The 112,709-nt window shown below is 70.9% G+C and carries 109 protein-coding genes (2 of these 109 running past the window's edge); 71 read left to right on the top strand and 38 right to left on the bottom strand.

Annotated features, from left to right (window positions below; translation table 11 throughout):
• From AAME72_RS02465 to AAME72_RS02455, 3 genes are all read left to right on the top strand, one after another.
• On the top strand, positions 1 to 128 hold the final stretch of the coding sequence (locus AAME72_RS02465; RefSeq protein ID WP_041767718.1) for a DNA-directed RNA polymerase subunit alpha. It extends 871 nt beyond the left edge of the window; only the last 128 of its 999 coding nucleotides appear in the window; its start codon lies off the left edge, out of view; its stop codon occupies positions 126 to 128.
• A 55-nt stretch (positions 129 to 183) separates the two neighbouring features.
• Positions 184 to 744, top strand: a complete 561-nt coding sequence (gene rplQ, locus AAME72_RS02460) for a 50S ribosomal protein L17 (protein WP_348788668.1) — start codon at positions 184 to 186, stop codon at positions 742 to 744.
• Positions 745 to 825: 81 nt separating this feature from the next.
• Positions 826 to 1,860, top strand: coding sequence for a GNAT family N-acetyltransferase (locus AAME72_RS02455; RefSeq protein ID WP_348788667.1), 1,035 nt, complete (start codon positions 826 to 828; stop codon positions 1,858 to 1,860).
• A 12-nt stretch (positions 1,861 to 1,872) separates the two neighbouring features.
• On the opposite strand, the gene AAME72_RS02450 is transcribed toward AAME72_RS02455, so the two are convergent.
• Positions 1,873 to 3,843, bottom strand: coding sequence for an acyltransferase family protein (locus tag AAME72_RS02450; RefSeq protein WP_348788666.1), 1,971 nt, complete (start codon positions 3,841 to 3,843; stop codon positions 1,873 to 1,875).
• 52 nt (positions 3,844 to 3,895) lie between these two features.
• On the opposite strand from AAME72_RS02450, the gene truA reads away from it, so the two are divergent.
• Entirely contained in the window at positions 3,896 to 4,762 is an 867-nt protein-coding gene (gene truA / locus AAME72_RS02445; protein WP_348788665.1) for a tRNA pseudouridine(38-40) synthase TruA, read from the top strand.
• 12 nt (positions 4,763 to 4,774) lie between these two features.
• Here truA and AAME72_RS02440 read toward each other — a convergent pair whose 3' ends face one another.
• Both AAME72_RS02440 and AAME72_RS02435 read right to left on the bottom strand, forming a co-directional pair.
• Entirely contained in the window at positions 4,775 to 5,422 is a 648-nt protein-coding gene (locus AAME72_RS02440) for a response regulator transcription factor (protein ID WP_348788664.1), read from the bottom strand.
• Positions 5,419 to 6,615, bottom strand: a complete 1,197-nt coding sequence (locus AAME72_RS02435) for a histidine kinase (RefSeq protein ID WP_348788663.1) — start codon at positions 6,613 to 6,615, stop codon at positions 5,419 to 5,421. Before AAME72_RS02435 ends, AAME72_RS02440 begins: the two co-directional genes overlap by 4 nt.
• A gap of 270 nt (positions 6,616 to 6,885) precedes the next feature.
• On the opposite strand from AAME72_RS02435, the gene rplM reads away from it, so the two are divergent.
• Genes rplM through glmM form a run of 3 tightly spaced genes read left to right on the top strand, consistent with a single transcriptional unit; the run spans position 6,886 to position 9,268 of the window.
• Positions 6,886 to 7,332, top strand: a complete 447-nt coding sequence (rplM, locus tag AAME72_RS02430; protein ID WP_348788662.1) for a 50S ribosomal protein L13 — start codon at positions 6,886 to 6,888, stop codon at positions 7,330 to 7,332.
• Positions 7,333 to 7,381: 49 nt separating this feature from the next.
• Positions 7,382 to 7,879, top strand: a complete 498-nt coding sequence (gene rpsI, locus AAME72_RS02425; RefSeq protein ID WP_314146790.1) for a 30S ribosomal protein S9 — start codon at positions 7,382 to 7,384, stop codon at positions 7,877 to 7,879.
• A 27-nt stretch (positions 7,880 to 7,906) separates the two neighbouring features.
• Positions 7,907 to 9,268 (top strand): phosphoglucosamine mutase, encoded by a 1,362-nt coding sequence (glmM, locus tag AAME72_RS02420; protein ID WP_348788661.1) that lies wholly within the window; start codon positions 7,907 to 7,909, stop codon positions 9,266 to 9,268.
• Positions 9,269 to 9,326: 58 nt separating this feature from the next.
• Here the strand turns inward: glmM and AAME72_RS02415 are convergent, their stop codons facing one another.
• Both AAME72_RS02415 and coaA read right to left on the bottom strand, forming a co-directional pair.
• Positions 9,327 to 9,638: a helix-turn-helix transcriptional regulator gene (locus tag AAME72_RS02415; protein WP_348788660.1), complete on the bottom strand. Its 312-nt coding sequence runs from the start codon at positions 9,636 to 9,638 to the stop codon at positions 9,327 to 9,329.
• Positions 9,639 to 9,736: 98 nt separating this feature from the next.
• Complete coding sequence (gene coaA, locus AAME72_RS02410; RefSeq protein WP_348788659.1) at positions 9,737 to 10,705, bottom strand: type I pantothenate kinase; 969 nt, start codon at positions 10,703 to 10,705, stop codon at positions 9,737 to 9,739.
• A 97-nt stretch (positions 10,706 to 10,802) separates the two neighbouring features.
• On the opposite strand from coaA, the gene glmS reads away from it, so the two are divergent.
• The 8 genes from glmS (at position 10,803) to AAME72_RS02370 (ending at position 17,605) form a co-directional block, all read left to right on the top strand.
• The gene (gene glmS, locus AAME72_RS02405) at positions 10,803 to 12,653 is read left to right on the top strand and encodes a glutamine--fructose-6-phosphate transaminase (isomerizing) (RefSeq protein WP_348788658.1); all 1,851 of its coding nucleotides are present in this window, start codon (positions 10,803 to 10,805) and stop codon (positions 12,651 to 12,653) included.
• 9 nt (positions 12,654 to 12,662) lie between these two features.
• Entirely contained in the window at positions 12,663 to 13,019 is a 357-nt protein-coding gene (locus AAME72_RS02400) for a holo-ACP synthase (RefSeq protein WP_348788657.1), read from the top strand.
• A complete protein-coding gene (gene alr, locus AAME72_RS02395; RefSeq protein ID WP_348788656.1) occupies positions 13,016 to 14,146 on the top strand; it encodes an alanine racemase in 1,131 nt (376 codons plus the stop codon). The genes AAME72_RS02400 and alr overlap by 4 nt, the downstream gene beginning before the upstream one ends.
• 44 nt (positions 14,147 to 14,190) lie before the next feature.
• A complete protein-coding gene (gene tsaE, locus AAME72_RS02390; protein WP_348790197.1) occupies positions 14,191 to 14,700 on the top strand; it encodes a tRNA (adenosine(37)-N6)-threonylcarbamoyltransferase complex ATPase subunit type 1 TsaE in 510 nt (169 codons plus the stop codon).
• 9 nt (positions 14,701 to 14,709) lie between these two features.
• Complete coding sequence (gene tsaB, locus AAME72_RS02385) at positions 14,710 to 15,330, top strand: tRNA (adenosine(37)-N6)-threonylcarbamoyltransferase complex dimerization subunit type 1 TsaB (protein ID WP_348788655.1); 621 nt, start codon at positions 14,710 to 14,712, stop codon at positions 15,328 to 15,330.
• A gap of 65 nt (positions 15,331 to 15,395) precedes the next feature.
• A complete protein-coding gene (rimI, locus tag AAME72_RS02380) occupies positions 15,396 to 15,830 on the top strand; it encodes a ribosomal protein S18-alanine N-acetyltransferase (protein WP_348790196.1) in 435 nt (144 codons plus the stop codon).
• Entirely contained in the window at positions 15,827 to 16,912 is a 1,086-nt protein-coding gene (tsaD, locus tag AAME72_RS02375; protein ID WP_348788654.1) for a tRNA (adenosine(37)-N6)-threonylcarbamoyltransferase complex transferase subunit TsaD, read from the top strand. The genes rimI and tsaD overlap by 4 nt, the downstream gene beginning before the upstream one ends.
• A gap of 117 nt (positions 16,913 to 17,029) precedes the next feature.
• Entirely contained in the window at positions 17,030 to 17,605 is a 576-nt protein-coding gene (locus tag AAME72_RS02370; RefSeq protein ID WP_348788653.1) for a DUF4190 domain-containing protein, read from the top strand.
• An 18-nt stretch (positions 17,606 to 17,623) separates the two neighbouring features.
• Here the strand turns inward: AAME72_RS02370 and AAME72_RS02365 are convergent, their stop codons facing one another.
• Positions 17,624 to 18,811 (bottom strand): class I SAM-dependent methyltransferase, encoded by a 1,188-nt coding sequence (locus tag AAME72_RS02365; protein ID WP_348788652.1) that lies wholly within the window; start codon positions 18,809 to 18,811, stop codon positions 17,624 to 17,626.
• A 141-nt stretch (positions 18,812 to 18,952) separates the two neighbouring features.
• Between AAME72_RS02365 and groES the strand changes: the two genes are divergently transcribed.
• The 11 genes from groES (at position 18,953) to guaA (ending at position 31,603) form a co-directional block, all read left to right on the top strand.
• The gene (gene groES / locus AAME72_RS02360) at positions 18,953 to 19,249 is read left to right on the top strand and encodes a co-chaperone GroES (RefSeq protein WP_022889766.1); all 297 of its coding nucleotides are present in this window, start codon (positions 18,953 to 18,955) and stop codon (positions 19,247 to 19,249) included.
• A 105-nt stretch (positions 19,250 to 19,354) separates the two neighbouring features.
• Positions 19,355 to 20,290, top strand: coding sequence for an EamA family transporter RarD (gene rarD / locus AAME72_RS02355; protein ID WP_348788651.1), 936 nt, complete (start codon positions 19,355 to 19,357; stop codon positions 20,288 to 20,290).
• Positions 20,291 to 20,368: 78 nt separating this feature from the next.
• Positions 20,369 to 21,871 (top strand): IMP dehydrogenase, encoded by a 1,503-nt coding sequence (gene guaB / locus AAME72_RS02350; protein ID WP_348788650.1) that lies wholly within the window; start codon positions 20,369 to 20,371, stop codon positions 21,869 to 21,871.
• Between the two features lie 94 nt (positions 21,872 to 21,965).
• Positions 21,966 to 23,654 (top strand): ATP-binding cassette domain-containing protein, encoded by a 1,689-nt coding sequence (locus tag AAME72_RS02345; protein WP_348788649.1) that lies wholly within the window; start codon positions 21,966 to 21,968, stop codon positions 23,652 to 23,654.
• A 64-nt stretch (positions 23,655 to 23,718) separates the two neighbouring features.
• Entirely contained in the window at positions 23,719 to 24,837 is a 1,119-nt protein-coding gene (locus AAME72_RS02340; RefSeq protein ID WP_348790195.1) for a GuaB3 family IMP dehydrogenase-related protein, read from the top strand.
• Positions 24,838 to 24,871: 34 nt separating this feature from the next.
• Positions 24,872 to 26,635: a glycerol-3-phosphate dehydrogenase/oxidase gene (locus AAME72_RS02335; protein WP_348788648.1), complete on the top strand. Its 1,764-nt coding sequence runs from the start codon at positions 24,872 to 24,874 to the stop codon at positions 26,633 to 26,635.
• A gap of 176 nt (positions 26,636 to 26,811) precedes the next feature.
• Positions 26,812 to 27,303, top strand: coding sequence for a TrkA C-terminal domain-containing protein (locus AAME72_RS02330; protein WP_314146807.1), 492 nt, complete (start codon positions 26,812 to 26,814; stop codon positions 27,301 to 27,303).
• 3 nt (positions 27,304 to 27,306) lie between these two features.
• On the top strand, positions 27,307 to 28,674 hold the full coding sequence (locus AAME72_RS02325; RefSeq protein ID WP_348788647.1) for a cation:proton antiporter: 1,368 nt from the start codon (positions 27,307 to 27,309) through the stop codon (positions 28,672 to 28,674).
• Positions 28,675 to 28,719: 45 nt separating this feature from the next.
• On the top strand, positions 28,720 to 29,526 hold the full coding sequence (locus AAME72_RS02320) for an SURF1 family protein (RefSeq protein ID WP_348788646.1): 807 nt from the start codon (positions 28,720 to 28,722) through the stop codon (positions 29,524 to 29,526).
• Positions 29,527 to 29,535: 9 nt separating this feature from the next.
• The gene (locus AAME72_RS02315; protein ID WP_348788645.1) at positions 29,536 to 29,985 is read left to right on the top strand and encodes a DUF3817 domain-containing protein; all 450 of its coding nucleotides are present in this window, start codon (positions 29,536 to 29,538) and stop codon (positions 29,983 to 29,985) included.
• Positions 29,986 to 30,052: 67 nt separating this feature from the next.
• Complete coding sequence (guaA, locus tag AAME72_RS02310; RefSeq protein ID WP_348788644.1) at positions 30,053 to 31,603, top strand: glutamine-hydrolyzing GMP synthase; 1,551 nt, start codon at positions 30,053 to 30,055, stop codon at positions 31,601 to 31,603.
• Positions 31,604 to 31,694: 91 nt separating this feature from the next.
• On the opposite strand, the gene AAME72_RS02305 is transcribed toward guaA, so the two are convergent.
• Both AAME72_RS02305 and AAME72_RS02300 read right to left on the bottom strand, forming a co-directional pair.
• The gene (locus AAME72_RS02305) at positions 31,695 to 32,495 is read right to left on the bottom strand and encodes a Bax inhibitor-1/YccA family protein (RefSeq protein ID WP_348788643.1); all 801 of its coding nucleotides are present in this window, start codon (positions 32,493 to 32,495) and stop codon (positions 31,695 to 31,697) included.
• Positions 32,496 to 32,535: 40 nt separating this feature from the next.
• The gene (locus tag AAME72_RS02300) at positions 32,536 to 33,135 is read right to left on the bottom strand and encodes a hypothetical protein (RefSeq protein ID WP_348788642.1); all 600 of its coding nucleotides are present in this window, start codon (positions 33,133 to 33,135) and stop codon (positions 32,536 to 32,538) included.
• A gap of 64 nt (positions 33,136 to 33,199) precedes the next feature.
• On the opposite strand from AAME72_RS02300, the gene AAME72_RS02295 reads away from it, so the two are divergent.
• From AAME72_RS02295 to AAME72_RS02285, 3 genes are all read left to right on the top strand, one after another.
• Entirely contained in the window at positions 33,200 to 34,267 is a 1,068-nt protein-coding gene (locus tag AAME72_RS02295; protein ID WP_348788641.1) for a glycerophosphodiester phosphodiesterase family protein, read from the top strand.
• A gap of 70 nt (positions 34,268 to 34,337) precedes the next feature.
• On the top strand, positions 34,338 to 36,878 hold the full coding sequence (locus AAME72_RS02290; RefSeq protein WP_348788640.1) for a UvrD-helicase domain-containing protein: 2,541 nt from the start codon (positions 34,338 to 34,340) through the stop codon (positions 36,876 to 36,878).
• A gap of 20 nt (positions 36,879 to 36,898) precedes the next feature.
• On the top strand, positions 36,899 to 37,924 hold the full coding sequence (locus tag AAME72_RS02285; protein ID WP_348788639.1) for an FUSC family protein: 1,026 nt from the start codon (positions 36,899 to 36,901) through the stop codon (positions 37,922 to 37,924).
• Here AAME72_RS02285 and AAME72_RS02280 read toward each other — a convergent pair.
• Both AAME72_RS02280 and AAME72_RS02275 read right to left on the bottom strand, forming a co-directional pair.
• Positions 37,921 to 38,763: an oxygenase MpaB family protein gene (locus tag AAME72_RS02280; protein ID WP_348788638.1), complete on the bottom strand. Its 843-nt coding sequence runs from the start codon at positions 38,761 to 38,763 to the stop codon at positions 37,921 to 37,923. The two genes, AAME72_RS02285 and AAME72_RS02280, sit on opposite strands and share 4 nt — an antisense overlap.
• A gap of 48 nt (positions 38,764 to 38,811) precedes the next feature.
• Positions 38,812 to 40,314, bottom strand: coding sequence for a hypothetical protein (locus AAME72_RS02275; protein WP_348788637.1), 1,503 nt, complete (start codon positions 40,312 to 40,314; stop codon positions 38,812 to 38,814).
• Between the two features lie 235 nt (positions 40,315 to 40,549).
• Here AAME72_RS02275 and sucC point away from each other — a divergent pair, with 235 nt between their 5' ends.
• The 8 genes from sucC to ddaH all read left to right on the top strand — a co-directional run bounded on the left by sucC (position 40,550) and on the right by ddaH (position 50,218).
• Positions 40,550 to 41,713, top strand: a complete 1,164-nt coding sequence (gene sucC, locus AAME72_RS02270; RefSeq protein WP_348788636.1) for an ADP-forming succinate--CoA ligase subunit beta — start codon at positions 40,550 to 40,552, stop codon at positions 41,711 to 41,713.
• An 18-nt stretch (positions 41,714 to 41,731) separates the two neighbouring features.
• Positions 41,732 to 42,619, top strand: a complete 888-nt coding sequence (gene sucD / locus AAME72_RS02265) for a succinate--CoA ligase subunit alpha (protein WP_115697861.1) — start codon at positions 41,732 to 41,734, stop codon at positions 42,617 to 42,619.
• Between the two features lie 116 nt (positions 42,620 to 42,735).
• Entirely contained in the window at positions 42,736 to 44,145 is a 1,410-nt protein-coding gene (locus AAME72_RS02260; RefSeq protein WP_348788635.1) for a hypothetical protein, read from the top strand.
• 111 nt (positions 44,146 to 44,256) lie between these two features.
• The gene (locus AAME72_RS02255) at positions 44,257 to 45,555 is read left to right on the top strand and encodes a DUF6350 family protein (protein ID WP_348788634.1); all 1,299 of its coding nucleotides are present in this window, start codon (positions 44,257 to 44,259) and stop codon (positions 45,553 to 45,555) included.
• 70 nt (positions 45,556 to 45,625) lie between these two features.
• Positions 45,626 to 46,219, top strand: a complete 594-nt coding sequence (gene purN, locus AAME72_RS02250; RefSeq protein WP_348788633.1) for a phosphoribosylglycinamide formyltransferase — start codon at positions 45,626 to 45,628, stop codon at positions 46,217 to 46,219.
• Positions 46,216 to 47,796 carry a bifunctional phosphoribosylaminoimidazolecarboxamide formyltransferase/IMP cyclohydrolase gene (gene purH, locus AAME72_RS02245; RefSeq protein ID WP_348788632.1) on the top strand — a complete coding sequence of 527 codons (1,581 nt, stop codon included), beginning with the start codon at positions 46,216 to 46,218 and terminating at the stop codon, positions 47,794 to 47,796. The genes purN and purH overlap by 4 nt, the downstream gene beginning before the upstream one ends.
• 136 nt (positions 47,797 to 47,932) lie before the next feature.
• Complete coding sequence (locus AAME72_RS02240) at positions 47,933 to 48,988, top strand: Glu/Leu/Phe/Val dehydrogenase dimerization domain-containing protein (protein ID WP_348788631.1); 1,056 nt, start codon at positions 47,933 to 47,935, stop codon at positions 48,986 to 48,988.
• A 24-nt stretch (positions 48,989 to 49,012) separates the two neighbouring features.
• Complete coding sequence (ddaH, locus tag AAME72_RS02235) at positions 49,013 to 50,218, top strand: dimethylargininase (protein ID WP_348788630.1); 1,206 nt, start codon at positions 49,013 to 49,015, stop codon at positions 50,216 to 50,218.
• Positions 50,219 to 50,240: 22 nt separating this feature from the next.
• Here ddaH and AAME72_RS02230 read toward each other — a convergent pair whose 3' ends face one another.
• Entirely contained in the window at positions 50,241 to 50,702 is a 462-nt protein-coding gene (locus AAME72_RS02230; protein WP_348788629.1) for a hypothetical protein, read from the bottom strand.
• 407 nt (positions 50,703 to 51,109) lie between these two features.
• Between AAME72_RS02230 and AAME72_RS02225 the strand changes: the two genes are divergently transcribed.
• Positions 51,110 to 52,954, top strand: a complete 1,845-nt coding sequence (locus AAME72_RS02225; RefSeq protein WP_348788628.1) for an ABC transporter ATP-binding protein — start codon at positions 51,110 to 51,112, stop codon at positions 52,952 to 52,954.
• Positions 52,951 to 54,765 carry an ABC transporter ATP-binding protein gene (locus tag AAME72_RS02220; protein ID WP_348788627.1) on the top strand — a complete coding sequence of 605 codons (1,815 nt, stop codon included), beginning with the start codon at positions 52,951 to 52,953 and terminating at the stop codon, positions 54,763 to 54,765. The genes AAME72_RS02225 and AAME72_RS02220 overlap by 4 nt, the downstream gene beginning before the upstream one ends.
• An 87-nt stretch (positions 54,766 to 54,852) precedes the next feature.
• Here AAME72_RS02220 and AAME72_RS02215 read toward each other — a convergent pair whose 3' ends face one another.
• Positions 54,853 to 55,950 carry a hypothetical protein gene (locus tag AAME72_RS02215; protein WP_348788626.1) on the bottom strand — a complete coding sequence of 366 codons (1,098 nt, stop codon included), beginning with the start codon at positions 55,948 to 55,950 and terminating at the stop codon, positions 54,853 to 54,855.
• A gap of 136 nt (positions 55,951 to 56,086) precedes the next feature.
• On the opposite strand from AAME72_RS02215, the gene AAME72_RS02210 reads away from it, so the two are divergent.
• Genes AAME72_RS02210 through AAME72_RS02200 form a run of 3 tightly spaced genes read left to right on the top strand, consistent with a single transcriptional unit; the run spans position 56,087 to position 58,915 of the window.
• A complete protein-coding gene (locus tag AAME72_RS02210; RefSeq protein ID WP_348788625.1) occupies positions 56,087 to 56,434 on the top strand; it encodes a response regulator transcription factor in 348 nt (115 codons plus the stop codon).
• A 4-nt stretch (positions 56,435 to 56,438) separates the two neighbouring features.
• Positions 56,439 to 57,122, top strand: a complete 684-nt coding sequence (locus tag AAME72_RS02205) for a response regulator transcription factor (protein WP_348788624.1) — start codon at positions 56,439 to 56,441, stop codon at positions 57,120 to 57,122.
• Positions 57,123 to 57,124: 2 nt separating this feature from the next.
• Entirely contained in the window at positions 57,125 to 58,915 is a 1,791-nt protein-coding gene (locus AAME72_RS02200) for a histidine kinase (protein ID WP_348788623.1), read from the top strand.
• Between the two features lie 141 nt (positions 58,916 to 59,056).
• Here AAME72_RS02200 and AAME72_RS02195 read toward each other — a convergent pair whose 3' ends face one another.
• From AAME72_RS02195 to AAME72_RS02175, 5 genes are all read right to left on the bottom strand, one after another.
• Entirely contained in the window at positions 59,057 to 59,716 is a 660-nt protein-coding gene (locus tag AAME72_RS02195; RefSeq protein WP_348788622.1) for a hypothetical protein, read from the bottom strand.
• Positions 59,689 to 60,984, bottom strand: coding sequence for a hypothetical protein (locus AAME72_RS02190; RefSeq protein ID WP_348788621.1), 1,296 nt, complete (start codon positions 60,982 to 60,984; stop codon positions 59,689 to 59,691). The genes AAME72_RS02195 and AAME72_RS02190 overlap by 28 nt, the downstream gene beginning before the upstream one ends.
• Positions 60,985 to 61,186: 202 nt before the next feature.
• Entirely contained in the window at positions 61,187 to 61,609 is a 423-nt protein-coding gene (locus tag AAME72_RS02185) for a hypothetical protein (protein WP_348788620.1), read from the bottom strand.
• 85 nt (positions 61,610 to 61,694) lie between these two features.
• The gene (locus tag AAME72_RS02180) at positions 61,695 to 62,036 is read right to left on the bottom strand and encodes an MGMT family protein (protein WP_348788619.1); all 342 of its coding nucleotides are present in this window, start codon (positions 62,034 to 62,036) and stop codon (positions 61,695 to 61,697) included.
• Complete coding sequence (locus tag AAME72_RS02175; RefSeq protein ID WP_348788618.1) at positions 62,020 to 62,472, bottom strand: GNAT family N-acetyltransferase; 453 nt, start codon at positions 62,470 to 62,472, stop codon at positions 62,020 to 62,022. Before AAME72_RS02175 ends, AAME72_RS02180 begins: the two co-directional genes overlap by 17 nt.
• A 146-nt stretch (positions 62,473 to 62,618) precedes the next feature.
• Between AAME72_RS02175 and AAME72_RS02170 the strand changes: the two genes are divergently transcribed.
• Positions 62,619 to 63,833 (top strand): NADP-dependent isocitrate dehydrogenase, encoded by a 1,215-nt coding sequence (locus AAME72_RS02170; protein WP_348788617.1) that lies wholly within the window; start codon positions 62,619 to 62,621, stop codon positions 63,831 to 63,833.
• Between the two features lie 74 nt (positions 63,834 to 63,907).
• On the opposite strand, the gene AAME72_RS02165 is transcribed toward AAME72_RS02170, so the two are convergent.
• Positions 63,908 to 64,270 (bottom strand): nuclear transport factor 2 family protein, encoded by a 363-nt coding sequence (locus AAME72_RS02165; protein WP_348788616.1) that lies wholly within the window; start codon positions 64,268 to 64,270, stop codon positions 63,908 to 63,910.
• Positions 64,271 to 64,317: 47 nt separating this feature from the next.
• Between AAME72_RS02165 and AAME72_RS02160 the strand changes: the two genes are divergently transcribed.
• The 4 genes from AAME72_RS02160 to AAME72_RS02145 are packed head-to-tail and all read left to right on the top strand — an operon-like array spanning position 64,318 to position 66,876.
• Positions 64,318 to 64,773: a hypothetical protein gene (locus AAME72_RS02160; RefSeq protein WP_348788615.1), complete on the top strand. Its 456-nt coding sequence runs from the start codon at positions 64,318 to 64,320 to the stop codon at positions 64,771 to 64,773.
• 22 nt (positions 64,774 to 64,795) lie between these two features.
• Positions 64,796 to 66,235: an NAD(P)/FAD-dependent oxidoreductase gene (locus AAME72_RS02155; RefSeq protein WP_348788614.1), complete on the top strand. Its 1,440-nt coding sequence runs from the start codon at positions 64,796 to 64,798 to the stop codon at positions 66,233 to 66,235.
• 12 nt (positions 66,236 to 66,247) lie between these two features.
• Positions 66,248 to 66,691, top strand: a complete 444-nt coding sequence (locus AAME72_RS02150) for a VOC family protein (RefSeq protein WP_348788613.1) — start codon at positions 66,248 to 66,250, stop codon at positions 66,689 to 66,691.
• A complete protein-coding gene (locus AAME72_RS02145) occupies positions 66,688 to 66,876 on the top strand; it encodes a hypothetical protein (protein WP_348788612.1) in 189 nt (62 codons plus the stop codon). Before AAME72_RS02150 ends, AAME72_RS02145 begins: the two co-directional genes overlap by 4 nt.
• Before the next feature lie 21 nt (positions 66,877 to 66,897).
• Here AAME72_RS02145 and AAME72_RS02140 read toward each other — a convergent pair whose 3' ends face one another.
• Both AAME72_RS02140 and AAME72_RS02135 read right to left on the bottom strand, forming a co-directional pair.
• On the bottom strand, positions 66,898 to 67,710 hold the full coding sequence (locus tag AAME72_RS02140) for an aldo/keto reductase (protein ID WP_348788611.1): 813 nt from the start codon (positions 67,708 to 67,710) through the stop codon (positions 66,898 to 66,900).
• A 20-nt stretch (positions 67,711 to 67,730) separates the two neighbouring features.
• Entirely contained in the window at positions 67,731 to 68,516 is a 786-nt protein-coding gene (locus tag AAME72_RS02135; protein WP_348788610.1) for an SDR family NAD(P)-dependent oxidoreductase, read from the bottom strand.
• A gap of 43 nt (positions 68,517 to 68,559) precedes the next feature.
• On the opposite strand from AAME72_RS02135, the gene AAME72_RS02130 reads away from it, so the two are divergent.
• From AAME72_RS02130 to nagB, 8 genes are all read left to right on the top strand, one after another.
• The gene (locus AAME72_RS02130) at positions 68,560 to 69,435 is read left to right on the top strand and encodes a serine hydrolase (protein ID WP_348788609.1); all 876 of its coding nucleotides are present in this window, start codon (positions 68,560 to 68,562) and stop codon (positions 69,433 to 69,435) included.
• 67 nt (positions 69,436 to 69,502) lie between these two features.
• Positions 69,503 to 70,717 (top strand): ROK family transcriptional regulator, encoded by a 1,215-nt coding sequence (locus AAME72_RS02125; protein WP_348788608.1) that lies wholly within the window; start codon positions 69,503 to 69,505, stop codon positions 70,715 to 70,717.
• 102 nt (positions 70,718 to 70,819) lie between these two features.
• Positions 70,820 to 72,169, top strand: a complete 1,350-nt coding sequence (locus AAME72_RS02120) for an extracellular solute-binding protein (RefSeq protein WP_348788607.1) — start codon at positions 70,820 to 70,822, stop codon at positions 72,167 to 72,169.
• Between the two features lie 100 nt (positions 72,170 to 72,269).
• Entirely contained in the window at positions 72,270 to 73,229 is a 960-nt protein-coding gene (locus AAME72_RS02115; protein ID WP_348788606.1) for a sugar ABC transporter permease, read from the top strand.
• Positions 73,226 to 74,122: a carbohydrate ABC transporter permease gene (locus AAME72_RS02110; RefSeq protein ID WP_348788605.1), complete on the top strand. Its 897-nt coding sequence runs from the start codon at positions 73,226 to 73,228 to the stop codon at positions 74,120 to 74,122. Before AAME72_RS02115 ends, AAME72_RS02110 begins: the two co-directional genes overlap by 4 nt.
• Complete coding sequence (gene nagZ / locus AAME72_RS02105; RefSeq protein ID WP_348788604.1) at positions 74,119 to 75,648, top strand: beta-N-acetylhexosaminidase; 1,530 nt, start codon at positions 74,119 to 74,121, stop codon at positions 75,646 to 75,648. Before AAME72_RS02110 ends, nagZ begins: the two co-directional genes overlap by 4 nt.
• A complete protein-coding gene (locus tag AAME72_RS02100; RefSeq protein WP_348788603.1) occupies positions 75,645 to 76,547 on the top strand; it encodes an ROK family protein in 903 nt (300 codons plus the stop codon). Before nagZ ends, AAME72_RS02100 begins: the two co-directional genes overlap by 4 nt.
• Complete coding sequence (gene nagB, locus AAME72_RS02095; protein ID WP_348788602.1) at positions 76,540 to 77,325, top strand: glucosamine-6-phosphate deaminase; 786 nt, start codon at positions 76,540 to 76,542, stop codon at positions 77,323 to 77,325. The genes AAME72_RS02100 and nagB overlap by 8 nt, the downstream gene beginning before the upstream one ends.
• Positions 77,326 to 77,361: 36 nt before the next feature.
• Here the strand turns inward: nagB and nagA (AAME72_RS02090) are convergent, their stop codons facing one another.
• The 3 genes from nagA (AAME72_RS02090) to purU all read right to left on the bottom strand — a co-directional run bounded on the left by nagA (AAME72_RS02090) (position 77,362) and on the right by purU (position 79,870).
• The gene (gene nagA / locus AAME72_RS02090) at positions 77,362 to 78,516 is read right to left on the bottom strand and encodes an N-acetylglucosamine-6-phosphate deacetylase (protein WP_348788601.1); all 1,155 of its coding nucleotides are present in this window, start codon (positions 78,514 to 78,516) and stop codon (positions 77,362 to 77,364) included.
• Positions 78,513 to 78,875 (bottom strand): YrdB family protein, encoded by a 363-nt coding sequence (locus AAME72_RS02085; RefSeq protein WP_348788600.1) that lies wholly within the window; start codon positions 78,873 to 78,875, stop codon positions 78,513 to 78,515. The genes nagA (AAME72_RS02090) and AAME72_RS02085 overlap by 4 nt, the downstream gene beginning before the upstream one ends.
• Before the next feature lie 116 nt (positions 78,876 to 78,991).
• Entirely contained in the window at positions 78,992 to 79,870 is an 879-nt protein-coding gene (gene purU, locus AAME72_RS02080; protein WP_348788599.1) for a formyltetrahydrofolate deformylase, read from the bottom strand.
• A gap of 78 nt (positions 79,871 to 79,948) precedes the next feature.
• Here purU and AAME72_RS02075 point away from each other — a divergent pair, with 78 nt between their 5' ends.
• The 3 genes from AAME72_RS02075 to AAME72_RS02065 are packed head-to-tail and all read left to right on the top strand — an operon-like array spanning position 79,949 to position 82,746.
• Entirely contained in the window at positions 79,949 to 81,415 is a 1,467-nt protein-coding gene (locus AAME72_RS02075) for a cytosine permease (RefSeq protein WP_348788598.1), read from the top strand.
• Positions 81,412 to 81,957 (top strand): isochorismatase family cysteine hydrolase, encoded by a 546-nt coding sequence (locus AAME72_RS02070; RefSeq protein WP_348788597.1) that lies wholly within the window; start codon positions 81,412 to 81,414, stop codon positions 81,955 to 81,957. Before AAME72_RS02075 ends, AAME72_RS02070 begins: the two co-directional genes overlap by 4 nt.
• Positions 81,958 to 81,966: 9 nt before the next feature.
• A complete protein-coding gene (locus tag AAME72_RS02065) occupies positions 81,967 to 82,746 on the top strand; it encodes a class I SAM-dependent methyltransferase (protein WP_348788596.1) in 780 nt (259 codons plus the stop codon).
• A gap of 12 nt (positions 82,747 to 82,758) precedes the next feature.
• Here AAME72_RS02065 and AAME72_RS02060 read toward each other — a convergent pair whose 3' ends face one another.
• The 7 genes from AAME72_RS02060 to AAME72_RS02030 form a co-directional block, all read right to left on the bottom strand.
• Entirely contained in the window at positions 82,759 to 84,873 is a 2,115-nt protein-coding gene (locus AAME72_RS02060; RefSeq protein WP_348788595.1) for a sigma-70 family RNA polymerase sigma factor, read from the bottom strand.
• A gap of 250 nt (positions 84,874 to 85,123) precedes the next feature.
• Entirely contained in the window at positions 85,124 to 86,284 is a 1,161-nt protein-coding gene (gene nagA, locus AAME72_RS02055) for an N-acetylglucosamine-6-phosphate deacetylase (RefSeq protein WP_348788594.1), read from the bottom strand.
• A gap of 10 nt (positions 86,285 to 86,294) precedes the next feature.
• Positions 86,295 to 87,080, bottom strand: a complete 786-nt coding sequence (locus AAME72_RS02050; RefSeq protein WP_348788593.1) for a DeoR/GlpR family DNA-binding transcription regulator — start codon at positions 87,078 to 87,080, stop codon at positions 86,295 to 86,297.
• Positions 87,077 to 87,949, bottom strand: a complete 873-nt coding sequence (locus AAME72_RS02045; protein WP_348788592.1) for a class II fructose-bisphosphate aldolase — start codon at positions 87,947 to 87,949, stop codon at positions 87,077 to 87,079. The genes AAME72_RS02050 and AAME72_RS02045 overlap by 4 nt, the downstream gene beginning before the upstream one ends.
• A gap of 54 nt (positions 87,950 to 88,003) precedes the next feature.
• On the bottom strand, positions 88,004 to 88,915 hold the full coding sequence (locus AAME72_RS02040) for a hexose kinase (RefSeq protein ID WP_348788591.1): 912 nt from the start codon (positions 88,913 to 88,915) through the stop codon (positions 88,004 to 88,006).
• Entirely contained in the window at positions 88,912 to 89,832 is a 921-nt protein-coding gene (locus tag AAME72_RS02035; RefSeq protein ID WP_348790194.1) for an ROK family protein, read from the bottom strand. The genes AAME72_RS02040 and AAME72_RS02035 overlap by 4 nt, the downstream gene beginning before the upstream one ends.
• Before the next feature lie 65 nt (positions 89,833 to 89,897).
• On the bottom strand, positions 89,898 to 90,776 hold the full coding sequence (locus AAME72_RS02030) for an SIS domain-containing protein (RefSeq protein ID WP_348790193.1): 879 nt from the start codon (positions 90,774 to 90,776) through the stop codon (positions 89,898 to 89,900).
• 373 nt (positions 90,777 to 91,149) lie between these two features.
• Here AAME72_RS02030 and AAME72_RS02025 point away from each other — a divergent pair, with 373 nt between their 5' ends.
• The 4 genes from AAME72_RS02025 (at position 91,150) to AAME72_RS02010 (ending at position 95,605) form a co-directional block, all read left to right on the top strand.
• On the top strand, positions 91,150 to 92,391 hold the full coding sequence (locus tag AAME72_RS02025) for an extracellular solute-binding protein (RefSeq protein ID WP_348788590.1): 1,242 nt from the start codon (positions 91,150 to 91,152) through the stop codon (positions 92,389 to 92,391).
• Positions 92,392 to 92,398: 7 nt separating this feature from the next.
• Positions 92,399 to 93,355 carry a sugar ABC transporter permease gene (locus tag AAME72_RS02020; protein WP_348788589.1) on the top strand — a complete coding sequence of 319 codons (957 nt, stop codon included), beginning with the start codon at positions 92,399 to 92,401 and terminating at the stop codon, positions 93,353 to 93,355.
• Entirely contained in the window at positions 93,352 to 94,248 is an 897-nt protein-coding gene (locus AAME72_RS02015; protein ID WP_348788588.1) for a carbohydrate ABC transporter permease, read from the top strand. Before AAME72_RS02020 ends, AAME72_RS02015 begins: the two co-directional genes overlap by 4 nt.
• Positions 94,249 to 94,360: 112 nt before the next feature.
• Positions 94,361 to 95,605: a mannosyltransferase family protein gene (locus tag AAME72_RS02010; protein ID WP_348788587.1), complete on the top strand. Its 1,245-nt coding sequence runs from the start codon at positions 94,361 to 94,363 to the stop codon at positions 95,603 to 95,605.
• A gap of 17 nt (positions 95,606 to 95,622) precedes the next feature.
• On the opposite strand, the gene AAME72_RS02005 is transcribed toward AAME72_RS02010, so the two are convergent.
• On the bottom strand, positions 95,623 to 97,134 hold the full coding sequence (locus AAME72_RS02005; protein ID WP_348788586.1) for a beta-N-acetylhexosaminidase: 1,512 nt from the start codon (positions 97,132 to 97,134) through the stop codon (positions 95,623 to 95,625).
• A gap of 280 nt (positions 97,135 to 97,414) precedes the next feature.
• Here AAME72_RS02005 and glyA point away from each other — a divergent pair, with 280 nt between their 5' ends.
• The 3 genes from glyA to AAME72_RS01990 all read left to right on the top strand — a co-directional run bounded on the left by glyA (position 97,415) and on the right by AAME72_RS01990 (position 100,202).
• A complete protein-coding gene (gene glyA, locus AAME72_RS02000) occupies positions 97,415 to 98,740 on the top strand; it encodes a serine hydroxymethyltransferase (RefSeq protein ID WP_348788585.1) in 1,326 nt (441 codons plus the stop codon).
• 98 nt (positions 98,741 to 98,838) lie between these two features.
• Positions 98,839 to 99,720, top strand: coding sequence for a bifunctional methylenetetrahydrofolate dehydrogenase/methenyltetrahydrofolate cyclohydrolase (locus AAME72_RS01995; protein WP_348788584.1), 882 nt, complete (start codon positions 98,839 to 98,841; stop codon positions 99,718 to 99,720).
• The gene (locus AAME72_RS01990) at positions 99,717 to 100,202 is read left to right on the top strand and encodes a YbaK/EbsC family protein (protein ID WP_348788583.1); all 486 of its coding nucleotides are present in this window, start codon (positions 99,717 to 99,719) and stop codon (positions 100,200 to 100,202) included. The genes AAME72_RS01995 and AAME72_RS01990 overlap by 4 nt, the downstream gene beginning before the upstream one ends.
• Positions 100,203 to 100,325: 123 nt before the next feature.
• Here AAME72_RS01990 and AAME72_RS01985 read toward each other — a convergent pair whose 3' ends face one another.
• The 5 genes from AAME72_RS01985 to galT form a co-directional block, all read right to left on the bottom strand.
• Positions 100,326 to 100,838 (bottom strand): gamma carbonic anhydrase family protein, encoded by a 513-nt coding sequence (locus AAME72_RS01985; protein WP_348788582.1) that lies wholly within the window; start codon positions 100,836 to 100,838, stop codon positions 100,326 to 100,328.
• A gap of 20 nt (positions 100,839 to 100,858) precedes the next feature.
• On the bottom strand, positions 100,859 to 101,458 hold the full coding sequence (locus AAME72_RS01980; protein WP_348788581.1) for a hypothetical protein: 600 nt from the start codon (positions 101,456 to 101,458) through the stop codon (positions 100,859 to 100,861).
• 124 nt (positions 101,459 to 101,582) lie between these two features.
• Complete coding sequence (locus tag AAME72_RS01975) at positions 101,583 to 102,377, bottom strand: MBL fold metallo-hydrolase (protein ID WP_348788580.1); 795 nt, start codon at positions 102,375 to 102,377, stop codon at positions 101,583 to 101,585.
• Positions 102,378 to 102,421: 44 nt separating this feature from the next.
• Positions 102,422 to 103,582, bottom strand: coding sequence for a galactokinase (galK, locus tag AAME72_RS01970; RefSeq protein WP_348788579.1), 1,161 nt, complete (start codon positions 103,580 to 103,582; stop codon positions 102,422 to 102,424).
• Positions 103,583 to 103,593: 11 nt separating this feature from the next.
• Entirely contained in the window at positions 103,594 to 104,775 is a 1,182-nt protein-coding gene (galT, locus tag AAME72_RS01965) for a galactose-1-phosphate uridylyltransferase (RefSeq protein ID WP_348788578.1), read from the bottom strand.
• 81 nt (positions 104,776 to 104,856) lie between these two features.
• Between galT and AAME72_RS01960 the strand changes: the two genes are divergently transcribed.
• Both AAME72_RS01960 and AAME72_RS01955 read left to right on the top strand, forming a co-directional pair.
• Complete coding sequence (locus tag AAME72_RS01960; protein WP_348788577.1) at positions 104,857 to 105,642, top strand: DeoR/GlpR family DNA-binding transcription regulator; 786 nt, start codon at positions 104,857 to 104,859, stop codon at positions 105,640 to 105,642.
• A 28-nt stretch (positions 105,643 to 105,670) separates the two neighbouring features.
• Positions 105,671 to 106,606, top strand: a complete 936-nt coding sequence (locus tag AAME72_RS01955; RefSeq protein ID WP_348788576.1) for an aldose 1-epimerase family protein — start codon at positions 105,671 to 105,673, stop codon at positions 106,604 to 106,606.
• On the opposite strand, the gene AAME72_RS01950 is transcribed toward AAME72_RS01955, so the two are convergent.
• Complete coding sequence (locus AAME72_RS01950) at positions 106,585 to 107,289, bottom strand: SDR family oxidoreductase (protein WP_348788575.1); 705 nt, start codon at positions 107,287 to 107,289, stop codon at positions 106,585 to 106,587. The genes AAME72_RS01955 and AAME72_RS01950 overlap by 22 nt on opposite strands.
• 88 nt (positions 107,290 to 107,377) lie before the next feature.
• On the opposite strand from AAME72_RS01950, the gene AAME72_RS01945 reads away from it, so the two are divergent.
• Positions 107,378 to 107,998, top strand: coding sequence for a TetR/AcrR family transcriptional regulator (locus tag AAME72_RS01945; RefSeq protein WP_348788574.1), 621 nt, complete (start codon positions 107,378 to 107,380; stop codon positions 107,996 to 107,998).
• Here AAME72_RS01945 and AAME72_RS01940 read toward each other — a convergent pair.
• Entirely contained in the window at positions 107,973 to 109,067 is a 1,095-nt protein-coding gene (locus tag AAME72_RS01940) for an ionic transporter y4hA (RefSeq protein ID WP_348788573.1), read from the bottom strand. The genes AAME72_RS01945 and AAME72_RS01940 overlap by 26 nt on opposite strands.
• A gap of 65 nt (positions 109,068 to 109,132) precedes the next feature.
• On the opposite strand from AAME72_RS01940, the gene AAME72_RS01935 reads away from it, so the two are divergent.
• The 3 genes from AAME72_RS01935 to AAME72_RS01925 all read left to right on the top strand — a co-directional run.
• A complete protein-coding gene (locus tag AAME72_RS01935; protein WP_348788572.1) occupies positions 109,133 to 109,762 on the top strand; it encodes a DUF4232 domain-containing protein in 630 nt (209 codons plus the stop codon).
• Positions 109,763 to 109,787: 25 nt separating this feature from the next.
• The gene (locus AAME72_RS01930; RefSeq protein WP_348788571.1) at positions 109,788 to 111,065 is read left to right on the top strand and encodes a chloride channel protein; all 1,278 of its coding nucleotides are present in this window, start codon (positions 109,788 to 109,790) and stop codon (positions 111,063 to 111,065) included.
• Positions 111,066 to 111,453: 388 nt separating this feature from the next.
• Positions 111,454 to 112,709, top strand: the 5' portion of a protein-coding gene (locus tag AAME72_RS01925) for an ABC-F family ATP-binding cassette domain-containing protein (protein WP_348788570.1). It continues 352 nt past the right edge of the window; 1,256 of the gene's 1,608 nt are visible here — the first part of the coding sequence; it begins with the start codon at positions 111,454 to 111,456; the stop codon falls past the right edge of the window.

Genomic DNA, 112,709 nt, shown 5'->3' with positions numbered 1-112,709 from the left:
AGAAGTCGGTGGATGAGGTCAAGGACAAGCTGACGGAGATGGGTCTGTCGCTGAAGGACTCGGTCCCCGGGTTCGACGGCGCCCACTTCTACAGCGGGTACGACGAGGACGAGTCCACCACCATCTGAGGCACGTCGCTCGACCTCGCCATCAGACCTTTTTCAACACTGGAGATAACCGATCATGCCTAAGCCCACCAAGGGCCCCCGCCTCGGGGGCGGCCCCGCGCACGAGCGTCTGATGCTCGCCAACCTGGCTGCCGCGCTGTTCACCCACAAGAGCATCAAGACGACGGAGACCAAGGCCAAGCGCCTGCGTCCCTACGCCGAGCGTCTGATCACGTTCGCGAAGCGCGGCGACCTGCACGCCCGCCGTCGCGTGCTGTCCGTGATCCAGGACAAGGCCGTCGTCCACGAGCTCTTCACCGAGATCGCGCCGCTGGTCGCCGAGCGTGAGGGCGGCTACACCCGCATCACCAAGCTCGGCTACCGCAAGGGTGACAACGCGCCGATGGCGCAGATCGAGCTCGTTCTCGAGCCCGTCGCCCCGAAGGCCAAGCCGGCCAAGAAGGCCGCAGCCCCGAAGGCCGCTCCGGTCGAGGAGGCTCCGGTCGAGGAGACCGCCGCCGACGAGACCGCGTCCGAGGAGACCACGGCCACCGAGGCCGAGGTCGTCGAGGAGGCCACCGGCGACGAGACCGCCGCGGAGGAGACCACCGCGGAGGCCGAGGCCGAGAAGGCCTGACGCCTGTCAGCACACGAGGGCCCCGCATCCACACGGATGCGGGGCCTTCGTCGTTGCACCGCGCCCCAATAGGCTGGCGGGATGCACGAGACGACGAGCGATGACCTGCCCCCGCTGCGCGAGCGGGTGACCGCGCCGCCGACGCACCGGCCGGCGCATCCCCTCGTCGCCGAGTGGAGGCCGGCAACCCCGGACGACGTGGACGCGGTGCACGAGGTCGTGCGCGCGATCGACGCCGTCGAGCACCCCAACTACCTCGCGACGCGCGAGGAGGTGGAGGAGGAGCTCGGCTACAGCTTCCTGGACCTGGAGCGCGACACCCTGATCGGGTTCTCCTCCGACGGCCGCCCCGTCGCGGCCGGCAGCGTCCTGGAGCCGCCCCGGCAGGAGACGCTGGTGCGCGAGTTCCTGAACGGGGGAGTGCATCCCGACTTCTGGGGGCGCGGCATCGGGAGGGAGTTGCTGGCCTGGCAGATCGCTCGCGGGCGGCAGAAGCTGTCGGCATCGGAGAAGCGGTTGCCCGGCTGGATCGTCGGCTATGCGGATGCCCGCGCTCCGCAGCGCGAGCGGCTGCTCCGTCGTGCCGGACTCGAGCCGGTGCGATACTTCCTGTCGCTCGAGCGTTCGCTCGCCGAGGCGATCCCCGGTGTCGTGCCGACCGAGGAGGTGCGGATCGTGCCGTATACGCCCGAGCTGTCGGCCGCGGTGCACGCCGCCCGGGATGAGGCCTTCCTCGACCACTGGGGCAGTCAGCCTCTCAGCGACGAGCAGTGGGAGTCGTTCCTGTCCGGCACGTTCCGCGCGGACGTCTCCTTCGTCGCCATCGCCGGCGACGAGGTCGCCGGGTTCCTGCTGTCCCAAGTGAACGAGGAGGACTGGGTGAGCCAGGGCTTCACCGGCGCGTACATCTCCATGCTCGGCACCACGCGCGCGCACCGCGGGAAGCGGATCGCACCGGCGCTGCTCGCCGCGTCCATGTCCGCGTGCGCGGCGCTCGGCTGGGAGCGGGTGACCCTCGACGTGGACGCCGAGAACCCGAGCGGCGCGCTGGGTCTCTACACCGGGATGGGCTTCGTCGAGACCAACAGAGAGACCGGGCTCGTCATCGCGTACTGAGTCACTGCCCGGCTACTGCGGGCGCGGGGCCGCCTGGTCCCAGGGATTCGCGACGCGGACCGTGGAGTGCTCGGCGAGCTGGAGCAGCGCGCGGTGGAGGGCGTCGGCGTAGATCTTCCCGCCCCGGGCACCCGGATGGATCTGGTCGTCCGCGAGCAGGTCGAGGTGCCCGGCGATCGCTCCGCGCCAGTCGGCGATCACGACGCGGTCGGGATGCTTCGCGGCGAACGCCTCGAGCGTGCTGTTCACCCCGGGTGTCCACGACCGTGGCGCCTGCACGGTGACGAGGACGAGTCCGCGACGCGGGCCGATGGTCTCGAGCACGCGGTCGAGCGAGTCCTCGGAGATCGAACCGTTCGTCCCGAGCCCGATGACGACGACCGGGCGGAGGGCGTCGGCGTGCGCCGCTGCGGCCACCAGCTCCGGCGCGGTGTGCATCTGCCGGGACACCACGGCGTCGATGCCGATCCCGGGGAAGCCCTCCTGCAGGGCCGGCGCGGACGCGAGCATCACCGAGTCGCCGAACGCGACGATGTCGCGGCCCTGTGCCACCGGGTGAGGGTCGGGCGGGGTCCGCAGCGTGGAGGAGCTGCTGGGTGCCGGCGCGGGAGCGGGGCTGCTCTTCAGCGAAGCGGCGCCCTGCTGGATGAACCGCTCGGCCCCGGTCGCCGCCGGGGCAGCCAGCATGGCGGCGACCGTCGCGGCGACCAGTCCAGCGGAGACCGCGGCACCGGCCCAGGTCCAGATGCGGGCCGCGCGCGACTGCCGCGACCGCATCCGCAGCCGCCGGAGCGCTCCCCGGAACCCGTGCCTCCGGATCGGCTGCTCCAGGTAGCGGTAGGAGAGCAGCGCGGCCGCGACCGAGCAGGCCAGCGCGCCGAGACCGACCACCACGGCGGTCTGCGGGTCGTTCTCGTCCGGGATGGCGGCGCACACCAGCACGAACACGGGCCAGTGCCAGAGGTAGAGACCGTAGGAGCGCGCGCCAACCCAGCGCAGCGGAGCGGCGTCGAGCAGGCGGCCGAGGCCGGAGCCGGGCAGCACCGCGGCGCCGATGGCGACGGCGGTGGCGAGGCTGACCAGCAGGAGTCCGCCGCGGAACGTGAACGCTGCTTCGTCGTGCATCCCGTACGCCGCGACGACGAGCGCGAAGACGGCCGCGACCCCGAGCGGCGGCAGCCAGCGTCGCACGAAGACCTGGGCCGCGGTCTCGCCGGCGTCCAGGTCCAGAGGACGGAGCCGGGCGATGAGCAGGGCGAGCGCCGCACCGAGCGCGAGCCCGAAGCTGTGGGTGTCCGAGCCGAAGTAGACGCGCGTGGGGTCGGAGCCGGGGGAGGTGAGCAGCGCCATCTCGATGGCCGACGCCGCCGCGATCGCGAGGACGATCGCGAGCCGCGCCCCCCAGTGCCGGATGAGGGCGATCGCCAGCAGGGCGAGCGGCCAGACGAGGTAGAACTGCTCCTCGACGGCGAGCGACCACAGGTTGCGGAACAGCTCCGGCGCGCCCTGTGCGAAGTAGCTGGAGTCGGCGGCGATCGAGAGCCAGTTGGCGCTGAACGTCGACGCGCCGAGGATCTGCCGCGGGATACCGACGAGGACGTCGCCGCCGATCGCCAGTGCGATCGCAGAGCAGACCACCACGAGTGCGGCGATCGCGGGCACCAGCCTGCGGACCCGCCGCGTCCAGAACCCGCGCAGGTCGACGCGCCCCGTCTCGGACCGCTCGCGCAGCAGCAGGCTGGTGATCAGGAATCCGCTGATCACGAAGAAGATGTCGACGCCGATGAAGCCGCCGGGGAGCACGCCGGGGAACAGGTGATACACGAGCACGGTGACGACGGCGATCGCGCGCAGCCCGTCGAGTCCGGCGTAGCGGCGCGTCGCCGAGGGGGCTGCCGGCGCCGGTTGCGCCGCGGGTGCGACGGTGACGGTCGGCTGGACGGTGAGGTGGGGCATCGGGTGTGCGAGGGGGTCGGCGGGCACGGAAGCGGCCAGCGTAGCAAGGGCCGCTGACAGCCTTCTCTAGAATCGTGGGATGACCGAGCAGGCGACGCGATTCCGTCTCGACATCGCCTACCAGGGCACCGATTTCAACGGCTGGGGGCGCCAGCCGGACCAGCGGACGGTGCAGGGGACGCTGGAGGCCGCCCTCGCGACGATCTTCCGCCGGGCGGGGGAGCCGCCGACGCTCACGGTCGCGGGACGGACGGACGCGGGCGTTCACGCGACCGGTCAGGTGGCGCACGTCGACCTCGACCCCGGCCAGGTGGCGCTGCTGCGGAAGCCGCACGGGAAGCGTCCACCTCTGGAACCGGCCGATGCGCTGGCCCGGCGCGTGAACGGCGTCCTCGGCCCCGTGCCGGACGTGGTGGTGCTGCGCGCGAGCGAGGCCCCCGCCGGGTTCGACGCGCGCTTCTCGGCGCTGTGGAGGCGCTACGAGTACCGCGTCGCCGACCGGGCGGCGCTGCGTGACCCGCTGCAGCGGCACCGCACGGCGTGGGTCGCCTCCACTCTGGACGTCGACGGGATGGACCTGGCCGCCCACGGTCTTCTCGGCTTGCACGACTTCGCCAGCTACTGCAAGGCACGGGAGGGCGCGACGACCATCCGCACCCTCCAGGCGTTCTCGTGGCGCCGCGACGACGACGGCGTGCTTGTCGGCGAGGTCGGCGCCGACGCCTTCTGCCACAGCATGGTGCGGGCCCTCGTCGGCGCCTGCGTCGAGGTCGGCGAGGGCAAGCTCACGCCGGGCGACCTGGTGCGACTGCGTGACGAGCAGCGCCGCACGAGCGCGTTCAAGGTGATGCCGGCGCGGGGGCTGACCCTGCTGGAGGTGGGCTACCCGCCGGACGCGGAGCTCGCAACACGTGCGGAGCAGACGCGGGGGATGCGCACGCTCTGACGGTCGCGGTCCTCAGTGCACCAGGCCGTTCTCGTGCGCGAACGCGACCAACTGCACGCGCGAGGTGAGCCCCAGCTTCTGCAGGATGCTGCGCATGTGGCTCTTCACCGTCGCCTCCGTTATGAACGCGGCCTGGCCTGCCTCGGCGTTGCTGAGCCCCCTCGCCGCCAGCACGAACACCTCCTTCTCGCGCGCGGAGAGTGCGGCGATCGCCTCGGTGCGCGCGCGTCGTGCGCCCGCCGCGCGGAACAGGGCGGCCGTCTCTTTCGGCGCGATCACGGCATGACCGGCGTGGACCGTGCGGACGGCGGCGATCAGGAACTCGGAGGTGGTGTCCTTCAGCACGAATCCGTCGGCACCGGCGCTGAGCGCCCTGGCGACCGCCTCGTCCCGCTCGAACGTCGTGAGCACGACGATCCTCGGAGCGTCCTCGCCCGTGACCGCCGCACGGATGCGCTCGGTCGCCGCGATCCCGTCGAGCACGGGCATCCGCAGGTCCATGAGCACCACGTCCGGGCGCTCCCGCACGACGAGCTCGACGCCGGACTCGCCGTCGTGGGCGGCCCCGGCGAACTCCAGGTCGGGCTGTGCCTCCAGGAGCATCGCGATGCCGGAGCTGAACAGTGGCTGGTCGTCGACCACGACGACGCGGATGCTCACGCGACGACCGCTTCTGCGGCGGGGATGTACGCCGTGACCAGGTACCCGCCCTCCGCCTCGTCCGGACCCGCGTCGAGCCAGCCTCCCGCGAGCCTGGCGCGTTCGCGCATCCCGTGGACCCCACGACCGCCCCGCTGTTCCGCTGTCGGCGACGATGCCGCGGGGGACGAGACGGAGATCGTGAGCCCGCCGCCCCGGGCGTCGAGCGCGACGCGGGCCGCCGTGGGAGAAGCCCCGTGCTTCAGGGCGTTCGTCAGCGCCTCCTGCACGATCCGGTACACCGCGAGCTCCTGGGTCGCCGTGAGCCCGGCCGGTTCGGCGAACCGCTCGACCGTCACCGCCAGCCCGGCAGCCCGCATGCGTTCGACCAGCGCATCGACGTCCGCCAGCGAGGGCGTCTCGGCGCCGTCGGGGTCCGAGACGAGCCCCTCGATCAGCATCCGCACCTCTGTGAGGGAGGACCGGGCGGCGTCCGCGATCGACACGAGCGAGGCCGACATCTGCTGGGGCCGCGCGTCCGCAAGCGCCCGGGCGCCGTCGGCCTGCGCGAGGATCACCGAGAGCGAGTGCGCCATGATGTCGTGCACGTCCTGGGCGATCCGCTCCCGTTCCCCGGCGACGATCGCTTCGGTCGTGGCCTCTTGCAGTTCGGCGGTGGTACGGGCGAGTTCGAGCTGCGCATCCCGGTTCCGCGTCCACGCGCCGATCAACGCCCCGATCAGCCAGGCCCCGGCGCTCGCGGCCGCGCAGAGGACGAAGAACATCGCTCGAGAGCCCATGTCTCCACGGCCGATTCCGACCCACCACGCGAGCAGTCCCGCCGTCGAGACCCCGGCGCCGACGGCGAAGGCGAAGGAGACGACCAGCATTCGCCCGCGAAGGCAGGAGGCGACAACGAGCGCGACGATGCCGAGCCCGACATAGACCAGCGGCTCGTCGAAGATCGCCGTGGGGAAGAGCAGCTGCCCGATGAGGACGGCAGTGGCGGCCGACATCGCCACAACCGGCTGTATGCGCGACAATCCGATCGCGACCGCGAGCAACAGGAGTGCAGCCCAGAACGGTACGACGCTGCGAACCAAGCCCGGACCGAGCTGGTGCCTTCCGACCTCGGCGACGGCCCAGAAGACGAAGAAGACGATGGCGACGGCGGGTTCGAAGAGCCAGCGGCTACGGTGGAGGAGCGAACTCATAGTGGTCACGCTAGAGCGACGAGCCGCACTCAGTGCGCGATCGGACTCGATTTCAGCCCCAGGGCGGAGCCGATCCCGCCCCAGGGCTGCCCCGGTTTGACCGCCCCGGGCGTGTCGCGTAGGATTGACCCTTGGTGTCCGCGCCTCCTGCGGTGCGACACGCGAACGTGAGCCCTCCACCGGCTTCGGTTCCCGCCTCGTCGAGACGCGAACCCCCATCGGAGTGGGATTCACGAACTCCTCCGTTCGATACAGAAAGCAGCCACTACTGTGACGCGCACTTACTCCCCGAAGGCAGACGAGATCCAGCGCGACTGGGTCATCATCGACGCGACCGACGTCGTGCTCGGCCGTCTCGCCAGCCACACCGCCGCGCTGCTGCGCGGCAAGCACAAGGCGACGTTCGCCCCCCACATGGACATGGGCGACTTCGTCATCATCGTCAACGCCGACAAGGTGGCCCTCACCGGCCAGAAGGCGGCGCAGAAGAAGGCCTACCGCCACTCGGGTTACCCGGGTGGCCTGAAGGCCACCACGTACTCCGAGCTCCTGGAGAAGAACCCGGTGCGCGCCGTCGAGAAGGCCGTGCGCGGGATGCTGCCGAAGAACTCGATCGGCCGCGCCCAGCTCCGCAAGCTGAAGGTCTACACCGGAAGCGAGCACCCGCACGCCGCCCAGCAGCCGAAGCAGTACACGCTCGGCCAGGTCGCTCAGTAAGCGATCCACGACCTTCACGACTGACTTAAGACAAAGGATTATCACCACCGTGGCGAAGATCGCAGACAGCATCGACTCGGCCCAGGTCGAGAACGTCGAGTCCTACTCGACCGAGACCCCGGCCAGCGAGGCCCCGGCCGCCCCGCGCGCCGTCCTCTCCGTCCCCGGCGCGGCCGTCGGCCGTCGCAAGGAGGCCATCGCGCGCGTGCGCCTGGTCCCGGGTTCCGGCACCATCACGGTCAACGGCCGTGAGTTCGCCGACTACTTCCCGAACAAGCTGCACCAGCAGCTGATCACCGACCCGTTCAAGGTCCTCGACCTCATCGGCGCCTACGACGTCGTCGCCCGCATCACCGGTGGCGGCCCCTCGGGCCAGGCCGGTGCTCTGCGTCTGGCGATCGCCCGCGCGCTGAACGAGATCGACCGCGAGAACAACCGTCCGACCCTCAAGAAGGCGGGCTTCCTGACCCGTGACGCCCGCGTCACCGAGCGCAAGAAGGCCGGTCTCAAGAAGGCCCGCAAGGCGTCGCAGTTCTCCAAGCGCTGACGCCCACCAGCGTCTAGGCTTCGGTCCATGCCTCGCCTCTTCGGAACCGACGGAGTCCGCGGACTCGCGAACGGTACGCTCACCGCCGACCTCGCGCTCGGCCTCGCTCAGTCAGCTGCTGCTGTGCTGACGCGAGGCCGCAGCGCCGAGGCTCGGCGCGCCGCGGGCAAGCGCCCGACGGCGATCGTCGCCCGTGACCCCAGGGTCTCGGGCGAGTTCCTCTCGGCCGCGGTCGCGGCCGGTCTCGCCAGCTCCGGCATCGACGTCTACGACGCGGGAGTGATCCCGACGCCGGCGACGGCCTTCCTGATTGCGGACTTCGACGCCGACTTCGGCGTCATGGTGTCTGCGTCGCACAACCCGGCGCCGGACAACGGCATCAAGATCTTCGCGCGCGGCGGCACCAAGCTGCCCGACGTGGTCGAGGACCGCATCGAGGAGCACCTCGACCTCGAGAAGCTGACCCCCACCGGCGCAGACGTCGGCCGCATCCGCCGCTTCGCGGACGCGGAGGACCGCTACGTCGTGCACTTGCTGGCGAGCCTCCCGCACCGCCTTGACGGCATCCACGTCGTGCTCGATTGCGCGCACGGCGCGGCAGCGGGCATCTCGCCGGAGGTGTTCACCGACGCGGGCGCCCGCGTGACCGTGATCGGCGACGCGCCGGACGGGATGAACATCAACGACGGCGTCGGCTCGACGCACCTCGACAAGCTGGCCGAGGCCGTCCTCGCCGCCGGCGCCGACGTCGGCATCGCCCACGACGGTGACGCGGACCGCTGCCTCGCGGTGGATGCGCACGGCAACATCGTCGACGGCGACCAGATCATGGCGATCCTCGCGGTCGGGATGAAGGAGCGCGGCAAGCTCACCGACGACACCCTCGTCGCCACCGTCATGAGCAACCTCGGGCTGAAGCTCGCCATGCGCGACAACGGCATCCGTGTCGTGGAGACCGCCGTCGGCGACCGCTACGTGCTCGAGGAGATGAACGACAAGGACTACGCCCTCGGCGGCGAGCAGTCCGGTCACGTCATCATGCGCGAGTTCGCCACCACCGGCGACGGCATCCTCACCGGTCTGCACCTGCTCAGCGAGATGGCCCGTCAGCGCAAGCCGCTGCACGAGCTCGCGAAGGTGATGACCGTCTACCCGCAGGTGATGGTGAACGTGAAGGGCGTCGACCACCACGCGGTGCACACCGACGAGCCGCTGCAGAAGGCGGTGCAGACCGCCGTCGCGGCCTTGGGCGACACCGGGCGCGTGCTGCTGCGCCCCTCCGGCACGGAGCCCCTGGTGCGCGTCATGGTCGAGGCCGCCGACCAGAGCACGGCCGAGCGCCTCGCCAATGAGCTGGCGGACGTGGTCCGCGAGCGCCTCACCGTCTGACGCGGCGGTACACCCCGTTCGAACGCCGGTCCCGGTTCCCCGGGGCCGGCGTTCGTCGTCAACGGGGCCGCTCGGCCGCCTTCCGGGCGGCGATGAAGTCCGACACCGAGTAGGCGCGCTCGCGGTCGGGGAGCATGCCGTCGCCGTAGAGTCCGCCGAGCAGCACGCTCGGGTCGGTGTCGAGGGCGGTGGCGAGCCGGACGATCGTGTGCAGTTCCGAGTTGGCCTCCCCGCGTTCGACGCGACCGTAGTTGGTCACGTGCATGTCCGCGAGGTTGGCGATGTCCTCCTGGCTCATCCCGAGCGCCAGACGCGCCTGTCGGATGCGCTGTCCGAACAGTTCCGCGGCACGCGAACGTGGTGTTGCCATGGCTCATGCCTACGGGATCCACGCACAGCGGACCAGAGACCAGGAACCGGAGTGCTTGCGGCCTGAGGCTCTTAGACCTCATGCCCGCGACCCTGCGCTCAGAGCTTGCGCAGCAGGACGGAGCTCACCGTGTGGTCGGCGTCCTTGCGCAGGACGAGCTTCGCGCGGGAGCGCGTCGGCCGGATGTTCTGCACCAGGTTCGGCTCATTGATCCGCGCCCAGATGGAGGCGGCGCGCGACCGTGCCTCCTCCTCGGTCAGGTCGGCGTAGCGGTGGAAGTACGACTTCGGGTTCGCGAATGCGCCGCGTTGCAGCTTGAGGAACCGCTCCTCGTACCAGTGCGCGATGTCCCGGGTGCGGGCGTCGACGTAGACGCTGAAGTCGAACAGGTCGCTGACGGCGAGACGGTTGCCGCCGCCGGCGGGCTGCAGCACGTTCAGGCCCTCCACGATGAGGACGTCCGGCTGGCGGACTACGATCTCGGCGTCCGGCACGATGTCGTAGCTGAGGTGCGAGTAGAACGGCGCCCGCACCTCCGGCGCCCCGCTCTTCACCGACGTCACGAACCGCAGCAGCGCACGCCGGTCGTACGACTCGGGGAAGCCCTTGCGCTCCATGAGGCCGCGGCGCTCGAGCTCGGCGTTCGGCAGCAGGAAGCCGTCGGTGGTGATCAGCTCCACGCGCGGGGTGTCGTCCCAGCGCGAGAGGAGCTCGCGGAGCAGGCGCGCGATGGTGGACTTGCCCACCGCCACCGACCCGGCGACGCCGATCACGAACGGGGTGCGCTCCGCGCGCTCCCCGAGGAAGTCGCTCGTCACCCGGTGCAGCTGCTTGGCGCCGCCGACGTACAGGTTGAGGAGACGGCTGAGCGGCAGGTAGACCTGCTCGACCTCGCGCATGTCGAGCGGGTCGCCGAGGCCGCGCAGCTGCACGATCTCGGTCTCCTGCAGCGGGAGGCGGGTGTTCCGTGCCAGCTCCGCCCAGTCCGAGCGGTTCAGCTCCACGAACGGGGTCGTCGAATCGCCGTTGCCTGAGGATCCGCCGCGGGCGGCGCCGTTCACAGCCATAGGCGACAAGTCTAGGGTGCGGGACACGTGGTTGCCCTCGGCGTCGACACGGCCCACGGCGCAAACTCCCAGTTCGCCCCACGTTACAATCGGGTGCATGTGTGGAATCGTGGGGTACGTCGGTACCGACAAGAGCCTCGAGGTGCTTCTCGGCGGCCTGAAGCGCCTGGAGTACCGGGGTTACGACTCGGCCGGCGTCGCCGTGATCGGTCCTGATGGCAGCCTCGGCACGGCCAAGAAGGCTGGCAAGCTCTCGGCGCTGACCGACGAGCTCGCCGAGAACGGCATCCCGAACGGCGGCACCGGCATCGGCCACACCCGCTGGGCGACCCACGGTGGCCCGACCGACCGCAACGCGCACCCGCACCTCGGCGACGAGGGCCGGCTCGCGGTCATCCACAACGGCATCATCGAGAACTTCGCGACTCTGAAGGACGAGCTCCTCGCCGACGGATTCGCCTTCGAGTCGGAGACCGACACCGAGGTCGCCGCCGTGCTGCTCGGCCGCGAGTACCGCGCCACCGGTGACCTGAGCGAGGCGTTCCAGCGCGTCGTCTCCCGCCTGGAAGGCGCGTTCACGCTGCTCGCCCTGCACCAGGACCAGCCGCACGTCGTCGTTGGCGCCCGCCGCAACTCGCCCCTGGTGATCGGCCTGGGCGACGGCGAGAACTTCCTCGGCTCGGACGTCGCCGCATTCGTCGAGCACACGCACCGCGCGCTCGCGATCGGCCAGGACCAGATCGTCACCATCACCCCCGACTCCGTCACGGTCACCGACTTCGACGGCGCCGCCGTCGAGGTGGAGCCGTTCGAGGTCGCGTGGGACGCCTCCGCCGCCGAGAAGGGCGGCTGGTCGTCGTTCATGGCCAAGGAGATCGCCGAGGAGCCGGACGCTGTCGCCAACACCCTGCGCGGGCGCTTCGCGGACGGCGCGGTGCACATCCCGGAGCTCGACGCCCTGGGCGAGGACTTCTTCACCGGCATCGACCGCATCACGATCGTCGCCTGCGGCACCGCCGCGTACGCCGGCCTGGTCGGCAGTTACGCCATCGAGAAGTGGGCGCGCGTCCCCGTCACCGTCGAGCTCAGCCACGAGTTCCGGTACCGCGAGCCGGTCATCACCGACGGCACGCTCGTCATCTCGATCAGCCAGTCCGGCGAGACCATGGACACGCTGATGGCCGTCAAGTACGCCCGCGAGGCCGGCGCAAAGGCCATCTCGATCTGCAACACCCAGGGCGCGACCATCCCGCGCGAGTCCGACGCCGCGCTGTACACGCACGCCGGCCCGGAGGTCGCCGTCGCCTCGACCAAGGCGTTCGTCGCCCAGATCACCGCGCTCTACCTGTTCGGCCTGCACCTGGCGCGCGTGCGCGGCAGCCTCACGCCGGCGCAGCAGCGCGACGCCATCGACGAGCTGCAGTCGGTCCCGGGCAAGATCGCGACCGTCCTCGAGGCGCACGACACGATCGCGCAGCTGGCGCACTGGATGTCGGACACCCGCTCCGTGCTCTTCCTCGGCCGCAACGTCGGCTACCCGATCGCACTGGAGGGTGCGCTCAAGCTCAAGGAGCTCGCGTACATCCACGCGGAGGGCTTCGCTGCAGGCGAGCTCAAGCACGGCCCGATCGCTCTCATCGAGCCCGGCCAGCCGGTCTTCGTCGTGGTGCCGAGCCCGCGCTGGTCGGACGAGATGCACAAGAAGGTCGTCTCCAACATCCAGGAGATCCGCGCCCGCGGCGCCCGCATCATCGCCATCGCCGAGGCCGGAGACGCCGCCGTGCTCCCGTTCGCGGACGAGGTCATCCGCATCCCGCTCGCCGCCCCGCTCTTCGAGCCGCTGCTGAGCGTCGTGCCGCTGCAGATCTTCGCGATGGAGCTCTCCGCCGCGAAGGGACTGGACGTGGACCAGCCGCGCAACCTGGCCAAGTCGGTCACGGTCGAGTAGGAGCCCTTCGTGATCGCGGGCATCGGGGTCGACGTCGTCGACCTGGCACGTTTCGCGCGATCACTGGAGCGGACGCCGCGCCTGCGGGAGCGGTTGTTCACCGAGGCGGAGCGCGCCCTGCCCGTCCACTCCCTCGCCGCGCGGTTCGCGGCGAAGGAAGCGCTGATCAAGGCGCTCGGAGGGTCGGAGGGCGTCCGCTGGCACGACATGGAGATCGTGCCCGACGAGGAGAGGAACCCGGGCTTCGTGCTGCACAAGGTGGTCGAGCGACAGGTGCGCGAGCGGGGGATCGCGCACATCCACGTCTCGATGTCGCACGATGCGGGCATCGCCACGGCGTTCGTGGTGACGGAGCGCGACTCGTGAGCGCGCCGAGCGCTCCCTTCCGCGAGATCGTCGTCGACCTGGATGCGGTGACCGCGAACGTCGCCCGCCTGCGCGAGCTGATCGGCACCGAGCACGTGATGGCCGTCGTCAAGGCGAACGCCTACGGCCACGGGGCGGTCGCGTGCGCCAGGGCGGCGCTCGCCGGCGGCGCGGACTGGCTCGGCGTCGCGGACCTGTCGGAGGCGATGGAGCTGCGCGCGGCAGGCATCGACGCGCCGGTGCTCGCGTGGCTGCACGATCCCGACGAGGACTTCGTGGACGCGGTCGCCGCCGGAGTGGACATCGGCGTCTCGTCGATCGCGCAGCTGGAGGCCGTCGCCGGAGCTGCCAGGGGCGACGTGCCGGCCCGGGTACAGATCAAACTGGAGACCGGGCTGAGCCGCAACGGTGTCGCCGCCGGGGACTGGGATACGACGTTCGTCCGTGCCCGCGAGCTGGAGCGGGCCGGCGCCCTGACCGTGCGCGGCATCTTCAGCCACGTCTCCAACGCGTCGCCGGATGACGACCGCGCGGCGATCGACGCCTATCGTGACGGACTGGCCAGGGCGGCGGCCGCCGGGCTGACGCCCGACCTGACCCACATCGCCGCGAGCGCGGCCGCGCTGAGCCTCCCGGAGTCGCGCTTCTCGATGGTGCGCCTCGGGATCGCCTCGTACGGCCTCAGCCCGTTCGGCGCCGAGTCCGCCGCCGAGCTCGGCCTCCGGCCGGCCATGACCCTGCGCGGCCGGGTCGCGGCGGTGCGGAGGGTGCAGGCGGGCACGGGCGTCTCGTACGACTACACGTACCGCACCGAGAAGGAGACGACGCTCGTGCTCGTGCCACTCGGCTACGCGGAGGGGATCCCTCGGCACGCGTCCGGGCGCGGCCCGGTCTCGATCGGCGGCGAGCGGTACCGGATCGCGGGCCGAGTTGCGATGGACCAGTTCGTCGTCGACGTCGGCGATGCGGATGTGGAGGTCGGCGACGAGGTCGTGCTGTTCGGCGACCCGGCGACCGGCGTCCCCGGCGCCGACGACTGGGCGGAGGCCGCGGACACCATCAATTACGAGATCGTGACGCGCCTGGGCGGGCGTCTGCGGCGCAGCTACCGTGGCGGTGCGGCGTGAGCGGCACGTCCGTCCGGGAGCTGTCGGTCGCCACCAGCGAGGACATGCACGCACTGGGTGTCGAGCTGGCCGGGATGCTCCGGCCGGGCGACCTCGTGATCCTGAACGGCCCGCTCGGCGCGGGCAAGACGACGCTCACGCGCGGCATCGGCGAAGGTCTTGGCGTGCGGGGCCCGGTGACGAGCCCGACCTTCGTGCTCGCGCGCAGCCACCCGAGCCTGACCGGCGGCGCGCCGCTCGTGCACGTGGACGCCTACCGCCTCGGCAGCGCACTCGAGCTCGACGATCTCGACATCGACTTCGCGCACTCGGTCGTCGTCGTGGAGTGGGGCAGCGGGATGCTCGACGGCGTCGCGGAGTCCTGGCTGGAGGTGGACATCGTCCGGCCCACCGGCGCGGATGCCTCGGACGCCGCGGCAGCCGACACGCGCGAGGACGACGACACCGGCACTGACCTCGGCGCGGGCGACGGCGTGGACGATGACCTCGACGCCGACGAGCCCCGCCGCGTCACGCTCACCGGCTACGGACCGCGCTGGTCCGATCCCGCTTAGGCTGGAATCATGCTCCTCGCCATCGACACCTCCGCCGGAACGAGCGTCGCCGTGGTCGACCGCGACGGCGGCGTCCTCTCCGAGGTGATCGAGACCGACACCATGCGGCACGCCGAGGTCGTCGGCTCGCTGATCGCAGAGGCGATGCGCCTCTCCGGGGTCGAGGTGGCCGCACTCTCCGGCGTGGTCGCCGGGATGGGCCCCGGGCCGTTCACCGGGCTGCGGGTCGGGATCGCCGCGGCCAAGGCGTTCGCGTTCGGCGCAGGCAAGCCTCTCGTCCCGGTCGTGAGCCACGACGCGGTCGCGTTCGAGCGCTACGCAGGCGGGCACACCGGCCCGCTGCTCGTCGTCACGGACGCACGACGCCGCGAGCGCTACTGGACGGCGTACTCCGGCGCCGACGAGGCGGGCCTCCCCGTCCGGCTCGACGGGCCCGGTCTCGGCAAGCCGGACGAGCTGCCGCACCGCGACATCCCGCGCTTCGACGCCGAGGCCGTCTCCGCGGGCCGGCTCGGGATGCTCGCCGAGCTGCGCTTCGCCGCCGGGCTGCCGTTCGAGAGGGACGAGCCGCTCTACCTCCGTTCCCCCGACGTCACGCTGTCCGCCGGCCCCAAGCGGGTGAGCGCGTGACGGCCGCGGGCGCTCGCCGCGTCTGGCAGCTGCGCCGCGCCTCCGCCGAGGACGTGCCCGCCATCATGGAGCTGGAGCGTGCGACCTTCGTGAACGACGCGTGGTCGGAGCGGTCGATGATCGCGGAGGTGACCGGCGAGCACGGTTACTACCTCGTCGCCTTCCCTCCGGAGGACCCGGAGACCATCGACGGTTACGCCGGCCTGCTCGCCCCGGCCGGGGCGGCGGAGGGAGACATCCAGACGATCGCCGTCGCGCCGGCCGCGCGCCGCCACGGCCTGGGGCGGGCGCTGATGCAGGCGCTGATCGGGGAGGCGAGGAAGCGCGGGGCGCGGGACGTCTTCCTCGAGGTGCGTGCCGACAACCCGAACGCCCAGACCCTGTACCGCACGCTCGGCTTCGAGGAGATCGGCGTGCGGCCGAAGTACTACCAGCCGGACGGCGTCGACGCGATCGTGATGCGCCTCGCCATCCCCTCGACGGAGACCACCCTGGCATGAACAGCACCGCATCCACCGACGCCGGCCCCCTGGTCCTCGGCATCGAGACCTCCTGCGACGAGACCGGCGTCGGGATCGTCCGCGGCACCACCCTGCTCGCGAACACGATCGCGTCGTCGATGGAGGAGCACGCGCGGTACGGCGGCGTCGTGCCCGAGGTCGCGGCGCGCGCCCACCTCGAGGCGCTCACTCCGACCCTCAAGACCGCCGTGGCGGACGCCGGGATCGAGCTGGCCGACGTGGACGCGATCGCCGTGACCAGCGGACCGGGGCTGTCCGGAGCTCTGATGGTGGGCGTCGGCGCCGCGAAGGCTCTCGCGCTCTCGCTCGGCAAGCCGCTGTACGCGGTGAACCACCTGGTCGGCCACGTCGGCGCGGACGTGCTCGACGCGAACGGCGGGCCCGGCCATCCCGTGGAGCTGCCGACGGTCGCCCTGCTGGTCTCCGGCGGTCACACCTCCCTGCTCCTGGTGCGGGACCTGGTGTCGGATGTCGAGCTGCTCGGCGAGACCATCGACGACGCTGCGGGCGAGGCCTTCGACAAGGTGGCGCGCGTGCTCGGCCTGCCGTACCCGGGCGGACCGGAGATCGACAGGGTCGCCGCCGACGGCGACCCGAACGCCATCCGCTTCCCGCGCGGCCTGACCAAGCCGAAGGACCTGGAGAGGCACCGCTACGACTTCTCCTTCTCCGGGCTCAAGACCGCGGTCGCGCGCTGGGTGGAGCAGCGGCAGGACGCCGGCGAGGAGGTGCCGATCGCCGACGTCGCCGCGTCCTTCCGCGAGGCGGTGGTGGATGTGCTCATCGGCAAGGCGATCGCCGCGTGCCTCGACCACGACGTTCCGCGACTGCTGCTCGGCGGCGGCGTCGTCGCCAACGCACGGGTGCGGCAGGTCGCCGTGCAGCGCGCGGCGGAGGCGGGCATCGAGCTGCGCATCCCCGCGCTGTCGCTCTGCACGGACAACGGCGCGATGATCGCCGCTCTCGGTGCCCAGCTCATCATGGCGGGGCACGCGCCGAGCGGGCTCGGCTTCGGAGCGGACTCGACCCTGCCGGTCACGGACATCCAGGTCGCCGGCTGATCCACCCGGATCCGTCACGCACCGACCCCGCTCGTTGACACGACCCTGAGCCGCTGCGACGATGGATGCGGTACAGCATCCTCTCAGGAATACGCCAGACAGAAGGAGATGGGCACGATGACCGATCCGAACGCACCCGCCGTCCCGCCGGAGCCGGAGGGGGAGAACGGGGCCGGGTCCGTCCCGCCCGCGGCTCCCGTCCCGCCCGCGGACACCCCGGCGACGCCTCCGGCGCCTCCCGTCCCGCCCGCGGCGCCGGACTACGGCCAGCAGCCGTACGGCCAGCAGCCGCAGCAGCCCTACGGCCAGCCGCAGCAGCCGTACGGTCAGCCGCAGCAGCCATACGGTCAGCAGCCGCAGCAGCCCTACGGCCAGCCCGCCTACGGGCAGCCGGCCCCCGGCTACGCCCAGCCGTATGCCACGCCGGCGCAGAAGTCGCCCATTCTGAGCATCCTGTCGCTCGTCGGCGGCATCGTCGGCATCGTGCTGAACTTCATCTGGGGCATCGGCTTCCTGTTCGGTGCCGCCGCGGTCGTCCTCGGCTTCCTGGGCCGCAGGAAGGAGCCGCAGGCGAAGGGCTTCTGGCTCACCGGCATCATCCTCGGCTTCATCGCCGTGGCGTTCGCGATCATCTACTGGATCGTCCTGGCGATCATCTTCGCGAGCTTCTCGGCGCACTACAGCACCTACTGAGGCACGCGCCGAGCGGAGTCAGATCCGCTCGGCGAGCAGAGCGGTGTGCCGCCCGGCGATCCTGGTCAGGATCAGGGTCGCCGAGCGGTCGCCGCTCAGCGAGAGACGTTTGCGCAGCGCGGCGGGGTCCACATCCACGCCGCGCTTCTTGATCTCCAGTGTGCCGACGCCGCGCGTGCGCAGCGCGCGGCGCAGCTCCTTCTCCTGGTACGGCAGCGTGTCCAGGATGCGGAATCCCGCGGCGAACGGCGTCGTCACCGCCTCGTCCGCGGTGATGTATGCGATCCCGTCGGCCAGCATCCTGCCGCCGATGCGCCGGGCGAGGTCGCCGATCAGCCGGGCGCGGATGACCGCGCCGTCCGGCTCGTAGACGTACTCGCCGAGCTCTCCGGTCCCGACGTCCTCGCTGTCCGCCTCGGCGGTCAGCTCGTGCGCGTCGTCGCCGCGGACCACGAGCGCGGCCCGGCGGATGCCCGGCCGGGCGAGCGCTCCGAACCACAGCCCGACCTCCACGACCTGCCCGTCGGCGGATACCCACTGCGCCTCGGCGGTGGACGGGATCAGGTCGCGGTCGAATCCGGGACCGAGCTTCAGCCCGACGGAGCGTCCGGTCGCCAGCTCGTAGGCGAAGCCGAGCGATGGCGTGTAGTCGTCCGGGTCGGTGAGCCGCTCGGTCTCGGTGTGCCCGGCGGTGCGGCGGGCGGGGTCGAGGAAGACGCCGTCGAACGAGCGCAGGTCGACATCCTCCGCGCGGCGGTGCTCGACCGTGGCGGTCGGGAACGGCGCCAGGTTGAAGGCGGCGATCGCGGCGGTGACCTCGTCGGCCTCCACCGCCGTCACCTCGAGTTCGAGGGCGGCCAGGGCGAGCGCGTCCCCGCCGATCCCGCAGCCGAGGTCAGCGACCCGCTCGAGCCCCGCGGCGCGGTAGCGGCCGGCGTGCCGGGCGGCGATGGGCAGCCGCGTCGCCTGTTCGAGACCCGCCTCGGTGAAGAGCATCCGGGAGGCGAACTCGCCGAATTTCGCCTGCGCCTTCTTGCGCAGCTTCGCCTGCGTCAGCACGGCAGCCACGAGCCCCGGGGAGTGGCCGGCCTTGCGGAGGTCGGAGACCATCCTCAGCACGTCCTTCTCGGTGCGATAGGGCGGCAGGGAGTCGAGCAGCCGGAGCCCTTCAGGGCTGAGCAGCTCGACCAGTTCGGACCTGTCCATGGCACTCACGCTACCTTCTGGCACTCACGTTGCGGGACTGCTAACGCACCCTCTAGACTCATCGTTAGCACTCTCACCACGAGTTTGCTAACCCAGCGTTTCGCTCAAAAGACTGCGTTAACCAAAGAAAGAGGGTCAACCGTGTCGGTCTCCATCAAGCCGCTCGAAGATCGCATCGTCATCAAGCAGGTCGAGGCTGAGCAGACCACTGCTTCCGGTCTGGTCATCCCCGACACCGCCAAGGAGAAGCCCCAGGAGGGCGAGGTCGTGGCCGTCGGTCCCGGCCGCATCGACGACAACGGCAACCGCGTGCCGCTCGACGTCGCCGTCGGCGACAAGGTGATCTACTCGAAGTACGGCGGCACCGAGGTCAAGTTCGGCGGCGAGGACTTCCTCGTCCTCTCGGCTCGCGACGTGCTCGCGGTCGTGGTCCGCTGACCTGCTGACTCTTCGCACGAAGGCCCGGATGCGTGATGCATCCGGGCCTTCGTCATGCTGCGGCGCGCCCGGCGGATGTCGGCACAGCGGAGTAGTGTCGTGGGAGTGTCACAGCCCCTCACCGAGCACCGCAAGTCCGGACTGATCTACGCCATCTCGGCCTACGTGCTGTGGGGCATCCTGCCGATCTACTTCCTCTCCCTGGTGCCGGCGTCGGCGTGGGAGATCGTGGCCTGGCGCGTCATCTTCTCGCTCGCCTTCTGTGCGATCGCGCTGACGGTGACGCGCACCTGGCGGGCGTTCGGCGCTCTGCTGCGCGACCGTCGCGTCGTCCTGACGATGGGCCTCGCCGGGGCGCTCATCTACGTGAACTGGCAGACCTATGTCCTGGCCACCGTGAGCGGTCACGTCGTTGAGGCCGCGCTCGGCTACTTCATCAACCCGATCGTCACCGTCTTCCTGGGGGTGATCGTGCAGCGGGAGCGGCTGCGGATCGCCCAGTGGGTCGCGGTCGGCGTCAGCGTCGTCGCGGTGATCGTGCTTGCCGTCGGGTACGGGCAGGTGCCCTGGATCGCGCTCATCCTCGCGTTCTCGTTCGGCTTCTACGGCCTCATCAAGAAGCGCGTCGGAGGCCGGGTGGACGCCGTCTCCGGTCTCACCCTGGAGACGATGTGGCTCACCCCGGTCGCCGTCGTGCAGCTGATCGTCGTCGCGGTGACCGCCGGGCTCACCATCGGCACCGAGGGGCCGTGGCACGCGGTGCTTCTGGTCGGCGCCGGCGTCATCACCGCCGTCCCTCTGCTGTTCTTCGCCTCCGCCTCGCGCCGGCTGCCGCTGGTCTACATGGGCTTCATCCAGTACTTCGCGCCGTTCATCCAGTTCCTCGTCGGCGTCGACATCCTCCACGAGGCGATGCCGCCGGAGCGCTGGGTCGGCTTCGGCATCGTCTGGCTCGCCCTTCTCATCCTCAGCGTCGACATGATCGTGGCGGCGCACCAGGGCCGCAGGCAGGCCGAACTGGACCTCGCGACGGTGGACTGACGAACCTCGGAATACGCCCCCAGCTTCTGCCGTTACCATGAGACATCCACACTTGCGGCGACTCTAGATAGGGGTGAAATGGATCAGGCGGATCCGTTCGGATTCATCGGTTTGACCTACGACGACGTCATGCTCCTTCCCGGGTACACGGACGTCATCCCGAGCGAGGTTGACACCTCGACGCGCCTGACCAAGCGCATCACCATGGCCACCCCGCTGCTCTCCAGCGCGATGGACACCGTCACCGAGTCGCGCATGGCCGTCGCCATGGCGCGCCAGGGCGGCATCGGCATCCTGCACCGCAACCTCTCGATCGAGGACCAGGCGTCGCACGTCGACAAGGTGAAGCGGTCCGAGTCGGGGATGATCACGAATCCCGTGACCACGACGTCGGACGCCACCGTCGAAGAGGTGGACACGCTGTGCGGCCAGTTCCGCGTCTCCGGCCTCCCGGTGGTCGAGGCCGACGGCACCCTGGTCGGCATCATCACCAACCGCGACATGCGCTTCGTCTCCCCCTTCGAGCGCTCCACGACGCTCGTGCGCGACGTGATGACCCGCCAGCCGCTCATCACCGCGCCGGTCGGCATCGACCCGGATTCGGCCGTCGCGATCTTCGCCGAGCACAAGATCGAGAAGCTGCCGCTGGTGGATGCGGACGGCAAGCTCCGCGGCCTCATCACGGTCAAGGACTTCGACAAGAGCGAGAAGTACCCCAACGCCACCAAGGACGAGGAGGGCCGGCTCCGCGTCGGCGCAGCCGTCGGTTTCTTCGGCGACGGCTGGGAGCGCGCGATGACCCTCATCGACGCGGGCGTCGACGTCATCGTCGTCGACACCGCGAACGGCGAGAGCCGCGGGGTTCTCGACATCATCAGCCGGCTCAAGCACGAGCCCCGCGCCTCGCACGTCGACGTGATCGGCGGCCAGGCGGCGACGCGCTCCGGCGCCCAGGCGCTCATCGACGCCGGTGCGGACGCGATCAAGGTCGGTGTCGGCCCCGGCTCCATCTGCACCACCCGCGTCGTCGCCGGTGTCGGCGTCCCGCAGGTGACCGCGGTGTACGAGTCGTCGCTCGCCGCCCGCCCGGCCGGTGTCCCGCTGATCGCCGACGGCGGTCTGCAGTACTCGGGCGACATCGCCAAGGCGCTCGTCGCCGGGGCGGACACCGTCATGCTCGGCTCGCTGCTCGCCGGGACCGCGGAGTCGCCGGGCGACCTGGTCTTCGTCAACGGCAAGCAGTTCAAGAACTACCGCGGGATGGGCTCGCTCGGCGCGATGCAGACCCGCGGCAAGAAGACCTCGTACTCGCGCGACCGCTACTTCCAGGCGGACGTCCCGAGCGACGAGCAGCTCATCGCCGAGGGCATCGAGGGCCAGGTGCCCTACCGCGGCCCGCTCTCCGCGGTCGCGTACCAGCTGCTCGGCGGGCTGCGTCAGTCGATGTTCTACGTGGGCGCTCGCACCATCCCGGAGCTGAAGGAGCGCGGCAAGTTCGTGCGCATCACCCCGGCCGGGCTCAAGGAGTCGCACCCGCACGACGTCCAGATGGTCGTCGAGGCGCCGAACTACCGGCACTGAGGGTTACTCGCCGAAACCGCCGTCCACGTTCCCGTGGGCGGCGGTTTCGTCTATCCTGGAAGGCTTTGTCCGCTTTCCAGGTCAGGATCCGCTCATGGGCCACATCGACGTCTCCGGTGTCTCGTACACCCTCGCCGACGGTCGACCTCTTCTCGACGACGTCTCGTTCCGGGTCGGCGACGGCCGCATCTCCGCGCTGATCGGCGCGAACGGGGCGGGCAAGTCGACGCTGCTGCGGATCATCCGCGGCGAGCTGAAGCCGGATTCGGGGTCGGTGGTGATCGACGGCGGCCTCGGGGTCATGGACCAGTTCGTCGGCCACGTGCGCGACGACCGCACCGTGCGCGACCTGCTCGTTCAGGTCGCGCCCACGGCGGTGCGCGCGGCCGCCGAGCGCCTCGCCGCGGCCGAGGAGGCGATCATCGAGCGGGACGAGACGGACACGCAGCTGCGCTACGCCACCGCGCTCGCCGAGTACGCCGACGCCGGCGGCTACGACCAGGAGGTTCTCTGGGACCACTGCACGGTCGCCGCGCTCGGTATCCCGTTCGAGCGCGCCCAGTACCGATCGGTGCGCACCCTCTCCGGCGGTGAGCAGAAGCGGCTCGTGCTGGAGGCGTTGCTGCGCGGACCAGAGCAGGTGCTCCTGCTCGACGAGCCGGACAACTACCTGGACGTGCCGGGCAAGCGCTGGCTGGAGGAGCAGCTGCGCGCGACGCCGAAGACCGTGCTCCTGGTCTCCCACGACCGCGAACTGCTCGCCCGGGCGGCCGATCGCATCGTCACGCTGGAACTCGGCGCGGCGGGGAACACGACCTGGACGCACGGCGGTGGCTTCGACGGCTACCACGCCGCCCGCGAGGAGCGGATGGCCAGGCTCGAGGAGCTGCGCCGGCGCTGGGACGAGGAGCACGCGAAGCTGAAGGCGCTGGTCCTGCGCTTCAAGGAGAAGGCGAAGTACAACAGCGACCTCGCCTCCGCCTACCAGGCCGCCCAGACCCGGCTGTCGAAGTTCGAGGAGGCGGGGCCGCCGCAGGAACGCCCGCGCGAGCAGAACGTGCGGATGCGGCTGACGGGCTCCCGAACGGGCAGGCGTGTGCTCGAGTGCAGGCGCCTCGAGCTGACCGGCCTGATGCGGCCGTTCGACGCCGAGATCTGGTTCGGCGAGCGGATCGCGGTGCTCGGATCCAACGGCTCCGGCAAGTCGCACTTCCTGCGGCTGCTCGCGGCCGGAGGGACCGACCCCGACCCGTCGGCGGGTCATCTCGCCTCCGCCGACGTGGCGGGGGCTCCCGTGCCGCACACCGGCGTCGCGAAGCTCGGCGCGCGCGTGGCCCCCGGCCTGTTCGCGCAGGCGCACGAGCATCCCGAGCTCGTCGGCCGCACGCTTCTGGACATCCTGCACCGTGGCGACGACCGGCGCGACGGCATGCCGCGGGAGGCGGCCAGCCGGGTGCTCGACCGCTACGGTCTCGCCGCGTCAGCCGAGCAGACGTTCGAGTCGCTGTCGGGCGGCCAGCAGGCGCGGCTGCAGATCCTGCTGCTCGAGCTCTCCGGAGCGACCCTGCTGCTGCTCGACGAGCCGACGGACAACCTCGACCTCGTCTCGGCGGAGGCGCTGGAGGAGGGACTGGCCGGCTTCGAGGGGACGGTCGTCGCCGTCACCCACGACCGCTGGTTCGCGCGCGGCTTCGACCGCTTCCTCGTCTTCGGCGCCGATGGCGACGTGTACGAGTCGGACGAGCCGGTGTGGGACGAGAAGCGGGTCGCGCGGGCGCGGTGACGCTCCCGGCGGACGCCGCCGGGTGGGCCCCGCGATGCCCGGGTCATAGACTGAAGTGGTGAGCATGGAGATTGAGATCGGCCGCGCCAAGCGCGCCCGCCGCGTGTACGCCTTCGACGACGTCGCCGTGGTGCCCAGCCGCCGCACGCGCGACCCCGAGGACGTCTCGGTCTCCTGGACGATCGACGCGTACCAGTTCGCCATCCCCGTCATCGCGGCCCCGATGGACTCCGTCGTCTCCCCGACGACGGCCATCATGATGGGCCAGCTCGGCGGCCTCGGCGTGCTCGACCTCGAGGGTCTGTGGACCCGCTACGAGGACCCGGAGCCGCTGCTGGCCGAGATCCGCGAGCTGCCGGCCGAGCGCGCGACCCGCCGGATGCAGGAGATCTACGCCGAGCCGATCAAGCCGGAGCTGGTCACGAAGCGTCTCGCGGAGATCCGCGAGGGCGGCGTCACCGTCGCCGGTGCGCTCTCGCCCCAGCGCACCCAGGAGCTGTACCAGACGGTCGTGGAGGCGGGCGTCGACCTGTTCGTCATCCGCGGGACGACCGTCTCGGCCGAGCACGTCTCCAAAAACGTGGAGCCGCTCAACCTCAAGAAGTTCATCTACGAGCTCGACGTCCCCGTGATCGTTGGCGGCGCCGCGACCTATACCGCCGCCCTGCACCTGATGCGGACTGGCGCAGCGGGCGTGCTCGTCGGTTTCGGCGGCGGCGCGGCGTCCACCACCCGCTCCACCCTCGGCATCCACGCCCCGATGGCGACCGCGGTCGCCGACGTGGCGGGCGCACGCCGCGACTACATGGACGAGTCCGGCGGCCGCTACGTGCACGTCATCGCCGACGGCGGCCTCGGCAGCTCGGGCGACATCGTCAAGGCGATCGCCTGCGGCGCGGACGCGGTGATGCTGGGCTCGACGCTTGCCCGCGCGACCGACGCCCCCGGCGGCGGCTGGCACTGGGGCGCGGAGGCGCACCACCCGCACCTGCCGCGCGGCAACCGCGTGCAGGTCGGCCAGGTGGCACCGCTGGAGGAGATCCTGTACGGCCCCGCACCGGTGGCAGAGGGGTCTGCGAATCTGGTGGGAGCCCTGCGCCGGAGCATGGCGACCACGGGATACTCGGACCTGAAGGAGTTCCAGCGCGTCGAGGTGGTCGTCGCGCCCTATCAGACGCACTAGGTCTCGGCCGACGGCGGCCGGGGAGGAGGAAACGATGGCGACAACATCCCCGTCCAGGCTCGGCCCCGCCGAGCGCGCCGAAGCGATCGCCGCGCTGAAGGACACCGAACTCGACATCCTCGTCGTCGGCGGCGGCATCGTCGGCGTCGGCAGCGCGGTGGACGCGGTCACCCGCGGCCTGAGCGTCGGCCTGGTGGAGGCGCGCGACTTCGCGTCCGGCACCTCCAGCCGCTCGTCCAAGCTCGTCCACGGCGGCATCCGCTACCTGGAGCAGCTCGACTTCGGGCTCGTCCGGGAGGCGCTGATCGAGCGCGGCCTGCTGCTGCAGCGCATCGCGCCGCACCTGGTGAAGCCGGTACGGTTCCTCTACCCGCTGCACAAGCGGGTGTGGGAGCGGTTCTACATCGGCGCCGGGATGATGCTCTACGACATCTTCTCCTACACGGGTCTGCGCCCGCCGGGGGTCCCGCACCACCGGCACCTCAGCAAGCGCCAGGTGCTCCGCGCCATCCCGAGCCTCGCGAGCGACGCGCTCGTCGGTGGCATCACCTACTACGACGCCCAGGTGGACGACGCCCGCTACACCGCGACCCTGGCGCGCACCGCAGCGAACTACGGCGCGCACGTCGCCACCCGGGTCCGCGTGGAGGGATTCCTCAAGGTGGGGGAGCGGGTCGTCGGGGTGCAGGCGCACGACCTGGAGACCGGAGAGCGCTTCGAGATCCGCGCCAAGCAGGTCGTCAACGCGACCGGTGTGTGGACCGACGACACCCAGGCGATGGTCGGGGAGCGCGGCCAGTTCAAGGTGCGCGCGTCCAAGGGCATCCACCTCGTCGTGCCGCGCGACCGCTTCCAGTCGAAGATGGGCCTGCTGCTGCGCACCGAGAAGAGCGTCCTGTTCGTGATCCCGTGGGGGAGGCACTGGCTGATCGGCACCACCGACACCGACTGGCACCTCGACAAGGCGCACCCGGCGGCGACGGCGGCGGACATCGACTACCTGCTCGCCCACGTCAACGAGGTGCTCAACGTGCCGCTGACCAGGGAGGACGTGGAGGGCGTGTACGCCGGCCTCCGCCCGCTTCTGGCGGGGGAGTCGGAGGAGACCTCGAAGCTGTCCCGCGAGCACCTGGTGGCGCACTCCGTCCCCGGCCTCGTCGTGATCGCCGGCGGCAAGTGGACGACCTACCGGGTGATGGCCAAGGACGCGATCGACGCGGCCGTCGACGCCCTGGACGGCAAGATCCCCGCCAGCACCACCATGGAGATCCCGCTCGTCGGCGCCGAGGGCTACCAGGCCGCCTGGAACCGCCGCGGCCGGATCGCGTCGCAGAGCGGCCTGCATCCCGCCAGGATCGAGCACCTCCTGAACCGCTACGGGACGCTCGCCGAGGACATCCTGGAGCTGGTGCGCGAGAACCCGTCGCTCGCCGACGCGCTGCCGGGCGCGGACGACTACATCGGCGCCGAAGTCGTGTACGCGGCCTCACACGAGGGCGCCCTGCACCTGGAGGACGTGCTCGCCCGCCGCACCAGGATCTCGATCGAGGCGTGGGACCGCGGCGTCTCCGCGGCGCCCGTCGCGGCGTCGCTGATGGCCGGGGTGCTCGGCTGGGACAAGGCGCGGGAGGAGCGCGAGGTGCAGACCTACCTCAAGCGCGTCGCCGCCGAGCGGGAGAGCCAGCTGCAGCCCGACGACGAGTCCGCCGACCGCGTGCGGCTGGAGGCGCCGGACATCGTGGATGTGGACGCCGAGGCCGCGAAGGCGGCGAAGGTCACCCGCACCGCGAAGGCGTAGCACTCCCGCCGTCCACGCGAGGGACGCGTCGACGACGCGCCCCTCCCGTGCCCGGGCGGGCCGCGTCTGTACCCCGGGGGACGTCCAGCTGCCTCCGATAGGGTGGAAGCAGTGCCCGCGACGGATGGAGACGGATGATGGTTGACGTTCGACGGGTCAAACTGCCCGGGGTAGGGGTGTTGCACACCTTCGTCACGGACGACGGCGGCAAAGTCGGCGTGATCGCCCACCGGTCCGGGCACAGCGACCTGATCACGTTCTCGGATCACGAAGACGGCGCAGACGTCACCAAGGTGTCGTTGCGCCTCAGCGAGGACGAAGCGCATACGCTCGCCGAGCTGCTCGGCGGAACCCAGATCACGGAGTCGCTGACCGCCCTGGACCAGATCCCCGGGCTCAGCATCGACTGGTTCTCCGTGGACTACGAGGACTACATCGCCGGCCAGCAGCTCGGGGCCCCCGGCGACCGCGGCTTCGTCGGTCTCACCGTCGTGGCCGTCGTGCGCGGAGACTCCGCCAACCCCGCGCCCGCCCCCGACTTCAAGGTCTTCCCCGGCGACACGCTCGTGGTGGCGGGGACGCCGGAGAAGGTGGCGAAGGCGTTCGCGTTCTTCCGCACCGGCGAGACCGCTGCGCGGGCCGCTGCCGACGCGCCGCCGGGAGGCTGATCCATGCATCTCGGAGAAGACCTCATCGTTCTCGGCATCCTGCTGCTCGTCGCCTACGTGCTCGGACGCCTCGGCAAGCTGGTGGGTCTCCCCGCGATACCCATCTACATGCTCGTCGGGCTGCTCGCCAGCCCGCACACCGGCTGGTTCCCGCTCGACTTCGAGAGCCACTACATCGAGCTCATCGCGATCTTCGGGCTCATCCTGCTGCTGTTCAATCTCGGCCTGGAGTTCGACCAGGACGAGTTCTTCGGCAACTTCGGCAAGCTCGTCGTCTCCGGCGGCTCGTACATCCTCATCAACATGGGGGTCGGGCTCGTCTTCGGCTTCATGGTCGGCTGGGGCACCAGGGAGGCGCTCGTCATCGCGGGCATGACGGCCACGTCCTCCTCCGCGATCGTGACGAAATTGCTCATCGAGCTGCGGAGGCTGCCCAACACCGAGACGCCGATGATCCTCGGCGTCACGGTGGTCGAGGACATCTTCATCGCGATCTACCTGGCCATCATCTCGGTCGTGCTGAGCGGCGAGACCGACTTCTGGCCGATGGTCGGGAAACTGGCGATCGCGTTCCTGTTCCTCGTGGTCATGTTCACGATCGCACGCTGGGGCGGCCGGGTGGTGTCCCGGCTGTTCCGCACGAAGGACGACGAGCTCTTCACCATCCTGTTCTTCGGCCTGGCCGTGCTGTTCGCCGGTGTCGGCGAGATCCTGGGCGTGACGGACGCGATCGGAGCGTTCCTGATCGGCCTCGTGCTCGGCGCGACCAAGTACCGGAACAAGATCGAGCACATCGCCATCCCGCTGCGGGACGTGTTCGCCGCCTTCTTCTTCCTGAACTTCGGTCTCGCGCTCGACCCGGCGAAGTTCCCGTCCGTGCTCATACCGGTGCTCGCCGCCGTCGCCATGACGATCGTGCTCAACATCCTGGCCGGGCAGTTCGTCGCCTGGATCAACAAGATGGGACCGCAGGCCGGCATCAACACGACGGTGATCCTGCAGAACCGGGGCGAGTTCGCGCTCATCCTCGCGACCCTGTCGATCAGTGCCGGGCTGGATCCGCGCATCCAGCCGTTCGCCGGTTTGTACGTGCTGATCATGGCGGTCCTGGGGCCGATCCTCGCAGCGAACTCCGAGAAGATCGGTGCGATGATCCTACGGACCGGTAAACCCAAGCGGCGCAGCCGGCGGAAGACGCGCGACCCGATGCTGGACGAGGAGATCGCGCTCGTCGAGGCGGCCACCGCCGACCTGGACTCCGACACGCGCCGCGAGGGTACGAGCGCGGACGAGACGCGCCAGTCCGTCGATCGCATCGTCGAGCAGGCGATGCAGCAGCAGGACTCGGGTGAGATGCGAGAGCGGGACTGAGCCATTAGCGAGACGAACGACAGCGGTGAGACCACGCTGTTCCGGATGATGCTGCGCCCGCGCTGGATCGGTGCGCTGATCTTCGCGCTCGCGCTCGCTGCGGGCTTCGCCTGGCTCGGTCAGTGGCAGCTCGAGCGCGCCATCGAGTCGGGCAAGGCGGTCGAGGCGCCGAGCGAGACGGTGCTGCCGCTGGAGCAGGTGGCGAAGCCGGGCGGCCCGATCCGGGACGCCGCGGTCGGCCAGCTGGTGTCGTTCACGGCCACCTTCACGCCCGGGGACGAGCAGCTGCTGTACGACCGGCTGAACCTCGGCCGCAGCGGATACTGGGTCGTCAGCCACGCGACGGTGCAGATCGGCGGGAAGCCGGTCGCGCTCGCCGTGGCACGGGGCTGGGCGCCCGACGAGGCGACGGCGAAGGCCGCGGCCGCCCGGCTCGCGGACGAGCCGGCGAGCTCCCAGAGGATCGTCGGGCGCATCCTGCCCGACGAGCAGCCCGAGGTGCCCTCCGACAAGCAGAACCCGACGACCATGCGCACCCTCGGCGTCGGCGCGCTCTACAACCTGTGGCACGGCGTCGACGGGATGGACGTGTACTCCGCGTACGTCGTCGACCGCACGCCGCCCGCGGGGCTGACGAAGATCGACTCGCCTCCGCCGATCGCCCAGACGGAGCTGAACTGGCTCAACATCTTCTACGCGGCCGAGTGGATCATCTTCGCCGGCTTCGCGATCTTCCTCTGGTACCGCCTCGTGAAGGACGCGAAGCAGAGGGAGGATGAGCTCCGCGAGCTCGCCGAGGCCGACGCGTCGGCGGCAGGGACCCCGGCCGAGCCGCCCGCGCGGGGAAAGTAGAATAGCCTCATGCCCCTCGCTCCAAAACTCGAAGACTTCCCGAAGATCCGGGGGGCTCTGCGGTTCTACCAGGTGTTCGCGTACATCACGGGCATCATGCTGCTCCTGCTCTGCGCGGAGATGATCGTGAAGTACGGGCTCGGCTACGAGCTGTTCGCGTTCAGCAACTACGGCGCTCTGACGTTCGTCCCGGTGAAGACGGCCGTTGCGCCCACCGGCGTCGACCTCAGCACGGGCATCCTGATCGCGCACGGCTGGCTGTACGTCGTGTACCTGTTCTCCGACTTCCGCCTGTGGAGCCTGATGCGCTGGCCGTTCACGAAGTTCGTCATGATCGCCCTCGGCGGCGTCGTGCCGTTCCTGTCCTTCTTCGTGGAGGCGCGCATCAGCAAGCAGGTCAAGACCTATCTGGCCGGCCGTGAGGCCGAGGCCGCGAACCTCGTGGAGGCGACAAATTAGCACCGACGCAGCATTCAGCGACCTGCTGGGGGGAGCCGACTCGGCGAACCCGGCCGGGCCCGTCCTCGTGGTCGACTTCGGCGCGCAGTACGCGCAGCTGATCGCCCGGCGCGTTCGCGAGGCGAACGTGTACTCCGAGATCGTGCCGCACACCGTCACGGCCGCCGAGGTCGCCGCCAAGCGGCCCTCCGGCATCGTGCTCTCTGGCGGACCCTCGAGCGTGTATGAGGAGGGCGCCCCGGCACTCGACACCGGCATCCTCGAGCTCGGCGTCCCGGTGCTCGGCATCTGCTACGGCTTCCAGGTGATGGCGACCGCCCTCGGCGGCGAGGTCGCGAAGACCGGCCGCCGCGAGTACGGCTCGACCGCGGTGCGCATCCCCGGCAGCGCGAACGAGAGCAGCCTCCTCGGCGGCCAGCCCGAGGAGCAGACGGCGTGGATGAGCCACGGCGACTCCGTCTCGCGCGCACCGGAGGGCTTCGAGGTTCTCGCCTCGACCGACGACACCCCGGTCGCCGCGTTCGCGAACGACGAGCGGAAGCTCTACGGCGTGCAGTGGCACCCGGAGGTGAAGCACTCGGTGTACGGCCAGGCCGTTCTCGAGAACTTCCTGCACCGCGCCGCCGGCATCCCCGCCGACTGGAACAGCGGCAACGTGATCACCGACCAGGTGGCCGCGATCCGCGCGCAGGTCGGCAGCGGCCGCGTTCTGTGCGCGCTCTCCGGCGGCGTCGACTCCGCCGTCGCGGCGGCGCTCGTGCACAAGGCCGTCGGCGACCAGCTCGTGTGCGTGTTCGTCGACCACGGTCTGCTCCGCAAGGACGAGGCCCGGCAGGTCGAGGTGGACTACGTCGCCTCCACCGGTGTGCGCCTGGTGACGGTGAATGCTCAGGAGCAGTTCCTGTCCGCGCTCGCCGGCGTCAGCGACCCGGAGACCAAGCGCAAAATCATCGGCCGTGAGTTCATCCGCGTGTTCGAGCAGGCGCAGGCGGACCTCATCGCCGAGGCGGAGAGCGACGGCGACCCCATCCGCTTCCTGGTGCAGGGCACGCTCTACCCGGACGTGGTGGAGTCGGGCGGCGGCACCGGAACGGCGAACATCAAGAGCCACCACAACGTGGGCGGGCTCCCCGAGGATCTGCAGTTCGAGCTCGTCGAGCCGCTGCGCACGCTGTTCAAGGACGAGGTGCGGGCGATCGGCCGCGAGCTCGGCCTCCCGGAGGCCATCGTCGGCCGTCAGCCGTTCCCCGGCCCGGGCCTCGGCATCCGCATCGTCGGCGAGGTCACACAGGAGCGCCTCGACCTGCTGCGCGAGGCCGACGCGATCGTGCGCGCCGAGCTGACCGCGGCCGGCCTCGACGCCGAGATCTGGCAGTGCCCGGTGGTGCTGCTCGCGGACGTCCGCTCGGTCGGCGTCCAGGGCGACGGCCGCACCTACGGTCACCCGATCGTGCTGCGCCCGGTCTCCAGCGAGGACGCGATGACGGCCGACTGGACGCGCCTGCCGTACGACCTGCTGGCGAGGATCTCCAACCGCATCACGAACGAGGTGGACGGGGTCAACCGCGTGGTGCTCGACGTGACGTCGAAGCCGCCGGGGACCATCGAGTGGGAGTGACCCCTCGGGGTAGCGAGAAGGGCCGGGATGCGTTCGCATCCCGGCCCTTCTGCTTTGCGCTGCTCTGCTCTGCTCTGCGCGTCGCTCCCGACTAGTCGCGGGAGATGGCCAGCAGTCGCAGGATCTCCAGGTACAGCCAGATGACGGTGACCATGATGCCGAAGGCGCCGGACCAGCCGAAGATGCGCGGTGCGCGGTTCTTCACGCCGCGCTGGATGAAGTCGAAGTCGAGCACCAGCGAGTAGGCGCCCATGATGACGACCAGCACGCCGATGATCAGGCCCAGCTTGATGCCGGTGTTGCCGAGCTCCACACTGTTCAGGCCGAACGCACCGTTCGTGACGCCCGTCCACATCAGGATGACGTTGATGAGCGAGTACGCGAGGTAGCCGAACATCGCGATGAGGAAGACCTTGGTCGCCTTCGCGGACGCGCGCACCTTGCCGGAGGCGAAGAGTGCGAGGGTCACGCCGACGACGGCGAGCGTGCCGATGACCGCCTGGATGACGATGCCCGGCCAGTTGGTCTCGAAGATCATCGAGATGGCGCCGATGAAGATGCCCTGCGCGCCCGCGTAGCTCAGGACGAGCGCCGGCGACGGCTTCTTCTTGAAGATGTTGACGAGGGCGAGGACGAAGCCGATCAGCGCCGCCGGGAGGGCGAGCGCGGGGACGAGCCAGCCGACGACGGCGCCCGCGACCAGGACCGCGAACGAGATCGCCGTCTTGTTGATGGTGTCCTCGACCGTCATCCGGTCGGTGTCGACCGACGACGCGGACGGCGCCTGGTACATCTGCTCCAGGTTCTCCGCGGTCAGCGTGGAGGCCGTCTGAGCCTGGCCGCCGTTCTGGAAGGCCGGATTGGTCGAGAATGCCGGGTTGGTGAGTGCCATGGGTTCCTCGCTCTGTGGTGGGACCGTGCGACGGTCTCGGTCAGACCAATCTATCCGTTCGTTTTCTGAGAGTTCTGACAGATTGCCATGAATCGACTGCGACCGCGATCCAGCGGGCCAGCCAGGCCGCGGCGACGATCGTGGCGGAGCTGACCAGCACCGTGATCCAGCCCTGCTCGTATGTGTGGATGGTCTGGCCGAGCATGACGCTCGCGGCGATCGGGAGAACCAGCACGGCATAGGAAGGGAGCGGCCGCAGCCGGACGAGCAGCCAGGCGGCCAGCATCACGGCGTAGCACCACGCGAACCCGGAACCGCCGAGCATGAGCCAGGTGAAGCCGAGCACCGGGAGCGGAACCGCGACGCGCCGCCCGATGGTCGAGGGCATCACCGCCCAGGCCGCCGGCTGCAGGAGGGAGCCGGCCAGCAGGAACGGCAGGCTGTACGCGGTGGTGATGAGGATGCATCCCGTGCCGACGACGAGGAGGCCGATCGCCGCCAGCAGACGCGGGCGGTACGCGCCCCAGCGCAGCTCCAGCCGGCTCGCGGGCTCCCGCCACCCGGATCGCCCGGCGCTCCACGCCGAGCGCCACCCGGCGCGCCATCCGGCGCGGCGGTCGGGGGGAGCGGCGGCGGGCACGGCTCGATTCTCGCACCACGCGGGCTCCCGCAGGCAGCCCCCGAGCGCGGGCTAGGATCGCCACATGCGTGCCCGGCGTTCCCCCCTTGTGATCGGTCACCGCGGCGCGCCCGGGTACCGGCCGGAGCACACCTCCGCCGCGTACGAGCTGGCGTTCGCACTGGGGGCGGATGCGGTCGAGCCGGACATCGTCGCCACCAAGGACGGTGTCCTCGTCCTGCGCCACGAGAACGAGATCTCCGGCACAACCACGGTCGCCGACCACCCCGAGTTCGCGGACCGCCGCTGCACGAAGGAGGTCGACGGCGTCCCCCTGACGGGATGGTTCACCGAGGACTTCACCTGGCAGGAGCTGTCGACGCTCCGGGCGAAGGAGCGGCTGCCCGGTCTCCGCCAGGCGAGCGCGACCTTCGACGGGCGCTACCCGATCCTGCGGCTCGCGGACCTGCTGGCTCTGGTCGACAGGGCCTCCGACGACGCGGGACGCGCCCTCGGCCTGGTCGCCGAGCTGAAGCACGCCACGTATTTCGAGGCAGCGGGCCTCCCGCTCGACGAGCTCTTCATGGCCGAGTTGACCGAAGCGGGCTGGCCCGAGCATCCGGGTCTCGTCGTGGAGAGCTTCGAGAAGACCATCCTCGGCCGGCTCCACGAACGTGGTTTCCGCGGCTCCCGCGTCTACCTCCTCGAGTCGGAGGGCGCCCCCGCCGACAGGGTCGCCACCCTCGGCGCGGCCGCTCCCGGCTACTCGACCGACCTCACCCTGCGCGGCCTGTACGCGCTCGGCTCCGCCGCGTCGCCGGCCGACCGGGTGGACGGGATCAGCGTGGACACCGCGCAGGTGCTGCACGCCGGCTCCGTCTCGATCGGCCTCTTCGGCGAGGACCAGGGCGGTGTCGACATCGGCGCCGTCACCTCCGACCTCGTCGACTCGGCGCATTCGGCGGGGCTCTCGGTCTACACGTGGACCCTGCGGCCGGAGAACGCCGAGCTGCCCGCCGACTTCCGCTCGGACGGCCGCGACGACGAGTGGGGCGACTGGCGTCGCCTCTACTCCATCCTTCTGCACTCGGGCGTCGACGGGGTATTCGCCGACCATCCCGACCTCGCCGTCGCCGTGCGCGACGGCCGCTGACCGTCCCGAGCCGCCCGGTGTCACCGTCCCCGGCGGAATGACAGTGGGGACGGCTAAAATCGATGGAGACATGACGAGCCTCCCCGACGCCCCCTCCCCGTCCTCCTCCGTTCCGATCATCCTCGACGGCTGGGAGGGCGATCCGCGCTCGGGCGCCACCGCCGCGGTGGGCGGCGCGGCCGGTCAGGGCGGCTCCGGTGGTGCAGGCGGTTCCGGCGGTCACCGCGGGCCGAACGACCGGCTGTTCGCCGGCCTCAACCCGCAGCAGCGCGAGGCGGCCGAATACCGCGGCCAGGCGCTGCTCATCGTCGCGGGCGCCGGGTCGGGCAAGACCAGCGTCCTCACCCGGCGCATCGCCGGCCTGATCGAGAGTCGCGAGGCGTGGCCGAGCGAGATCCTGGCGATCACGTTCACCAACAAGGCGGCGAATGAGATGCGCGAGCGCGTCGAGCAGCTTCTGGGCGGCAAGGCGCAGGGGATGTGGATCTCGACGTTCCACTCGGCGTGCGTCCGCATCCTCCGGCGCGAGGCGGAGACGATCGGCAAGACCCAGAGCTTCACCATCTACGACTCCGGTGACTCGCGGGCGCTCCTCAAGCGGATCATCAAGGAGCTCGACGCCGACACGCTCGGCTTCACCGTCTCCGGCGCCGCCGGCCGGATCTCCAAGCTCAAGAACGAGTTGACGGACATCGAGACCTTCGCGCGCTCGGCGAACCTGAGCGATCCGAAGGAGGTCATGTTCCTGGAGATCTTCCGCCAGTACACGCGCGCCCTCCGTCGCGCGAACGCGTTCGACTTCGACGACCTGATCGCCGAGACCGTGTTCCTGTTCCGGGCCTTCCCGAAGGTCGCGGCGCTGTACCAGACCCGGTTCCGGCACATCCTCGTCGACGAGTACCAGGACACCAACCACGCTCAGTACGCGCTCATCCGGGAGCTGACCCGGCCCGTCGCGCCCGACATCGCCGACGAGATGGAGTCGCACGGTCGCAACGTCGCGAAGCTGCGCGACGCGGTCGGCGTCATCCCGAGCGCCTCCCTCACGGTCGTCGGCGACTCCGATCAGTCGATCTACGCGTTCCGCGGAGCGGACATCCGCAACATCGTCGAGTTCGAGCGGGACTTCCCCGGCGCGAAGGTGGTGCTGCTCGAGCAGAACTACCGTTCGACGCAGAACATCCTCAGCGCGGCCAACGCGGTGATCGCGAACAACTTCGACCGCAAGGACAAGAACCTGTGGACGGCCGTCGGCGACGGCGAGAAGATCATCGGCTACACGGGCTACTCGGGACACGACGAGGCGCAGTTCGTCGCCGACGAGATCGAGAAGCTGCACGCGGCGGGCACCGACTACAAGGACATCGCGGTCTTCTACCGCACGAACGCCCAGACCCGTGCGCTCGAGGAGATCTTCATCCGGTCGGCTCTGCCGTACAAGGTGATGGGCGGCACGAAGTTCTACGAGCGTGCCGAGATCAAGGACGCGATGGCGTACCTGATCACCGTCGCGAACCCGGATGACACCCTCGCGCTCCGCCGCATCCTGAACACCCCCAAGCGCGGTATCGGCCCGGCGACGGAGACGCAGCTGGCCAGCTACGCCGAGGACAACGGCATGACGTTCCGGGAGGCCATGCGCGACGCGGGCTCCCTCGGGCTGGGCCCGAAGGTGACGGCCGCGATCCTCCAGCTCTCCGGGCTGCTCGACGAGGCCGCTGCGAAGGTCGATCCGCAGAATCCCGCTGGAGTCTCGGCCGTCGCCGACGTGCTGACCTTCCTGCTCGACGGCAGCGGTTACCTGGAGGTGCTGCGCAACAGCCGTGATCCGCAGGACGAGGCACGCGCAGAGAACGTCGACGAGCTGGTCGCGGTGACGCGCGAGTTCGCGCGCAACAACCCCGAGGGCACCCTGGTGGACTTCCTGACGGAGGTGTCGCTGGTCGCAGCCGCCGACGAGATCGACGACTCCAGCGGCGCGGTGTCGCTGATGACCCTGCACACGGCGAAGGGCCTCGAGTACGACGCCGTCTTCCTCACCGGCATCGAGGAGGACCTGCTCCCGCATCGCATGTCGGCGAACGAGCCCGGCGGGCCTGCCGAGGAGCGGCGGCTGTTCTATGTGGGCATCACCCGCGCCAAGAAGCGCCTGTTCCTCTCGCTCGCCATGACCCGCGCCCAGTTCGGCGAGACCGCCGTCGCCATGCCGAGCCGTTACCTTCAAGAGATCCCCGCAGAGCTCATCGAGTGGAGGCAGTCGCCGGGCGCGGCGAACGGCCGTGGCGGGACGCAGTCACGCGCCCTCAACGCGCGCCGGCCGGGGATCGGCGGCGGGTCAGGCGGCCGCTGGAACGAGAGCTTCTCGTCCGGCGGTTTCACGGCGACCGCCGAACGACCGAAGGCGGAGTGGCCGAACCGCGTCACCGGTAAGGTGCGCGACAACGGCGACCTGGAGCTCGTGGCTGGCGACCGCATCCGCCACGCGGACTTCGGCGAGGGCCGTGTCACCAACGTGACCGGCGAGGGCGCGAAGCGCGTCGCGCACGTCCAGTTCGAGAAGGTGGGCGCGAAGAAGCTCCTCATCAAGATCGCCCCGATCGACAAGCTGTGAGGCCGGCCGGACTCGCCTCGATGAGCGTCGAGGTCGGTTTCCGCGCGGCGACCGCCGTTGCCATCCCCCTCCTCGTGCTTCTGGCGCTCGGGCGGCTGGACCTCGCCGCGTACGCGACGTTCGGAGCCTTCACCGCTCTGTACGGGCGCAACGAGCCGTACCGGCTGCGGTTGAGGAGCGTGACCGTGGCGGGCATCGCGCTGCTGGTCAGCATCGCCCTGGGGATCGTGGTCGCCGCACTCGGCGAGCCGCTTCCGCTGCTGACGTTGCTGCTCGTCATCGTCGTGGCCGGGGGCACCTTCCTTTCGTCCGGTTTCCAGCTGCTGCCCGCGCAGCCGCTGTTCTTCGTCTTCGCCCTCCTGGTCTGCGGCGCTATCCCCACACCCGCCGCAGAGATCCTGCCCCGCATCGCGCTCGCCGTGCTCGTGGCGGCGTTCTCGTGGCTGCTGACGATGTCGGGATGGCTCGTCCGGCGCGTGGCCGCCCGCGCGGGCGGTGCAGGGGCGCGCGAGTCGGTGCTGCTCAAGGAGCTCCGGCGCCGGCCGAGCGTCGACCGGACCGTGTTCCGCGATCCGCGCGTCTGGCTGACCGTGGGGCAGAACGTGGTCGGTGTCGTCCTCGCAGGCGGGGTCGCCGTCGTCTTCGGTCTCGGCCACGCGTACTGGGCAGTGGTGAGCCTGGTCGCCGTCATCCCGCCGGCGCGTGCCGCGCACTCCATCTCGCGGTCGCTGCACCGCATCGTCGGCACGATCGTGGGTGTCGGCGTGACCGCCCTGATCCTGGTCTGGTCGCCGCCGCCGATCGTCGTCATCCTCGTGATCGTCGTGTGCCAGTTCTTCGCCGAGATGCTGGTCGGACGCCACTACGGCACGGCGCTCGTCTTCATCACGCCGATGGCCCTCTCCGTCTCGCACCTCGCCAGCCCGGCACCGCTCAGCGCCCTCGTCGTGGACAGGGTCCTCGAAACGGTGCTCGGGGCCGGCGTCGGCATCGTGCTGGTGCTCCTCGCGCGCTGGCTGGAGCGCTCGCGCGGTCTTGCTCCCTAACCGGAGGAGGGATCGGGGTGTCCCGTCGCCCCGGGCCGCGCGCGTGCGGCCCGGCGCAGCCGGCGGAGGTATGCGTCGCGTGAGGCGTGCCGCAGGCGGGCGGGGAGTCTCGGGTACACGGCCGCGGTCAGCCGCATCCGGCGTTCGAAGCGGTCCTGCTGCTTCTCGGTCCACGGCAGCCCGAAGCTCTCCCGGACGGACGCGGGGAGCAGGCCGGCCGTGACCAGCCTGACGTCGGGAAGCAGCAGCCGCATCCAGCCCGGAACCCCGCGCGGATACAGGATCTGCCGGGACACCGCCAGGGTCGCGTCGTTGACGCGCAGGCCCGCGATCATGTCCTGCCAGTAGACGTCGAAGTCGTCGAGCGTCGCGGGCCAGCGCTCCGGCGGGACCTGGAGGTTGACGCCCAGCTCCCGGAACTCGTTGTAGGCCTCCTCCGCCGCCTGCGGTTCGAGCGGTCCGTGCACACGCGCGTACAGATCCATCATCGTGTGGTAGATCGTGGCGGAGACCCAGAGCTGGAGACTGGGGTCGAAGGCGTTGTACGCCGGTCCGGCTCCGTCCGCGGTTCCACGCACCGGAACGTGCGCCCTGTTCACCCGGCGTCGCACGGTCGCGAACTCCTCCGGGGTCGCGAAGAGTCCGGCGGTGAGGAACACCATCGTGGCGTGGAACCGATCCATGACCCGGTTCGCGAAGTCGCTGTGCTCGGCGACGCCACGGCCGATCGCCGGGTGAGCGATCTGCAGGAGCAGCGCGCAGCCCCCGCCCGCCACCACGAGGGACTCCGCCGCGATGCGCCGCAGGGGACTGGTCTCTTCGCGCCCATCCGTGTCCACCGTTCCATGCTGCCGGGCTCTCCTGAGCGTGCGCGGTGCGTTGCGCCGTCACCGGCGGCTCCCCTCGTCGAGCGGGACGAACGTGGCCCGGCGGGGAGTCTGCCGGCGCGCGCGCCGTCGCCGTCCGAGGAACACCAGACCGGTCCCGCCGAGTGCGCTCGCCGCGGCCAACCCGGCGGGGAGGACGGCGTCGGATGCGCCGGTGGCGGCGAGTTCGGTCGGCCCGGACGACGGAAGGGAGACGGAAGCCGGTGCCGCCGCGAGCGTCACCTCCGATGCGACCCCGAACGCGGACTGCCAGGGCCGGAGCCGCTGGCCGCCGGCGTCGGGCGGGGTGCGTTCCGGCCGGATGCGTTCCGTCCAGACGTAGTAGCCCGCGGCCGCGAGCTCGCAGGCCGGTGTTTCGTACTCGCCCGGTCCCGTCACGATCGTCTCGACGGCACAGGCCTCTGGCGCGCCCTCGGGGACCGCAGGCGCCTCCTGCACGCGCTCCGCGAACGGGCCGTGCAGGGTGCTCTCGACGACAGCCTCCACCGGTGACAGCCCTTCCTCCGTCTCGTGGACACCCCACGACGGGAGCAGCCCCTCTCCCGTGTCGACCGAGACCGTCAGCCTGTCGGCGACGCGGGCGCCCGGCTCCGCGGTCGCCGTGCTGGTGACGGTCTCGACACGTGGCTGGAACGGCAGCGGTGACGGACCCGACACCGTGGCGTCGCCGTGCGCCTCTGCTGTCGCGGGAACGGCGATCAGGACGGCCTGGGCGTCGTCGCGTGGGACCGCGACCTTGATGGTCGGGCCGTAGGGGAGTGCGCGGAAGGTCGCGGCAGCGGAGACGGAGACCGTCGGATCCTGACCGGTGGGGACGATGGCGATGTCGGTGCCGGAGGGGACGTCCGCCACCGACGTGCCGTCCTCGAACGTCGCACCGTCGAGGGTCACGTGGGCGCGGTGCGCGCCCGGCTTCAGGTGCTCCGCTCCGCTCAGCCGGTCGACCGTGAGCTCGACACGCAGGCGTCCGGCCCCTGTCTCCGCCAGCTCGAGCACGAGGTCGGCGTGCACGCCCGTCGAGGCGAGCCTGCCCGCCTCGTCCGCCATCTGGCGTGCCCGCGCCAGCACGGCGCCCGCGTCGCCTTCCGCTCGTGCAGCGACCTCTTCGGCCGTGTGCCCGCCGAGCCCCGCGACGAGCCAGGTCGCGATCTGCCCGGCGGCCGCCGTGAGCCGGTCGCTCGTGCCGGCCCAGGTGCGGGAGATGTATGCGAGCTGGGCGGACTGCGCGGGTGTGTACCAGCCGAGGGCGGCACCGTCCCGGTAGTCGAGCACGTGACCGGTCGGACTCTCCTTCCCAGCGTTCAGGCAGAAGCCCTGCGTGCCGTCGTCGAGGCGGTACGTGCCGAGCCACCAGCCGTCGCTCGAGAGGTAGCCGGGCCCGTGCCCGTTCCCGCTTAGCGCGTGGGCCGGCGCAGCACCGGCCACGCCGTTCACCACCGCCAGGAAGACGGCGAGACCGGCCAGAGCGATCGAGGTGAGGAGGTGCCTTGTGCGGTTCGTCATGCGGACAGGCTCGCCGGGAGCACAATCGCGTGGAGCCGGATGCGGAGATCTGTGGAGAGCCCTGCGCGGTGCCACCCCTGTGAGGGACCGCAGGATTCGGGCTGTTCAGGCGGACGCGCTAAAGTTCTTCCTGGCGAATTTATCTCGGCGTCGAGCTATTCTCCCGCCGTACCGCCCAGCAGATAACAGCCGGAAGCGTCACGAACGCAACGGACCATCAGCGGATTGGATAACCGTGGATCTATACGAGTACCAGGCCAGAGACCTGTTTGAGAAGTACGGGGTCCCGGTCCTTCCGGGCATCGTCGCGGACACTCCGGAGGAGGTGCGGGCGGCCGCCGAGAAGCTCGGCGGCGTGACCGTCGTCAAGGCGCAGGTCAAGGTCGGAGGCCGAGGCAAGGCAGGCGGCGTCAAGGTCGCCAAGACCCCGGCCGACGCCGAGGAGGCCGCCAAGGCCATCCTGGGCCTGGACATCAAGGGCCACGTGGTCCGTCGCGTCATGGTCGCGGGCGGCGCCCGGATCGCGCGCGAGTTCTACTTCTCGGTGCTCCTCGACCGCGCCAACCGCTCCTACCTGTCGCTCACGAGCGTCGAGGGCGGCATGGAGATCGAGCAGCTCGCCGTCGAGAAGCCGGAGGCGCTCGCCCGCATCGAAGTGGACCCGCGAGGCGGCGTCGACCACGCCAAGGCGGTCGAGATCGCCAAGGCGGCCGGATTCCCCGAGGAGCTCGTCGAGAAGGTCGCCGACGTCTTCGTCAAGCTGTACGAGGTCTACACCGGCGAGGACGCGACGCTCGTCGAGGTCAACCCGCTCGTTCTCACGGAGGAGGGCGACATCATCGCCCTCGACGGCAAGGTCTCGCTCGACGAGAACGCCGACTTCCGCCACCCCGACCACGAGGCGCTCGAGGACAAGGCCGCCGCCGACCCGCTGGAGGCCAAGGCCAAGGCCGCCAACCTCAACTACGTCAAGCTGGACGGCCAGGTCGGCATCATCGGCAACGGAGCCGGCCTCGTGATGTCGACGCTCGACGTCGTCGCCTACGCGGGCGAGAAGCACAAGGGCGTCAAGCCCGCCAACTTCCTCGACATCGGCGGCGGCGCGTCCGCCGAGGTCATGGCGGCGGGCCTCGACGTCATCCTGAACGACCCGCAGGTCAAGAGCGTGTTCGTCAACGTCTTCGGTGGCATCACGGCCTGCGACGCCGTCGCGAACGGCATCGTGAAGGCACTGGAGATCCTGGGCGACGAGGCGAACAAGCCGCTGGTCGTCCGCCTGGACGGCAACAACGTCGAGGAGGGCCGCCGCATCCTCACCGAGGCGAACCACCCGCTGGTCACCCTCGCTCTCACCATGGACGAAGGCGCCGACAAGGCCGCCGAGCTGGCCGCGAAGTAAGCAAGGACGTACAAGAGAATGTCTATCTTCCTCAACAAGGACTCCAAGGTCATCGTCCAGGGCATCACCGGCGGCGAGGGCACCAAGCACACCGCGCTCATGCTGAAGGCGGGCACGCAGGTCGTCGGCGGCGTCAACGCGCGCAAGGCCGGCACCACGGTCACCCACGGCGACGTCGAGCTCCCCGTGTTCGGCACCGTCGTCGAGGCCATCGAGAAGACGGGCGCCGACGTGTCGATCATCTTCGTGCCGCCGGCGTTCGCGAAGGACGCGATGGTGGAGGCGATCGACGCCGAGATCCCGCTGCTGGTCGTCATCACCGAGGGCATCCCGGTGCAGGACTCGGCCGAGGCGTGGGCGTACGCCAAGGAGAAGGGCAACAAGACCCGGATCATCGGCCCGAACTGCCCCGGCATCATCACCCCGGGCGAGTCGCTCGTCGGCATCACGCCGGCGACGATCACCGGCAAGGGCCCGATCGGCCTCGTCTCCAAGTCGGGCACGCTGACCTACCAGATGATGTACGAGCTGCGCGACCTCGGCTTCTCCACCGCCATCGGCATCGGCGGGGACCCGGTGATCGGCACCACGCACATCGACGCGCTCGCCGCGTTCGAGGCGGACCCCGAGACGAAGGCGATCGTGATGATCGGCGAGATCGGCGGCGACGCCGAGGAGCGCGCGGCCGACTTCATCAAGGCGAACGTCACGAAGCCGGTCGTCGGCTACGTCGCCGGTTTCACCGCGCCCGAGGGCAAGACCATGGGTCACGCCGGCGCGATCGTCTCCGGCTCGGCCGGAACCGCGCAGGCGAAGAAGGAGGCCCTGGAGGCCGCGGGCGTGAAGGTCGGCAAGACCCCGTCCGAGACCGCGGCGCTGCTGCGCGAGGTCTACGCGGCGCTCTGATCCACCCGCTCGAGAAGGGCCGGACTCCCGCACGGGATCCGGCCCTTCTCGTGTTCTCCACAGCCTGAATTCGGCCCTGCCCGGCACGGATCCCCGGCGTTACAGTGAGCACACCCGTGGAAGGGGTGATCCGGATGCCGCGCGTGACCAACGCCGAACTGCTGCAGCGCCTCGCCGCCCTCGAGGCCGAGAACGCGGAGCTCAGAAGCCGGATCGCCGTGGCGGGCGGCACGACCGAGGAGCTGCCGGTCGTCGACCCGATCGCCGCGACCAAGCGAAGTCGCGGCTGGGGGTGGACGCTGCTCGCCGTCGTGCTGATCGTCGTCGGCGCGATCCTCGCCCCCGTCGCGGTCGTCGCGTCCTGGGCCAAGGTGCAGCTCACGGACACGGACGCCTTCGTCGCGACCTACGCGCCGCTCGCGCACGATCCCGGCGTCCAGGCGTACGTGACCGACGAGGCGGTGAAGGTGATCCAGGACTCCGTGGACATCCCCGCGCTCACCTCGCAGGTGGTCGACGGCATCACCGAGCTCGGCACCGGCCCAGCGGCGACGAAGGCGCTGGATGCGCTGAAGGCGCCGCTCGCGCAGGGCATCGTCTCGCTCATCCACACCACCGTCGGCAACTTCGTCTCGTCCGACGCGTTCGCGCAGGTCTGGCAGGAGGCGCTGCGCGCGTCGCACACGCAACTCGTCGCCACGATGCAGGGCGATCCGAAGGCCGCCATCTCCGTCGGCTCCGACGGATCGGTCGGCGTGCAACTCGGGCCGATCATCGACAGGGTGAAACAGCTGCTGGTGGACCGCGGAATCACGTTCGCCTCGCAGATCCCGACGGTCGATCGCACGATCACGATCGCGCAGAACTCGTCCATCCCGACGCTGCAGATCTTCTACGGGGTGGCGGTGGCGGCAGGAGCCTGGCTGCCCTGGGTCGCGATCGGCCTGCTGGCGCTCGGCGTGATCGTCGCGCGGCGCCGTGCGCTCGCCCTCATCGGCGCCGCCGTGGCGCTGGGGGTGGCGATGGTCGTGGTCGTGGCCGGCATCGGCATCGGCGGGCTGATCTTCGTGGGATCGGTGTCGCCGGCCCTGATCCCGGCCGGTGTGGCGGAGACGATCTTCGGCACGGTCACGACGCCCATGCAGGACACCGGCGTCGCGGTCCTGGTGCTCGCCGTGGTCGTCGCGATCGTCGCCTGGTATGCGGGACCGTTCGGCGTGCCGCGTCGGCTGCGCGGCTTCTTCGGGTCCGGGGTGACCTGGGTCCGCGAGGCGGCGGAACGGCACGGGATCTCGACGGGCAGGGCGGGGGAGTGGATCTACGCTCAGCGCGTCCTCCTCCGTGCCGCCGTCGCGGTGATCGCGGCGGCGGTCGTGCTCTTCGTCCGGCCGCTGACTCCGGCGCTGATCGTCTGGACTCTCGTCATCGCGGCCGTCGTGATCGCGATCCTGGAGCTGGTCCAGAGGCCGGTGATCACGGTGCCGGAGAACGCAGGCGACGACACCCCGATCATGACCGTCTCCTGAGCGCCGAAGTGTCGGCCGGTGGGCGGCGCGTGCTCCCGGTAGGCTCCATCCGGTCATGAATCGCACAACCGTCGCCCTGCTCGCCGCGCTCCCGGTTGGGTGCGGCCGGGCATGAACCGCGCGACCGTCGCCCTGCTCGCCGCGCTCGAAGCCGTCATCGTCGCGGCCATCGGGCTGGCCGTCTGCCTGGTGCCTCTGACCGTGCTGTGGGCGACGCAGTACCAGCTCGGTGCGTCGTTCCTGGTGATCTGGAGGGCCGCAGCGGATGTCTGGCTGGTGGGTCACGGCGTGAATCTCACGATCGCACTCGACCCGCAGACCGTCGCGACGCTGGGACTGCCCGGAGCCGCGGAGCCGTTCCAGGTCACCATCGCGCTGCTCGGGTTCGCGGTGCTCACGGCCGGGCTCGGCGTGCGGACCGGGATGCGCGCGTCGGAGACCCCGTTCCGGGCGACCGGGGCGCTCAGTGCGCTCGGGACGTTCTTGGCCGTCGCAGCGATCGTGACGGTCACCGCGGGCAGCGCGCCGGTGCAGCCTTCGCCTTGGCAAGGAGTGCTGCTGCCGCCGTTCGTCTACGCGCTCGGCATCGGCGCCGGCTTCGGGTTCGCCGCGCTGCGCTCCCCGCGTTCCGCGGTCGTTGCAGACACGCCCGCGGCGACGGGCACCGGTTCCCCCGCACAGAGCCGCGATGAGGTGTCCGGGCCCAGCGTCCTCGGCGCGGCGATGCCGGGCGTCGTCGCCGTCCGGGAACGGGTCGCAGCGATCCCGGCACCCGTGCGAGCGGGCGCCCTGGGGGCCGTGCGTGCCGGAAGCGCCGCCGCCGCCATCGTGATCGGGATCGCCGCCCTGGTCCTCGCGCTGCTGATCTTCGGGAACTACGGGACGATCATCAGCCTCTACGAGCAGCTGCAGAGCGGGGTGGCCGGCGGGATCGCGCTCACCATCGCCCAGCTGGCGTTCCTTCCCAACCTCGTCGTCTGGCTGGCGTCCTGGCTGATCGGCCCGGGATTCGCGATCGGCACCGGCTCCGCCGTCAGCCCCATCGGCACCGCGCTCGGGCCGGTCCCGGGGCTTCCGCTCTTCGGTGTGATCCCCGCGCACGGCTACAGCTTCGGGCTGGTCGGGATCGTGGTGCCGCTGCTCGCCGGCTTCCTGGCCGCCGCGCTGCTCCGCGGCACCCGTCGCACGCAGACCGACGGGCCGCTCGCGCTTGCGCTGACGGCCCTCGGCATCGGCGTCGTCGCAGGGATCGAACTGGGCCTCCTCGCCTGGTGGTCGTCCGGTGCGCTCGGGCCGGGCAGACTGCACGACGTCGGTCCCAACCCGTGGCTGGTCGGCGCGCTCGCCGCGGCCGAGGTCGCGGTGGCTGCGGCGATCGGGCTCATCGCCGGAGCCCGCGCCAGGCGCTGACCGCGCCCGAGAGTGGCCGCGGTCCCGCCGCCGGTCGGAGCGCCCCTCCCCGGGTGGGTAGGCTTGTCGCGTGCTCTCGATTGTCGTGCTGATCTCCGGCGGTGGCTCCAATCTGCGCGCTCTGCTGGAGGCGGCGGCCGACGCCGAGTTCCCGGCGCGCGTCGTCGCGGTCGGAGCGGACAGGGAGGCGGACGGCCTCGCTCACGCGGAGGAGTTCGGCATCCCCACCTTCACCGTGCCGTTCACCTCGTACGACAGCCGCGAGGAGTGGGGGGATGCGCTGCTGGAGCAGATCCGGCAGTGGCAGCCCGACCTCGTGGTGCTGTCCGGCTTCATGCGCCTCGTTCCGCCGCGCGTCGTGGAGGCGCTCACCCCCTTCCTCATCAACACCCACCCGGCGTACCTGCCCGAGTTCCCCGGTGCGCACGGCGTGCGGGACGCGCTCGCGGCCGGCGTCACGCAGACCGGAGCGAGCCTGATCGTCGTCGACAACGGTGTCGACGCGGGGCCCGTGATCAGCCAGGAGCGCGTCCCCGTGGAGCCCTCGGACACCGAGGCCAGCCTCCACGACCGCATCAAACCCGTGGAGCGGCGGCTGCTCATCGACGCCGTCCTCGACATCGCCAACGGCCACATCGACCTCAAGGAGCTTTCCCGAGCATGAGCGGACCCCGTCACGACGCCAGCCTCTACCGCGAGCGGGATGTGGTCCCCATCCGCCGCGCGCTGATCTCGGTCAGCGACAAGACCGGTCTGCTCGACCTCGCGAAGGCGCTCGCCGACGCGGGCGTCGAGATCGTCTCCACCGGCTCCACCGCCCAGACCATCCGCGACGCCGGGCACGCCGTGACCGACGTCGCGAGCGTCACCGGCTTCCCGGAGTCGCTGGACGGCCGCGTCAAGACGCTGCACCCGGCCATCCACTCCGGTCTGCTCGCCGATCTGCGTCTGGCGTCGCACGAGGACCAGCTGAAAGACCTCGGCATCGAGCCGTTCGAGCTCGTCGTCGTGAATCTCTACCCGTTCGTCGAGACCGTCGCCTCCGGTGCCGTCGGGAACGACGTGGTCGAGCAGATCGACATCGGCGGCCCCGCGATGGTGCGCGCCGCGGCGAAGAACCACGCGAACGTCGCGATCGTGGTCTCGCCGGACGACTACGCGGACGTCGCCGCGGCGATCGCCGCCGGCGGCACGAGCTTCGAGCAGCGCCGCGAGCTCGCGGCACGCGCGTTCGCCCACACGGCCGCGTACGACGGCGCGGTCGCGGCCTGGTTCGCTGGCGATGCACCGTCGACCGACGACTTCGCCGAACGCTTCGAGGTGCGCGCCGAGCTGAAGCAGACCCTCCGCTATGGCGAGAACTCGCACCAGGCCGCCGCGCTGTACGCGGACCCGGCCGGTCACGGCATCGCCCAGGCGACGCAGCTCGGCGGCAAGGAGATGTCCTACAACAACTACGTGGACGCCGACGCCGCGCTGCGCAGCGCGTACGACTTCGCCGAGCCCGCGGTCGCCATCATCAAGCACGCGAACCCGTGCGGCATCGCCGTCGCAGAGGACATCGCCGACGCCCACCGCAAGGCCCACGAGTGCGACCCGGTCTCCGCGTACGGCGGCGTCATCGCGGCGAACCGCACGGTGACCCTGGCGATGGCCGAGACCGTGAAGGGCATCTTCACCGAGGTCCTCATCGCCCCGGCGTACGAGCCGGAGGCGCTGGAGCTGCTGCAGACCAAGAAGAATCTGCGCATCCTGCAGCTGCCGGAGGGCTACGCGCGCGCGACGACGGAGTTCCGGCAGATCTCCGGCGGGGTGCTTGTGCAGGACAGCGACCGCTTCGACGCCTTCGACTCCTCGGGATGGACGCTCGTCTCCGGCGAGGAGGCCGACGCCGCAACCCGCGCCGACCTGGAGTTCGCGTGGAAGGCGTGCCGTGCGGTCAAGTCGAACGCCATCCTGCTCGCCAAGGACGGCGCGTCCGTCGGCGTCGGCATGGGCCAGGTCAACCGCGTCGACTCGTGCAACCTCGCGGTGAGCCGGGCCGGCGAGCGGGCGGCGGGCTCCGTCGCCGCGTCGGACGCGTTCTTCCCGTTCGCGGACGGCCCCGAGATCCTGATCGCCGCCGGTGTATCCGCGATCGTGCAGCCGGGCGGGTCCATCCGCGACGAGGATGTGATCGCGGCGGCGAAGGCGGCCGGCGTCACGATGTACTTCACGGGAGAGCGGCACTTCTTCCACTGAGCGCCCCTCGGAGCGCGCGACTGAGCGCGCCACTGAGCGCGCCCGCACGATTGCGGCCCCTCGTGGGACGCGGGAGAATGGACGGCGGTCCACAAGACCGCTGAACATTTCACCGCGATCCCACGAGGAGACACCGATGTCCGTCCTGCCCGCAGACCTGCCGCACGAAACACTGCACGTTGTGAAGGGGAGGCGGAGCGGCCTCACCATCAGCATCGCGGTGCACTCCACCGTCCTCGGTCCCGCCCTCGGCGGCTGCCGGGTGTGGACGTACGACTCCTGGCAGGAGGCGATCGCCGACTCGCTGCGCCTGGCCGAGGGGATGACGATGAAGAACGCCGCGGCCGGTCTGAACCGCGGTGGCGGCAAGGCCGTCGTGTACGTTCCGCGCGGACGCGAGCTGACGCCGACCGACAAGTACGAGGTCATGCTCGACCTGGGCGACGCCGTGGAGAGCCTCGGCGGGAGTTACATGACGGCCGAGGACGTCGGCACGAGCGCGGAGGACATGTCCGTCGTCGCCTCGCGGACCGTGCACGTCTGCGGCCTGCCGCCCGCGGAGGGTGGCGTCGGCGAGCCGAGCGACGCGACCGCCGCCGGGGTCTACGCTGGACTGCTGTCGACGCTGGAGCGGGCCTTCGGCAGCCGTTCGGTCTCCGGACGCCGGGTCACCGTGCTCGGGCTCGGCCACGTCGGCTCCCTCATCGCGATGCGCCTCGCCAGCGAGGGCGCCGTGCTGACCGTCACCGACGTCAACCCGGCCAAGCGCGCGCTGGCGGATGCGCTCGGGGCCACCTGGGTCGAGCCGGCCGAGGCGCACCGGGTCGAGGGCGACCTGTTCGTACCCGCCGGGGTCGGCGGCGTCCTGACGGACGAGGTGATCGACGAGCTGCGTGTGCGCGCCGTGGTCGGTCCCGCGAACAACCAGCTCGCCGAGCGCTCCGGCGCCGCCAGGCTCGCCGCCCGCGGCATCCTCTGGGCGCCGGACTTCGTCGTCAACGCGGGAGGGGTGATCTTCCTCTCGATGATGAACGAGGAGGACCCGTCCGCCGCCGCGACGCAGGAACGCGTCGAGCGGATCGGGGACACCGTCACCCGCATCTTCGAGGCGGCCGACGAGCGCGGGATCACCACCCTCGAGGCGGCGGAGGAGCTCGCCGTCGCACGCCTGCGCGAGCCAGCGAACGCATAGCAAGCGTCCGCTAGGTTGGAGTCCATGACTTCTTCGTGGGCCCGCCGGCTCGTCGCATCCATCGTGTCCGCCGTCGCGGTCGCCGCCATCGGTCTGGTGGCGGCGACCGTGGTGCTGCTCGTCGCCAACAGCCTGAACATCAACGCGCTCGGCACGATCATGCAGTACGTGGTGTGGAACGCGCTGGTCGCGCTGGTGCTCTCGTTCGCCGGTGCGCTGCTCGGCGGGATGGAGCGGCGCTGGATCGCGGTCGTGACGGGCCTGGTGGTCGGGCTGGTCAGCACCTTCCTCGGCACGATCGTGCTGTTCACGTCGCTCAAGGTGACGCTGTCCGGCACCGCCTGGGAGCAGATCTTCCAGTGGTTCCTGAGCCTGAACCTCCCGTTCTGGCTGGCGGTCGCCATCGCCTTCCCGACGGCCGGTTACGCCATCTACCGCGTGCTCACCGCCCCCGGACCGGGCGAGACGGGGCGCCGCATCGCCCTGGTGCGCATCCCGGCGGCCAACCTCGCGGAGGGGCTCGTCACACACATCGAGCGCGAGGCGATCGACACCGAGCTCGCGGACAAGCAGTGGGACGGCTACGTCTCGGCGCTCTCCGAGGCCGGCTGGCAGACCGTCGAGGTCGCCAGCGCCGACCGTCTCGCGGACTCGGTGTTCGTCGAGGACACCGCCGTCGTCTTCGGCGACACCGCGGTCATCACGCGCCCAGGGGCCGACTCGCGCCGGCCCGAGACCGCGGGCACCGAGGCGGCGCTGCGCTCCCAGGGGCTGCGCCTGGAGCGCATCGAGGAGCCGGGCACGCTCGAGGGCGGCGACGTCCTCAAGGTCGGCGACACCGTGTACGTCGGCCGGGGCGGTCGCACGAACGCCGAGGGCATCCGCCAGCTGCGCGCCATCGCCTCCCGGCTCGGCTACACCGTCGTCGCCGTGCCGGTCACCAAGGCCCTGCACCTGAAGACCGCGGTCACCGCGCTGCCCGACGGCACGGTCATCGGCTACGAGCCGATCGTGGACGAGCCCCGCCTGTTCGAGCGCTTCCTGCCCATCCCTGAAGCGCACGGCACCGCGGTGGTCGTGCTGGACGAGGAGACCGTGCTGATGTCGTCGTCGGCTCCGCAGTCCATCGCGCTCGTCGAGGACCTCGGCTACACCGTCATCCCCGTCGACATCAGCGAGTTCGAGAAGCTCGAGGGCTGCGTCACCTGCCTCTCGATCCGCATCCGCTGACCGGGCCCGGCGGCGGCCGGCGTCACTCCCGCGTGCAGGCCAGCGCGCCGGTGAGCGTGGCGTCGACCGGGATCGGCGGACCGTTCGCGGTGATGGTCGCGGTGCCGGGAAGCGCGTCGAAAAGCACCTCGTCGCCCCTCGGCGCGAACGGCGCCACCGAGCTGAACACCAGTTCCGAACCGGTGATGGTGACCCCATAGCGCGATGAGACGTGGACGTAGTCGGCGGCGATCTGGTCGCCGACGCCCGGCCGTGGGGTGTTGCGGATCACGATGCCGCCGTTCGGCCGGATCCTGCAGTCCACCTCCGGCAGCCGCACCGTCACCTCGCGCCCGACCGCGAGCCGCACGGTGAGGCGCGTCGTCGCCGCGTCGACACCCGCGTTCGTGCCCGCGTAGACAGCCCACCCGACCGCTGCCAACAGGGCCACGAACGAGGCGAAGGCGCCGAGGACGACGCGGAGGCCGGGAGCGGATGCGGGCATGAAGCGGACGCTAGCACGCGAAAAGAAACCAGCCGGCACTATTGCGTTGCGCCGAAACCTGGCAATAAGCTGTAGGGCTGCCTTGTTGCGGCATTCGGAAGAAGAGCATCGGGCTACGGGAGGACGCCATGACAACGACAGAGAACACACGAACCGTGACGGTGTTCGGGCTCGTCGCTGCCGCGTACGCGTCCCCGGAGCAAGCCCCCGCCTGGTAGGTCCCAGGACGTAGAGCGCTTCCGGCTGACGTCGCCGGTACACCGTCCGGGCATCCGTGGGCCCGGAACCTCGCACGAGGACCGCCTTCGCGGCTCACAAGCGACGCCTTTTCGCGACCTCTCAGCACACCTCATACGGGTCGGAGCCGACCCATCGAAGAAAACGCATTCACAGAGAAAACGGAACTCATGTCTATCGCTGAAACACCTCAGCACCCGCCCCAAAGAGAAGAGAAGAAGCGGACCGGGACGGTCCGCACCCTGCTGCGCATCCTGCCGTTCGCCAAGTCGGCCGCGCCGCGCATCGTCCTCGGCATGGTCGCTGCCCTGCTCGCGAGCCTCGTGGCCCTGAGCATCCCGCAGGTGCTGCGCTGGCTGGTCGACGGACCGCTGTCGACCGGCGACCCCAGCGCGGTCTGGCCCGCGGCCCTGCTCGTGGTCGGCCTCGGCGCGGCCGAGGCGGTGTTCATCTCGCTGCGACGCTGGTTCGTGCTCACCCCGGGCACGCACGTCGAGGCGCGGATGCGCAACGCCCTGTACGAGAAGCTGCAGGACCTGCCCGTCGCGTTCCACGACCGCTGGCCGAGCGGCCAGCTGCTCTCGCGCGCCGTCAGCGACCTGAGCCTGATCCGCCGCTGGTTGTCGTTCGGCATCGTGCTGCTCGTGGTCAACGTGGTCACGATCATCGTCGGATTCGTCATCCTGATCGGCTGGAACTGGCTGCTCGGGCTGATCTTCCTCGTGCTGTCGGTGCCGCTCTGGATCTACGGCTTCGTGTTCGAGAAGAAGTACTCGATCGTGGCGCGCCGCAGCCAGGACCAGGCGGGCGACCTCGCGACCGCCGTCGAGGAGTCGGTGCACGGCATCCGCGTGCTGAAGGCGTTCGGGCGCGGCAAGCACGCCCTGAAGAAGTTCGAGTCGCAGGCCGAGCAGCTGCGCGGCACGGAGATCGAGAAGGCCAAGGCGATCGCCGGCATCTGGCTGTGGCTGCTGCTGGTGCCGGACGTCGCGTTCGGCATCTGCCTGGTCGTCGGCGTCTGGCTGGCCTCGCAGGACGCGCTCTCGGTCGGCGAGCTGGTGGCGTTCTTCGCCACCGCGACCGTGCTGCGCTTCCCGATCGAGTCGATCGGCTTCCTGCTCTCGATGACGTTCGACACGCGCACCGCGGCCGACCGGTTCTTCGAGGTGATGGACGAGACGAACGCGATCACCGACCCTGCCGAGCCCAAGAAGATCACGGACCCGAAGGGCGAGCTCGTCTTCGACGATGTGCACTTCCGGTACCAGGACTCGCCCGAGCGGTTCCCCGATCTGCTCGACGGCATCCAGCTGCGGGTGGAACCGGGGGAGACGATGGCACTCGTCGGCCTGACCGGCAGCGGCAAGTCGACGATGACCGCTCTCACCACGCGTCTGTACGACGTGACGGGAGGCGCGGTGCGCGTGGACGGCGTCGACGTGCGCGACCTCACCCGGTACGACCTGCGCAAGGCGATCGCCATGGCGTTCGAGGACGCGACGCTGTTCTCGGCCTCCGTGCGCGATAACGTCCTGCTCGGCCGCGACGGGCTCGATCCCACCTCGCCCGAGGCGGAGAAGGTGCTGACCGAGGCGCTCGAGATCGCGCAGGCCGGCTTCGTGTACGAGCTGCCGGAGGGCGTGGAGACGAAGGTCGGCGAGGAGGGGCTCAGCCTCTCGGGCGGCCAGCGTCAGCGTCTTGCGCTCGCCCGTGCGGTCGCGGCCGCGCCGAGCATCCTGGTGCTCGACGACCCGCTGTCCGCGCTGGATGTGGACACCGAGGCGCTGGTGGAGGCCGCGCTCCGGCGCGTGCTCGCGTCCACCACGGCCCTCGTCGTCGCGCACCGTCCGTCGACGGTGATGCTGGCCGACCGGGTCGCCCTGCTGGAGGACGGCCGGATCACGGCCGTCGGCACGCACCACGACCTGCTCGCCACCAGCGAGCACTACCGTTTCGTCCTCTCGAGTCTCGAGGACGATCAGAACGACGAGCTCCTTCAGGAGGTGAACCTGTGAGCACCGCAACCGTCCTCGGGGTCGAAGGCGAAGAGCGCAACGACCTCAACAAGGCGGAGAGCCGCCAGATCCGCCGCCGTTCGCTGCGCCTGCTCGGCTCCCTCCTGCACCCGCTGCGGGTGCGGCTGGTGCTGACCGCGATCGTCGTCGTGATCAGCACGGCCGGCCAGGTCGCCGGGCCGGCGATCATCGCGTTCGGCATCGACAACGGCATCAGCGCGCTGAAGTCGCAGGACTGGATGCCCGTCGCGGCAGCCGGTGTCGCGTACCTGGTCACCGGCGTCATCGGTGCCGTGCTGATCGCCTGGTACACCGTGCTGAGCGCTCGGATCAGCCAGGCCATCCTGATCGATCTGCGCAAGCGGGTCTTCCTGCACACCCAGAAGCTGTCGCTCGAGTTCCACGAGTCGTACACGTCCGGCCGCATCATCTCGCGGCAGACGAGCGACCTCGACTCGATCCGCGAGCTGCTGGACTCCGGCATCAACCAGCTGGTGCAGGGCTTCCTGTACATGCTGTTCATCGCGATCGCGCTGTTCGCGCTCGACTGGGTGAGCGGTGTGGTGCTGGTCTGCTCGCTGGTGCCGCTGTACCTGCTCACCCGCTGGTTCCAGAAGCGGTCGCAGGTGCTGTTCCGCATCTCGCGGGTGGCGTCGGCGAAGCTCATCGTGCACTTCGTGGAGACCATGACCGGCATCCGCGCGGTCAAGGCGTTCCGCAAGGAGAAGCGCAACGAGAAGGAGTTCGGCGGCCTCGTGGAGGAGTACCGCGACGTCAACGCGCGCGTCATCCAGCTGTTCGGGATCTTCGACCCCGGACTGGTGATGATCGGCAACGTCACGGTCGGCGTCGTGCTGCTCGTCGGCGGCTTCCGGGTCGCGGACGGACAGCTCGCCATCGGCGTCCTGCTCGCGGCGCTGCTCTACACCCGCCGGTTCTTCGACCCGATGGAGGAGATGGCGATGTTCTACAACTCCTACCAGTCGGCCGCGGCCGCGCTCGAGAAGATCTCGGGCGTGCTGGAGGAGGAGCCGAGCGTGCCCGACCCCGTGAAGGCGGTCGACCTCTGGACGGCGGAGGGGCACGTGCGCTTCGACGACGTGACCTTCGCCTACAAGAAGGACCGCGTCATCCTTCCGGAGTTCAGCCTGGACATCCCTGCGGGGCAGACCATCGCGCTCGTCGGCTCGACCGGTGCGGGCAAGTCAACCCTGGCGAAGCTCATCTCGCGGTTCTACGACCCGAGCGAGGGCTCCGTCACGCTGGACGGGGTCGACCTGCGCGACATGCACCCGAAGGACCTGCGCCGCGCGATCGTCATGGTCACGCAGGAGGCGTACCTCTTCTCCGGGTCGGTCGCGGACAACATCGCGCTCGGCAAGCCGGACGCGACGCGCGAAGAGATCGTGGAGGCCGCGGCCGCGGTCGGCGCCCACGAGTTCATCCAGGGTCTGCCGAACGGCTACGACACCGACGTGAACAAGCGCGGCGGCCGGGTGTCGGCAGGTCAGCGCCAGCTGATCTCGTTCGCGCGAGCCTTCCTCGCGAACCCGGCGGTGCTCATCCTGGACGAGGCGACCAGCTCGCTCGACATCCCGAGCGAGCGCCTGGTGCAGGAGGCGCTGCAGACGCTGCTCGCCGACCGCACCGCCGTGATCATCGCGCACCGCCTGTCGACGGTCGCGATCGCGGACCGAGTGCTGGTGATGGAGCACGGGAAGGTCGTCGAAGACGGCGCACCGGACGAGCTCATCTCGGGCACCGGACGGTTCGCGCAGCTGCACGCCGCCTGGCGGGACTCGCTGGTCTAGCGGGACGACAGGTGGTGCCGGCGGGCCCGCGGGAGGAAGCCATTCTCCCGCGGGCCCGCCGCCATGGTCGGTGGACGAGGGTCGAGTTCAGCCCGCCGACCAGGCCTGGGATCCGCGCGGCCGGAGCACGCGATGCGCGCCGCCGGACCGTCCGCGGAAGAAGGGGACGCCGAAGAGGGGGATGCCCGGGAACCGTCTCGGCTCGTCACGCAGCACGACGACTTCGGCGCCGGCGTCGATGCACGCGCTGGCGACGGACGGTTCGACGTCGCGCTCCACGGTGCCGCCGAGGATGAGGAGGCAGCCAGCCGTGACCGCCCGGCCGGCGGAGGCCGTGACGATGATCCCGGAGGTCGCCGGTGCGACGATCCCGCGGATCGCGCGCGCCAGCTCGGCGCGCTCGGCGGGGCGGGACGCGGCGCGGCCGGGGAAGCCCTCGCCGAGGTCGAGCAGCGGCAGCCGGGATCCGGTCGCGGCCTCGATGTCGGCGGCGACGCCCATGGCGTGGACGATCTCGGTCACGTACGCGGCGGGGGAGGCCTCCGCAGGAACGGTGAGGGAGAGCCCGGCGATCGGGAGTCCGGCGTTCAGCGCCGCGCGCGCGATGTCGAGCACCTCCTCGTGCGACACACCACCGGGTGCGCGGTGGGCCGGCCGCGTGGCGCCGCTCGGCCGCAGCCGGAGCAGCGGCCGGAGGGCGCCGCGGTTCGCGGGCAACTGGGCCAGCACCGCGAGGTCGCGCATCCCGCCGACGACGAAGCGCCGGACGCCCAGGTCGTAGGCGGCGCGGGTCGATGCGGGATGCGTCGACGGGGCCGCCAGCATCAGCCGCCGCGGGTCGGCGCCCACGCGCAGCAGCGCCGGAAGCGCCTGCTCGTGGGTGACCTCGAACCCGCCGTCGCGCTCGGCGACCGTGGCGATGAGATCGGGATGCGCCAGCGCGCTGACGTCGTAGTGGACGTCCACCCACGGGAACGCGTCGCGGAGGCGGCGGTACTGGCGGCGTGCCCGTTCGAGGTCGATGACGACGAGCGGGAGCTCGTGGCGACCGGCGAGGGCCGCGAGAGTCTCCTCGCCGGCGATCGTCTCCTCGCGCTCGTCGCGGGGTTCCGTGCCCACCGCGACCGCCCCGGCGTCCGTCTGGACGGCGCCGGTCGGGCCGGCGGTTCGGGTTGCGGTGGGCATCGGGTCTCCTCGGGTATCTGAGCTTGTCTCATATGGTGCGGCCGGGCGTCGCTGCCCCGCATCCGGGGGGTCACCCGTTCTGGGTGCGTGGCTGCACGGATGCGGTGGCACGGCGCCGGCGGAGAAGATGGTTGGCATGTGCCTCCGTGTTGTGATCGTCGACGACCACGCACGCTTCCGCGCGCAGGCCGCCCAGCTCCTCGCGCTGGAGCGCTTCGCGGTCGTCGGGGACGCCGAGACCGGTGCGGGTGGAGTGGAGCTCAGCCGCAGGCTGACCCCCGACGTGGTGCTGCTGGATGTCGGCCTGCCCGACGGCAGCGGCTTCGACCTGGTCGGCGCGATGCACGAGACCGGGGCGGCCGTCGTCCTCACCTCCAGCCGCTCGGTGCGCGACTACGGAACCAGGGTCTTCGACTGCGGCGCCGAGGGGTTCATCAGCAAGGCGGAACTGACCGGTGAGGCGATTCGCAGCCTGCTAAGGTAAGCGCGTGGTCGCGGGGCAGAGTTCGGGGTCCCGCCCGCTTCGGGTCGCGGTAGCGGACGATGCAGTCCTGCTCCGAGAAGGCATCGGTCAGATCCTGCGTGCGGGCGGAGTGGATGTGGTGGCGTCGGTGGACACCGCCGAGCAGCTGCTCGCCGTCGTGGCCTCCGACGACGCGATCGACGCCGTCGTGCTGGACATCCGCATGCCGCCGACCCACACGGACGAGGGTCTCGCCGCGCTGGAGCGGCTGCGCGCCTCCGGGTCGCCCGTCGGCGTCCTGCTCCTCTCGATGTACACCAATGCGGTGTACGCCATCCGCGCGATGAGCGCCGGCAGCGGCACCGGCTACCTGCTGAAGGACCGGGTGGCCGACGCCGACGCCCTGGTCAACGCCGTTCGGACGGTCGCCTCCGGCGGCTCCGTCGTCGACCCGGAGGTCGTCCAGCTGCTCGTCGCGGCCCGCTCGACCGAGGCGACCGTGGAGTCGCTGTCCACGCGGGAGCGGGACGTGCTGCGCCTGATGGCGGAGGGGCGCAGCAACGTCGGGATCGCGGGGGCGCTGCACGTGAGCCTGCGCACCGTGGAGTCGCACATCGGGCACATCATGGCGAAGCTCGGCGTCGAGGACTCCGCCGAGGGACACCGCCGCGTGCTCGCCGTGCTCCGCTTCCTCGGCCGGGACAGCTGACTGTGAACGCGGCGCGCCTCTGGCTCCGCGCGCTCGCGGTGACGGTGACCGTCGCGTCCAATGTGCTCGCTCAGGTGTTCAGCGCGATGGTGGATGACTACGGCCCCCGCCCGGCGGGCATCGGCTGGGCCGCGGTGTTCGTCGGGGTCGCCCTCGTCTACGTCATCTGCGCGGTGATCGCCTGGCGCGTCGTCCGCAGCCCGGTTCCGGGCTGGGTGATGGTCGGCGCCGCCCTGTTCTGGTCGGCGGGCGCGTGGTACCCGCTCGCCCGCGATGTCGGCTGGGCGTGGCCGCTGCTCGCCGGCGTCACCGACCTGTGGGCGGTCTTCGTCGGCTTCCTTGTGCTCTGCTATCCGAGCGGCCGGATCGAGTCTCGCTTCGACCGCTGGATGATCGGCTCGGTCGCTGCGGCGTTCCTCGTCCGTTTCGTCGGCATCCTGCTGTTCTCCATGCCGACGCGGGCCGTGTGCGGGTGCGTGCGGAACGCGTTCGCCGTGTTCCCGAGCGTCGACGCGGACTTCGCGCTCGGCCTCGCCTGGCGGCTGGTCGGCCTCGCCCTGATGCTCACCGTCGCGGTGCGGCTGACCGTCCGTTGGTTCACCAGCTCGCTGCCCGCGCGCCGGGTGTCGTTCGTGATGCCGCTGGCGCTGCTGCTCTGGGTGTACGGCACCCTTCAGGACTCACTGCAGTTCGCGTTCGACCTCGGCTGGGCGGGCAGCGTCATCGAGTTCATCCCGCCGGTCGCCATCGCGCTCATCCCGCCCGCCTTCGTCGCCGGCGTGCTCTACGCACGCGGTCTGCGCTCGCGCGTCGCCGACCTGGTCATCGTCGCCCGGGACAAGGTGGACCGCGGACTGTGGGAGTCGAGCCTCGCGCGGACACTGCACGACAGCTCGCTGCGCGTGTTCTGGTGGGACGAGACGCGGCACGCCTATGTGACGGGTGCGGGAGAGCCTGCACTCGACCCGGAGGCGCGCAACCGGCCGGGCCGCTCCACCCTCTCCATCGACTCGGACCAGGGGCCAATCGCGCTGATCGAGCATGACGTCGCGCTCAGCCAGGACGACCGGCTGCTCGACGCGGTCTCGTCCGCCCTGCTGCTCTCCGTCGACAACGACCGGCTGCGTGCCCGGCTGGAGCAGACCATCCAGGAGCTGCGGGAGTCGCGGCTGCGCATCGTCGAGGAGGGTTACCACGCCCGGCGGCGCCTGGAACGGGACCTGCACGACGGCTCGCAGCAGCAGCTCGTCTCCCTCGCGATCAGTCTGCGCATCGCCACCGCGAAGGCGGAGGCCGCCGGGAACGCCGAGGTCGTGAGCGATCTCGAGGGCGCGTCCGCCCAGCTCGCCGACGCGCTCAGGGAGCTGCGGGAGCTGGCCCGCGGCATCCACCCGACGGTGCTCACCGACGGGGATCTGCGGTCCGCGATCCAGGAGCTGGCCCAGCGCAGCCACCTGCCGGTCGAGGTGCGGGTGGACACGACGGAGCCGCTTCCGAACGTGATCGCGGAGACCATCTACTACTGCGTGTCGGAGTGCCTCGCGAACGCGGCGAAGCACGCGCAGGCGAGGAACGTCGCCGTGCTGGTCACCCGCGAGGACGACGTCGTCACGGTCGTGGTGAAGGACGACGGCCGCGGCGGAGCCCGCATCGAGCAGGGCGGCGGACTCGAGGGCCTGCGGGACCGGGTGGAGACGGTCGACGGTCACGTGGACGTGCGCTCGGTCGCCGGCCTCGGCACCATCGTCGAGCTGACCATCCCGGCGCGGGCGCCGCAGGGGACGGAGGGCTGACGCGGGCTCAGACTTTCGGCATCGGCGTGGCGATGCCGGTCGAGACCTGTGTGCCGCAAGCCCGATGCCAGCATCTGCGCTGAGGGCTATGCGGCACACCGGTGGTGCGATCACGTTGGGATCACCCGGGGCCCGAGTGGGTCAGGGCTGGTAGGGCATCGTCGTGGCGATACCGGTCGTGACCTTGAACGAGAGAGGAATGTCTCCCACGGATCCCTTGACCACCTGCCTGGCCCACTCTTCGTCCTCGGGTGTTGCGATCCAGATCGTGAGGCCACCGGTGTAGATGTTCGGGTGCAGTCCTCGAATCATCGGCGCACTATCTGTGTCTATGAGATCCATGAAGTGCAGCATTTCGTTCAGAGAGTGCGGGACTTCGTGGATGTCGATCCGGGCGACCGGGAGTCGTTGCTTGAGCGCGTCGATCTCATCGAGGACTTGGCGCGAGCCGTCTTTGACGAAGATCGCGAAGCCCACGTAGCCGGAGCAGAAGGCAGTTCCTGCGACCTCGTCGGGGTGTGTGTTCGCGATCTCCTCGAGAGGTGCGGCGACGTCTCGCTGGTCGCCGACATATGGGTGGGTCCAGACCTGATCGCCCTCGCTGGTGTATGTCACACACCCGACGGTTGTCGTCGTGGGCGTCGGCGATGCGGCGGCGAATCCTGTTGACGTGGGGACTGGGTGCGCGCACCCGCAGAGAAGCGTTCCGGCGGCGCCAAGAACAAGGAGAGCCGTTGTGCCGCGGACGCGCAGAACCTTGCCGCTGCGCATCTTCATCCGAGCTGCGTGTTCGAGTTCCATGCTCTCACCCCGTTGAGCTGCGTGCAGTAGTAGGTCGTGGTGTTGGTTGCCGTGACGATACCGGCCACGATGACGCCGCCGTCGCCGTCAGCGTAATAGCAGGGGCCTCCTGAGTCTCCGCCACGAAAGCCGGCGTTGTCGGAGTTCTTTCCGTTGCTGTTGTCGTGTCGCATCACTGTGGTGTATTTGCGCTCAATGCCGTCGGAGATGTCCTTGGCGGGCATTACGTGATTGACCGCGGTGATGAAGTAACGGCAGATCTGTCCGGTGGTGCTTCCAGAGGTACACAAGCTGTCCCCAAGGGATCGTGAACCCCAGTTCACGCCGGTGATCGGCAGAGACGACGAGTCGTTCGTTGCGGCGCCGCTGAAGGTTCGCAGCCCATACGAGCTGCCCTTGAGGAGTTTCCAGTCGCCGTAGAGTTTGGCGTTGCCCGGGTAGGCGGTCGTGTGCTGGGTCCCAACGGTGTTGCCGGCGTTCCAGTATTGCGATGCTGTGCAGTGCCCGGCAGTCAGCATCATGAAGACGCCGTTCACCTTCAGCGGGATCCCTCCCGAGCACCGACCGCCCGTGGTGCTCGTGCACGATCCTGAGGTGGGGCAGAGGGCCCCGCCCATGTAGTAGGCCGGGATATCGGAGTACCTGTGGTAAGCAGGGTCAGCCGGCTCAGCCTCGAGAGACACTCCTGCCGGAGTGTCTCCGCCGATGACAGAATCGAACTCCTGGCTGAACTTCTTGGATTGCCCAGGGCTGACGCCGCCACCCGGTCGCACGACGAAGGTAAGACCTCCGGTGAGGATGTCCGGGTGCATTCCCACGATCCCGAGGGCCTCCATCCTCTGGCGTGGCATCTTATCCATCATGGCGAGCATTTCGGTCATGGAGTGCTTGACGATGTACTGGTAGACGGTGGATTCCGGATGGGCGACGGCGACAGCCTCGATCTGGTCGCTGATCGCTTTGGCGTTCGACGTGACGAAGATGGCGACGGCCTCGCGGTGTGAACAGTGGGCCGTTCCCGCCACCAGGTCCTGGTTGTCGTTCGCGATGTCCTGTAGGTCGTTCGCCAGGCGGTCCAGTTCTGGTGTCGAGTCCTCGAACCACTCTGGTACACCGTCGTCATCGAACTCCACGCATGTTCCGCCGCCCGCACCCTTGAGGCTGACGTTGTCAGGCCGTGGAGCCGCCACCGCCGGTGAAACGGCGGCAAGTGACACGATTCCGGCCAGTGCGATGACGGCAACGACTCTGTTGCGGTGAACTCTCATGCAGGTATTCCTGCCAGGCGCGGTGTCGCGCGCGTCGTCGTTGCGCCCGGATGCAGTGGAGGGTCAGGACGGAATCAGCGGCATTCTTCGGATTCGACGGAGCAGGGCAAGTTGGGAGAGCGCAATTGCGTGCGGTCGATCGGCGGTCTGCGTGTGCTCCTGGGCGATCGGCCTCGTCGAATCCGTGCCGCCCGGTTCGGTGCTACTTCGCGGCGGTGCGGGCCGCGTAGACCTGGGAGCCGATCGCGAACGCGCTCCAGCCGTCGGCGCACTTTGATGCGGTCGAGGGGATGCCGGTGACCGGCCACCAGCTGTCGTCGATGGTCGGCTTGGGGGCGGTGGTCTGGGTCTTGCAGACGCCGTCCACGAGCAGCTTCTTCGAGGCGTAGGTCATGATCGCGGCGCCGGTCTCGGTGTCGTAGTCGACACGGATCACCGTGGCGTCGTCCGGGATGAACGTCGGCGAGCCGATGGGCGAGGTGTCCGCGGCCTTGAACTCCTTGGCGGTGTCGTAGATCGCCGGCTCCACGTGTGGGGTGAACGCGGCCACGACCGAGCACCCGGAGAGGGCGAACGCGAGGGGGACGACGGTCAGCGCGATGCCGGCGCGGCGGGAACGGGGCACGGAAGCTCCTGTGAGGACGGTGGACGATCTCTGCCAGTCAACACCATGAACCTGGGACACACATCGGTCTGGGGGATGATCCCGCCTACGGGGTGTGCCGGGCCGCTCGCAGGTCGACGCGGTAGGCGATGGTGCCGCCGCCGAGCAGGGGAGTGCCCTCCGCACGGTAGTACTGGAGCGCGATGTGCTCGTGGCCCAGCGCCGGGTGCCCGCTCGCGCGGACCACGCGCCACCAGGGCACCTCTCCGCCGTAGTACGCCATGACCTGGCCGACCATGCGGGCGGCGCGCGAGCCGAGGGCGGCGGCGACGTCGCCGTAGGTCATCACCCGGCCCGGCGGGATGGAGTCGACCACCGCGAGCACCCGCGAGGCGAAGTCTTCGCCGTCGCCCTGCCCCGCCGGCTGCGCGTCAGAGCTCGAGGGCACCGATCGTCTCGCCGTACTGGGTCTCGCCGATCGGCTGGAAGCCGCTGCGGAGGAAGAACTGCTCGGGGCCGAGCTCGCCGGACTCCCAGATCACGTGAAGACGGTCGTGCCCGCGCTTGCGCGCCTCGTCCGCGAGCGCCCGCACCGCGAAGGTGCCGATGCCACGACCCTGGTCGTCGGCGTCGACGTTGATGCGCCAGAGGATCGCGCGGAACTCCTCGTGCTGAGCGTGCGGGTCGAAGTCGCCCATGATGAAGCCGACGACCTCGTCGCCGTCGAGGACGACGCGCTGCCAGGAGGTGCTGGGGTCGGCGACGGCCGCCGCGGCCGAGTAGGACACGGGAGCGATGAACTGCTCCTGCCCCGGCTTCAACGTGAGCGCGTTCGCCGCGACGACGTTCTTCGCGCTCAACTCTTCCAGTCTCAACTCAGCCATATCGAAAGGGTAACGTGCGGGGACGACACGGCATAGTCGCGGCCAATCTGACCGTCGCCTGGACGAATTTGTCTCGATGTCAAGATAGTTGCCGCGCTCCGGTAAGCTGTCGTCGGCTGAAACACGGCAGAGACCCAGGAGAACCAGTGGACAAGATCAAGGTTGAAGGAACGGTCGTCGAGCTCGACGGCGACGAGATGACGCGCATCATCTGGCAGGCGATCAAGGACTCGCTCATCCACCCGTACCTCGACGTGAACCTCGAGTACTACGACCTCGGCATCCAGAAGCGCGACGAGACCGACGACCAGATCACCATCGACGCGGCGCACGCGATCCAGAAGCACGGCGTCGGCGTCAAGTGCGCCACCATCACCCCCGACGAGGCCCGCGTCGAGGAGTTCGGCCTGAAGAAGATGTGGAAGAGCCCGAACGGCACGATCCGCAACATCCTGGGCGGCGTCGTCTTCCGCGAGCCGATCATCATCTCCAACATCCCGCGCCTGGTCCCCGGCTGGAACAAGCCGATCGTCATCGGCCGTCACGCCTTCGGCGACCAGTACCGCGCCACCGACTTCACCTTCGACGGCCCCGGCACCCTCACCATGAGCTTCCAGCCGGCCGACGGCGGCGAGGCGCAGTCCTTCGAGATCTACCAGGCGCCCGGCGCCGGCGTCGCGATGGGCATGTACAACCAGGACGAGTCCATCCGCGACTTCGCCCGCGCCTCCTTCAACTACGGCCTCGACCGTCAGTACCCGGTCTACCTGTCGACCAAGAACACGATCCTCAAGGCCTACGACGGCCGGTTCAAGGACCTGTTCCAGGAGGTCTTCGACACCGAGTACAAGGAGAAGTTCGACGCGGCCGGCCTCACCTACGAGCACCGCCTGATCGACGACATGGTCGCCTCCAGCCTCAAGTGGGAGGGCGGCTACGTCTGGGCCTGCAAGAACTACGACGGCGACGTGCAGTCCGACACCGTCGCGCAGGGCTTCGGCTCGCTCGGCCTGATGACCTCCGTGCTGACCACCCCGGACGGCTCGGTCGTCGAGGCGGAGGCCGCGCACGGCACCGTCACGCGTCACTACCGCCAGTACCAGCAGGGCAAGGCCACCTCCACCAACCCGATCGCCTCGATCTACGCCTGGACGCGCGGCCTCGCGCACCGCGGCAAGCTCGACGGCAACCAGGACCTCATCGACTTCACCCACACCCTCGAGGACGTCGTGGTGAAGACGGTCGAGGAGGGCAAGATGACCAAGGACCTCGCGCTCCTCGTCGGCCCGGATCAGAAGTTCCTCACCACCGAGGAGTTCCTGGACGCGATCAGCGAGAACCTCAAGGCGCGCCTGAGCTGAGTCCCGCCCGCCGAACGAACGAGCCGGCCCTTCCCATCGGGGAGGGCCGGCTTCGTCGTTCCGAGGAGCGGCGCCTAGGAGGCTTCGTCGGCGAGCATGGTGCGCAGCTCGGCGATGCGGCCGTCGCGCACGGTGATCACGTCGATCCCGCGCGCGACCGGTGCGCCCTCCGGTCCGAGCGTCCAGGCCAGGGCACCGGAGTCCGTCCCCGCGTAGGCGGGGCCGTCCGCGCGGAAGACGAACGCGTCGGGCGCGCCGGAGAGCAGGGCCTCGGCCTTGGCGGCGAGGGCGTCGCGGCCGGTGACCGAGCCCTCGGGGTCGGAGAACACGACGTCCTCCGCGTAGACCTCGTCGATCGCGGCGCGACGGCGGGCGGCGTCGCGCTCGCCGAAGACACGGTGCAGGTTGGCGTCCAGGAGTTCCGAGATGGTGGGCATTCCCGCATGCTATCCGCGATCGCTACACTCCCGCTCGGGAGGTGGGGATGGCACTGTTCGGCGGGCACCACGAGCACCATGGTCAAGACGGGCGCGACGGGCACGATCGGCACGATCCGATGCCGGAGGATCCGACCGTCGCGATGGAGCGGTACGAGTACGTGCTCGCGACGGCGCAGCCGGACCGGCAGTACGCCGTGCACGCCGAGGCGTTCGGGAGGCTGACGGACGCGGAGCGCGAGGAGCTGCGCGCGCGGCTGGCCGAGGCGGTACCGCCGGCGGACGCGCCGATCGACGCGCGACCGGAGACGCTCGCGCGGGTGGCGACGGACGCGGAGCGGACGGCGAGCGGAAGCCTCGCGCGCATCCTCGGCCCGCTGCTGCCGACCGTGGCGGCGGTGGTCGTCGCGTCGCCGCCGGCCATCGCGCTGTTCCCGTACGAATACGGCGCGGTCACCGGGCAGTGGGCGGAGGACGCCGAGGAGGACGGCGGCTTCTTCTGAGGCCGCGGACGAGGGGAGAGCAGTGGAGGAACAGACGTTCGACGTCGTCATCATCGGCGGCGGCGCGGTGGCGGAGAACGTGGCCGAACGCGCGGTGCAGGGCGGGCTCAGCGCCGTCCTGATCGAGCACGAGCTGGTGGGCGGGGAGTGCTCGTTCTGGGCGTGCATCCCCTCGAAGGCGCTGCTGCGTCCCGCGCAGAGCCTGCGCGAGGCGCGCGCGGTCGAGGGCGCGACCGAGGCGGTCACCGGAGACGTGGATGTGGAGGCGGTGCTCGCGCGCCGCGATCGCCTCGTCTACGACTGGTCGGACCAGAGCCAGGTCGACTGGGTGGACGGCGCCGGCATCGCCCTCCTCCGCGGGCACGGCAGGCTCGCGGGGGAGAAGCGCGTGATCGTGACCGCGTCCGACGGCAGCGAGACGGAGGTGGAGGCGCGGTCGGCCGTCGTGATCTCCACAGGATCGGATCCGGTCGTCCCCGACATCCCCGGGCTCCGCGCGAGCGAGCCGTGGACCAGCCGCGACGCGACCAGTGTCAAGCAGGTCCCGAAGAGCCTCGCGATCATCGGCGGCGGGGTCGTCGGCGCGGAGATGGCGACGGCGTACGCGGGCTTCGGCTGCACGGTCACGCTGATCTCTCGCGGCGGTCTCCTGGACGCGATGGAGCCGTTCGCCGGCGAGCTGGTCGCCGCGTCCCTACGGAGGCTGGGCGCGACGGTGCTGCTCGACACCGGGATCAGCAGGGTCGAGCGGAACAGCGAGGGGGTGCGCATCGAGACCGACGGCGGCGAGCCGGTCGTGGCAGAGGAGGTGCTGGTGGCGACGGGGCGGCGGCCGCGCACGGACGCGATCGGGCTCGAGACCGTCGGGCTGCATCCCGGAGACTGGCTCCCCACCGACGACACCCTCCGGATCCCCGGCCACGACTGGCTCTACGCGGTCGGCGACGTGACCCATCGCGCGCTCCTCACCCATCAGGGCAAGTACCAGGCGCGCATCGCCGGCGACGTGATCGCCGCGCGGGCGGCGGGGGAGGAGGTGAGCGACGAGCCCTGGGGCGCCCACGTCGCCACCGCCGACCACGAAGCGGTGCCGCAGGTGACGTTCACCGAGCCGGAGGTGGCGTCGGTCGGCCTGACCGAGTCCGCCGCGCGGGCGGCGGGCTACCCGGTGAGCGTCGCCGACTACGACATCGGGTGGGTCGCCGGGGCGGTCGTGCGCGCAGACGGATACGAGGGCAGGGCCAGGATGGTCGTCGACGACGAGCGCAGGGTCGTCCTCGGTGTGACGCTCGTCGGGCCCGACGTCGGCGACATGCTGCACGCCGCAACGACCGCCGTGGTCGGGCAGGTGCCGATCGAGCGGCTCTGGCATGCCGTGCCGTCGTACCCGACGGTGAGTGAGATCTGGCTCCGGCTCCTGGAGACCTACCGGCTGGACCAGCGCAGGAAATCCCGAGAGTAAGGAGTGACTGACATGTACATGAAGCTCGAGGTGGTCGTGCTCCCCGTCTCCGACGTGGATCGGGCGAAGGCGTTCTACGCCGGGCTCGGCTGGCGGGAGGACGCCGACTTCACGGTGGACGAGGGATATCGGGTGGTGCAGTTCACCCCGCCGGAGTCGGAGGCGTCGATCATCTTCGGCACCGGCCTCACGACCGCAGAGCCCGGCTCGACGCAGGGCCTGCAGCTGACCGTCTACGACATCGACGAGGCTCGGGAGGCGCTCATCGCCGGCGGCGCCGACGTCTCGGAGCTCTGGCACGACGAGACCGGCGTCTTCCACCACGCGGGCACCGCCGGACGGGTCCCCGGCCCGCATCCCGAGCGCGCCGACTACTCCACCTTCGCCTCCTTCTCGGACCCGGACGGCAACGGCTGGATCCTGCAGGAGATCAAGAAGCGGCTGCCGGGACGATGAGCGAGGCGACTGACGAGATGACCGCGGTCCTGCTCGACCATCTGAAGCAGGCGGCCGCCGCCCACGGCATCCACGAGAAGGAGGAGCTGGGCGGCGTCTACGACGAGCAGTGGCCGGAGTGGTACACGGAGCACATGGTGGAGACGCTGACGGCGGCGGGCTGGCGGCTGGTGCGCACCGGCTGAGCGGCGGTGACAGACGCTGCGTCAGGAGCGGAGTGCGTCCAGGGCCGCCATGTCGTCGGCGGAGAGCTCGAAGTCGACGTCGGCGTTCGCCGCGATGCGGCTGGGCGTTGTCGACTTCGGCAGCGGGAGCACATCGTGCTGCAGCAGGTAGCGGATGCTCACCTGGGCGACCGACTTACCGTACTTCTCGGCGATGGCGGCGATGTCCTCGTTGTCGAGCAGGCGGCCGGTCGCCAGCGGCGAGTAGCCCTCGACGAGGATGTCGCGCTCGCGGCAGAACGCCGTCGTCTCCGGCTGGGTGTTGCCGACGAACCAACGGATCTGGTTCGCGTGCGGCACCACCGTGGTCGCGCCGAGCAGTGACTCGAGGTCGGCGACCTGGAAGTTGCTCACACCGATCGAGCGGGTGCGTCCGGCGTCGTAGAGCTCCTCGAACACCTTCCAGACCTCGATGTTTCCGGCGCGGTGGTCGCTGCCCTGGTCGCTCCACGGCCACGGCGCATGGATCAGGTACAGGTCGACGTGCCCGAGGTCGAGCAGCTCGCTGGAGCGCTCGAACGCGTGCCGGGCGCCCTCGGCGTCCTTCACCTCGGCCGGGCACTTGGTGGTGATGAAGATCTCGTCGCGCGGGATGCCGCTGTCACGAACGGCGCGGCCGACGCTCGCCTCGTTGCCGTACGCGCGGGCGGTGTCGATGTGCCGGTAGCCGGTGTCGAGCGCGGCGCGGACAGAGTCGTAGGTCTCGGGGCCGTCCGGGATCTGCCAGGTGCCGAATCCGATCTTCGGGATCTCGACGCCGTTGGAGAGGGTGAAGGTGTCAGTCAGTGCGGGCATGGGCCACATGGTAGCCGCCCTCAGCGCGCGGTCCAGCCCCCGTCGATCGCGAGCGTCTGACCGGTGACGAGGGAGGCGGCGGGGGAGGCGAGGAACGCGACGGCGCCGGACACCTCGGCGGGCTTCCCGAGCCGGTGCAGCGCGGCGATCCGCTCGATCGTGTCCGCGCGGAAGTCGTCGTCCGAGAGCGCTGCGGCCGTCCCGTCCGTCTCGATGAAGGTGGGGGCGACGGCGTTCACGCGGATGCCGTACTCGCCCCATTCGACGGCGAGGCAGCGGGTGAGGTGCACGACGGCGGCCTTCGCCGCGCAGTACGACGACTCGCCGGGGAGTGCGACGAGGCCGGCCTGCGAGGCGACGTTGACGATCGCGCCGCCGCCGTTCTCCCGCATCGAGCCTGCCAGGTGCTGGGAGAGGAAGAACGTCGAGCGGGTGTTCAGCTGCCAGACGCGGTCGAAGTCCTCCTCCGTCACGGAGAGCGCTGGCGCGTCGATCCCGCCGCCGGCGTTGTTGACCAGGATGTCGATCGGCCCGAGTTCGGCGATCGCGGCGTCGATGGCGGCGCGGCAGGCGGCGAGATCGAGCACATCCATGCGGATCGCGCTGGCGGCGACGCCGAACGCGGAGAGCTCCTCGACGAGGGCGGCGGAGCCCTCAGGGTCGCGTACCCCCACGATGACGTCGGCGCCCTGGCCGGCGAGCTCGAGGGCGATCTCGCGGCCGAGGCCGCGGCTCGCGGCGGTCACGAGGGCGCGGGAGCCGGAGAGGGCGAACGGCGTGCGGGCGGGTGCGGGGGATGCGGTCATGCCTGGATCGTAGCCGCGCCCGCCCGCGGTCCAGAATGGGAGCATGTCCGACGCCGACCTGCTCCTGAGCCGTTTCGTCCGTTCCGTCGACCGGGAGGGGCTCGGGGCGTACGGCGCCGTCGCGCTCGTCGGCGAGGAGGAGAGCGAGCACCGCTGGCGCAGCGACGACCGCGAGAACCTGTACTCGGTCTCCAAGGGTGTCAGCGCCCTCGCGGCCGGCATCGCCATCGACGAGGGGCTGCTCTCCCCGGGCACCACGGTCCTCGAGGCGCTGCCGGACCTGGAGCGGGGCGAGGGTGTCGACGGGGTGACGCTCCGCGACCTGCTGACCATGTCGAGCGGGATCGACTTCGTCTGGTTCGGGGATGAGCCGGTGCCGGGAGCCGACCTGGCCCAGGAGATGCTGCGCAGGCCGACCAGCGGCCCGGGGGAGACCTTCCAGTACTCGGACGCCAGCACCTACGTCGCCATGCGGATGCTGGCCGCGCGCGTCGGCGACGTGCGCGACTGGCTGCTCCCGCGCCTGTTCGACCCGCTGGGGATCGACAACCCGCAGTGGATGCGCTGCCCGCTGGGGCACATCATGGGCGGCACCGGTCTGCAGCTGCGCACCGGCGAGCTCGCCCGGATCGGTCGGCTGCTGCGCGACCGCGGCGAGTGGCGCGGTCGGCGCCTCGTGAGCGCCGGCTGGATCGACGCGATGCACGCCGACTGGCGCGGGACGGGACTGGGAGCGACCAGCGACCGGTACGGCATCGCGGTCTGGGCGGGTCCGTCGGGGCTCTGGCGTCTCGACGGCCGCTACGGGCAGTACGTGGTCGTCGACGACGGCCGCGGGGCGGTGCTCACCGTCACGGCGCACGAGGAGTTCCGGCACGGCCGCCTGCTCGAACTCGCGCACGAGGCGATCCAGGCCTGACGCTTCGCAGGTTACGAGTTTGTTTCGATGCTTGCGTTTCTTTTGTTCGTAAGCTTTACTAACAAACATGACCACGACGGATGTGCACGGAAGCGCCTCGGCTGCCCCCGAGCGCGGCGCGTCCATCGGGTCGGCGGCAGGGGCCCGCGGGCTCGCCCCGGGGCGGGCGTTGCGCCCCAGTGCGAAGGTCCTGCCCGAGCACGCGCGCAGCCACAACCGATCGCTCGTCCTGCAGACCCTCTACCGGTCGGGGGAGCGCAGCCGCGCCGACATCGCCCGCGAGACCGGTCTGACCCGGGTCACCGTCTCGGACCTCGTCGCAGAGCTGCTCGCCGAAGGGCTCGTCGTCGAGCTCGGCCAGCGCGAGGCCGCCCGACCGGGCAAGCCCGCCGTACTGCTCGACATCAACCGCACCGCGCACCAGATCGTCGGCGTCGACCTCAGCGACCATGACCGCTTCCGCGGGTCGGTCATGGACCTCGACGGACGCGCCCTCGCCTCCGCGGAGGTCCCCCTCGACGACGCCACCGGCGACGCCGCGACCGCGAAGGTCACCGACCTCGTCGACCGGCTGATCGGGATGGCGACCGCGCCCATCCTCGGAATCGGCGTCGGCTCGCCCGGTGTCGTGGACCTCACCGGCACCATCCTCACCGCCCCGAACCTCGGCTGGAGCGGACTCCGCCTGCAGGAACTGCTCGCCGAGCGGACCGGGCGTCCCGTCGTCGTCGCGAACGACGCGAACGCGGCCGTGCTCGCCGAGCACAGCTACGGGGACGCGTCAGGGGACATGATGCTCATCCGCGTCGGCCACGGCATCGGCGCCGGCCTGATCGTCGCCGGCGCCCTGGTCTACGGCAGCCACTTCGCCGCCGGCGAGATCGGCCAGGTCATGGTCGGGACGGACCTCGGGCTCGAGGCGACCTACCGCAGGGACCAGGTGCTCGAGCACTGGCTGAGCGTCCCCCAGCTGCAGCGCGGCATCGACGCCGCCCGGGCCGCAGGCGCCGACGCCACGCCCATCCTGCGTGAGGCCGGGCAGCGTCTCGGCATCGCGCTCGCGCCGGTCGTCGGCGCCCTCAACCTGTCGGAGATCGTGCTCAGCGGCCCGGCGGAACTGCTCGATGGCGCCCTCGCCGAGGCGACCATCCACACGCTCCGGAGCCGGACGCTGGCCGAGAACCATGCCGACCTCGCGCTCCGGATGACCACGCAGGGGCAGGACATCGTCCTGCGCGGCGCGGCCGTACTCGTCCTCTCCGGACAACTCGGGGTCTCGTGACACAGCATGCGCGAACCACGACCCCTGCACCGACGGTGTGACGCGACTCGCACACATCGACCACCGAAGAAAGCCCCACAACCCTCACGAAAGGACAGCGCTATGAAGAGAAAGCTCGTCGGCCTCGCCGCAGTGGCTACGGCTTCCGCTCTCGTGCTCGCCGGATGCGCCTCGGGCGGAGGCTCTGCCCCCAGCACCGACGGCAAGGGCAAGACGGTCACCCTGTGGCTCGTCGGCTCGGACACCCCGGATGAGCTCCGCAACTACCTGAAGACGGAGTTCAAGAAGGAGACCGGCGCCACGCTGAAGATCGAGCAGCAGGACTGGGGAGACATCGTCACCAAGCTCACCACCGCGCTCCCCGACGCCAACAACACCCCCGACGTGACCGAGATGGGCAACACCCAGTCGCCGACGTTCACCAACGTCGGTGCGTTCCTCGACATCTCCGACATGTACAAGGACCTCGGTGGCGACAACCTGCTGAAGTCCTTCGTCGACGCCGGCAAGGTGGACGGCAAGAACTACACGCTGCCGTACTACTTCGGCTCGCGCTACATGTTCTACCGCAAGGACATCTACGCGGCCGCCGGAGCGACCGTCCCGACCACGCTCGACCAGTTCAACACCACCGTGGCGGACATCACCGCCAAGAACCCGAAGAACATCGCCAACTTCTCCGGCTTCTTCCTCGGCGGCCAGGACTGGCGCGACGGCCTCTCGTGGATCTTCGCGAACGGCGGCGACATCGCCCAGAAGAAGGGTGACAAGTGGGTCGCCACCCTCGACTCCGAGGGGTCGCAGAAGGGCCTGAAGCAGCTGCAGGACCTGTACAAGAACGCGTCCAAGGCGCCGAACGACGCCAAGGACTCGAACCAGTACATCTACCTGAACGACAGCGACCAGACCACGGACGCCAACGGCAACAAGACGGGTGACACCTCGCTCGCCGCCGCCACCATCATGGCCCCGGGCTGGGCGCACTGGTCGATCGGCGACCTGTCCACCAAGGACGGCAAGGCGGTCCGCACCTGGAACGACGCCACGTTCGGCACCTACGTGCTGCCGGGCAACGACGGCAAGCCGGCCCCGGTCTTCGCGGGTGGCTCGAACATCGGCATCTCGGCCAAGTCCAAGAACCCGGGCCTGTCCAAGACGCTCCTGAAGATCATCTTCTCCAAGGAGTACCAGGAGATGCTCGGCAAGAACGGCCTGGGCCCGGCGAACAAGGACTACGTCTCCTCGCTCGGTGACGACCAGTTCGCGAAGGCGCTCATCGAGTCGGCCTCCAACTCCAAGCTCACCCCGGCGGCCCCGGGCTGGGCGAAGGTGGAGGCGGCGAACGTGATGGAGGAGTTCTTCTCCAAGATCCGCGACGCGTCCGACCTGAAGGCCCTCGCCCAGGAGTACGACACCAAGATCGACGCTCTCCTCAACGAGAAGAACGGCTGATCCCACTCCGCCCCGCGGCAGCACGGCGAGGGCGCGGAAGCCTCTTCCGCGCCCTCGCCCCTGCCACCAGACTGACGAAACACACGGAAGGAGGACCGTCGTGACCGCGACCCAGGAGCACGTGAAGGCTTCCGCCGCCCCGCGTAGCCCGAAGACGCAGGGAGCGCGCCGCTCGCGCAGACGCCCGATCGCGCCCTACGTCCTGCTGCTGCCCGCCATCCTGATCCTGCTGCTCGCGCTCGGCTACCCGATCCTCTGGCAGCTGATCACCTCGATGCAGCACTTCGGACTCGCGCAGCAGTTCGGCCAGCCGGCGCCGTTCGTGTGGTTCGACAACTACATCCAGCTGTTCTCCGACTCCTACATGTGGATCGTCGTCGCGCGATCCATCGCCTTCTGTCTCGTGACCGCGGCGGTGACGGTGGTCATCGGCGTCGGACTCGCGCTGCTGATGAGCGGGGTCGGGAAGTTCGCCAGGATCTTCCTGCAGATCACCCTGCTGCTGGCCTGGGCCATGCCTGTCGTCGCCGCGATGACCGTCTGGAACTGGCTGTTCGACTGGCGCCGCGGCATCGTGAACTCGGTGCTCACCTCGATGGGGCTCGACTTCCAGAACCACAACTGGCTGCAGAACCCGCTCTCGTTCTTCTTCGTCGCCATGGTCATCGTGGTGTGGATGAGCGTCCCGTTCGTCGCCTTCTCGGTGTACGCCGGCCTCACCCAGGTCTCCAGCGAGGTGCTGGAGGCGGCACAGATGGACGGTGCGAAGGGCTTCCAGCGGCTGCGCCACATCATCCTGCCGATGATCAGACCGGTGCTCGGCATCGTGCTGCTGCTCCAGATCATCTGGGACCTGCGGGTGTTCACCCAGATCAAACTGCTGCAGGACAAAGGCTCCATCGCCAGCGAGACCAACCTGCTCGGCACCTACATCTACCAGCTCGGCGTCGGATCGAGCGACTTCGCGATGGCGAGCGCCGTCTCGGTGTTCGTGCTCATCCTGACCATCGCCCTCAGCTGGTTCTACGTGCGTTCGCTGCTCAAGGAGGACGAATCGTGACCGCCACCGCACAGGCCACCGCGACCGCGACCGGCCGCACCGGCCGCAAGCTCAGGCAGAAGGTCCGGCCCGGCCGCATCCTGCTCGGCGTGCTCGCAGTGGTGCTCGGCCTGATCTGGGTCTTCCCGGTCTACTGGATGCTCAACTCGTCGCTGCTGCCGAACGTCGTGCTGCAGAGCACCACCCCGACCTGGCTGCCCTTCGGCGGATCGTTCGACAACTTCTCCGCCGTGATCGGCGGCGGGACGTTCTTCCCAGCGCTCGGCATGAGCCTCGTCGTCGCGATCATCACCGTCGTCTTCTGCCTGGGCTTCGCGTTCCTCGCGGCACTGGCGATCAGCCGGTTCAAGTTCCGCGGGCGCAAGTCCTTCGTGCTGGCGGTGCTGCTCATCCAGATGCTGCCGGCCGAGGGCCTGTTCATCGCGCAGTACAAGCTGATGGGCTCGCTCGGGCTCCTGAACACGGTGATCGGCGTCAGCATCATCTACATCGCCGCCGTCGTGCCGTTCACGATCTGGATGCTGCGCGGCTTCGTCGCCGGCATCCCCGCCGACCTCGAGGAGGCGGCGATGGTCGACGGCCTCAGCCGCACGCAGGCGTTCCTGCGCATCACCTTCCCGCTGCTCGCGCCCGGCCTCGTCGCCTCCGGCGTGTACGCGTTCCTGCAGGCCTGGAACGAGTTCACGGTGGCGCTGGTCATCCTGCAGGAGAACAGCAGCCAGACGCTGCCGCTCTGGCTGCGCGGGTTCATCCAGCAGTCCGCGTCGCGAGCGACCGACTGGGGCCAGGTGATGGCCGCATCCACGCTCGTCGCCGTTCCCGTGATCATCTTCTTCCTGATCGTGCAGGGGCGGATGACCAGCGGCCTGGTCAGCGGGGCGGTCAAGGGGTGAGCGGCGCGTCGGTCACCGAGGAAACCCTGACCGACAGCGGGCTCCGACGGCGCATCGCCGCCACCCTCCTCCCCGGCTTCGTGGGCACCACGCTGCCGGTGTGGCTGGAGGAGCGGCTGCGCGGGGGCCTGGGCGGGGTCTGCATCTTCGGCCAGAACATCGTCTCGGCCGCGCAGCTGCGCGAGCTGACGGACGCGATCCGCGCCGCGAACCCGGACGCCGTGATCGCGATCGACGAGGAGGGCGGCGACGTCACCCGCCTCTACTACGACAGCGGATCGCCGTACCCCGGCAACGCCGTGCTCGGCCGGCTGGCGGACACGGACTACACCGAATCGGTCGCCCGCCGGGTGGGACTTCAGCTGCGCGCCGCCGGCGTGAACCTCGACTTCGCCCCCGACGTCGACATCAACTCGAACGCCGAGAACCCCGTGATCGGCGTGCGCAGCTTCGGCTCGACGCCGGAGGTCGTCGCAGAGCAGAGCGCCGCGTGGACCAGGGGGCTGCAGTCCGCGGGCGTCGCCGCCTGCGCGAAGCACTTCCCAGGCCATGGCGACGCGGGCGCCGACTCGCACCTCGAGCTGCCCGTCGTCGACCTCGACCCCGCGCAGTTGCGCGAGCGCGAGCTGCAGCCGTTCCGCGCCGTCATCGAGGCCGGCACCCGCACGGTGATGACCTCGCACATCCTGCTGACCAGGATCGATCCCGACCTCCCCGCGACGTTCAGCCGCACGATCGTCGAGGGGCTGCTGCGCGGCGAGCTCGGCTTCGACGGGCTCGTCGTCACGGACGCGCTCGACATGCACGGGGCGAGCGGTGAGCGCGGCATCCCGGAGGCGGCCGTGCTGGCGCTCGCCGCCGGCTGCGACCTGCTCTGCATCGGCACCGAGAACACCGACGAGCAGCTGACGGAGATCGAGGATGCGGTGCTCGCGGCGATCGCCGCCGGCCGGCTGAGCGCGGAGCGGGTGGGGGAGGCCGCCGCCCGAGTGCGCGGCCTCGCCGCCGGCCTGAGCGAGCCGGACGCCGCGCCGGAGGGCGCGGCGCAGGACGACCGCATCGACCCGGCCGACGTCTCCCGCGTGCTCGGCGCCTTCGATGTGTCCGCGGACGCCGCCGAATGGCTGCGCGCGCACCACGGCCGCTACTCGGTCGTGCGCATCGACACGGTCGCGAACATCGCCGTCGGGCAGGCGCCGTGGGGACCGTTCGCCGCCGCGGCGGCGGACCCCGGTACGCCCGCGGCGGCCGCGTTCACCGCGAACCCGGCGGTCGTGTTCACCGAGGGCGACCATCCCGACCTCGTGCTGGCGGCGCGGTCGCCCGTGCTCGTCGTCGGCAAGGACAACCACCGGCACGCGTTCGCGCGCGAGGCGATCGACCGGCTGCGGGCGGAGCGCGACAGCGTCCTCGTCGTGGACATGGGCTGGCCGAGCGAGGACCGGCGGTACGCCGACATCGCGACTTTCGGCGCATCCCGGCTGGTCGGCACCGCACTCCTTGATCTGCTGGGGCGCGGGACGTGAGACTGGGAATCGACATCGGCGGCACCAAGACCGACGCGGTCGCCGTCGACGACGGCGGCGTGCTCGCGCAGCGGGTCCGGCTGGCCACCGGGTTCGGCCACGCGGCCGTGGTCGAGACGGCGGTGACAGCGGTCTCCCGCATCGGCGAGCTGACCGGCCTCTCGGCGGCGGGCTTCGACTCGATCGGCATCGGCATCCCCGGCATGGTGGACAACGCGTCCGGTCACGTCGCGCACGCGGTGAACCTCGGCGTCGAGCGGCTGGCGCTCGGCGGGGAGCTGGCGGGACGGCTCGGCGTCGGCGTGCGGGTCGAGAACGACGTGAAGGCGGCGGCGCTCGGCGCCTACCACCTGCTCGGGATGCGCGGAACGATGGCCTACCTGAACCTCGGCACGGGCATGGCGGCGGGCATCGTCGCCGACGGCCGGCTCTGGCGCGGCGCGACGGGCATCGCGGGCGAGATCGGGCACCTGCCCGTCGACCCGGCCGGCGCACCATGCGCGTGCGGTCAACGTGGTTGCCTGGAGACCGTGGCGAGCGGTTCCGGCATCGCCAGGCAGTGGCCGACCGACGACCCGCTGCCGGTGCGCGCGGTCTTCGCCGCGGCCGCCGACGGCGACCCCGCCGCCCGGGCGATCACCGCTAGGCTTGCCGAAGGCATAGCTGCAGCGGTGCGGGTCCTCGTGCTGACGGTCGACGTCGACGCCGTGGTGATCGGCGGCGGCCTCCGGCATCTCGGGGACCGGCTGCTCTGCGACGTCCACGAGGTGCTCGACGGCTGGGCGCGGACATCCCCGTTCCTCGCCTCGCTCGCGCTGTCGCAGCGCGTGCGCCTCGTCCCGGAAGGCACACCCGTCGCCGCGCTGGGCGCGGCACTCGTTGGAGGAGCACATGGCTGAAGTCGTCGTCGTCGCGGACAAGGAGGCGGCGGGCGAGCTCGCGGCCGAGTCCATCCTGGACCTGATCGCGGCGAAGCCGGACGCGGTGCTGGGACTGGCGACCGGGTCCACCCCGCTGCCGGTGTACCGCGCGCTCGCGCGGCGCGTTGCGGAGCGCGGCATCGATGTGTCGCACGTGCGCGGCTACGCCCTCGACGAGTACGTCGGCCTGCCCTCCGGGCACCCGGAGTCGTACCGCTCGGTGATCACGCGGGAGGTGGTGGAGCCGCTCGGCCTCACGCCCTCGCTCATCCACACGCCGAACGGCGCACGGGAGACGATCGAGCACGCCGGCGCCGACTACGAGAAGGCGATCGCGGAGTCCGGCGGCGTCGACGTGCAGATCCTCGGCATCGGCACCGACGGCCACATCGGCTTCAACGAGCCCGGCTCGTCGTTCGCCTCGATCACCCGCGTGAAGACGCTCACCGAGCAGACCCGCAAGGACAACGCGCGCTTCTTCGACAGCGAGGACGACGTGCCCATGCACTGCATCACGCAGGGGCTGTCCACGATCCTCCGCGCGCGGCACCTGCTCCTGCTCGCGTTCGGCGAGGGCAAGGCGGAGGCGCTGGCCGGGGCCGTGGAGGGGCCGGTGTCGGCGTCCAACCCGGGATCGGCCATCCAGCTGCACCCGCACGTGACCGTGCTCGTCGACGAGGCCGCCGCGTCGCGGCTGAAGAACATCGACTACTACCGGTACGCCTACGCGCACAAGCCGGCCTGGCAGAAGCTGTAGGCGCGTTCCGGCTCGTCGTCGATTCCGGAGTTGCGGTCAGACCAGGAAGCGGCCGTCGGCCAGGACGCGCTGCACGCGCCACTCGTGGTCGAGCAGCACCGCGTCCGCCGCGTAGCCGGTGTGCAGGCGGCCGAGGCGGTGATCCTCGCCGAGCACCCGCGCCGGGGTGCGCGTGAGTGCGGCGACGGCCTGCACCGGGTCCAGCCCCACCAAGGTGATCGCGTTGCGGAGCGCGACGTCCTGCGTGAGCGTGGAGCCGGCGATCGTGGAGGTGCCGGAGAGCACTGCGAGGCCGTCCTTCACGGTGACGTTGAGGCCGCCGAGCCGGTAGTCGCCGTCGGAGGCGCCGGCCGCGGCCATCGCGTCCGTCACCAGAGAGACGCGTCCGGGCGCCTCGTGGAACAGCAGCCGGGCGACGGACGGATGCACATGCAGCCCGTCCAGGATGAGCTCGAGCGTCACCTCGGGATTCTCGATCGCGGCCATCACCGGGCCGGGGGCGCGGTGGTGGATGCCGTTCATCGCGTTGAACGCGTGCACCAGCAGCCGCGCGCCCACCTCGAACGCCCGCGCCGCCTGCTCGTAGTCGGCGGCGGTGTGGCCGACTCCGACCACGACGCCCGCCTCGATCAGCACGCCGATCGTCTCCAGCGCGTTGGGAAGCTCCGGCGCGATCGTCGTCGTCCGCAGCGTCCCGCGGGCGGCGCCGATCAGCTCCTCCACCATCTCCGGGCCGGGCTCGCGCAGGAAGGCGGCGTCGTGCGCGCCGCGCCGCTCCGGCGCGAGGAACGGCCCCTCCAGGTGGGAGCCGAGGATGAGCGGGTCGACCGCCGCGAGGTCCGCGACGATGCCGAGGCTCTCGCGGAGGGAGGCGAGCGGGTTCGCGACGTGCGAGACGAGCGCGCGGGTGGTCCCGTGGGAGCGGTGTGTGGCGAGGGCGGCCAGCATCTGGTCCGGACCGTCATCGTAGGGGTGACCGCCGCCACCGTGGCAGTGCAGGTCGATGAAGCCGGGGGTCAGCCAGTGCCCGTGCGCGTCGACGACCTCACGGCCGGGGACCTGTGCGGCCTCGCGCCAGCCGATGCCGGTGCCGGTGCCGGTGATCGTTCCGCCGTCCGCGACCAGCCAGAATTCGTCGACCAGCCCGTCCGCGTCCACCTTGCGGGCATCGTGGACGACGATGCCGCTCATGCGAACTCGCGTCGTCCGTTGATGATGCCGGAGACGGTGGCGACGACGGCGAAGATCACCGCAACGATCGGCTGCCCGAGATCCCACCAGGCGAACGCCGCGGTGCCCATCACCGCGATCTCGACGATGGCCTTCACGAACGGGTCGACCCGGAGCACCGCCTTCGGCGACCGGAACAGCGCCCAGAGCAGGATCGCCAGCACCGGCGCGCCGATGCCGATCACGATGTTCCAGGGCAGCGGCCAGGCGATGAAGCCCCAGATGCCGAGCGAGACGACGGCGAACAGCTCCAGCACGAACCGGAGGATGTCGTTCGGCCCGATCCGTGCGGGCGTCTGCTGGTCTTGCGCGGAATTCACCGGATCAGTCTACCGGCGGCGCTCAGCTGCCGGCCGCACGCAGATGTGCCCCGAATCGTGGTTCTGACACGGCCAGAACCACGACTTGCGCCAAATCGCCGCTCGGTGGCGGTGCCTCAGCGGAAGATGATCGTCCTCGCGCCGTCGAGCAGCACCCGGTCCTCGGCGAACCACTTCACCGCCTGGGTCAGCGTGCGGCTCTCCTCGTCCTGGCCGATCGACACGAGCTCGCTGACGCTGCGCGTGTGGTCCACCCGCACGACGTTCTGCTCGATGATCGGGCCCTCGTCCAGGTCGCTGGTCACGAAGTGGGCGGTGGCGCCGATCAGCTTCACTCCGCGGGCGTGCGCCTGGCGGTACGGGTTCGCGCCCTTGAAGCCGGGGAGGAAGGAGTGGTGGATGTTGATCGCCCGGCCGGCGAGGCGCTCGCACAGCTCGGGGGAGAGGATCTGCATGTAGCGGGCGAGCACGACCAGCTCGATGTCGTGCTCCTCGACCGCCTCCAGGATGCGCGCCTCGAACGCGGCCTTCGACGCGGCGTCGGTCACCGGCCGCGACTCGAACGGCACCCCGTAGAACCCGGCGAGGTCGCGGAGGGTGCCGTGGTTGGAGAGCACGAGCGGGATATCGACCGGCAGCTGGCCGCCGCGCTGGCGGAACAGCAGGTCGTTCAGGCAGTGCGCAGCGGTGGAGACCAGCACCAGCGTGCGCAGCGGCCGGCCGACGTTGTCCACCCGGTGCGACATGTCGAACTGCGCGACGACGGGGGCGAGCGCCCGCTCGAACTCGGCGCGGTCGGCCTCCGACTCCACCTGCAGGCGCATGAAGAAGCGGCCGGTATCGGTGCTCGCGAACTGCTGGCTCTCCGTGATGTTGCCGCGCGCGGCCACGATGGCGCCGCTGACGGCGTGCACGATGCCGGGGCGGTCGGCGCAGCTGAACGTCAGAACCCAGTGGTTCGGGCGGGTCTGAGGGGTCGAGACGGAGGAATCCACCCGTCAAGGGTAGCGGGCGGCGCGGGTTCGGCCGCGTCGCGCTTGACCGGTGTTCGCCCGGTGCAGTTGGATCGGTGCATGACCAGCACAGGCGAGGACGCGCCGGACCGGGCCGGCAGCGCGGCGACCACCTTCGGCGTCGAGCTGAACGGGCTCAACACCATCCACGAGAGCGAGCGAAAGGGTCGCGCCCGCGACCTTTTCTGGCCCTGGTTCGGCGCGAACGTGTCCGTGTTCGGGCTCAGCTACGGGTCGTTCCTGCTCGGCTTCGGCATCTCGTTCTGGCAGGCGACGATCGTCGGCGTGATCGGCATCGTGGCCTCGTTCCTGCTCTGCGGGGTCATCGCGCTCGCGGGCAAGCGCGGCTCCGCCCCGACGATGGTGCTCAGCCGCGCGGTGTTCGGGGTGGAGGGCAACCGCGTGCCGTCCGCGCTGTCCTGGCTGCTGACGGTCGGCTGGGAGACCGTGCTCACGGCGCTCGCGGCGCTCGCGACGGCGACCGTGTTCACCCAGCTCGGCTGGGAGGGCGGCGTCGTCACCAAGCTCGTCGCCCTGATCGTGGTGGTCGCGCTGGTGATCGCGGGAGGCGTCATCGGCTTCCACCTGATCATGCGGATGCAGATGGTGATCACGATCGTGACCGGCGTGCTCACCGTCGTGTACATCGCGCTGGTGCTCGGGCACATCGACCTCGGCGCGGTGAGCGCGCTTCCGGCGGGCGACGTCCCGCACGTCGTCGGCGGGTTCGTGTTCATGCTCACCGGCTTCGGACTCGGCTGGGTCAACGCCGCCGCCGACTACTCGCGCTACCTCCCGCGCGGCACGCGCTCCTCCGGGGTGGTGGGCTGGACGACCTTCGGCTCGTCGCTCGCGCCGGTCATCCTGCTCATCTTCGGGATCCTGCTCGCCGGCTCGTCGGAGAAGCTCTCGACGGCGATCGCGGCCGACCCGATCGGCGCGCTCGCGTCCCTGCTGCCGACCTGGTTCCTGGTGCCCTTCGTGATCGTCGCCGTGCTCGGACTGGTCGGGGGAGCGGTGCTCGACATCTACTCGTCCGGCCTCGCGCTGCTGAGCGTCGGCGTCCGGGTGCCGCGGTTCGTCGCCGCCGGCATCGACGGCGTCATCATGACCGCGGGCGCCGTCTACGTCGTGTTCTTCGCGAACGGCTTCCTCGTGCCGTTCCAGGGCTTCCTGATCACGCTCGGCGTGCCGATCGCCGCGTGGTGCGGCATCTTCGTCGCCGACATCGCGCTGCGCCGCCGCGACTACGCGGAGGCGGAGCTGTACGACCGGCGCGGGCGCTACGGCTCGGTGCGCTGGCTGCCGATCGCGCTCATCGTGATCGGCACCGCGATCGGCTGGGGGCTGGTGACGAACACCGCGGCCTCCTGGCTGAGCTGGCAGGGCTACCTGCTCGGACCGATCGGCGGCACGAGCGGCGACTGGGCGTACGCGAACCTGGGCGTGCTCGTCTCGCTCGCGATCGGCTTCCTCGGCACCCTGCTCTTCGGGCGCTCCGCGATCCGCAGGCAGGAGGAGCGATGAGCGCGCCTGTCCTGGTGGTCATCGACATGCAGCAGGTGTTCGGCGACCCCGCGAGCGAGTGGTTCACGCCCCGGTTCGCCGAGGCGGAGGCCGTGATCGCCGGGATGCTGCCGGCGTTCGGCGACCGGGTGGTGTTCACCCGGTTCGTGGCGCCGGAGCGGCCGCAGGGCGCGTGGGTGTCGTACTACGAGCAGTGGCCGTTCGCGCTCGTCCCGGACGATGACCCGATCTACGACCAGGTGCTCTCGTTCCGCGACACCGGGCATCCCGTCGTCTCCGCTCCGACGTTCGGCAAGTGGGGGCCGCAGCTGCGGGAGGCGATCGGCGACGCCGACGAGATCGTGCTGGCCGGGGTCTCCACCGACTGCTGCGTGCTCTCGACCGCGCTCGCCGCGGCGGACGCGGGCGTGCGGGTGCTCGTCGCCGCGGACGCCTGCGCCGGGCTCAGCGACGAGGACCACCGGCGGGCGCTCGACGCGATGGCGCTCTACGCGCCGCTGATCGAGATCGGGGACAGCGCGCGCTACGCCGCACGCGCATAGGATCCCCGCATGTCGTTCGATGGTGTCGCCGCCGCGTCCTACGACAGCTTCATGGGCAGGTACTCGACCCCGCTCGCGTCGCTCTTCGCGGCCAGCGCGCGTCTGCCGGAGACCGGACGGGTCCTCGATGTCGGCAGCGGTCCCGGCGCCCTGACCGGCGTGCTCGCCGCGCGGTACGGCGTCGCGAACGTGGCCGCCGTCGACCCGGCGGACGCGTTCGTCGCGGCGCTCCGCTCCCGACTGCCCGGGGTGGATGCCCGCGTCGCCTCCGCCGAGTCGCTGCCGTTCCCCGATGACGCGTTCGACGCCGCGCTGGCCGCGCTGGTCGTGCACTTCATGGCAGACCCGCACCGCGGCGTCGGTGAGCTGGTGCGGGTCACGAGGCCGGGCGGCGCGGTGGCAGCGTGCGTGTGGGATTTCGCCGGCGGCCGGGCGCCGCAGAGCCTGTTCTTCGGCGCGCTGCGCGACGTCGCCCGCGACGTCGACGACGAGACCGATCGGACGGGCGCGCGCGGAGGCGATCTCCCGGCGCTGCTGCGGGCGGCGGGATGCGTGGAGGTCCGCGAGACCGAGCTGACGGTGGAGGTGCCGTACCCGGGCTTCGACGACTGGTGGCAGCCGTACACGCTCGGCGTCTCACCCGCTGGACGTCAGCTCGCCGCGCTCGACCCCGGTGACCGGGACCGGGTGCGCTCCCTGTGCCGTGACCGGCTGCCGAGCGGACCCGTCGTGGTCTCGGCGAAGGCGTGGAGCGCGAGCGGGATCGTCCCGTCTTCCGGGCGCGGCTGAGGCGGCGTCCGGTCAGCCGATCGTGATCGGCACGTCTGCGACCAGGCCGCGCCGGCCGCCGCTGGCGTAGGCCGCGCCGATGCGGTGCTCACCGGGCGACGTCCAGGCGTAGTAGCCGCTCGCGCTGCCGTCCGGGCCGAGGGTGAGGCTGTACCCGGCGGAGCGCCCATCCGCCATGACCAGGACGGTGTGCCCGGCGGCCCCGGTCACCCAGAGCCCGATGGTGGTCCCGGTGACCTCGGCGCGGACGCTCGGCAGCCGCACGCTCCCCGCGCGCGCAGCGCTGAGCGCCGAGACGTTGCCGAGCGGGTCGGTCTGCCGGGCGGCGAGCGCGAACGCGGCCCGCACACCGGTCAGACCGGCGGTGGTCCAGCGCCCGGCCGGGTCGGCGGTGACGGTCGCCTGCAGCGCATCGCCGTCGAAGACCTGGACGCTCGCGCCGGGCTCGGCGGTGCCGCTCACGATCGGCGCGAGGAGCCCGGCGTCCGCACCGGCGCCGGTGTCGACGGCGGTCAGGACGGGAGCGAGCGCGGTCCTGTCGACGACGAGGCGCACCGTCGCGGCCGGGGAGGTGTGGCCGTTCACGGTCTGCGCCGCGGACAGCGTCCAGCCGCCGTCGCCGAGGGCGGAGATCGGCACGGCGATGGACCACGCTCCGCGCGCATCCACCGTCGTCGCGGCGAGGCGCGTTGCGCCCGCGGCGATGCCGACGGTCGCGCCGGGAGCGCCGGTCCCGGACACAACCACGCTGCGGGCCGCGGTGGCGGTGCCCGACGCGGGCGTGAGGATGGCCGGGGCGGCGGGTGCCCCGGGAGCGGCGGGTGCCCCGGGAGCGGCGGGTGCCCCGGGAGTGGCGGCGGGATCGGACGCGGACGGGCTCGGCGTGGAGGACGGCCGCGCTGCGGGGGCGCCGGGGGCGCCGACCGTCACGGGGAGCTCGGGTGCGCCCCCGGGCGGCGCGACGGGGAGCCGGACCTCGGCATCGGGCGGCGACACGGCGGTCGACGACGAATCCTGCGGCGCCGAGGTCCCGGGCGCCCGGCCGGCGGTCTCGGCGGAGACAGGTGCGCCGAACAGCTGCGGGCCGAGCACCACCGCGCCAGCGATCGCCGCTGCCACCAGGATGCCGCCCGCGGCGATCCCCACGACCGCACCGGTCGAGCCGCCGCCCGCGCCGCCACCTGAGCCAGAGCCCCCGGTCGTGCCGCCCGCACCGCCACCGCCCGCTGCCCCGCCGCCGCCCGCCGTGCCGCTGACCGCCGTGCCGCCGACCGCCGCCGCCGGCAGGGCGGCCCCCGCGGTGCCGAGCGCGTACGGCACCGCATTCGCGCCGGTCTGCATCCACGCGGTGTACGCCGCCGTCGCCCCGACACCGACGGTGAGCGGCAGCAGCACCAGGGCGAGCCTGCTGCCCACCTCCTCCGCCTCGGCGGCGACGACGCTGCAGCGCGCGCACTCGGCAAGGTGCCCCTCCACCTTCCCGGTGTCGCGCTTCGAGAGCCCGCCACGCGCGTAGGCGCCGAGGCGCTCCGTGGTCCAGCGGCAGTCCGAGTCCTCGGGGACCGACGCCAGGTGCGCCTGCACCCACGCCTGCCGCAGGCCCTCGCGTGCACGGTACGAGAGCGCCGCGACCGCGTTCGCCGACATCCCGAGCAGGGGCGCCACCTCGGCGGGCTTCATCGCCTCCACCTCGCAGTACCAGAGCACCTCCTGCCAGCGCGTCGGGAGCGAGCGGAACGCCTGCGCCGTGAGCGAGCGGTCGAGCGCATCCATCGTGGCGTCGTCGCCGAACGCCGGATCCTCGACCGACTCGACGTCCTCGATGGGTGTCTCCCGCCTGGCGCGCCCCCACGACGCGGCGACGCTGCGGATGGTCGTGAACAGGTAGGCGCGGAACGAGCTGGTGGGGCCCTTGCCCCGGCCGATCGCGGCGAAGATCTTGGCGTACGACTCGGCGATGAGGTCGTCCGCGTCGAAGGTGGAGGTCAGCGAGCGGGCGACGGTCAGGCCGGCGCGGGCGTGACGGCGCCACAGCTCCGCGAAGGCGGCGCGGTCGCCGCTCCTGGTGAGTTCCACCAGTTCGGCGTCGGACAGCTCGGTTCCGGGGTGCGACGAGTCGGGATGCACCCATCGAGTGTGCCGCATCCGCGCCCCGAAAACCCAATGGCCCGGCGCGTCGTGGCCGCGCCGGAGAATCTTCCGAGATTTCTCGCGAAACCGCGTCATAGGCGGTCACGGCGTGCGTCTCTTCCTTCGTGCGCGGCGGTCCCGCCAGGGGGCGGGTGCAGCGCACGGTGATAGATGACCCGAACATCCGTCACCGCGGGGAGGATTGGTGGCCGGGCCCGTGCTCGCACGGGCCCGGCCCCGTTCGTTCTCAGCGGGGGAGCGGAGCGCCGTCCCGCCACACCTGCAGCACGCGGAAGTCCTCGTCCAGGAGAACCGCGTCGGCGGCGTAGCCCGGCGCGAGCAGTCCGAGATCGTGCCCCCGGCCGATCGCAGCGGCGGGCGTCGACGTGAGCGCGGTCACCGCGTCCTCCACGCGAACGCCGACCTGTGTCACGGCGCGGCGCAGCGCCGAGTCGAGGGTCAACGTGGAACCGGCGATGGAGCCGCCGCCCGCCAGCCGGGCGACGCCGTCGCGCACCTCGACGTCGAGCGAGCCGAGCACGTAGTCGCCGTCCTCCGCCCCCGCCGCCGCCATCGCGTCCGTGATCAGGGCGATGCGACCCGGGGCGGACGCGAAGGCGATCCGCACGACCTCCGGGTGCACGTGCACGCCGTCGTTGATGACCTCGACCGTCACCCCGGGGGTGCGCGTCGCCGCGGCGACGGGACCGGGCGCGCGGTGATGGATGCCGTCCATTCCGTTGAAGGCGTGCGTGAGGATGCTCGCCCCGGCGTCGAAGGCGGCGAGCGTCTGGTCGTAGTCGGCGCCCGTGTGGCCCACCGCCACCGCAACGCCGGCCGCGTGGAACGCGCGGACCGCATCCAGGCCGCCTGGCAGCTCGGGCGCCAGCGTGATCTGCCGCAGCGTGCCGCCCGCGGCCTCCAGCAGCAGGTCGATGTCGGCCGGGCCGGCGGGGCGCAGCAGCGCGGGGTCGTGCGCGCCCTTGTGGCCGACGTCGAGGAACGGGCCCTCCAGGTGCGAACCGAGGATGCGCGGGTCCGTGCCGGTGAGCGCAGCGACGCCGCGGGCGCGCTCGGCGAGGACCTCGACCGGGGCCGTCACGAGGGAGACGACGAAGCGCGTCGTCCCGTGCGCCTGGTGCATGTCGAGCGCCGTGCGGATCGCGTCGTCGCCGTCATCGAAATTGGTGCCGCCGCCGCCGTGGGTGTGGATGTCGACGAAGCCGGGGGTCAGCCAGCCGCCGTCGGCGTCGGTGACCACCGCATCCTGGTCACCGGCTGCGCTCGCCTGCCAGTCGTCCCCCGCCCCGGTCTCGGCGACGCGGTCGCCCTCGAAGCGGACCCAGCCGCCGTGGACGATGCGGCCGCCGGAGACGAGACGGGCGGAGTGGATCACATGCGCGGTCATCCCCACCAACCTACGCGACGATCACTTCGATGCCGTGCTCGACGAAGGCCGCGCGCTGCTCGTCGGTGATCCCGTCGTCGGTGATCAGCGTCGTCAGCACCTTCGGTCCGCCGAGCGTTGCGAACGCCTTGCGGCCGATCTTGCTGGAGTCGGCGACGACCACCGACCGCGTGGCCCGGCGCGCCATCAGCGAGTTCACGCTCGCCTCGCCCTCGTCGTGCACGGTCGCGCCGACGATCGGGTCGATGCCGTTGACGCCGATGAACGCGATGTCCATCGTGATCTTCTCCAGCACCACGTCGCTGTAGGGGCCGACCAGCTCGTAGGAGCGAGCGTGCACGACGCCGCCGGTGACGACGGTCTTGATCTGCGGCCGCATCACCAGCTGTGCCGCGATGTTGATCGCGTTCGTCACCACCGTCAGGTTCGGATGCGGCGACGGCTCCATCAGGTCGGGGCGCGAGCCGAGAACGGTCGCGACCGCGGTGCTCGTGGTCCCCCCGCACAGCCCGACCACCGCGCCGCGCGGCACCAGAGCGCTCGCCGCCTGCGCGATCCGCAGCTTCTCGGGGGTGTGCTGCTCGCGCTTGTAGCGGATGGGGAGGTCGTAGGCGACGGACTGGCCGATCGCCCCGCCGCGCGTCCTCGTCAGCAGCTGCTGGGAGGCGAGCGCGTCGAGGTCGCGCCGGGCGGTCGCCGCCGACACGTCCAGCTTCGCCACGATCTCCTCGACCTCGATCTGCCCGTCCTCGGCCAGCAGGTCGAGGACCGCGTTCAGGCGTTCCGCTCTGTTCATCCTCGTGCCGTCTCCGTTCCGCTCGCCGCGCGCGCGGCGACGTCGAACACTGTCATCAGGCGCGCCGCCTCCGTGGCCACCGCGGCACGTCCCTCCCGCACGTAGCGACGGGAGTCCACCACGCCGGGCTCGTCCGCGAGGAACGCGCGGATCGCCTCGGTGAAGAACCGGTTCAGCTGGGTGGAGACGTTGACCTTGGTGATTCCGGAGCGGATCGCCGCCTCGATCGTCTCATCCGGGACGCCGCTGGAGCCGTGCAACACGAGGGGGACGGGCACGGCGTGGCGCAGCGCGGCGATCAGCCCCAGGTCGAGCCTGGCGGTCCGTTCGGTCATCGCGTGCGAGCTGCCGACGGCGACGGCCAGCGCATCGACACCGGTCTCCGCCACGAACCGCCGTGCCTCGGCCGGGTCGGTCCGCACCCCGGGCGCGTGCGCGCCGTCCTTCCCGCCGATCTCGCCGAGCTCCCCCTCCACCGAGACCTCGTTGGCGTGCGCGTACTCGACGACGCGGACGGTCGCGGCCACGTTCTCCTCGTACGGCAGCGTGGAGCCGTCGAACATCACCGAGCCGAAGCCGAGATCGATCGCGTGCCTGGTCAACTCCTCGTCCTCGGCGTGGTCGAGGTGCACGGCGACGTGCGCGGGGGAGTCGGATGCGAGCGCGAGCGCGGCCCGCGCGATCGGCTCGAGGGAGCCGTGGTACCGGACGCAGTTCTGCGAGATCTGCAGGATGACAGGCAGCCGCGTCTCCTCCGCCGCCGCCACGATGGCCTCCGCCGTCTCCAGGTGGATGACGTTGAACGCCGCGACGCCGGTGCGGCGCGCCGCGGCGCCGTGCAGCAGCTCGAGCGTCGGCACGAGGGGCATGGGTCCTCCGGGGGTCAGAGAGTCGGGCGGTCAGGCGGTCAGGCGGTCAGGCGGTCAGAGGGTCACGAGGCGCGCCTCGAACTCCGGGTAGGCGGCGTCGAGCTCTCCGGCGAGCGGGGCCAGGACGGCCGCCGCCGACCAGGCGGTCGCGCGCCGGAGCAGGCGCTCCGGGTCGTCGACGCCCTCGGCGAGGAGGGACGCGACGGCGGCGACCGCGGCGTCGCCCGCCCCGGTCGCGTTGCCGCTGAGCGGCTGAGCGAGGCGGACCCCCACCGGCTCCGCACCGGTGGCGACGGCGAGCATCCCCTCCGCGCCGAGCGAGACCAGCACCAGCCCGGCGCCGGCATCCAGCAGCGTGCGCGCGCCGGCGACCGGGTCGTCCGCGCCGACCGTGTCGGCGAGCTCGCGCCGGTTCGGCTTCAGCACGGTCGCGCCCGCCTCCGCCGCGAGCAGCAGGGCACGGCCGGTCGCATCGATCACGCTCGGGACGCCGCGACGGCGGGCGATCGCCACCAGCTCCGCGTAGAACCCGTCCGGTGCGTCCGTCGGCAGGCTGCCGGAGCCGACGATGGTCGCGGCGGGGATCGCGAGCCGCTCGGCGGCGTCGTGCAGCGCCTTCCACTCGGCCGTGCCGAGCGGTTCGCCCGCCTCGTTGAAGATGGTGGTCTCGCCGGCGGCCTCGTCCACGATCGCGATGCTGCTGCGCGTGGCGGCGGCGACAGGGACCAGCTCGGACGGCAGCGCGTCCGCCTCCAGGTCCTCCGCCAGACGCAGCCCGGATGCGCCGCCCGCCGTGGTCAGGGCGAACGCCGCTCCACCGGTCTGCGCGATCACGCGCGCGACGTTCAGCCCCTTGCCGCCCGCGCGGGAGGCGGGGGCCTGCACCCGGTGCGTCTCGCCGGGTTCGAGCGCGGCGACCCGGTAGGTCACGTCGATCGCCGGGTTGGGGGTGACGGTCAGGATCATCGCGCGTCCTCCGAGACGGTCGTGGCCAGCAGGTCCCTGGCGCGCAGCGCGGCGCCGATGACACCGGCGTTCTCGCCGATGCTCGCGGGGAGCAGGGCGGGACGGCGGTGGAAGGTGAGGATGCCGTCGAGCTTCTCGGCGAGCGGGACGAACAGCGCGTCTCCTGCCTGGGACAGTCCGCCGCCGATGACGATGGCCTCGGGTGCGAGCAGCGCGACGGTGTGCGAGAGCCCCAGCGCGAGCGCGTCCAGCGCGCTCTCCCAGATCTCCGCCGCCTGCTGGTCGCCGGCCTGTGCCCTCTCGAGCACCTCGCGGGCGCCCGGGACCGGCACGCCGGTCGCTGCCGTGTAGCGGCGCGCGATCGCGGCGGCGGAGGCGACCGCCTCCAGGCAGCCGCGGCCCCCGCAGGCGCACGCGGGGCCCTCGGCGACCCGCGAGTGGCCGATCTCGCCGGCCATCCCGCCCCCGGTGTGCAGGCGGCCGTCCACGAAGATCGCGCCGGCGATGCCGGTGCCGATGGCGAGCACGATCACGTCGCGGTACGGCGCCGCCGCGCCCAGGCGGTACTCGGCCTCCCCGGCACCGCGGACGTCGTGGCTGAAGGAGACCGGGATGCCGAGGGCGTCCGCCGCGCGGTCGCGGAACGGGTAGTCCTGCCAGCCGAGGTTCTCGGCGAACACACCGATGCCGGTGTCGTCGTCCACGTGCCCGGGCACGAGCAGTCCCGCCGCGGCAGGCCGGATGCCGGGGTGGGCGGAGGCGAAGCGCTCGCCGAGCTCGGCGACCGCCGCGACCACCGCGTCCCCGGTGCGCTCGCCGTCCAGCGGCGTCGGCCGGCGGACCACCTCGACGATGCGGCCGTCGGCATCCACCAGGGCGGCCTTCATGTCCGTGCCGCCGACGTCGAACGCGAGCACCGGCCTGCCGGCGCCGAGGGGCGCAGTGGAGAGCCCGCCGGCCGCTGCGGGGGAGATGTGACCGTTCACGACGACAGGATGACAGATCGGGTGAGATTGCGAGGCCGGTCGGGGTCCAGCCCCGCGCGACGGGCGCGCTCCAGGGCGACCCGCTGAGCGCGGACGAGGTCCGCCATCCCGTCGACTGGCTCGTTCTCGAAGCGGGCTCCGGTCGCGGCGACGTCCGCGGCCAGGCCGGCGGGGGCCGTCCCGAACATCCAGGTGACGCGGCCGGGGGCGGCGATCGCGATCGGGCCGTGGCGGTACTCCTTGGCCGGGTACGACTCCGTCCATGACTGCGACGCCTCGCGCATCTTGAGCGCCGCCTCGTGCGCGAGGCCGACGGTCCAGCCCGCGCCGAGGAAGGCGTACTGGTCCGCGGCGACGAGCGCGTCGTCGAGCTCCTCGTCGATCGCGGTCCGGGCCTGCTCGATCACCGGGCCGAGGTCCTCGCCGAGGGAGGCGCGCACCAGCGCGAGCGTCGTCGTCGCGAAGCGGGTCTGCACGACCGAGCGCTCGTCGGCGAACGGGAGGAGGATGGCGTCGTCCACCAGGTCGACGAGGGGAGTCTCCGGATCGCCGACGACGCCGACCGTGCGGGCGCGGCTCCCGGAGGCGCGGAGGGCGTCGAGCAGTTCGAGCACCTCCGTGGTGGTCCCGGAGCGGGTGAGGGCGACGACCGCGTCGTAATCGCGGTCGACGAACGCCTCGGACGCGGCGAACGCGTCGGTCACGCCCAGGCCGGCCGTCTCGCGCAGCGCGGCGTAGGACTGCGCCATGAACCACGACGTGCCGCAGCCGACGACCGCGATGCGCTCGCCGCGGCGGGGGAGCAGCGCCTGCTCCGCGGTGAGGGCAGCCGCCTGCGCCCACGTCTCGGGCTGGGAGCGCAGCTCCGCCTCCATGTGCGCGCCGGGGCGCGTGCTCTCCGGCCCCGTGTCCGGGCTGGATTCCTGCGTCACTTCTCGACTCCTCGCTTCGTCCGGTGATCCGTCGTGTCAATGATTGCTTATGAGCGATATCGCTGTCTAGTGAGCAACTTCAATCGTTTACACCCGAGAGTGCCGGAATCCCGGCGATCTCAGCAAAACTCCGGTAACGATCTGCGTCCTGGTCCTTGACGCGGCTCCGCGAATACGCAATTATTCGAGCATCCAATGAGTGCAAGTGATTGTTTTTGAGCGAAACAAATCACGAAGCATCACCAGCTACGCATCGTCGCGCAGTTCCAATCAGCTTCAGCGGCGGTTCGTGATCCTTCGAGAGTGAGGAAAGTCGATGAAGAAGTCTCTGCGGTGGGGGGCCGCCGTCGCCACTGCGGCGGTCGCATCCTTGACGCTGGCCTCCTGCGGATTCAGCGGAGGGTCGGGCGGATCGACGGGCGGGGCGCAGAAGCTCGACCTGATGGTCGCCAGCTACTCCGACAACACCAAGGCCGAGTGGCAGCAGATCATCAAGGACTTCGAGGCCAAGAACAGCGGCATCACGGTCAACCTGGACGTGGAGTCCTGGACCGACATCAACAACGTCATCAAGACGCGGGTGCAGGCGGGCAAGCAGCCGGACATCCTGAACATCGACGCGTTCGCCGGCTTCGCCTCCGACGACCTGCTCTACCCGGCGAAGGACATCGTCTCGCAGAAGACGATCGACGACTTCCAGCCGGCGTTCGTCAAGAACGCGAGCATCGACGGCACGCAGTACGGCCTCCCGTTCATCGCGTCCGCCCGCGCGCTGTTCTACAACAAGGACCTGTTCCAGAAGGCCGGCATCACCACGCCGCCGAAGACCTGGGACGAGTTCGAGGCCGACGCAAAGAAGCTGAACGACTCCGGCACGACGGCGTACGGCATGCCGCTCGGCTCCGAGGAGGCGCAGGCCGAGACCGCGATCTGGTTCTACGGCGCGGGCGGCGGCTACGGCGACGAGAAGAAGCTCACGATCGACAGCGCGGAGAACGTCGCCGGCGCGACCGAGATGCAGAAGATCATCAAGGACGGCCTGACGGAGGCGAACCCCGGTTCGACGAACCGCACGCCGCTGCTGAACGTCTTCATCCAGGGCAAGATCGGCATGCAGATCGGCCTGCCGCCGATCGTCGGCCAGATCAAGGACAAGAACCCGTCCCTGAACTACGGCATCGCGCCCATCCCGACCAAGGACGGCTCGTCGTTCACCCTCGGTGTCGCCGACCACCTGATGGCGTTCAAGAGCAAGACCGACAAGAAGGATGCGATCAAGAAGTTCCTCGACTACTTCTACTCGGCAGACGTCTACTCGAAGTGGGTGACGGCCGAGGGCTTCCTGCCGACCACGAAGACGGGCGCGGACAAGATGGCCTCGGACGAGACCATCAAGCCGTTCCTCGACGTGCTGCCGGACGCCAAGTTCTACCCGGCGACCAACCCGAACTGGTCGGCGGCGCAGGGTGCGATCCAGAGCCAGATCGGTCAGCTCGGCCAGGGCGCCGACCCGGCGACGCTCCTGAAGTCCATCCAGGCGAAGGCCAGCGGACAGTAACAGCGGCATGAGTCGGACCATCGAAACGACCACGACGGGGGCGGCCACCGGCCGTCCCCGTCGCGGGGGGCCACGCGCGGGCCACGGCAACTCCACGACCCTGTGGAACGCCGTGCCGTGGACGCTGCCCGCGCTCATCCTCATCTTCGGCGTCGTGCTGTTCCCCGCCGGCTACATGATCTACAACTCGACGCGGCGCATCTCGGTGGCCGGCGTCGACCACGGATCGGTCGGGCTGCAGAACTACGTCACGGTGCTCTCCCGGCCGGAGATCCCGGGCATCCTGCTCAACACGTTCGTCTGGGTGGTCTCGGTCGTCGTCATCACTGTGGTGATCTCGCTCGCGCTCGCCCAGTTCCTGGACAAGAACTTCCCCGGCAGGCGCTGGGTGCGGATGGCGATCATCGTGCCGTGGGCGGCGAGCGTCGTGATGACCACGACGGTCTTCGTCTACGGGCTCGACCCGTTCTACGGGATCATCAACAAATTCCTCGTCGACATCCACGTGCTCGCCGAGCCGTTCGGCTTCACGAAGGAGCCGGTCCCGGCGTACCTCTCCTCGATCGCGATCGCGGTGTTCGTGTCGCTGCCGTTCACGACGTACACGATCCTCGCCGGGCTCGCCGGCATCCCCGGCGACATGCTCGAGGCGGCCAGGGTGGACGGTGCGGGCGCCACCCGCGCGTACTTCTCGGTCACGCTGCCGAACCTGCGACCGGCGATCGCGCTCGCGAGCCTCATCAACATCATCAACGTGTTCAACTCGCTGCCGATCCTGAAGCTGATGACCGGGGCGATCCCCGGCTACAAGGCCGACACGACGACGACCTACGTCTTCAAGCTGCTGCAGAACGAGCAGCGCATCGACCTGTCCAGCGCGCTCAGCGTGATCAACTTCCTGATCGTGCTCGTCGTCGTCGCCCTCTACCTGTGGATCGTCAAGCCGATGAAGGAGGTCTCGTGACCGCGCCGGCCCCCAGCTTGCTCGCCGGGGCGCCGGAGCCCCGGCGCCGCCGTTCCCGCGCATCCGGTTCCACCGCGCGCACCGTGGCCAAGGTGATCGCCGGTCTCGTGATCGCGCTCGTCTTCATCGCGCCGTACCTGATCATGCTGATCGGCTCGTTCAAGAGCAGGGACAACATCCTCGCCGTTCCTCCGACGTACCTGCCGACGCAGTGGCACCCGGAGAACTACCTGACGATGTGGTCGACGCCGGAGACGCCGCTGCCGCTGAACCTGATCTCGACCATCGTCATCTCGGTGTTCGCCACGGTGCTCGTGCTGGTGGTGTGCGTGCCGGCGGCGTACTACACGGCGCGGTTCCGGTTCCCGGGCCGCGGGATCTTCCTGTTCCTCGTGATCGTGACCCAGATGCTGCAGCCGACCGTGCTCGCGACCGGCCTCTTCAAGGAGATGGTCGCGCTCGGCATCAACGACACCTGGCTCGCGATGATCCTCGTGAACGCCGCCTTCAACCTCGCGTTCGCCGTGTGGATCATGCACACGTTCTTCGCGGGCGTGCCGAAGGAGGTGGACGAGGCGGCGCAGCTGGACGGCGCAGGCAAGTGGACCGTGCTGTTCCGGGTGCAGCTGCCGCTGGTCTGGCCGGGCATCGTGACGGCGATCATCTACACGTTCGTCGCCTCCTGGAACGAGTTCGCGGCGAGCCTCGTGATCCTCTCCACCGACGCCAACCAGCCGCTCTCGGTGGCGCTCACCAAGTTCGTCGGCCAGTACGACGCGGCGTGGCAGTACGTCTTCGCCGTGTCCGTGGTGGCGGTCATCCCGGTGGTGGTGCTGTTCGCCCTCATCGAGAAGCGCCTGGTCGGCGGCCTCACCGCCGGAAGCGTGAAGTAGCCGGCCCACCGACTGCCGGGGGCGCCCGTCCGTGTGGCGCGACGCGGGTGCCTCCCGGCACGTATCCTGCACCGTATTCCGCTCCGCGCGCCGCGGGGTAGCATCGGTGACGATGACGGCGGGCACGACACACTCCGTCCGCCCGGCGGACGACGCCGCGCGGCAGGTCGATTTCGCGCGCATCCGGCTCTTCGGGCGCGATGTGCGCTGGTGGGTGGCGATCCTCGGGATGTACGCCGCCTCCCGCGCGCTCACGACGGTCCTGATGCTGGCGCTGTTCGTCGCCGAGCAGGTGGGGCACTGGGTGGGCGGCAGCCCGCTCGCGCACCCCACCTTCTTCACCTTCTCGGCCACCTGGGACGCGTCGTACTACCGGCGCATCGCGGAGGACGGCTACCCGACGACGCTGCCGGTCGACTCCGACGGCGACGTGCAGCAGAACCCGTGGGCGTTCCTCCCGCTCTACCCGCTGCTGGTTCGCGTGCTGATGACGCTCACCGGGCTGGGCTTCGCCCCGGCAGGCGTCCTGGTGGCGACCGGGTTCGGAGCGGGCGCCGCGCTGATGCTCTACCGCGTCGTCGCCTCCCGGGTGGGGGCGACGAGCGGATTCTGGGCAGCGGTGTTCTTCTGCTTCGGGCCGCTCTCGTTCGTGCTGCAGCTCGCGTACGCCGAGAGCCTGTTCTTCTTCCTCATGTTCGGCGCGCTGTGGGCGATGATGTCGCGGCGGTACTGGGATGTGCTGCTGTTCGGCGTCGCGGCCGCGTTCACCAAGCCGGGGGAGCTGGCGCTGCCGCTCGCGCTCGGGATCGTGTTCCTGGTGCGCCTCGTGCGTTCCCGCCGGGGGAAGGAGACGTTCCGCCGGCGAGAGCGGGCGGCCATGATCGTCGCCGGAGCGGTGACAGCGGCCGCCGGGCTCGCCTGGCCGCTGATCGCATCCGCCGTCACCGGGCATCCCGACGCCTACGTCGAGACGGAGCTGTCCTGGTGGACGGGCTTCATCGGCCGTGTCGCATTCGTGCCGTTGACTCCGTGGTTCCTGTTCACCTGGCGCTACGCCAGCCTGGCGGGCGCGCTGCTCGTCATCGCCGCGATCGTCGGCTACGTCTGGCTGCTGCGCCGGCCGGGGATCAAGGCGCTCGGCATCGAGGTGACCGCGTACGCGGCGAGCTACGCGCTCTACCTCTTCGCGGTGTTCCTGCCGCAGCAGAGCCTCTTCCGGCTGCTGCTGCCGCTGTCGCCGCTCGCCGGGGCGCCCGGCCTCACGCAGAACGTCCGCGCCCGCTCGATCGTGCTCGCGGTGGGCGTCGCGCTGCAGCCGGTCGCGCTGCTGCTGCTCTGGTTCCTCGGCTACCCCTGATCGGCGCCGGTCAGCCGTCAGCCGGCCACAGGCTGCGGCCACGGGACGCCGTCGACGCGGCGGTAGCGGGTGCCGAGCGCATCCCAGTGCTCGGCGAGCGCGCCGAGCCGGGCGGTGAAGTCCTCGATGTCCCGCGCCGAGCGCACCTCGGCGGTGTCGGCGGGCGCAGGCGACCAGCCGATCTCCGCGACCGCCGCAAGCCGGGGGAACACCATCTCCTCGGCGTCCTCGATGGTCGGCACGGTCTCGGTCCAGAGCGGCGCCTCGACACCGAGGATGTGCGCGTCGCCGAGCCCGGGCACGATCCGCGCCGGATCCCACTCGAACGCGTCGCGGAGGCTGGTGGGGCCGTCCGCCCAGTCCTGGCCGATGCTGTCGCCCTCCTCGTAGACGATGTCGAGGTAGGCGACGTCCGCCGGGGACATGATGACGGACCCGCCGCGGCGCACGAACGACAGCGCCTCCTCCGCCGCGTCGGCCTGCGGCGTCCGGAACGACCAGTACTGGCCGACCGTTCCCTCGGGGAGCCCGTCGCTTCGTCCCATCTCGTGCCAGCCGACCGGCGTCTTGCCGGTCTGCGCGACCAGCTGCGCTGCGCGGTCCACGAAACTCCGGAAGTCGTCCTCGTCCGTGCTGAGGCACTCGTCGCCGCCGATGTGCAGGTAGGGGCCGGGCGTCAGCTCGGCGACCTCGCGCAGCACGTCGCCGACGAACCGGTCGGTCGTGCCGTCGCCGGTGAGCAGCGTGCTGAAGCCGACGTCGGATCCCGTGTACAGCGCCGGCGCGACGCCGTCGCGGTTGAGCTCGGGGTAGGAGGCGAGTGCCGCGTTCGTGTGGCCGGGCATGTCGATCTCGGGCACGACCGTCACGTGACGGTCGGCGGCGTACGCGACGAGCTCGCGGTAGTCGTCCTTGCTGTAGAAGCCGCCGCGGCTGCCGTCGCTGCCGGTGGATCCGCCGTGCTCGGTCAGGCGCGGCCACGCGTCGATGTGGATGCGCCAGCCCTGGTCGTCGGTCAGGTGCAGGTGGAGGTGGTTGACCTTCAGCAGCACGATCGCGTCGATGAACCGCTTGACGTCCGCGACCGGGAAGAAGTGCCGGGCGACGTCGAGCATCGCGCCGCGGTAGCCGAAGCGCGGGTGGTCGGTGATGCGCACGGCGTCCAGCGTCAGCGGGTCGTCCGCGCACGAGGCGGGCACGAGCTGGCGGAGCGTCTGCACGCCCCAGAACGCGCCGGCCGCGGTCGCGGCGCCGATCCGCACGCCCTCGGCCGCGACCTCCAGCGTGTAGCCCTCCTCGCGGTGCCCGGCCGGCCCCTCGTCGTCCGCGACCACGATCGCGATGTCGCCGAACGCGGGCGGCTCGTGCACCACCGCGAGTTCACGGCGGCAGTCGGTGGCGAGTTCGGCGCGCAGCAGCCGGGCGACGCCGTCGGCTGCGGGCCCGGCGACGCTGATGCGCGCGCCGGGGGAGAGGGTGAACGACGCGTCGTCGCTCGGCTCGATCTGCGCAGGACGGGGGACGACCACGGGGGCTCCTAACGCGCTGAGAGACAGCCATAGGGGGTTTCTGGTGGAACGGCCGACGCTGCCCGCCCCGCCGGTCGGCCCTCAGCGAGTATTGCAGGGGTCCTAACTAATGAGCAAGGGTTCGTCCCGGCCCTCCTTTGCTATGCTTGCTCACGTCGCGACTGGCGCTCAGATGGTCACCATCGGGGAGCGACAACGGTACCTCGAACGAACGGGTGGATTCGGCCGCGCGCCTGGGTCGATGCACAAGATGTCCATCCCTGTTACGAAGGAGCCGATTGTGACCGACACCCTTCCCTCGACGTTCACCGCCCCGCTGGCGGAGGTCGACCCGGAGATCGCGGAGGTGCTGCAGCTCGAGCTCGGCCGCCAGCGCGACTACCTGGAGATGATCGCCTCCGAGAACTTCGTGCCCCGCGCGGTGCTCGAAGCCGTCGGCTCGGTGCTCACCAACAAGTACGCGGAGGGCTACCCCGGCCGCCGCTACTACGGTGGCTGCGAGTACGTGGACGTCGCCGAGCAGCTGGCGATCGACCGGGCGAAGAGCCTGTTCGGCGCCGAGTACGCGAACGTCCAGCCGCACTCCGGTGCGTCCGCCAACGCCGCGGTCCTGTCCGCGATCGCGACCCCCGGCGACACCATCCTCGGTCTGGAGCTCGCCCACGGCGGCCACCTCACCCACGGGATGAAGCTGAACTTCTCCGGCAAGCTCTACAACGCCGTCTCCTACGGTGTGGACCCCGAGTCGTTCCTCGTCGACATGAACGTGGTGCGCGACAAGGCGATCGAGCACAAGCCGCAGGTCATCATCGCCGGCTGGTCGGCCTACCCGCGCCAGCTCGACTTCGCCGCCTTCCGCGAGATCGCTGACGAGGTCGGCGCGAAGCTCTGGGTGGACATGGCCCACTTCGCCGGGCTCGTCGCCGCCGGCCTGCACCCGTCGCCCGTCCCGTTCGCGGACGTCGTCAGCTCCACCGTCCACAAGACGATCGGCGGACCGCGCTCCGGTTTCATCGTCAGCCGTGACACGGAGCTTGCGAAGAAGCTCAACTCCAACGTGTTCCCCGGACAGCAGGGCGGACCGCTGATGCACGTGATCGCCGCCAAGGCGACCGCGTTCAAGCTCGCAGCGACCCAGGAGTTCAAGGACCGCCAGGAGCGCACCATCCGCGGCGCGAAGCTGCTCGCCGAGCGCCTGACGGCCGAGGACTCCCGCGCCGCCGGCGTCGATGTCCTCACCGGCGGAACCGACGTGCACCTGGTGCTCGCGGACCTGCGCACCTCGGAGCTCGACGGTCAGCAGGCCGAGGACGTGCTGCACGAGGTCGGCATCACGGTGAACCGCAACGCGGTCCCGTTCGACCCGCGCCCGCCGATGGTCACCTCCGGTCTGCGCATCGGCACGCCGGCGCTCGCCACCCGCGGCTTCGGGGACACCGAGTTCACCGAGGTCGCCGACATCATCGCGCTCGCGCTGCGCCCGGGCGCCGACACGAAGGCGCTCCGCGCCCGTGTCGACGCCCTCACGGCCGCCTTCCCGCTCTACCCCGGACTGACGCCTTCGGGCCAGGACGCCTTCCCGGTCGAGCTCCCCTCCTCCATCTGACCCGCCCGCAGCCGCCGAGCACAGGAGAAGTGCGCCGATCCGCCCGGATCCGCGACCCTTCTCCTGTGCTCGGCGACTGACGATTACAGGAGAACATCATGAACGCACGGATTCTGGACGGGAAGGCGACCGCAGCCTCGATCAAGGCGGAGCTGACGGAGCGCGTGGCCGCGCTCCGCGAGCGGGGAGTCGTCCCCGGCCTCGGCACCATCCTGGTCGGCGACGACCCCGGATCGCAGTGGTACGTCGCCGGCAAGCACCGCGACTGCGCCGAGGTCGGCATCGCGTCGATCCGCCGCGACCTGCCCGCCGACATCTCGCAGGCGGAACTCGAGGCCGTCGTGGAGGAGCTGAACGCCGACCCCGACTGCACCGGCTTCATCGTGCAGCTCCCGCTCCCCGGCCACCTGGACACCGACGCCATCCTCGAGCTGGTCGACCCGGCGAAGGATGCGGACGGCCTGCACCCGACGAACCTCGGCCGGCTCGTGCTCAACGTGAACCGGCCGATCACCACGCCGCTGCCCTGCACGCCGCGCGGCGTGATCGAGCTGATGCTCCGCCACGACATCGACCTGAAGGGCAAGGACGTCGTCGTCGTCGGCCGCGGCGTCACCGTCGGCCGCGCGATCGGCTCGCTGCTCACGCGTCGCGAGTACAACGCCACCGTCACCCTGACCCACACCGGCACGAAGGACCTGGACGCGCACCTGCGCCGCGCGGACATCATCGTGGCCGCGGCGGGCGTCGCCGGCCTGGTGACCGCGGACAACGTGAAGCCGGGGGCCGTCGTGCTCGACGTCGGCGTCAGCCGCATCGAGGACCCGGAGACGGGCAAGAGCCGCGTGGCCGGGGACGTCGCCGCGGACGTGGCCGAGGTCGCGTCCTGGGTGTCGCCGAACCCGGGCGGCGTCGGACCGATGACCCGCGCGCTGCTGCTGCAGAACGTCGTCGAGTCGGCGGAGCGGTCGCTGGCATGAGCGACGCGGACCGCACGCATCCCGCCGTCGAGCGGGTAGAGGCCGCGCTCCTGGCCGCCGGGGTCGAGCCGCGGGTGCGCTGGTTCGAGACCCCGACCCCGACGGCCGTGTCGGCGGCGGCGGAACTCGGCGTCGAGGTCGGCGCTATCGCGAACTCGCTCGTCTTCACGATCGACGGCGAGCCGCTGCTCGTGATGACTTCCGGAGCGCACCGCGTCGACACGTCGTTCCTGGGCGAGCGGCTCGGCGGCCGCATCCGCCGCGCCGACGCGGACACCGTGAAGGCGGCGACCGGCCAAACGATCGGCGGCGTCGCCCCGCTCGGGCATCCCGCGCCGCTGCGCACCGTCGTGGATGTGGAGCTCGCCGGTTACCCGGAGGTCTGGGCTGCGGCGGGACACGCCCACACGGTATTCCCGACGACATTCCAGGAGCTGGTGCGCATCACCGGCGGCGAGCCGGCCCCGGTCGCGCCCGAGTAGGCACTTCCCCCTCACGATTTGCCCCAAATCGTGGCTCTGACGCGCTCGGAACCACGATGTGGCGCAAATGTGTATGCGTCGTGGCGGCGCTATGACGTGTGCCGCCGAGCGCGACCCAAGGAGTTACGGCGCGGGGTGCTCGCCGACGTGCCGCAGGTACGCGGCGGCGTTGTGCAGGATGCCGGCCCGCTCGTCCCCGGTCAGCTCGCGGCGCACCTTCCCCGGCACGCCGGCCACGAGCGACCCCGGCGGGATGACGGCGCCCTCCAGCACAACGGTGCCGGCGGCGAGCAGCGAGCCCGCACCGACGACCGCGCCGTTCAGCACGGTCGCGTGCATCCCCACCAGGACGCCGTCCTCGATGGTGCAGCCGTGCAGCACCGCGTTGTGGCCGACGGAGACGTCCGAGCCGATGGTCAGCGGGAAGCCGGCATCGACGTGGCAGGAGACGTTGTCCTGGATGTTGCTGCGCTCGCCGAGCACGATGTCCTCTGCCTCCGCCCGCAGCACGGCGTTGTACCAGACGCTCGACCCGGCGAGCAGGCGCACCCGGCCCGCGAGCACGGCCCCGGGGGCGACGAACGCGTCGTCCGCGAGGTCGGGGGTCGAGCCGTCCGCGAGGGTCACGATGGTCATGGCTCCACCCTATGCGCACCCTATGCGGCCGGCACTCCCAGGTCGTAGACCGGCGCCGTCGCCCGGGTGAGTGCCGCGCGGGAGGCGGCGGAGGCGCCCGGCGCCACCAGGACGAGGTTGCCGTATCCGCTGATCGTCGCGGCCTCCGGCAGTACGGCCCTCAGCACCTTTACGGAGACCGCGTCCGGCACCAGATGCGCCTCAGCGGCGGCGCCTCCACTCGCGACCCGGAGCGTCAGCGCGTGCTCGTGGAACCGGTCGGCGGTGGTGCACGCCGCGCCGTGGACGGCGGAAGCCGGACCGATCGCGGCGATCAGGCACAGCCGCCCGCGCGCGTCCAGAGCCGCCCAGAACGTCCCGGCGGTTCCGGACTGGAGCAGCCGGATGCTCGCGCGGTCCAGGCCGCCCTGCACGGCGGAGGCCGGGTCGAAGCCGGACGGCAGCGCATCCGCGGCCGTCGCGGCGCTGCCGAGGACGCCCAGGTCGTACGTCGCCGCGGCGGAGGCCGTCGCCTGCGGTGTCGAGCCGGCCTGCGCCGTCGCGGCGATGCCGACCGCTCCCGCTGCGATGGCGAGCACCGCGGCGATCCCGATCGTCCCGATCCATGCGCCTCGAGCCATGACGGTCACCCCCCCCGATCCGGCGGGTCCCCCGATCCGCCTTCTTCCACGCTACGAGGATGCCTCGCGGGCGGCATCCACCGTAAGACGGATCTTCGCGGATCCCGGGTCGGGCCTCGGTCCCTCAGTCCGCGACGACCACGAAGCGCTTCCGCGCGATGCGTTCGCCCGGCTCGCCGGTCAGCTCGCCGAGGGCGTCGAGCACACGGTCGAGGATGCGCGGCGGCAGCGGGAGCGGCAGCTCGTCCGGCTGGTCGAGCGTTCCCGGCGGATAGACGACGCCGGGCGTCGACGACATCTCCACGTGCGCGCCGCGCAGTTCGCGCACGGGCGCGGTCGGCGCATCCCGGAATCGGATCAGCCGCTCGATCGTCGCGCGGTACTGCGCACGGTCGCGGACGTAGAGGTGGCCGGGGAGCACGGTGTCCCCGGTGAACAGGATGCCGGTCGCGCGGTCGAAGAACGCGACGGCGGACGGCTCGTGCCCCGGACCGCCGATCACGTCCACGAGCCTCCGGCCGAGGTCGAGCTCGACCGCCTCGTCCGGCCACGAACGGAACCCGAAGCGCGCGATCACCTGCGCGGGAGTCGGGCCGACGACGGTCGTGGCCGCTCGACCGGCCAGCAGCGGGTCGCCTGCGATGTGGTCGCCGTGCGCGTGGCTGTGCGCGACAAGCAGCGGATAGGGCCGCACGAACACGGCCGGGTTTCGCCGCAGCCACTCGGCGGTCAGCCGGTCAAGCGTCGCACGCAGCGGGAACACGGCCTCGTCGGCGGTCGCCCCGGTGTCGATGAGCAGGGAGCGCTCACGCCCGAACAGCAGGAAGAGGAAGGGCGCCTCCCAGTGCGAGCTCTTCGGCTGGCGCAGTTGCACCGTGTCGGCATCCAGCCAGGTGATCTCGGCCTCGGGTACGCTCACCCGTCAATTCTGCACCGCGCGCGTGTCGCGGTGGTGAACGAGCGTCAGCTCTCCCGGCGAGCGCCCTCGGACGCGCGGACCGTGAACAGGTCAGGCTGGCCGAAGCCGTGCTCGGCGAACGCGCCGTCCAGCGCGACGAGCACGCGGCTGAGCGCGTCCGTCGGCACCAGGGCGATCGCGGAGCCGCCGAAGCCGCCTCCGGTCATGCGGGCGCCGATCGCGCCGTTGGCCTGCGCGGTCTCGACTGCGAGGTCCAGCTCCGGCACGGAGATCTCGAAGTCGTCGCGCATGGACACGTGCGACGCGTCGAGCAGTTCGCCGATCGCCCGCGGACCGCGCTCGCGCAGGGTCCTGACGGTGTCCAGAACGCGCTGGTTCTCGGTGACGACGTGGCGCACGCGGCGGAAGGTGACGTCGTCGAGGATCTCCCGGGCGCGCGGCAGGTCGTCGACGCTCACGTCGCGCAGCGACTCGACGCCGAGCGCGGCGGCGCCGGCCTCGCACGAGGCCCGCCGCTCCTTGTAGCCGCCGGTGGCGTGCGCGTGCGTGACACCGGTGTCCATCACGAGGATCTCGAGCCCCGCGGCCTCGAGGCCGAGCGGCACCACCTCGGAGACGAGCGTGCGGCAGTCCAGGAACACGGCCGCGTCCTCCTGGCCGAGCAGGGAGGCGGACTGGTCCATGATGCCGGTCGGTGCTCCGACGGCGATGTTCTCGGCGCGCTGGCCGACGCGGGCGAGCGTCTGCCGGTCGAGGCCGAGGCGCCAGACGTCGTTCAGCGCGAGAAGGGTCGCTCCCTCGATGGCGGCGGAGGACGACAGGCCGGCGCCGACCGGGACGTTGGAGTCGAGCAGCAGGTCGAAGCCGGGCACCGCAGCGAGGTCGGCGCCGAACTCGCCCAGCGCCCACGCGACGCCGAGCGGGTACGCCGACCAGCCCTGCAGCGCGTCGGGCGAGAGGGCGTCCAGGTCCACCTCGACGAGCTCGTCGGCGAAGGTGCTGCCGACGCGGATGGTGCGGTCCTCGCGCAGCCCGAGTGCGGCCACCGTGCGCCGGTTGATCGCGAACGGCAGCACGAAGCCCTCGTTGTAGTCGGTGTGCTCGCCGATCAGGTTCGCACGTCCCGGGCTCGACCAGACGCCGTCCGGCTCGCGGTCGAAGACCTCGGCGAAGTCGTCGCGGACACCGGTGCGCAGGTCGGTCATTGCTCGGCCTTTCAGAGGGAGGGGGTGGAGGCGGGGACGGTGACGAGGCCGGAGATGCCGGCGGGCAGTGCGCCGACGGGGTTCTCGCGGTCGGCCTTCGCGACGGCGTCGCGCAGGGCGGCGGCGGACTGCTCCGGCGGGATGTCGCCGACCCAGGCGCCCATCGCGGACTCCGACCCGGCCAGGAACTTCAGCTTATCCGCGCCGCGCCGGGGCGAGGTGATCTGCAGCATCAGCCGGATCTCGTCGCGGCGGACGCCGACGGGGGCCTGGTGCCACGCCGCGATGTACGGCGTGGGGGAGCCGTACATCGCATCCACACCGCGCAGCACGCGCAGGTAGAGCGTCGCCAGCTCGTCGCGCTCGGCATCGGAGGTCGCGGTCAGGTCGGGGACGTGCCGGTGCGGCAGCACGTGGATCTCGATCGGCCAGCGCGCGGCGAACGGCACGAACGCCGTCCAGTGCTCGCCGGCGAGGATCACCCGCTCGGACGCGCGCTCGCGCTCCAGGATGTCGGCGAACAGCGTCGGCCCGTACGAATCGAGCGAGCGGATGAGGGCGTTCGTGCGCGGCGTGATGTAGGGGTACGCGTAGATCTGGCCGTGCGGGTGATGCAGCGTGACGCCGATGGCCTCGCCGCGGTTCTCGAACGGGAACACCTGCCGGACGCTCGGGATGGCGCAGAGCGCGGCCGTTCGGTCCGCCCACGCCTCGATGACGGTGCGCGCGCGCGACGGGGTCAGGCTGCCGAAGGATCCGGTCGTCGCGGGGGAGAAGCAGACCACCTCGCAGCGGCCGACCGACGTGCGGCTGCGGCCGAGCCCGACCTCGGCGAGGTCGTCCAGGCCGCGCGGCTGGTCGGCGTCCTCGGTGAGCGGGCCGAACGACGGGGACTTGTTCTCGAAGACCGCGACGTCGTAGAGGCTCGGGATCTCGGAGGGGTTGCCGGGGCTCGCCGGAGCGAGCGGGTCGAGCTCGGCGGGCGGCAGCATGACGCGGTTCTGGCGCGCGGCGGCGATGGACACCCACTCCCCGGTGAGCGGGTCCTGCCGCATGGACGCCGTGGCGGGACGCGGCGCCGGCTCGCGCAGGTCGGGCGAGCGGTCCGGGTCGAGCGTCGTGTCGGCGTCGTCGAAGTAGATGAGGTCCCGACCGTCGGCGAGCCGGTGCGGGCGCTTGGTGATGGCGGCCATGCGTACCTTTCGTTTCCGAAAGCGAGGGTAGCCGATTGCTTATGAATTGACAAGAAAACGCAACCGCTGGACGATGGGCCTATGAGCGAACCGCTGCCGGCGCCGTTGCGGCGTGAACGGATGCTCGAGTTGATCGGGCGTGCCGGCTTCGCGCGCGTCGCCGAGCTCAGCGAGGCCTTCCAGGTCTCCGACGTCACGATCCGCAGCGACCTGGACGCGCTCGACGCGCAGCAGAGCATCCGCCGGGTGCACGGGGGAGCGGTGCTGCGCGGGCCCGGCGTCCGCGAGCCGAGCTTCGAGGAGGCGCTCGAATCCTCCGCGGAGGAGAAGCGCCGCATCGGCGAGGCGGCGGCAGGGCTCGTCGTCTCCGGCAGCAGCGTCCTGCTCGACGTCGGCACCACGACGGCTGCCATCGCCCGCGCGCTCGCCGACCGCGACGATCTCGAGGACGTCACCGTCATCACGAACGGCCTCACCATCGCGCTGGAGCTGGAGCGCGCCATCCCGCGCTTCCAGGTCGTCGTCACCGGAGGGACGCTGCGACCGCTGCAGCACTCGCTCGTCGAGCCCCTGGCGGCGGTGCTCCTCGAGCGGATGCACGCCGATGTCGCGTTCATCGGCTGCACCGGCGTGCATCCCGCGGGCGGCATCACCAACGTGAACCTGCCGGAGGCCGACCTCAAGCGCGTCATGGTCGGCTCCGCCACCCGCGCGATCGTCGTCGCCGACGGGTCGAAGCTGGGCCGCACGCACCTCGGCCGGATCGCCTCCATCGAGGAGGTCGCCGGCCTCATCACCGGGGACTCGGCCGCGCCGGCCGCGCTCGACGCGATCCGCGACACCGGACTGCCGGTGACCGTCGCCTGAGGCGCATCCTCGGGCCTACGCTGAGGGTATGCGCGCACCAACCGGAGACCAGTACGAGCTCGAGTTCGGTGACCTGACCGCCACCGTCACGCAGGTGGCCGCGGGAATCCGCACCCTGCGTTTCGCGGGCGTCGACCTGATCGAACCGTTCGACGAGGATGCCACACCGCCCTCCGCCGACGGCATCGTGCTCGTGCCGTGGCCCAACCGGGTCAAGGACGGCGTCTGGGAGCTCGACGGCGTCCCGCAGCGGCTCGCCCTCACCGAGCCGGCGCTCGGGAACGCGTCGCACGGGCTGCTGCGCCACCGGCCGTACACGCTGGTCGAGCGCACCGACTCGTCGGTGACCCAGGCCGCCGCGATCTATCCGGAGGCGGGCTACCCGTTCATCCTCGACACGACGGTGACCCACGAGCTGGACACCGAGGGCCTGACGGTCACGCACACGATCACCAACCGCGGCGCCCGCAGCGCGCCCGTGGCCGTCGGCGCGCATCCCTACCTGCGGATCGGGGATGTGCCGGCCGGGCAGCTGACGCTGACCGTCCAGGCGGGGGCGCGGTTCGTCACCGACGACCGCCTCAACGTCACCGGCGAGACGCCGGTCGCCGGCACCCCGTACGACCTGTCCGAGGGCGGCCGGGTGAGCGACCTCGACCTGAACGACGGCTTCGGCGACCTGCAGGAGCGGCCGGAGCACGTGCTCTCCGCCGACGACGGCCGCCGGCTCGTGCTCTGGGGCGATCCATCGTTCGCCTACGTGCAGCTGTTCACACACCGCGCCTTCGCCACCAAGGAGAAGGGCGACGTCGCGCTCGCGATCGAGCCGATGACCGCCCCGGCCAACGCGCTGAACACGGGGACGGGCCTGCGCTGGCTGGAGCCGGAGGAGACCTGGACGCTGTCCTGGGGCATCCGGCCCGAGGGCTTCGCCGGGGACTCCTACCTCGCCAGCTGGGGGTAGAGCACCCGCACGTCCTCGTGCAGCACGGCCTTGACCCGCCGCGCGGACTCGCCGACGATCGCCTCCGCGTCGCCGGCGGCCACCGCGTCCAGCGCCTCGCGCACGACACGCTCCGGCGACTCCTTCGCGCCGTCCGCGTTCGCGGCCATCTCGGTGTCGACCCAGCCGACGTGGACGCCGACCACCTGGATGCCCTGCGGCGCGAGCTCGACGCGTGCCGAGTTGCTCGCCGACCAGAGCGCGGCCTTCGTGGCGCTGTAGGAGCCGACCGCCAGCCAGCTCAGCGCCGAGTGCATGCTGACGATCGCGCCGCCGCCGTTGGCCGCGATCGCCGGCGCGAAGGCTCGCGTGACGAGGACCGGACCCCAGAAGTTCGTGTCGAACTCGCGGCGGATCTCGTCGAGGTCCCCGGAGACCAGCGACTGGTTCACGGCGATGCCGGCGTTGTTCACGAGCACCGTAGCGTCGGACGCGATCTGCGCGGCGCGGCGGATGCTCTCGGGGTCTGTGACGTCCAGCTGCAGCGGAACGACGCGCTCGTCGGCCACGGCGACGGACTCGGGTCGACGGGCGGCGGCGTACACCTTCGAGACGCCCCGCTCCAGGAGCTCGGAGACGAAGACGGCTCCGAGGCCGCGATTGGCTCCGGTGACGATGGCGACGCGTCCGGTGAGGTCGGTCATGGGTTCCTCCAGAAAGTAAACGGATCGGTGTACTCGGAATGTACACAGATCGGTTTACTTTGCGCAAGTCGCTCCGTAGAATCGGGGCATGACCACCGCCGTGACGCCCGAAGCCCCGCCGGAGCGGAAGCCGAAGCCGCGTGAGCGCGTGCTCGAGGCAGCCGCCCGCCTGTTCATCCGCGAAGGCGTGAACGCCGTGGGAGTCGACCGGCTCGCCCAGGAGGCGCAGGTGTCCAAGCGCTCGATCTACCAACACTTCGACGGCAAGGACGCGATCGTCGCCGAGATGCTGACCAGCTACGGGCCGCGCGTCGTCGCCGGATACTTCGCCGCGGAGGACGACGAACGCCCCCCGCGCGAGCGCGCGCTGCACGTCTACGATGCGCTGCACGCCGCGGCCGAGGCGAGCGACTTCTACGGCTGCCCGTTCGTCAACGTCGCCACCGAGCTGCGCGACCGGGAGCATCCCGCGTCGGAGGTGGCGCGCCGCTTCAAGGGCGAGCTGACCGCGTACTTCGAGCGCCAGGCCGCGAACGCGGGCGTCGCGGCGCCGCACGTGCTCGCCGTGCAGCTGACGCTGCTGTTCGACGGTGCGGCGGCCAGTGCCGCGATGTGCGGAGGCACCCCGCTCGCCGCGCGCCTCGCGGCCGAGGAGTTGTGGGACGCTGCGGCCGCGCGCGCCGCTACGGCGCGATCGACAGGAAGATGAACGCCGCGAAGATGATCAGGTGGATGGTGCCCTGCATCCGCGCCGCCCGGCCCTGGACGATGGTGAGGATGCTGACGGCGACGGTGAGGGCGAGCAGTACGATCTGACTGGCGCCGAGGCCGAGGTGCAGCGCGCCGGGCAGCCAGATGGACGCGACGGCGATCGCCGGGATCGTGAGGCCGATGCTCGCGATCGCCGAGCCGAGCGCCAGGTTCAGGCTGGTCTGCATCCGGTTCCGGCGCGCCGCCTTCGCGGCCGCGATGCCCTCGGGGAGCAGCACCAGCAGGGCGATGATGACACCCACGAACGACTGCGGCAGACCGATCCCGGTCACCGCGCGCTCGATCGGCGTCGACTCCAGCTTGGCGAGGCCGACAACGGCGACCAGCGCCACGAGCAGCAGGGCGAGGCTCACGAACGCCGTCCGGGTGGTCGGCACATCCGCGTGGTCGTCGTCGCGCAGCGGCCGTCCCTTCGCCGTGACCGGGAGGAAGAAGTCCCGGTGGGCGAACGTCTGGGTGAACACGAACATCGCGTAGAGCGCGAAGGATGCGATGGCCGCGAACGCGAGCTGGCTCGGCGAGAACTGCGGTCCGGGCGTCTCGGTGAACGTCGGCACGACCATCGTGAGCGTCGCCAGCGCCGTGACCGTTCCGAGCGCCGACCCGCTGCCCTGGGCATTGAACGCCGTCGTCTCGCGGCGGGACGCGGCCAGCAGCAGGCTGAGGCCGACGATGCCGTTCATGGTGATCATCACCGCCGAGAACACGGTGTCCCTCGCGAGCGTCGCCGAGTCCTTGCCGGTGGTCATCAGCGTGACGATCAGTGCGACCTCGATGATGGTGACCGCGATCGCCAGCACCAGGGAGCCGAACGGCTCGCCGACGCGGTGCGCGACCACCTCGGCGTGCTGAACGGCCGCCAGTACGGTTCCGGCGAGCACGATGCCGATCAGGGCGACGGCGACCGGTCCGAGGGGAACCGTCCAGAACGCGGCGAGCACGATCACGCCGATGATCGGGACGAGGACCGCCCAGTACCTGGTGAGCCACGATCCCAGCGCCTTCATGTGTCCATCCTGCCAGGGCGGCGCGTCAGCGGGCGGATCGGTGTCCGGTGATGCTGAGATGAAGCATGCCTGCCGCACAGCGTTCGTCCCTCATCGCGCGGAGCGCCACCACGCTCGCGCTCGCCGTCGCCCTCGGTGCCGCCCTCGCCGGCTGCTCCACCGGGGGATCGCCGACCGCGTCGCCCTCCGACTCCGCGTCGGCGACGTCGACGCCGGTCGACACCGGGACGTCGTCGCCGCGCCCGACGTCCACGAGCACCGCGACCCCGATCGACGGCCAGTGCGACACCACGAAGCTGACCGGGACCATCGGCAAGGGCGGCGGCGGCGCGGCGGGAAGCGTCGAGGTCATGCTCGTGCTCACCAACAACGGCTCCGAGAAGTGCTCGCTGCAGGGCTGGCCCGGCGTCTCGTTCGTCGGCGACGGCAACGGCACCCAGCTGGGGGCAGCCGCCCAGTTCGACCGCAGCACCCCGCATCCCACCGTCGTGCTGCAGCCGGGAGGATCCGCTCAGGCGCCGCTGAAGATCACCAACGCCCAGAACTACGAGGGCTGCACCACGAAGCAGGCGGACGGGTTCCGGGTCTACCCGCCCGAGTCGACGGAGTCGCTGTTCGTCAAGGACGCGAACGTCACCGCCTGCACGAACCCCGACATCCAGCTGCTCACGGTCGGCGCCCTCGTCGGGAGCTGACCGCGCGACCGATACCCTGGAAGGCGTGCCCACCCCCCGATCCGCGCACGGCTCCGCGACGCCGCGCTGGCTGTTCCGGCTCGTCGTGGTCACGGCGCTCGTCGGCATCGGCTCCGGTGTGGGAGGCGGGCTGGTCTACCTCGGCCTGCACTTCATCCAGCACCTCGCGTTCGGGTACTCGGAGGGCACGTTCTTCGACGGCCTCCTGGAGGCTCCGCCGGTCAACCGGGTGGTCGCGCTCGCCGTTGCCGGCGTCATCGGCGGCGTCGGCTGGTGGCTGCTGCGGCGCTGGGGCAGGCGAAGCCCGGGGCACGCCGTCGTCTCGATCGAGGCGGCGGTCGGCGGACGCAGGATGCCCGGATTCGTCACGCTCGCGAACGCGGCGCTGCAGGTGATCATCGTCGGCCTCGGCGCGTCCATCGGCCGCGAGGTCGCGCCGCGCGAGGTGGGTGCGCTGTGGGCGGCGTGGCTGTCGGAGAAGGCCGGTGTCAGCGCCAGGGAGCGGCGCATCCTGGTCGCCTGCGGAGCGGGCGCGGGTCTCGCCGCCGTCTACAACGTCCCGTTCGGCGGGGCGGTGTTCGCCGTCGAGATCCTGCTGGCGGAGATCAGTTTCGCGACGGTGCTCCCCGCGCTCGCCACCTCGGCTGTCGCGACGCTGGTCGCGCGCATCGTGGTGCCCGCGAACCCGCTGTACCTGGTGCCGCAGGTGCCGCTGTCGCCGAACATCGTCGTCTGGTCGATCCTCGCCGGCCCGATCATCGGACTCGCGGCGGTCGGCTTCGTGCGCCTGGTGCGCTTCGCACAGGATCACCGGCCGCGGTCGTGGGGCATCCTCATCGTGATGCCCGCGGTGTTCATCGCCGTCGGCTTCGTCTCGCTCGCGTTCCCGGCGATCCTCGGCAACGGTCGCTCGCTCGGCCAGCTGGCGTTGACGGCGACGCTTCCGGTGCTGCTGATCTTCGTGACGACACTGGTGAAGACCGCGGCCACCGTCGGCACGATCGGGGCCGGAGCCGCGGGCGGGACGCTGACGCCGTCCCTCGCGATCGGCGCGGGCTTCGGCCTCACGATCGGTGCGCTGTGGAACCTCGTCTGGCCGGGGGAGCCGCTGGTCGCGTTCGCGTTCATCGGGGCCGCAGCGTTCCTCGCCGTGACGATGCGCGCGCCGCTGACGGCGCTGCTGCTGATGATGGAGTTCACCAACCAGGGTCCGGACATGCTCGCCCCGGTGATGCTCTGCATCGCCGGCGCGGTCGCGGTCGGCTACGTGCTGGAGCGCAGCCGCGTCACCGGCGTCGCCTGACGCGTCGGCCGCGCGACTGACCCCGTGTGGGACGTTTCGCCGCTGCTCGAGCAGGGACAGCCGTACCAGACGGAGTCAGTCGCGGGCCGGGCGTGCGTTCGCTGGGGGCGTTCGCCGGGCGCGATGATGCGCACCGCGCCACTGGTAGCATCGTCGACATGGAATCGATCGAGGTCGACAGAGCCTAGCCACCGGAGCGCCGGTGGCTTCGTCGTGAACGCGCCGCGCGTGTCCGCCTTCGGGCGTGGACAGCGCCGACCGACGCCACCCGCCGCTCCCCGCTGGTCCGACCCCGCCGCGCCGTCGCGTGAGCACCGGGTCGCTCATCCCTCGAACACCCCCGATCCCGCGCGCCGCGTTGCGCCGCGCGGGACAGAAAGCGAATTCCATGTCCAGCGCATCCGCGATCACCCTGCACGACCTCACCTTCGAGTGGCCGGACGGCACGGTCGCCCTCGACCGCGTCAGCGGCACCTTCACGACAGGACGCACCGGCCTGATCGGCCGCAACGGCGCCGGGAAGTCCACTCTGCTCCGCCTCATCGCCGGCGAGCTGACGCCCAGCTCCGGGCGCATCGACACCGTCGGCGACGTCGGCTACCTGCCGCAGACCCTCACCCTGCGGAGGGACACCACCATCGCCGAGCTGCTCGGCATCCACGGCATCCTCGCGGCGATGGGCGCCATCGAGTCCGGCGACGTCGACCAGCGCCACTTCGACGCGATCGGCGACGACTGGGACATCGAGTCCCGGGCGGACGAGGCTCTGCACCAGATCGGGTTCTCCGCCGCCGATCTCGACCGCAGGGTCGCCGAGGTCTCCGGGGGCGAGGCCATGCTCATCGCGATCACCGGGCTCCGCGTCCGTCGTACTCCGATCACCCTGCTCGACGAGCCGACCAACAACCTCGACCGCCGCACCCGCGCGACCCTCGCCGAGCTCATCGACCAGTGGCCGGGCACGCTCGTCGTCGTCAGCCACGACCTCGAACTGCTCGAGCACATGGACAGCACCACGGAGCTGTTCGCCGGCTCGCTGGAGTGGTTCGGCGGTCCATACAGCGCGTGGAAGGAGCACCGGGAGGGTGAGCAGGCGGCGGCCGTCCAGGCGGCGCGTTCGGCGCAGCAGGCGCTGAAGGTCGAGAAGCGGCAGCGCATCGAGGCGGAGACGAAGCTGGCCAGGCGCGAGCGGACCGCCAAGAAGACGCAGCGGGACGGCGGCATCCCGAAGATCCTCGCCGGCAACCGGGCCAGCAAGGCACAGGCATCGGCCGGGTCGATGCGCACCGCGCTCGACGACAAGGTGCAGGCGGCGCAGGCCGCCGTGGATGCGGCGGATGCGCGGGTGCGCGAGGAGGAGCACATCCACCTCACCCTGCCGGATCCCGACGTGCCGCGCGGCCGCCGGCTCGTCGAGCTGGAGGAGGGCGGGCGCACGATCGTCGTCCAGGGCCCGGAGCGTGTCGCACTCGTCGGGGCGAACGGCACCGGCAAGTCGACGCTGATCGAGCGCCTGCTGTCCGGCGCCGAGCCCGTGCTCGGGCGTCCGCACGGCCGACTGCTCACGGACCGGGTCGGCTACCTGCCCCAGCGTCTCGACGGGTTGGACGAGGACGCGAGCGCGATGGAGAACGTCCAGTCCGT

Origin of the sequence: Leifsonia sp. NPDC080035, from assembly GCF_040050925.1 — a bacterium.
Classification (GTDB): Bacteria; Actinomycetota; Actinomycetes; order Actinomycetales; family Microbacteriaceae; genus Leifsonia.
Note: the sequence above shows the minus strand (reverse complement) of the source record. Positions and strands in the feature narration are given on the sequence as shown.

What these genes read in the sequence shown, in the direction of transcription:
- rplQ (WP_348788668.1), top strand. Translation starts at nt 184, where the DNA reads ATGCCTAAGCCCACCAAGGGCCCCCGCCTCGGGGGCGGCCCCGCGCAC.
- galT (WP_348788578.1), bottom strand. Translation starts at nt 104,775, where the DNA reads ATGGCCGCCATCACCAAGCGCCCGCACCGGCTCGCCGACGGTCGGGAC.
- AAME72_RS02325 (WP_348788647.1), top strand. Translation starts at nt 27,307, where the DNA reads ATGCATCTCGGAGAAGACCTCATCGTTCTCGGCATCCTGCTGCTCGTC.
- glmS (WP_348788658.1), top strand. Translation starts at nt 10,803, where the DNA reads ATGTGTGGAATCGTGGGGTACGTCGGTACCGACAAGAGCCTCGAGGTG.
- AAME72_RS02435 (WP_348788663.1), bottom strand. Translation starts at nt 6,615, where the DNA reads ATGAGTTCGCTCCTCCACCGTAGCCGCTGGCTCTTCGAACCCGCCGTC.
- tsaD (WP_348788654.1), top strand. Translation starts at nt 15,827, where the DNA reads ATGAACAGCACCGCATCCACCGACGCCGGCCCCCTGGTCCTCGGCATC.
- AAME72_RS02305 (WP_348788643.1), bottom strand. Translation starts at nt 32,495, where the DNA reads ATGGCACTCACCAACCCGGCATTCTCGACCAATCCGGCCTTCCAGAAC.
- AAME72_RS01990 (WP_348788583.1), top strand. Translation starts at nt 99,717, where the DNA reads ATGAGCGACGCGGACCGCACGCATCCCGCCGTCGAGCGGGTAGAGGCC.
- AAME72_RS02140 (WP_348788611.1), bottom strand. Translation starts at nt 67,710, where the DNA reads ATGCCCGCACTGACTGACACCTTCACCCTCTCCAACGGCGTCGAGATC.
- tsaE (WP_348790197.1), top strand. Translation starts at nt 14,191, where the DNA reads ATGCACGCACTGGGTGTCGAGCTGGCCGGGATGCTCCGGCCGGGCGAC.
- AAME72_RS01985 (WP_348788582.1), bottom strand. Translation starts at nt 100,838, where the DNA reads ATGACCATCGTGACCCTCGCGGACGGCTCGACCCCCGACCTCGCGGAC.
- AAME72_RS02150 (WP_348788613.1), top strand. Translation starts at nt 66,248, where the DNA reads ATGTACATGAAGCTCGAGGTGGTCGTGCTCCCCGTCTCCGACGTGGAT.
- nagA (WP_348788601.1), bottom strand. Translation starts at nt 78,516, where the DNA reads ATGAGCGGCATCGTCGTCCACGATGCCCGCAAGGTGGACGCGGACGGG.
- AAME72_RS02190 (WP_348788621.1), bottom strand. Translation starts at nt 60,984, where the DNA reads ATGAGAGTTCACCGCAACAGAGTCGTTGCCGTCATCGCACTGGCCGGA.
- AAME72_RS02135 (WP_348788610.1), bottom strand. Translation starts at nt 68,516, where the DNA reads ATGACCGCATCCCCCGCACCCGCCCGCACGCCGTTCGCCCTCTCCGGC.
- AAME72_RS02130 (WP_348788609.1), top strand. Translation starts at nt 68,560, where the DNA reads ATGTCCGACGCCGACCTGCTCCTGAGCCGTTTCGTCCGTTCCGTCGAC.
- galK (WP_348788579.1), bottom strand. Translation starts at nt 103,582, where the DNA reads ATGACCGACCTGCGCACCGGTGTCCGCGACGACTTCGCCGAGGTCTTC.
- AAME72_RS01940 (WP_348788573.1), bottom strand. Translation starts at nt 109,067, where the DNA reads ATGAAGGCGCTGGGATCGTGGCTCACCAGGTACTGGGCGGTCCTCGTC.
- ddaH (WP_348788630.1), top strand. Translation starts at nt 49,013, where the DNA reads ATGACTTCTTCGTGGGCCCGCCGGCTCGTCGCATCCATCGTGTCCGCC.
- AAME72_RS02255 (WP_348788634.1), top strand. Translation starts at nt 44,257, where the DNA reads ATGAACCGCGCGACCGTCGCCCTGCTCGCCGCGCTCGAAGCCGTCATC.
- AAME72_RS02145 (WP_348788612.1), top strand. Translation starts at nt 66,688, where the DNA reads ATGAGCGAGGCGACTGACGAGATGACCGCGGTCCTGCTCGACCATCTG.
- coaA (WP_348788659.1), bottom strand. Translation starts at nt 10,705, where the DNA reads ATGGCTGTGAACGGCGCCGCCCGCGGCGGATCCTCAGGCAACGGCGAT.
- AAME72_RS02455 (WP_348788667.1), top strand. Translation starts at nt 826, where the DNA reads ATGCACGAGACGACGAGCGATGACCTGCCCCCGCTGCGCGAGCGGGTG.
- AAME72_RS01995 (WP_348788584.1), top strand. Translation starts at nt 98,839, where the DNA reads ATGAACGCACGGATTCTGGACGGGAAGGCGACCGCAGCCTCGATCAAG.
- AAME72_RS02295 (WP_348788641.1), top strand. Translation starts at nt 33,200, where the DNA reads ATGCGTGCCCGGCGTTCCCCCCTTGTGATCGGTCACCGCGGCGCGCCC.
- AAME72_RS02225 (WP_348788628.1), top strand. Translation starts at nt 51,110, where the DNA reads ATGTCTATCGCTGAAACACCTCAGCACCCGCCCCAAAGAGAAGAGAAG.
- AAME72_RS02315 (WP_348788645.1), top strand. Translation starts at nt 29,536, where the DNA reads ATGCCCCTCGCTCCAAAACTCGAAGACTTCCCGAAGATCCGGGGGGCT.
- AAME72_RS02175 (WP_348788618.1), bottom strand. Translation starts at nt 62,472, where the DNA reads ATGGCTGAGTTGAGACTGGAAGAGTTGAGCGCGAAGAACGTCGTCGCG.
- AAME72_RS02290 (WP_348788640.1), top strand. Translation starts at nt 34,338, where the DNA reads ATGACGAGCCTCCCCGACGCCCCCTCCCCGTCCTCCTCCGTTCCGATC.
- AAME72_RS02230 (WP_348788629.1), bottom strand. Translation starts at nt 50,702, where the DNA reads ATGCCCGCATCCGCTCCCGGCCTCCGCGTCGTCCTCGGCGCCTTCGCC.
- AAME72_RS02165 (WP_348788616.1), bottom strand. Translation starts at nt 64,270, where the DNA reads ATGCCCACCATCTCGGAACTCCTGGACGCCAACCTGCACCGTGTCTTC.
- AAME72_RS02210 (WP_348788625.1), top strand. Translation starts at nt 56,087, where the DNA reads ATGTGCCTCCGTGTTGTGATCGTCGACGACCACGCACGCTTCCGCGCG.
- AAME72_RS02030 (WP_348790193.1), bottom strand. Translation starts at nt 90,776, where the DNA reads ATGGAGGCGGAGCTGCGCTCCCAGCCCGAGACGTGGGCGCAGGCGGCT.
- AAME72_RS02370 (WP_348788653.1), top strand. Translation starts at nt 17,030, where the DNA reads ATGACCGATCCGAACGCACCCGCCGTCCCGCCGGAGCCGGAGGGGGAG.
- AAME72_RS02335 (WP_348788648.1), top strand. Translation starts at nt 24,872, where the DNA reads ATGGCGACAACATCCCCGTCCAGGCTCGGCCCCGCCGAGCGCGCCGAA.
- AAME72_RS02050 (WP_348788593.1), bottom strand. Translation starts at nt 87,080, where the DNA reads ATGAACAGAGCGGAACGCCTGAACGCGGTCCTCGACCTGCTGGCCGAG.
- AAME72_RS01955 (WP_348788576.1), top strand. Translation starts at nt 105,671, where the DNA reads ATGCGCGCACCAACCGGAGACCAGTACGAGCTCGAGTTCGGTGACCTG.
- AAME72_RS02040 (WP_348788591.1), bottom strand. Translation starts at nt 88,915, where the DNA reads ATGATCCTGACCGTCACCCCCAACCCGGCGATCGACGTGACCTACCGG.
- AAME72_RS02070 (WP_348788597.1), top strand. Translation starts at nt 81,412, where the DNA reads ATGAGCGCGCCTGTCCTGGTGGTCATCGACATGCAGCAGGTGTTCGGC.
- rimI (WP_348790196.1), top strand. Translation starts at nt 15,396, where the DNA reads ATGGAGCTGGAGCGTGCGACCTTCGTGAACGACGCGTGGTCGGAGCGG.
- AAME72_RS02025 (WP_348788590.1), top strand. Translation starts at nt 91,150, where the DNA reads ATGAAGAAGTCTCTGCGGTGGGGGGCCGCCGTCGCCACTGCGGCGGTC.
- nagB (WP_348788602.1), top strand. Translation starts at nt 76,540, where the DNA reads ATGGCTGAAGTCGTCGTCGTCGCGGACAAGGAGGCGGCGGGCGAGCTC.
- sucD (WP_115697861.1), top strand. Translation starts at nt 41,732, where the DNA reads ATGTCTATCTTCCTCAACAAGGACTCCAAGGTCATCGTCCAGGGCATC.
- truA (WP_348788665.1), top strand. Translation starts at nt 3,896, where the DNA reads ATGACCGAGCAGGCGACGCGATTCCGTCTCGACATCGCCTACCAGGGC.
- AAME72_RS02065 (WP_348788596.1), top strand. Translation starts at nt 81,967, where the DNA reads ATGTCGTTCGATGGTGTCGCCGCCGCGTCCTACGACAGCTTCATGGGC.
- AAME72_RS02320 (WP_348788646.1), top strand. Translation starts at nt 28,720, where the DNA reads ATGATGCTGCGCCCGCGCTGGATCGGTGCGCTGATCTTCGCGCTCGCG.
- AAME72_RS01935 (WP_348788572.1), top strand. Translation starts at nt 109,133, where the DNA reads ATGCCTGCCGCACAGCGTTCGTCCCTCATCGCGCGGAGCGCCACCACG.
- AAME72_RS02045 (WP_348788592.1), bottom strand. Translation starts at nt 87,949, where the DNA reads ATGCCCCTCGTGCCGACGCTCGAGCTGCTGCACGGCGCCGCGGCGCGC.
- AAME72_RS02195 (WP_348788622.1), bottom strand. Translation starts at nt 59,716, where the DNA reads ATGGAACTCGAACACGCAGCTCGGATGAAGATGCGCAGCGGCAAGGTT.
- AAME72_RS02010 (WP_348788587.1), top strand. Translation starts at nt 94,361, where the DNA reads ATGACGGCGGGCACGACACACTCCGTCCGCCCGGCGGACGACGCCGCG.
- guaB (WP_348788650.1), top strand. Translation starts at nt 20,369, where the DNA reads ATGGATCAGGCGGATCCGTTCGGATTCATCGGTTTGACCTACGACGAC.
- nagA (WP_348788594.1), bottom strand. Translation starts at nt 86,284, where the DNA reads ATGACCGCGCATGTGATCCACTCCGCCCGTCTCGTCTCCGGCGGCCGC.
- glmM (WP_348788661.1), top strand. Translation starts at nt 7,907, where the DNA reads ATGCCTCGCCTCTTCGGAACCGACGGAGTCCGCGGACTCGCGAACGGT.
- AAME72_RS02275 (WP_348788637.1), bottom strand. Translation starts at nt 40,314, where the DNA reads ATGACGAACCGCACAAGGCACCTCCTCACCTCGATCGCTCTGGCCGGT.
- AAME72_RS01980 (WP_348788581.1), bottom strand. Translation starts at nt 101,458, where the DNA reads ATGGCTCGAGGCGCATGGATCGGGACGATCGGGATCGCCGCGGTGCTC.
- AAME72_RS02340 (WP_348790195.1), top strand. Translation starts at nt 23,719, where the DNA reads ATGGAGATTGAGATCGGCCGCGCCAAGCGCGCCCGCCGCGTGTACGCC.
- tsaB (WP_348788655.1), top strand. Translation starts at nt 14,710, where the DNA reads ATGCTCCTCGCCATCGACACCTCCGCCGGAACGAGCGTCGCCGTGGTC.
- AAME72_RS02125 (WP_348788608.1), top strand. Translation starts at nt 69,503, where the DNA reads ATGACCACGACGGATGTGCACGGAAGCGCCTCGGCTGCCCCCGAGCGC.
- AAME72_RS02415 (WP_348788660.1), bottom strand. Translation starts at nt 9,638, where the DNA reads ATGGCAACACCACGTTCGCGTGCCGCGGAACTGTTCGGACAGCGCATC.
- AAME72_RS02120 (WP_348788607.1), top strand. Translation starts at nt 70,820, where the DNA reads ATGAAGAGAAAGCTCGTCGGCCTCGCCGCAGTGGCTACGGCTTCCGCT.
- AAME72_RS02215 (WP_348788626.1), bottom strand. Translation starts at nt 55,950, where the DNA reads ATGCCCACCGCAACCCGAACCGCCGGCCCGACCGGCGCCGTCCAGACG.
- AAME72_RS01960 (WP_348788577.1), top strand. Translation starts at nt 104,857, where the DNA reads ATGAGCGAACCGCTGCCGGCGCCGTTGCGGCGTGAACGGATGCTCGAG.
- AAME72_RS02240 (WP_348788631.1), top strand. Translation starts at nt 47,933, where the DNA reads ATGTCCGTCCTGCCCGCAGACCTGCCGCACGAAACACTGCACGTTGTG.
- AAME72_RS01950 (WP_348788575.1), bottom strand. Translation starts at nt 107,289, where the DNA reads ATGACCGACCTCACCGGACGCGTCGCCATCGTCACCGGAGCCAATCGC.
- AAME72_RS02345 (WP_348788649.1), top strand. Translation starts at nt 21,966, where the DNA reads ATGGGCCACATCGACGTCTCCGGTGTCTCGTACACCCTCGCCGACGGT.
- AAME72_RS01945 (WP_348788574.1), top strand. Translation starts at nt 107,378, where the DNA reads ATGACCACCGCCGTGACGCCCGAAGCCCCGCCGGAGCGGAAGCCGAAG.
- AAME72_RS02285 (WP_348788639.1), top strand. Translation starts at nt 36,899, where the DNA reads ATGAGCGTCGAGGTCGGTTTCCGCGCGGCGACCGCCGTTGCCATCCCC.
- AAME72_RS02020 (WP_348788589.1), top strand. Translation starts at nt 92,399, where the DNA reads ATGAGTCGGACCATCGAAACGACCACGACGGGGGCGGCCACCGGCCGT.
- AAME72_RS02075 (WP_348788598.1), top strand. Translation starts at nt 79,949, where the DNA reads ATGACCAGCACAGGCGAGGACGCGCCGGACCGGGCCGGCAGCGCGGCG.
- purH (WP_348788632.1), top strand. Translation starts at nt 46,216, where the DNA reads ATGAGCGGACCCCGTCACGACGCCAGCCTCTACCGCGAGCGGGATGTG.
- AAME72_RS02365 (WP_348788652.1), bottom strand. Translation starts at nt 18,811, where the DNA reads ATGGACAGGTCCGAACTGGTCGAGCTGCTCAGCCCTGAAGGGCTCCGG.
- AAME72_RS02160 (WP_348788615.1), top strand. Translation starts at nt 64,318, where the DNA reads ATGGCACTGTTCGGCGGGCACCACGAGCACCATGGTCAAGACGGGCGC.